This is a genomic window from Pseudarthrobacter sp. 902506025, from assembly GCF_040702325.1.
Classification (GTDB): domain Bacteria; phylum Actinomycetota; class Actinomycetes; order Actinomycetales; family Micrococcaceae; genus Arthrobacter.
On record NZ_JBFBKW010000003.1, the window covers coordinates 1 to 114344 of the forward strand.

General features: G+C 65.9%; 106 protein-coding genes, 1 tRNA gene, 1 other RNA gene and 1 riboswitch (1 of these 109 running past the window's edge). Of the genes, 41 read left to right on the forward strand and 67 right to left on the reverse strand.

Features of this window, described 5'->3' with window-relative positions; translation table 11 throughout:
* Positions 1-97: 97 nt before the first annotated feature.
* From AB0280_RS07250 to AB0280_RS07270, 5 genes are all read right to left on the reverse strand, one after another.
* The gene (locus AB0280_RS07250) at positions 98-1879 is read right to left on the reverse strand and encodes a DEAD/DEAH box helicase (protein ID WP_159631665.1); all 1782 of its coding nucleotides are present in this window, start codon (positions 1877-1879) and stop codon (positions 98-100) included.
* Positions 1879-2217 carry a DUF3039 domain-containing protein gene (locus tag AB0280_RS07255; protein ID WP_159631664.1) on the reverse strand — a complete coding sequence of 113 codons (339 nt, stop codon included), beginning with the start codon at positions 2215-2217 and terminating at the stop codon, positions 1879-1881. Before AB0280_RS07255 ends, AB0280_RS07250 begins: the two co-directional genes overlap by 1 nt.
* Before the next feature lie 109 nt (positions 2218-2326).
* Positions 2327-3106, reverse strand: a complete 780-nt coding sequence (gene nagB / locus AB0280_RS07260) for a glucosamine-6-phosphate deaminase (protein ID WP_275181274.1) — start codon at positions 3104-3106, stop codon at positions 2327-2329.
* Between the two features lie 21 nt (positions 3107-3127).
* Complete coding sequence (locus AB0280_RS07265) at positions 3128-4699, reverse strand: transporter (RefSeq protein ID WP_366366678.1); 1572 nt, start codon at positions 4697-4699, stop codon at positions 3128-3130.
* Positions 4681-5475, reverse strand: a complete 795-nt coding sequence (locus AB0280_RS07270; RefSeq protein WP_366366680.1) for an ABC transporter ATP-binding protein — start codon at positions 5473-5475, stop codon at positions 4681-4683. Before AB0280_RS07270 ends, AB0280_RS07265 begins: the two co-directional genes overlap by 19 nt.
* A 51-nt stretch (positions 5476-5526) precedes the next feature.
* On the opposite strand from AB0280_RS07270, the gene AB0280_RS07275 reads away from it, so the two are divergent.
* Positions 5527-7404, forward strand: coding sequence for a Na+/H+ antiporter (locus tag AB0280_RS07275; protein WP_366366682.1), 1878 nt, complete (start codon positions 5527-5529; stop codon positions 7402-7404).
* Between the two features lie 10 nt (positions 7405-7414).
* Here AB0280_RS07275 and AB0280_RS07280 read toward each other — a convergent pair whose 3' ends face one another.
* From AB0280_RS07280 to AB0280_RS07295, 4 genes are read right to left on the reverse strand one after another with little or no spacing between them, the layout of a single operon-like run.
* On the reverse strand, positions 7415-7693 hold the full coding sequence (locus tag AB0280_RS07280; RefSeq protein WP_224026460.1) for a DUF3253 domain-containing protein: 279 nt from the start codon (positions 7691-7693) through the stop codon (positions 7415-7417).
* Positions 7694-7721: 28 nt separating this feature from the next.
* On the reverse strand, positions 7722-8819 hold the full coding sequence (locus tag AB0280_RS07285; RefSeq protein WP_366366685.1) for an NADH:flavin oxidoreductase/NADH oxidase: 1098 nt from the start codon (positions 8817-8819) through the stop codon (positions 7722-7724).
* Positions 8819-9811, reverse strand: a complete 993-nt coding sequence (locus AB0280_RS07290) for a tetratricopeptide repeat protein (protein WP_366366687.1) — start codon at positions 9809-9811, stop codon at positions 8819-8821. The genes AB0280_RS07285 and AB0280_RS07290 overlap by 1 nt, the downstream gene beginning before the upstream one ends.
* A gap of 51 nt (positions 9812-9862) precedes the next feature.
* Positions 9863-11533, reverse strand: coding sequence for a hypothetical protein (locus AB0280_RS07295; protein ID WP_224027172.1), 1671 nt, complete (start codon positions 11531-11533; stop codon positions 9863-9865).
* Between the two features lie 233 nt (positions 11534-11766).
* Here AB0280_RS07295 and AB0280_RS07300 point away from each other — a divergent pair, with 233 nt between their 5' ends.
* Positions 11767-13080 (forward strand): AI-2E family transporter, encoded by a 1314-nt coding sequence (locus tag AB0280_RS07300; protein ID WP_159631656.1) that lies wholly within the window; start codon positions 11767-11769, stop codon positions 13078-13080.
* Positions 13081-13093: 13 nt separating this feature from the next.
* Here the strand turns inward: AB0280_RS07300 and AB0280_RS07305 are convergent, their stop codons facing one another.
* The gene (locus AB0280_RS07305) at positions 13094-13891 is read right to left on the reverse strand and encodes an alpha/beta hydrolase (protein ID WP_366366689.1); all 798 of its coding nucleotides are present in this window, start codon (positions 13889-13891) and stop codon (positions 13094-13096) included.
* Between the two features lie 45 nt (positions 13892-13936).
* Entirely contained in the window at positions 13937-14290 is a 354-nt protein-coding gene (locus tag AB0280_RS07310; RefSeq protein WP_159631654.1) for an ATP/GTP-binding protein, read from the reverse strand.
* A 128-nt stretch (positions 14291-14418) separates the two neighbouring features.
* On the opposite strand from AB0280_RS07310, the gene nucS reads away from it, so the two are divergent.
* Both nucS and AB0280_RS07320 read left to right on the forward strand, forming a co-directional pair.
* Positions 14419-15114: an endonuclease NucS gene (gene nucS, locus AB0280_RS07315; protein ID WP_159631653.1), complete on the forward strand. Its 696-nt coding sequence runs from the start codon at positions 14419-14421 to the stop codon at positions 15112-15114.
* A 304-nt stretch (positions 15115-15418) separates the two neighbouring features.
* The gene (locus tag AB0280_RS07320; RefSeq protein ID WP_011692441.1) at positions 15419-15622 is read left to right on the forward strand and encodes a cold-shock protein; all 204 of its coding nucleotides are present in this window, start codon (positions 15419-15421) and stop codon (positions 15620-15622) included.
* A gap of 130 nt (positions 15623-15752) precedes the next feature.
* Here AB0280_RS07320 and AB0280_RS07325 read toward each other — a convergent pair whose 3' ends face one another.
* From AB0280_RS07325 to AB0280_RS07390, 14 genes are all read right to left on the reverse strand, one after another.
* Positions 15753-18350 carry a phosphatidylglycerol lysyltransferase domain-containing protein gene (locus AB0280_RS07325; RefSeq protein ID WP_425328588.1) on the reverse strand — a complete coding sequence of 866 codons (2598 nt, stop codon included), beginning with the start codon at positions 18348-18350 and terminating at the stop codon, positions 15753-15755.
* On the reverse strand, positions 18332-19660 hold the full coding sequence (locus AB0280_RS07330; RefSeq protein WP_159631652.1) for an alpha/beta hydrolase-fold protein: 1329 nt from the start codon (positions 19658-19660) through the stop codon (positions 18332-18334). Before AB0280_RS07330 ends, AB0280_RS07325 begins: the two co-directional genes overlap by 19 nt.
* 5 nt (positions 19661-19665) lie before the next feature.
* Positions 19666-20097 carry a DUF2550 domain-containing protein gene (locus tag AB0280_RS07335; protein ID WP_159631651.1) on the reverse strand — a complete coding sequence of 144 codons (432 nt, stop codon included), beginning with the start codon at positions 20095-20097 and terminating at the stop codon, positions 19666-19668.
* A 10-nt stretch (positions 20098-20107) separates the two neighbouring features.
* A complete protein-coding gene (locus AB0280_RS07340; RefSeq protein WP_018760117.1) occupies positions 20108-20392 on the reverse strand; it encodes a F0F1 ATP synthase subunit epsilon in 285 nt (94 codons plus the stop codon).
* A 1-nt stretch (position 20393) separates the two neighbouring features.
* Entirely contained in the window at positions 20394-21848 is a 1455-nt protein-coding gene (gene atpD / locus AB0280_RS07345; protein ID WP_159631650.1) for a F0F1 ATP synthase subunit beta, read from the reverse strand.
* A gap of 82 nt (positions 21849-21930) precedes the next feature.
* On the reverse strand, positions 21931-22821 hold the full coding sequence (locus AB0280_RS07350) for a F0F1 ATP synthase subunit gamma (protein ID WP_159631649.1): 891 nt from the start codon (positions 22819-22821) through the stop codon (positions 21931-21933).
* Positions 22822-22893: 72 nt separating this feature from the next.
* Positions 22894-24531 carry a F0F1 ATP synthase subunit alpha gene (gene atpA / locus AB0280_RS07355; RefSeq protein ID WP_366366693.1) on the reverse strand — a complete coding sequence of 546 codons (1638 nt, stop codon included), beginning with the start codon at positions 24529-24531 and terminating at the stop codon, positions 22894-22896.
* A gap of 78 nt (positions 24532-24609) precedes the next feature.
* A complete protein-coding gene (locus AB0280_RS07360; protein WP_364397816.1) occupies positions 24610-25437 on the reverse strand; it encodes a F0F1 ATP synthase subunit delta in 828 nt (275 codons plus the stop codon).
* Complete coding sequence (locus AB0280_RS07365; protein ID WP_159631647.1) at positions 25437-25988, reverse strand: F0F1 ATP synthase subunit B; 552 nt, start codon at positions 25986-25988, stop codon at positions 25437-25439. The genes AB0280_RS07360 and AB0280_RS07365 overlap by 1 nt, the downstream gene beginning before the upstream one ends.
* Positions 25989-26042: 54 nt before the next feature.
* The gene (gene atpE / locus AB0280_RS07370) at positions 26043-26261 is read right to left on the reverse strand and encodes an ATP synthase F0 subunit C (RefSeq protein ID WP_003804776.1); all 219 of its coding nucleotides are present in this window, start codon (positions 26259-26261) and stop codon (positions 26043-26045) included.
* Positions 26262-26371: 110 nt separating this feature from the next.
* A complete protein-coding gene (gene atpB, locus AB0280_RS07375; protein WP_159631646.1) occupies positions 26372-27172 on the reverse strand; it encodes a F0F1 ATP synthase subunit A in 801 nt (266 codons plus the stop codon).
* An 81-nt stretch (positions 27173-27253) separates the two neighbouring features.
* Positions 27254-27592, reverse strand: coding sequence for an AtpZ/AtpI family protein (locus AB0280_RS07380; protein WP_275181266.1), 339 nt, complete (start codon positions 27590-27592; stop codon positions 27254-27256).
* A complete protein-coding gene (locus tag AB0280_RS07385; protein WP_159631644.1) occupies positions 27585-28067 on the reverse strand; it encodes a hypothetical protein in 483 nt (160 codons plus the stop codon). Before AB0280_RS07385 ends, AB0280_RS07380 begins: the two co-directional genes overlap by 8 nt.
* Before the next feature lie 112 nt (positions 28068-28179).
* Positions 28180-29292, reverse strand: coding sequence for an MraY family glycosyltransferase (locus tag AB0280_RS07390; RefSeq protein WP_159631643.1), 1113 nt, complete (start codon positions 29290-29292; stop codon positions 28180-28182).
* Positions 29293-29581: 289 nt separating this feature from the next.
* Between AB0280_RS07390 and AB0280_RS07395 the strand changes: the two genes are divergently transcribed.
* Entirely contained in the window at positions 29582-30478 is an 897-nt protein-coding gene (locus tag AB0280_RS07395; protein ID WP_159631642.1) for a glycosyltransferase, read from the forward strand.
* A gap of 46 nt (positions 30479-30524) precedes the next feature.
* Here AB0280_RS07395 and AB0280_RS07400 read toward each other — a convergent pair whose 3' ends face one another.
* The 10 genes from AB0280_RS07400 to argS all read right to left on the reverse strand — a co-directional run bounded on the left by AB0280_RS07400 (position 30525) and on the right by argS (position 43310).
* On the reverse strand, positions 30525-31292 hold the full coding sequence (locus AB0280_RS07400; RefSeq protein ID WP_275181264.1) for a WecB/TagA/CpsF family glycosyltransferase: 768 nt from the start codon (positions 31290-31292) through the stop codon (positions 30525-30527).
* Complete coding sequence (locus tag AB0280_RS07405; RefSeq protein ID WP_159631640.1) at positions 31292-32098, reverse strand: L-threonylcarbamoyladenylate synthase; 807 nt, start codon at positions 32096-32098, stop codon at positions 31292-31294. The genes AB0280_RS07400 and AB0280_RS07405 overlap by 1 nt, the downstream gene beginning before the upstream one ends.
* Positions 32095-33000 carry a peptide chain release factor N(5)-glutamine methyltransferase gene (prmC, locus tag AB0280_RS07410; RefSeq protein WP_366366698.1) on the reverse strand — a complete coding sequence of 302 codons (906 nt, stop codon included), beginning with the start codon at positions 32998-33000 and terminating at the stop codon, positions 32095-32097. The genes AB0280_RS07405 and prmC overlap by 4 nt, the downstream gene beginning before the upstream one ends.
* Before the next feature lie 16 nt (positions 33001-33016).
* Positions 33017-34090 (reverse strand): peptide chain release factor 1, encoded by a 1074-nt coding sequence (prfA, locus tag AB0280_RS07415; protein ID WP_159631638.1) that lies wholly within the window; start codon positions 34088-34090, stop codon positions 33017-33019.
* A 245-nt stretch (positions 34091-34335) separates the two neighbouring features.
* Entirely contained in the window at positions 34336-36474 is a 2139-nt protein-coding gene (rho, locus tag AB0280_RS07420) for a transcription termination factor Rho (protein ID WP_307488500.1), read from the reverse strand.
* Positions 36475-36766: 292 nt separating this feature from the next.
* Complete coding sequence (thrB, locus tag AB0280_RS07425) at positions 36767-37741, reverse strand: homoserine kinase (RefSeq protein ID WP_224026470.1); 975 nt, start codon at positions 37739-37741, stop codon at positions 36767-36769.
* A 2-nt stretch (positions 37742-37743) separates the two neighbouring features.
* Positions 37744-38850 carry a threonine synthase gene (thrC, locus tag AB0280_RS07430; protein ID WP_224026471.1) on the reverse strand — a complete coding sequence of 369 codons (1107 nt, stop codon included), beginning with the start codon at positions 38848-38850 and terminating at the stop codon, positions 37744-37746.
* Entirely contained in the window at positions 38851-40167 is a 1317-nt protein-coding gene (locus AB0280_RS07435; RefSeq protein ID WP_224026472.1) for a homoserine dehydrogenase, read from the reverse strand. It abuts the gene before it with no gap.
* Positions 40168-41640 (reverse strand): diaminopimelate decarboxylase, encoded by a 1473-nt coding sequence (gene lysA / locus AB0280_RS07440; protein ID WP_366366701.1) that lies wholly within the window; start codon positions 41638-41640, stop codon positions 40168-40170. It abuts the gene before it with no gap.
* 5 nt (positions 41641-41645) lie between these two features.
* Positions 41646-43310, reverse strand: a complete 1665-nt coding sequence (argS, locus tag AB0280_RS07445) for an arginine--tRNA ligase (RefSeq protein WP_159631632.1) — start codon at positions 43308-43310, stop codon at positions 41646-41648.
* Between the two features lie 323 nt (positions 43311-43633).
* Between argS and AB0280_RS07450 the strand changes: the two genes are divergently transcribed.
* The 4 genes from AB0280_RS07450 (at position 43634) to AB0280_RS07465 (ending at position 46652) form a co-directional block, all read left to right on the forward strand.
* Positions 43634-44047 carry an FMN-binding protein gene (locus AB0280_RS07450; RefSeq protein ID WP_224027173.1) on the forward strand — a complete coding sequence of 138 codons (414 nt, stop codon included), beginning with the start codon at positions 43634-43636 and terminating at the stop codon, positions 44045-44047.
* Between the two features lie 3 nt (positions 44048-44050).
* On the forward strand, positions 44051-44923 hold the full coding sequence (locus tag AB0280_RS07455; RefSeq protein ID WP_224026474.1) for an FAD:protein FMN transferase: 873 nt from the start codon (positions 44051-44053) through the stop codon (positions 44921-44923).
* On the forward strand, positions 44920-46467 hold the full coding sequence (locus tag AB0280_RS07460) for a ferredoxin--NADP reductase (RefSeq protein ID WP_366366704.1): 1548 nt from the start codon (positions 44920-44922) through the stop codon (positions 46465-46467). The genes AB0280_RS07455 and AB0280_RS07460 overlap by 4 nt, the downstream gene beginning before the upstream one ends.
* 112 nt (positions 46468-46579) lie before the next feature.
* Positions 46580-46652 (forward strand) — tRNA-Arg (locus AB0280_RS07465).
* Positions 46653-46745: 93 nt separating this feature from the next.
* Here the strand turns inward: AB0280_RS07465 and AB0280_RS07470 are convergent.
* Positions 46746-47696: a cation diffusion facilitator family transporter gene (locus AB0280_RS07470; RefSeq protein WP_159631629.1), complete on the reverse strand. Its 951-nt coding sequence runs from the start codon at positions 47694-47696 to the stop codon at positions 46746-46748.
* A 124-nt stretch (positions 47697-47820) separates the two neighbouring features.
* Here AB0280_RS07470 and AB0280_RS07475 point away from each other — a divergent pair, with 124 nt between their 5' ends.
* The 3 genes from AB0280_RS07475 to hrpA all read left to right on the forward strand — a co-directional run bounded on the left by AB0280_RS07475 (position 47821) and on the right by hrpA (position 53322).
* Positions 47821-48873, forward strand: coding sequence for a M4 family metallopeptidase (locus AB0280_RS07475; RefSeq protein WP_275181254.1), 1053 nt, complete (start codon positions 47821-47823; stop codon positions 48871-48873).
* 59 nt (positions 48874-48932) lie between these two features.
* A complete protein-coding gene (locus AB0280_RS07480; protein WP_224026478.1) occupies positions 48933-49268 on the forward strand; it encodes a protealysin inhibitor emfourin in 336 nt (111 codons plus the stop codon).
* A 64-nt stretch (positions 49269-49332) separates the two neighbouring features.
* Positions 49333-53322: an ATP-dependent RNA helicase HrpA gene (gene hrpA, locus AB0280_RS07485; RefSeq protein ID WP_366366707.1), complete on the forward strand. Its 3990-nt coding sequence runs from the start codon at positions 49333-49335 to the stop codon at positions 53320-53322.
* A 73-nt stretch (positions 53323-53395) separates the two neighbouring features.
* Here hrpA and AB0280_RS07490 read toward each other — a convergent pair whose 3' ends face one another.
* The 3 genes from AB0280_RS07490 to AB0280_RS07500 are packed head-to-tail and all read right to left on the reverse strand — an operon-like array spanning position 53396 to position 55895.
* The gene (locus AB0280_RS07490; RefSeq protein ID WP_159631625.1) at positions 53396-53824 is read right to left on the reverse strand and encodes an HIT family protein; all 429 of its coding nucleotides are present in this window, start codon (positions 53822-53824) and stop codon (positions 53396-53398) included.
* Entirely contained in the window at positions 53821-55005 is a 1185-nt protein-coding gene (locus AB0280_RS07495; protein WP_307488494.1) for an NAD(P)-dependent alcohol dehydrogenase, read from the reverse strand. Before AB0280_RS07495 ends, AB0280_RS07490 begins: the two co-directional genes overlap by 4 nt.
* Complete coding sequence (locus AB0280_RS07500) at positions 55002-55895, reverse strand: sulfurtransferase (protein ID WP_366366710.1); 894 nt, start codon at positions 55893-55895, stop codon at positions 55002-55004. Before AB0280_RS07500 ends, AB0280_RS07495 begins: the two co-directional genes overlap by 4 nt.
* A 93-nt stretch (positions 55896-55988) precedes the next feature.
* On the opposite strand from AB0280_RS07500, the gene AB0280_RS07505 reads away from it, so the two are divergent.
* Positions 55989-57092 (forward strand): PLP-dependent cysteine synthase family protein, encoded by a 1104-nt coding sequence (locus AB0280_RS07505; protein ID WP_366366712.1) that lies wholly within the window; start codon positions 55989-55991, stop codon positions 57090-57092.
* Here the strand turns inward: AB0280_RS07505 and AB0280_RS07510 are convergent.
* Complete coding sequence (locus AB0280_RS07510) at positions 57089-57745, reverse strand: MBL fold metallo-hydrolase (RefSeq protein WP_366366714.1); 657 nt, start codon at positions 57743-57745, stop codon at positions 57089-57091. The two genes, AB0280_RS07505 and AB0280_RS07510, sit on opposite strands and share 4 nt — an antisense overlap.
* A gap of 104 nt (positions 57746-57849) precedes the next feature.
* Here AB0280_RS07510 and AB0280_RS07515 point away from each other — a divergent pair, with 104 nt between their 5' ends.
* Complete coding sequence (locus AB0280_RS07515; protein ID WP_159631620.1) at positions 57850-58311, forward strand: Fur family transcriptional regulator; 462 nt, start codon at positions 57850-57852, stop codon at positions 58309-58311.
* Here the strand turns inward: AB0280_RS07515 and AB0280_RS07520 are convergent.
* The 5 genes from AB0280_RS07520 to AB0280_RS07540 form a co-directional block, all read right to left on the reverse strand.
* Positions 58289-59173, reverse strand: coding sequence for a metal ABC transporter permease (locus AB0280_RS07520; protein WP_159631619.1), 885 nt, complete (start codon positions 59171-59173; stop codon positions 58289-58291). The genes AB0280_RS07515 and AB0280_RS07520 overlap by 23 nt on opposite strands.
* Positions 59173-59988 carry a metal ABC transporter ATP-binding protein gene (locus tag AB0280_RS07525; RefSeq protein WP_364397777.1) on the reverse strand — a complete coding sequence of 272 codons (816 nt, stop codon included), beginning with the start codon at positions 59986-59988 and terminating at the stop codon, positions 59173-59175. Before AB0280_RS07525 ends, AB0280_RS07520 begins: the two co-directional genes overlap by 1 nt.
* Positions 59985-60971, reverse strand: coding sequence for a metal ABC transporter solute-binding protein, Zn/Mn family (locus AB0280_RS07530; RefSeq protein WP_366366717.1), 987 nt, complete (start codon positions 60969-60971; stop codon positions 59985-59987). Before AB0280_RS07530 ends, AB0280_RS07525 begins: the two co-directional genes overlap by 4 nt.
* A gap of 147 nt (positions 60972-61118) precedes the next feature.
* Positions 61119-62189: a hemolysin family protein gene (locus AB0280_RS07535; RefSeq protein WP_159631616.1), complete on the reverse strand. Its 1071-nt coding sequence runs from the start codon at positions 62187-62189 to the stop codon at positions 61119-61121.
* Positions 62186-63520, reverse strand: coding sequence for a hemolysin family protein (locus AB0280_RS07540; RefSeq protein ID WP_366366719.1), 1335 nt, complete (start codon positions 63518-63520; stop codon positions 62186-62188). Before AB0280_RS07540 ends, AB0280_RS07535 begins: the two co-directional genes overlap by 4 nt.
* A gap of 559 nt (positions 63521-64079) precedes the next feature.
* Here AB0280_RS07540 and AB0280_RS07545 point away from each other — a divergent pair.
* From AB0280_RS07545 to AB0280_RS21525, 5 genes are all read left to right on the forward strand, one after another.
* The gene (locus tag AB0280_RS07545; protein WP_275181244.1) at positions 64080-67892 is read left to right on the forward strand and encodes a multifunctional oxoglutarate decarboxylase/oxoglutarate dehydrogenase thiamine pyrophosphate-binding subunit/dihydrolipoyllysine-residue succinyltransferase subunit; all 3813 of its coding nucleotides are present in this window, start codon (positions 64080-64082) and stop codon (positions 67890-67892) included.
* A 155-nt stretch (positions 67893-68047) separates the two neighbouring features.
* Complete coding sequence (locus tag AB0280_RS07550; RefSeq protein ID WP_141160025.1) at positions 68048-68647, forward strand: GDSL-type esterase/lipase family protein; 600 nt, start codon at positions 68048-68050, stop codon at positions 68645-68647.
* 84 nt (positions 68648-68731) lie between these two features.
* The gene (locus AB0280_RS07555) at positions 68732-69571 is read left to right on the forward strand and encodes a DUF4097 family beta strand repeat-containing protein (protein ID WP_224026487.1); all 840 of its coding nucleotides are present in this window, start codon (positions 68732-68734) and stop codon (positions 69569-69571) included.
* The gene (locus tag AB0280_RS07560; RefSeq protein ID WP_224026488.1) at positions 69571-70185 is read left to right on the forward strand and encodes a PadR family transcriptional regulator; all 615 of its coding nucleotides are present in this window, start codon (positions 69571-69573) and stop codon (positions 70183-70185) included. Before AB0280_RS07555 ends, AB0280_RS07560 begins: the two co-directional genes overlap by 1 nt.
* Before the next feature lie 117 nt (positions 70186-70302).
* Positions 70303-70377: a 50S ribosomal protein bL37 gene (locus tag AB0280_RS21525; protein ID WP_369299106.1), complete on the forward strand. Its 75-nt coding sequence runs from the start codon at positions 70303-70305 to the stop codon at positions 70375-70377.
* Positions 70378-70481: 104 nt separating this feature from the next.
* Here the strand turns inward: AB0280_RS21525 and rsrA are convergent, their stop codons facing one another.
* Positions 70482-70742: a mycothiol system anti-sigma-R factor gene (gene rsrA / locus AB0280_RS07565; protein WP_056334975.1), complete on the reverse strand. Its 261-nt coding sequence runs from the start codon at positions 70740-70742 to the stop codon at positions 70482-70484.
* Complete coding sequence (locus AB0280_RS07570; RefSeq protein WP_159635361.1) at positions 70739-71551, reverse strand: sigma-70 family RNA polymerase sigma factor; 813 nt, start codon at positions 71549-71551, stop codon at positions 70739-70741. Before AB0280_RS07570 ends, rsrA begins: the two co-directional genes overlap by 4 nt.
* Before the next feature lie 236 nt (positions 71552-71787).
* On the opposite strand from AB0280_RS07570, the gene AB0280_RS07575 reads away from it, so the two are divergent.
* From AB0280_RS07575 to AB0280_RS07610, 8 genes are all read left to right on the forward strand, one after another.
* Entirely contained in the window at positions 71788-72336 is a 549-nt protein-coding gene (locus AB0280_RS07575) for a DoxX family protein (RefSeq protein WP_159631612.1), read from the forward strand.
* 6 nt (positions 72337-72342) lie between these two features.
* Positions 72343-73731, forward strand: coding sequence for a 3-phosphoshikimate 1-carboxyvinyltransferase (gene aroA / locus AB0280_RS07580; RefSeq protein WP_366366723.1), 1389 nt, complete (start codon positions 72343-72345; stop codon positions 73729-73731).
* Complete coding sequence (rsgA, locus tag AB0280_RS07585; RefSeq protein ID WP_366366725.1) at positions 73715-74830, forward strand: ribosome small subunit-dependent GTPase A; 1116 nt, start codon at positions 73715-73717, stop codon at positions 74828-74830. The genes aroA and rsgA overlap by 17 nt, the downstream gene beginning before the upstream one ends.
* A gap of 44 nt (positions 74831-74874) precedes the next feature.
* Positions 74875-75687, forward strand: coding sequence for a histidinol-phosphatase (gene hisN / locus AB0280_RS07590; protein WP_159631609.1), 813 nt, complete (start codon positions 74875-74877; stop codon positions 75685-75687).
* Between the two features lie 153 nt (positions 75688-75840).
* A riboswitch (SAM riboswitch) is annotated at positions 75841-75954 on the forward strand.
* Between the two features lie 36 nt (positions 75955-75990).
* Positions 75991-77409, forward strand: a complete 1419-nt coding sequence (locus AB0280_RS07595) for an aminotransferase class V-fold PLP-dependent enzyme (RefSeq protein ID WP_366366727.1) — start codon at positions 75991-75993, stop codon at positions 77407-77409.
* Positions 77410-77494: 85 nt separating this feature from the next.
* Positions 77495-78253, forward strand: coding sequence for a class I SAM-dependent methyltransferase (locus tag AB0280_RS07600; RefSeq protein WP_366366729.1), 759 nt, complete (start codon positions 77495-77497; stop codon positions 78251-78253).
* Positions 78254-78326: 73 nt separating this feature from the next.
* Entirely contained in the window at positions 78327-79037 is a 711-nt protein-coding gene (locus tag AB0280_RS07605) for a metal-dependent transcriptional regulator (RefSeq protein ID WP_159631606.1), read from the forward strand.
* Between the two features lie 48 nt (positions 79038-79085).
* Entirely contained in the window at positions 79086-79463 is a 378-nt protein-coding gene (locus tag AB0280_RS07610; RefSeq protein WP_159631605.1) for a hypothetical protein, read from the forward strand.
* A gap of 58 nt (positions 79464-79521) precedes the next feature.
* On the opposite strand, the gene AB0280_RS07615 is transcribed toward AB0280_RS07610, so the two are convergent.
* On the reverse strand, positions 79522-80505 hold the full coding sequence (locus AB0280_RS07615; protein ID WP_224026493.1) for a S1C family serine protease: 984 nt from the start codon (positions 80503-80505) through the stop codon (positions 79522-79524).
* 217 nt (positions 80506-80722) lie between these two features.
* Between AB0280_RS07615 and AB0280_RS07620 the strand changes: the two genes are divergently transcribed.
* Positions 80723-81832: an acyltransferase gene (locus tag AB0280_RS07620; RefSeq protein ID WP_366366732.1), complete on the forward strand. Its 1110-nt coding sequence runs from the start codon at positions 80723-80725 to the stop codon at positions 81830-81832.
* 10 nt (positions 81833-81842) lie between these two features.
* Positions 81843-82307, forward strand: a complete 465-nt coding sequence (locus AB0280_RS07625) for a pyridoxamine 5'-phosphate oxidase family protein (RefSeq protein ID WP_224026495.1) — start codon at positions 81843-81845, stop codon at positions 82305-82307.
* Between the two features lie 55 nt (positions 82308-82362).
* Here AB0280_RS07625 and AB0280_RS07630 read toward each other — a convergent pair whose 3' ends face one another.
* On the reverse strand, positions 82363-83418 hold the full coding sequence (locus AB0280_RS07630) for a zinc-dependent alcohol dehydrogenase family protein (protein WP_307488481.1): 1056 nt from the start codon (positions 83416-83418) through the stop codon (positions 82363-82365).
* Positions 83419-83605: 187 nt separating this feature from the next.
* Here AB0280_RS07630 and AB0280_RS07635 point away from each other — a divergent pair, with 187 nt between their 5' ends.
* Positions 83606-84076: a pyridoxamine 5'-phosphate oxidase family protein gene (locus tag AB0280_RS07635; protein ID WP_366366735.1), complete on the forward strand. Its 471-nt coding sequence runs from the start codon at positions 83606-83608 to the stop codon at positions 84074-84076.
* Positions 84077-84124: 48 nt separating this feature from the next.
* A complete protein-coding gene (locus tag AB0280_RS07640) occupies positions 84125-85165 on the forward strand; it encodes a zinc-dependent alcohol dehydrogenase family protein (RefSeq protein ID WP_366366737.1) in 1041 nt (346 codons plus the stop codon).
* On the opposite strand, the gene AB0280_RS07645 is transcribed toward AB0280_RS07640, so the two are convergent.
* The 16 genes from AB0280_RS07645 to AB0280_RS07720 form a co-directional block, all read right to left on the reverse strand.
* Positions 85135-86160, reverse strand: coding sequence for an ATP-dependent 6-phosphofructokinase (locus AB0280_RS07645; protein WP_224026499.1), 1026 nt, complete (start codon positions 86158-86160; stop codon positions 85135-85137). The two genes, AB0280_RS07640 and AB0280_RS07645, sit on opposite strands and share 31 nt — an antisense overlap.
* Positions 86157-89342, reverse strand: coding sequence for an HAD-IA family hydrolase (locus AB0280_RS07650; protein WP_366366739.1), 3186 nt, complete (start codon positions 89340-89342; stop codon positions 86157-86159). The genes AB0280_RS07645 and AB0280_RS07650 overlap by 4 nt, the downstream gene beginning before the upstream one ends.
* Positions 89343-89399: 57 nt before the next feature.
* Entirely contained in the window at positions 89400-89864 is a 465-nt protein-coding gene (locus tag AB0280_RS07655; RefSeq protein ID WP_366366741.1) for a pyridoxamine 5'-phosphate oxidase family protein, read from the reverse strand.
* A 146-nt stretch (positions 89865-90010) separates the two neighbouring features.
* Positions 90011-90379, reverse strand: a transfer-messenger RNA (tmRNA) gene (gene ssrA, locus AB0280_RS07660).
* 73 nt (positions 90380-90452) lie between these two features.
* A complete protein-coding gene (smpB, locus tag AB0280_RS07665; protein WP_043453530.1) occupies positions 90453-90926 on the reverse strand; it encodes an SsrA-binding protein SmpB in 474 nt (157 codons plus the stop codon).
* An 83-nt stretch (positions 90927-91009) separates the two neighbouring features.
* Positions 91010-92440 (reverse strand): M23 family metallopeptidase, encoded by a 1431-nt coding sequence (locus AB0280_RS07670; RefSeq protein WP_159631595.1) that lies wholly within the window; start codon positions 92438-92440, stop codon positions 91010-91012.
* A 27-nt stretch (positions 92441-92467) separates the two neighbouring features.
* Positions 92468-93382: a permease-like cell division protein FtsX gene (gene ftsX / locus AB0280_RS07675; RefSeq protein WP_224026502.1), complete on the reverse strand. Its 915-nt coding sequence runs from the start codon at positions 93380-93382 to the stop codon at positions 92468-92470.
* Positions 93379-94167 (reverse strand): cell division ATP-binding protein FtsE, encoded by a 789-nt coding sequence (gene ftsE, locus AB0280_RS07680; RefSeq protein WP_159631593.1) that lies wholly within the window; start codon positions 94165-94167, stop codon positions 93379-93381. Before ftsE ends, ftsX begins: the two co-directional genes overlap by 4 nt.
* A gap of 196 nt (positions 94168-94363) precedes the next feature.
* On the reverse strand, positions 94364-95479 hold the full coding sequence (gene prfB, locus AB0280_RS07685) for a peptide chain release factor 2 (RefSeq protein WP_159631592.1): 1116 nt from the start codon (positions 95477-95479) through the stop codon (positions 94364-94366).
* 54 nt (positions 95480-95533) lie between these two features.
* Entirely contained in the window at positions 95534-95980 is a 447-nt protein-coding gene (locus AB0280_RS07690) for a pilus assembly protein TadG-related protein (RefSeq protein WP_159631591.1), read from the reverse strand.
* A complete protein-coding gene (locus AB0280_RS07695) occupies positions 95977-96546 on the reverse strand; it encodes a hypothetical protein (protein WP_374114913.1) in 570 nt (189 codons plus the stop codon). Before AB0280_RS07695 ends, AB0280_RS07690 begins: the two co-directional genes overlap by 4 nt.
* Positions 96547-96601: 55 nt before the next feature.
* The gene (locus AB0280_RS07700; RefSeq protein WP_366366742.1) at positions 96602-97018 is read right to left on the reverse strand and encodes a TadE family protein; all 417 of its coding nucleotides are present in this window, start codon (positions 97016-97018) and stop codon (positions 96602-96604) included.
* A 3-nt stretch (positions 97019-97021) separates the two neighbouring features.
* Complete coding sequence (locus AB0280_RS07705) at positions 97022-97318, reverse strand: hypothetical protein (protein ID WP_159631588.1); 297 nt, start codon at positions 97316-97318, stop codon at positions 97022-97024.
* Between the two features lie 76 nt (positions 97319-97394).
* Entirely contained in the window at positions 97395-98336 is a 942-nt protein-coding gene (locus AB0280_RS07710) for a type II secretion system F family protein (RefSeq protein ID WP_224026504.1), read from the reverse strand.
* A complete protein-coding gene (locus AB0280_RS07715; RefSeq protein WP_366366743.1) occupies positions 98333-99190 on the reverse strand; it encodes a type II secretion system F family protein in 858 nt (285 codons plus the stop codon). Before AB0280_RS07715 ends, AB0280_RS07710 begins: the two co-directional genes overlap by 4 nt.
* Positions 99187-100410 (reverse strand): CpaF family protein, encoded by a 1224-nt coding sequence (locus tag AB0280_RS07720; RefSeq protein WP_366366745.1) that lies wholly within the window; start codon positions 100408-100410, stop codon positions 99187-99189. The genes AB0280_RS07715 and AB0280_RS07720 overlap by 4 nt, the downstream gene beginning before the upstream one ends.
* Before the next feature lie 735 nt (positions 100411-101145).
* On the opposite strand from AB0280_RS07720, the gene AB0280_RS07725 reads away from it, so the two are divergent.
* Positions 101146-103656, forward strand: coding sequence for a GH25 family lysozyme (locus AB0280_RS07725; protein ID WP_308209012.1), 2511 nt, complete (start codon positions 101146-101148; stop codon positions 103654-103656).
* A 66-nt stretch (positions 103657-103722) separates the two neighbouring features.
* Here AB0280_RS07725 and rfbA read toward each other — a convergent pair whose 3' ends face one another.
* Complete coding sequence (gene rfbA, locus AB0280_RS07730; RefSeq protein ID WP_159631583.1) at positions 103723-104592, reverse strand: glucose-1-phosphate thymidylyltransferase RfbA; 870 nt, start codon at positions 104590-104592, stop codon at positions 103723-103725.
* 55 nt (positions 104593-104647) lie between these two features.
* Between rfbA and rfbB the strand changes: the two genes are divergently transcribed.
* From rfbB to AB0280_RS07750, 4 genes are read left to right on the forward strand one after another with little or no spacing between them, the layout of a single operon-like run.
* Complete coding sequence (gene rfbB, locus AB0280_RS07735; protein WP_159631582.1) at positions 104648-105646, forward strand: dTDP-glucose 4,6-dehydratase; 999 nt, start codon at positions 104648-104650, stop codon at positions 105644-105646.
* A 3-nt stretch (positions 105647-105649) separates the two neighbouring features.
* Entirely contained in the window at positions 105650-107080 is a 1431-nt protein-coding gene (locus AB0280_RS07740) for a bifunctional dTDP-4-dehydrorhamnose 3,5-epimerase family protein/NAD(P)-dependent oxidoreductase (RefSeq protein WP_366366746.1), read from the forward strand.
* Complete coding sequence (locus tag AB0280_RS07745; protein WP_159631580.1) at positions 107077-107802, forward strand: glycosyltransferase family 2 protein; 726 nt, start codon at positions 107077-107079, stop codon at positions 107800-107802. The genes AB0280_RS07740 and AB0280_RS07745 overlap by 4 nt, the downstream gene beginning before the upstream one ends.
* Positions 107803-107810: 8 nt before the next feature.
* Positions 107811-108197: a DUF2304 domain-containing protein gene (locus AB0280_RS07750; protein ID WP_159631579.1), complete on the forward strand. Its 387-nt coding sequence runs from the start codon at positions 107811-107813 to the stop codon at positions 108195-108197.
* An 85-nt stretch (positions 108198-108282) separates the two neighbouring features.
* On the opposite strand, the gene AB0280_RS07755 is transcribed toward AB0280_RS07750, so the two are convergent.
* Positions 108283-109164: a glycosyltransferase family 2 protein gene (locus AB0280_RS07755; protein ID WP_159631578.1), complete on the reverse strand. Its 882-nt coding sequence runs from the start codon at positions 109162-109164 to the stop codon at positions 108283-108285.
* A gap of 192 nt (positions 109165-109356) precedes the next feature.
* Here AB0280_RS07755 and AB0280_RS07760 point away from each other — a divergent pair, with 192 nt between their 5' ends.
* The 5 genes from AB0280_RS07760 to AB0280_RS07780 form a co-directional block, all read left to right on the forward strand.
* On the forward strand, positions 109357-110076 hold the full coding sequence (locus AB0280_RS07760) for a glycosyltransferase (protein WP_224027177.1): 720 nt from the start codon (positions 109357-109359) through the stop codon (positions 110074-110076).
* Positions 110077-110180: 104 nt separating this feature from the next.
* Positions 110181-111011 (forward strand): glycosyltransferase, encoded by an 831-nt coding sequence (locus tag AB0280_RS07765; protein WP_364397659.1) that lies wholly within the window; start codon positions 110181-110183, stop codon positions 111009-111011.
* A 53-nt stretch (positions 111012-111064) separates the two neighbouring features.
* The gene (locus tag AB0280_RS07770) at positions 111065-112108 is read left to right on the forward strand and encodes a hypothetical protein (RefSeq protein WP_366366749.1); all 1044 of its coding nucleotides are present in this window, start codon (positions 111065-111067) and stop codon (positions 112106-112108) included.
* 27 nt (positions 112109-112135) lie between these two features.
* Entirely contained in the window at positions 112136-113368 is a 1233-nt protein-coding gene (locus AB0280_RS07775) for a lipopolysaccharide biosynthesis protein (protein ID WP_224026509.1), read from the forward strand.
* On the forward strand, positions 113365-114344 hold the start of the coding sequence (locus AB0280_RS07780) for a DUF6541 family protein (protein ID WP_366366750.1). Its footprint extends 994 nt past the window's final position; only the first 980 of its 1974 coding nucleotides appear in the window; its start codon is at positions 113365-113367; its stop codon lies off the right edge, out of view. The genes AB0280_RS07775 and AB0280_RS07780 overlap by 4 nt, the downstream gene beginning before the upstream one ends.

Below are 114344 nucleotides of genomic sequence, written 5' to 3' on the forward strand. Positions count from 1 at the left end.
ACCTCTTAGTCGTTGGCTGTGTGTGGTAACCACCAACCTAAGAGGTCTTCACCTATTCACGATGTAACCAACGTCCTGACTCAGTACACCTAGGGCGCTATTTGCGGCCCACGAACCAGTCCTGGAGCTTGCGCAGCCGGGACTTCAGCTGCTCCTCGTTGGCCTGGGCCACGGGAGGCCCGCCGCAGACCGTGCGCAGCTTGGTGTGCACCACCCCGTGCGGGGTCCCGGTCCGGGCAGCCCAGGCGGCCACGTTCTTGGCCAGTTCGTTGCGCAGGTCCATCAGCATGCGGTGGTCCGGAACGGCAGGAACCTGCTGGGCGTCCGCGGCCGGGGACTTCCGGTTCTTGCGGTTCAGCTGCTCATGCTGGCGCTGGCGCAGCAGCGTTCCCACCTGCTCGGCGTCCAGCAGCCCGGGGATGCCCAGGAAGTCCATTTCGTCGTCGGACCCCACCTCGCCGCCGGTGCCGAACTCGCCGCCGTCGAACAGCACCCGGTCAAAGGACGCCTGGGAGTCCAGCGCTTCAAACTTGCCCTTCGTGAGGCTGTCTGAGGCCTTCTCTTCGCGGTTGGCCTCGTCCATCAGCGAGTCTTCCGGGTTGAAGAGGCCGTCGCCGTCTTCCTTCTCGGGCCGGTCCAGCGCGTGGTCCCGCTCCATCTCCATGGAGTTGGCCAGCGCCATCAGCTGCGGCACGGACGGCAGGAACACCGACGCCGTTTCGCCCCTCTTGCGGGCACGCACGAAACGGCCCACGGCCTGGGCGAAGAACAGCGGCGTGGACGTAGACGTGGCGTAGACGCCCACGGACAACCGGGGCACGTCGACGCCTTCGGACACCATGCGGACAGCCACCATCCAGCGCTTGTCGCCGGCGGAAAATTCCTCGATCTTGCTGGACGCCTTGGCATCATCGGAGAGGATGACGGTGGGCGACTCCCCGGTGATCTTCTTCAGCTGGCCGGCGTAGGCACGGGCGTCCTCGTGGTCGGTGGCGATGACCAGGCCGCCGGCATCCGGCACGGTGCGCCGGACTTCGCTGAGCCGCCTGTCCGCGCCGGCCAGGACAGCAGGAATCCACTCCCCTGCCGGGTTCAGGGCGGTCCGCCACGCGTGGCTGGTGATGTCCTTGGTCACCGCGGCCTCACCCAGGGATGCGGCCATTTCCTCGCCCGCGCTGGTGCGCCAGCGCATCTGGCCGGAGTAGGCCATGAACATTACCGGCCGGACCACGTGGTCGCGGAGGGCGTTGCCATAGCCGTAGGTGTAGTCGGCCTTGGAGCGCCGGATGCCGTCACGGTCTTCGGCGTACTCCACGAACGGGATGGGCGAGGTGTCCGAACGGAACGGCGTACCGGTCAGGGACAGGCGGCGCACCGCGGGATCGAATGCCTCGCGCAGGCCGTCGCCCCAGGACAGGGCCTCGCCGCCGTGGTGGATCTCGTCCAGGATCACCAGGGTGCGGGCGGCCTCGGTCTTGGCGCGGTGCAGCAGGGGTTTGCTGGCCACCTGTGCGTAGGTGACGGCAACGCCAATGAAGCCGCGGCCGTGCTGGCCGTCCGAGTTCTTGAAGTTGGGGTCGATGGCGATCCCCACCTTGGCGGCGGCGTCCGCCCACTGGCGCTTCAGGTGGTCGGTGGGGGCAACAATGGTCACGCGGTTCACTGCCCCGGAGTCGATCAGCGTGGAGGCGATGCGCAGCGCGAACGTCGTCTTACCTGCACCAGGGGTTGCCACCGCAAGGAAGTCGCGGGGGCTGTTCGCAAGGTAGAGGTCAAGAGCTTCCTGTTGCCAGGCACGGAGTTTCGGGGCGGTTCCCCAGGCTGCACGTTCCGGGTAGGCCGGAGGCAGGGTGGGGCCGCCAAAGAGCGTCTCCGTCACTACTTGTTGTTGCCCGAGCCGCCCGGACCCTTCCCGCCGTCGTTGCCCGGGCGGAGGCCATCATAGACTTCCTTGCACTCGGGGCAGACAGGGAATTTCTTCGGGTCCCGGCCCGGGGTCCACACCTTGCCGCACAGGGCAATGACGGGCTCCCCGGTCATGGCGGACTCCATGATCTTTTCCTTCCGCACATAGTGCGAGAAGCGCTCCCGGTCCCCCGGCTCCACTTCCTGGCGCAGTTCCTCGCGCTCAATGGTGGCCGTGGACGTTCCAGCCCCGGAAAGCTCGCGCATCGGGTCGTTTTCGAGAGGGTCCGTCATGCTAGTCATGGCATCCATCTTAGCCGTTCCCCCGGCCGGACGTTCGACGGCGGCACGCCCGTGCCGGGGTCCCGCACTGGCCGCCGTCGTACTTTTGGACGCCCTGGCGCCGCTCCCGCAGGCGCCGTCACAGCCCCTGCCACGCGGGCTTGTTCTCGTACGTGTGGCGATAGAAATCGGCAAGTTTCAGGGCCGAGGCGGCGGCTTCGTCCAGCAGGACCGTGGCATGCGGATGGAACTGCAGCACCGACGCGGGACAGATGGCGGCCACCGGTCCCTCCACGAAATCGCGGACCGCCTGCGCCTTTTGCGCCCCCGTGGCCAGGAGGACCACGTGGCGTGCCGCCATGATGGTGCCCAGCCCCTGGGTGATGACGTGGTGCGGCACCTCGGCCAGGCTGGTGAAGAACCTGGCGTTGTCCCGGCGTGTCTGCTCGATCAGGCTCTTGATCCGCGTCCGCGACGCGAAGGAGGAGCCCGGTTCGTTGAAGCCAATGTGCCCGTCGGTGCCCACGCCCAGCAACTGAAGGTCCACGCCGCCGGCCGCAGCGATGGCCTGTTCGTACGACTCGCAGGCAGCCGGGATGTCAGTGGCGGTTCCGTCGGGGCCGTGGACGTTCTCCGGCGCGATGTTCACGCGGTCGGTGAATTCCCGGCGTATCACCTCCCGGTAGGACTCGGGGTGGCCGGCCGGCAGGCCCACGTACTCGTCCAGCGCGAACGCGGACGCCCTGCTGAAGTCCAGGCCCCGTTCATGGCGCGCGGCGAGTTCGTCATAGACGGGCAGCGGCGATGACCCCGTGGCCAGGCCAAGGACAGCGTCCGGCTTGCGGCGGACCAGGTGTTCGATGGCGTCCGCCGCGAGTCTTCCAATCTGCCTGCTGCCGCCGAGTATCACGATTTCCATGGTGTTCCCTTCCTGGAACTGTCAGCGGTTGACGGTAACCTGCGCCAGGAGTTCCGGCCCGCGGGCCTCCAGCCACCTGCCGCCCAGCCGGACGCCGGCCCCGAAAAGGACCAGGCCCAGGACGGTTCCCACCGCGAGGTTGAGCCAGCCGAACAGGATGTTGCCCGTGACCGCCTGGGCAACCAGCAGCGCGGCCTCCGGCAGGACCAGCACCATCAGGACCAGCATTCCCACGAACTGCACGGCCAGGGTCTGCCCCACGTTGCCTGGCGGTTTCTTGAACGGGCTGTCCCCCGGCAGCGGGACGGTGACGGTGTAGCGGGCCGATACCACCGAGGAAAGGCCCAGGCCGGTGAAAAGGATCCCCAGGCTGAACCCCAGCTGGCCGGGCAGTGCCGTCCAGTTACCCGTGAAGGCGGCGTAACCCACTGAGAACACCAGCACCACGGGCAGCGCAAAGGTCATGCACGCCAGTGCCCGGCCCAGCCGGTCCGCCACCCCCCTGACGCCGGTGGCCAAGTGCAGGGCAAACGCGGTGTTGTCATAGGAGACGTCGGCGGAGATGGACCAGGCCAGGATGAAGGCGGCCACGGGGGCAAGGAAAGCTAGGCTGCCGTAGCTGCCCGTCTGCGTCCCCTGGAACGCCAGGACCACCGGAAGCAGCGGGATGACCACCAGGGAACCCGAGTACCGCGGGTCCCGGAGCCAATAGGTGAGAGACCTGGCCATCACCGCACCGGCCGGGGTGGGCGGCAGCACGCCGAACAGTCCCAGCCTGCCGCCCCTGCGCTTCCCCGCGCCGGCGTACGGCGGGGTGACCAGTGCCCGTTCGAGCAGCAGCTTCCAGCACCAGGCCAGGGCGCCGAGGACCGCCACCGCTACCAGCAGTTTCACCGCGGCCTGCCCGGGCCGGCCCGACGCGACGTCGCCGCCCAGTGACCATGGCGCCCCGAGCGGAGTCCAGGACAAGGTCAGGGCGAACTCTGGCAGGAACCCCGTGGATGCCGGGATGCCGCGGCCGACCCCTGCCACGATGGGGCCCAGCAGGACCAGCGGCACCATGACCGCAATGGCGCTGATGTCCTTGAAGCGCCGGGAAGCCGCCAGGCTGGCTGTTGCGGTGGTGACCACCTTGGCCAGCACAATACAGGTCATGACACCCAGGCACGCCCCGGCCAAAGCGGCGAGCGCGGGGAGCACGCCCCGTGACCAGGTGACCACCGTGGACAGTGACACGAGCGCGGTGGCCAGGCCCGGGATGCCGATCAGGCCGCCAAGGGCAAGGCCGACAAGCAGCTGCTTCATGGGGACCGCAAAAGTGGTGAAGCGGGCCGGATCGAGGGTCATGTCCGTGGCGGAGGCCACCACCGGAACCACGGCCCAGCCCAGGACGGCGGCGGAGCCGCCCAGGACCACGGCCGTGTGGGCGGTCACCGGACCGGCGTTGCGCAGCAGGACAAGGGCGATGACCAGCGTTGCCACCACGCCCAGGGCGTAGAGCCCGGCGATGGCCATCCCCACCAGCTGCCAGGGGCTGCGGCGCAGTCCGTTGCGGAGCAGCGTGAGCTTGAGCCTTAGAAGGTGCGCAACCATTCCAGCCCCTCCGTGTGGCTGTGGCCGCCGACCAGCTGTACGAACCGGTCCTCCAGCGAGGCTCCGGCGCGCACCTCCTCCACCGTGCCCGCGGCCAGCAGCCGGCCTTTGGCCACCACCGCCACGTGGTCGCACATGCGCTGGACCAGGTCCATCACGTGGCTGGACGCGATGACCGTTCCGCCGGAGTCCACGTACCGGTCCAGGATGGAGCGGATGTTCGCTGCAGACACGGGGTCAACGGCTTCGAAGGGCTCGTCCAGGACCAGGAGCCGCGGGGCGTGGATGAGTGCAGAGGCCAGGGCAATCTTCTTGGTCATGCCCGCCGAGTAGTCCACCACCAGTGTTCCGGCGTCCTGGCTGAGGTCCATGGCAGCCAGCAGCTCCCCCACCCGCGCGGCCACCACGTTCTTGTCCATGCCGCGCAGCAATCCGGCATACGTGATCAGCTGCTCTCCGGTCAGCCGGTCGAAGAGCCGGACCCCGTCGGGCAGGATCCCCATGAGCCGCTTCGCTTCAAGGGGGTGCTGCCAGACGTCGACGCCGTGCACCACGGCGGTGCCGAAGTCCGGGCGCAGGAGGCCGGTGGCCATGGACAGTGTGGTGGTCTTGCCTGCACCATTGGGTCCCACAATGCCAAAGAATGAACCGGCCGGGACCTCCAGGCTGATACCGTGCACCGCGATCTTGCCGCCAAACCGCTTGGCCAGCCCGCGGATGGACAGGGCCGCCACGGGGCCGGGATTCGACGCCTGGTCAGGCATGGGAGCAGTCATGGTGCCAGCCTAGTCCGCGGGCCGTCGCTGCGGGGGTGCGAAACTAACCTCATGGACATTGCCCTGGGCCTGCTGGTGATCGTTGCGGTGGTGTGCGCCGGCAGCGCGGCGGGGCGGAAGCTCAATCTCCCGGTTCCGCTGCTCCTGGTCCTTGCGGGCGTGGCAGGATCCTTCCTGCCTTTCATCCCGCAGGTCGAGCTCAATCCCGAACTGGTCCTGGTTGGCCTGCTGCCCCCGCTGCTCTACGCCGCCGCGTTCCGCACATCGTTGTTCGACTTCACATCGAACCGCCGCACTATCGGGCTCCTCTCCGTGGGCTATGTCATCTTCGGCACACTGGGGGTCGGGGCGGTGGTCTGGTGGCTGTTCCCGGAAATCCCGCTGGCTGCCGCCATCGCCCTGGGTGCGGTGGTGGCTCCCCCGGACGCCGTGGCGGCCACGGCGATCGCACGGAAGGTGGGCATGCCCCGCCGGATCGTCAACATCCTCGAAGGCGAGTCACTGGTCAATGACGCCACGGCGCTGGTGTGCCTGCGCGCGGCCGTGGCCGCCATCGCCGGTTCGGTGTCAGCACTGGATGTGGCGGGCGGCTTCGTGGTGGCGGCCGGCGGCGGGCTGGCGGTGGGCCTCGCCGCCGCGTACATCCTTACCGAAATCCGGAAACGGATCAGCAACGTGGCCATCAACACCTCCACGTCGCTGATGGCCCCGTTCGTTGCCTTCCTCCCTGCCGAGGCCATCCACGCCTCCGGTGTGCTCGCCGTCGTCGTCACCGGCCTGGTGATGGGCACCAAGGCGCCGTCCATGCCCAACGGGGCCGCGCGGCAAAGCGCCCGCAGCAACTGGGACACGGTGCAGTTCCTCCTGGAGAACTCCGTGTTCCTGCTGATCGGCCTGCAGGTGCGGACCATCATCGACAGCGTCCAGGACGATTCCCTGGGCGCGGGCCGGGTATGGATTGGCTGCGCCGTGATCCTGGTGGCCGTGCTGGTGCTCCGGCCCATCTGGGTCTTTCCCGCCACATACCTCCCCCGCCTGATTCCTTCCGTGCAGCGCAAGGACCCCGCACCGCCTTGGCAGTTTCCCGCCATCGTGTCCTGGGCGGGCATGCGCGGCGTCGTCACGCTGGCCGCCGTGCTCACGCTGCCCGATGACCTGGAACACCGCAACGTCCTGGTCCTGGCCGCCATGGTGGTGGTGGCCGGCACCCTGGTGCTGCAGGGCTTTACGTTGCCGGCCCTGGTCCGCGCCCTGGGTTTGCCCGGGCCGGACCGGCGCGAGGATGCGCTGAACCAGGCCTCACTGATGCAGCTGGCCACCACTGCGGGCATGGAGCGCCTGGAGAAGCTCCGGCGGGACAGCGATCCACCTGAAGTCATGGACATGCTGCGGCGGCGGACCCAGGAGCGGGGACTGGCAGCCTGGGAACGCCTGGGCAGGCCAGCGGCAGAGGCAGCCACCCCGAGCCAGCGGTACGCCCAGCTGCGGATGGCCATGCTGGAAGCCGAACGGGAAAAAGTCCTGGAACTCCGGCGCGGCGGGGACTTCGCCCATGAGGTCCTCAGCGAAGTCCTGGAGCGGCTGGATGTGGAAGAGTCCATGCTCGATGCTTCCCTCAACGAACTCGACTCCGCTGCCGGCGGCGGTGGCGGTGAAGGGCTCTCCCAGCCGGGCGGCGTCTGCGACCACCTGACGGCGGCCATGCCGGCACCGCTTCCCGACAACCCGGCCTGTGCAGGCTGCGAACGGGAGGGCACCACACCGGTGCACCTGCGCATGTGCCTTGCCTGCGGACACGTTGGCTGCTGCGACTCCTCGGCGGGACGTCACGCCAGCCGCCACTTCAAGGAAACCGGCCACCCCGTCATGCGCAGCATCGAACCCGGCGAAGAATGGCGCTGGTGCTACGTGGACGACCTGCTCGGCTGACGGCCGGCCTTCACGGCGCCTTGCGGATCCGGATCGGCCCCTTTGCCGTGGCGGGATCGACGACGGAGCCGCCCTGGGTGATGTGGACCTGGCCGGCGTCAACCAGGCGCCGCGCAGCTTCGCGGGCCGGCTCCATGAGGTGCCGCCAATCGTCGCCGCCCACCGCCCTGGCGGCATCGGACGGGCAGATGGTGGACGTTGCCGCCCGGGAAGCGAGCAGTTCCAGGATTTTCGCTTCCAGTTGCCGCCCAACCGGGATGTCAGGGCCGTCCCCGGCAGAGTCTGCCATGCCTGGCTCCGTCTTCACGGGATGGGGCTTAGAAGGTCCGCCGCGGGATGGCCCGCTCGTACTGGGGCGGCCAGGCCATGTCGTGGCCCAGTTCGAACGCGGCCCGGAGCCACCAGTGGGGATCGCGCAGCGCGGCCCGGGCAATGAAGACGCCGTCGGCCTGGCCGGTGGCGATCGCGTGCTCCGCCTGTCCCGGCGTGGTGACCAGGCCCACCGTGCCGGTGGCGATTCCGGCCTCCGAGCGGATGGCGGCGGAAAACCCGGTCTGGTAGCCCAGGCCCGGCTTGATCTGCTGGTGGGCCACCGCCCCGCCGCTGGAAACATCCACCAGGTCCACGCCACGGCCGGCCGCCTGGCGGGCCAGGCGGACCGAGGCTTCCTGGTCCACGCCGCCCGGCGCCCAGTCGGTGGCCGAGATCCGGAGCAGCAGGGGCATGGAATCGGGAATCACGGCGCGGACCGCGTCAACCACGGCCAGCACTAGCCGGTTGCGTCCGGCCTCGTCCCCGCCCCACTCATCGTCACGCTCGTTGATCAGCGGGCTCTGGAACTGGTGCAGGAGGTAGCCATGTGCCCCGTGGATCTCCATGGTGTCGAAGCCCGCGGCCACCGCGCGTTCAGCGGCTGCGGCAAAATCGGCGATGACGCCGTGGATTTGTTCCACCGTCATGGCAGCTGGCGCCTCGTAGCCCTCGAACGAGGTAGTGGACGGACCAACGGTGTCCCACCCGCCTTCGGCGGCGGGAACACTGCCGTGCCGGCCGGAGAAAGGCCAGAACGTGGACGCTTTCCGGCCCGCGTGGGCCAACTGCACGCCGATTTTGGTGCCGGCAGTACCGTTCCGGTGGACGAAGGAAATGATCCGCTGCCAGGCCTCCGCCTGCTCGTCGTTGTACAGGCCGGCATCCCGGGGGCTGATCCGGCCCTCGGCGTTCACGGCCGCAGCTTCCGTAAGGATCATCGCCGCGCCGCCCACGGCAAAGCCGCCCAGGTGCACCAGGTGCCAGTCGTTCGGAACCCCCGGGGCGTCGTCGGGATCGCAGCTGTACTGGCACATGGGCGACACCCAGCCCCGGTGCTGCAGCTCCATGGACCGCAGCGCCAGCGGCTGGAACAGGGCCGGCACTAGAACAGCACCCGGGCCAGCGCCTGGCGCGCCTTGGCCACGCGCCCGTCACCGGCGCCCACCACCTCGAACAGTTCCAGCAGCCGGACCCGTGCGGTCTCACGCTCCGGACCGAAATTCCTGCCGATGAAGGCCACCAGCCGGTTCAGTGCGTCCTCCACGTGGCCGCCGGCCACGTCCAGGTCCGCCACCCCAAGCTGGGCTTCCAGGTTGTCCGGCTCGTTCGCCGCCAGCGTGCGCAGCGCTTCGCTGTCCTGGGCAGACACGGACTGCAGCCGGTCCATCAGCTCCACCTGGGCCAGGCCGGCCTTGGCTTCATGGTCCGACGGCATTTCCTTCAGCGCCTGGCGGTAGGCCTCAGCCGCGGCGGCGTAATCCCCGGCTTCGATCGCGTCGTACGCCGCCTGGTGCAGCGGCGGCAGCGGTGCCGGCTCCTGCTCAGCGGCGCCGCCGGCGTCAAGGCTTCCTGTGACGCCGTTGGCTGCGGCCACCTTGAGGAGTTCGTCGAAGAGGCTGCGCACCTGCTGCTCCTCCGCAGACCCCTGGAAGAGCGGTACCGGCTGCCCCTTCAGGACGGCGACGGCGGTGGGGACGGCCTGCACCTGGAAGGCCTGGGCAAGCTGCGGGAAAGCTTCGATGTCGGCGGCGCCCAGGACTAGGCGGCCGCCGTAGCTGGCCACGATGCGGTCGAGGGTCTCCACCATCCTGCCGGACTCCGGCGAGTAGGAAGCCCAGAGCGCGAACACCACCGGAACCTGTGCGGACAGTTCCACCAGCTGCTGGAAGTTTGCTTCGGTGACGTTGACCTTGAGCTCGGGTCCGCCTGCCGCCGCGCCCGGCTGACCTTCCTGCGCCTCCCCTGCCGGCGGCCCGGACGGGGAGGTGCCGGAGGGAGCTGCGGGGCGCTTCAGTGAGGAAAGGTCGACGGCGCCGCGCAGGTTAAGCAGGTTGGCAGCGGCAGGAGGGACTGGGCGGGAAGCTGGCGAACTCATGTTTCCCACTCTAGCCACTCCGGCCGCTGCCGGTGGTAATGCAGTCAGGCGCTACTTGAAGCTGGCGCCCACCAGGCCGCGGGTGGCGGCAACGAGCTTCATCGGGTCCGTCGATCCTGCCGGCGGCACGTAGACAGCCATCGATTCGGCGAAGTTCAAGACCATGCCCGTGGTGGTTTCCTTGCCACCGGCCAGGGCTGCGGCATCGTCACCGATGCTGAGCTTGTCGCCGGCAGCCTTCGGGGTGCCTTCGAAGCCGAAGTTGATCCGGCCCAGGACCAGGGCCCCGCCGTCGGAGGTCCGGAACACAACGGTGCTCTCGGGGACCACCTTGTGGGTGAAGGAGAAGTTGCCGTTCTCGCCGGCCTTGACCACCTCTGCCTGGTAGGACAGGGTGTCGGCGATGTACGGCGAGGAGTCGCCCTCGACCAGCTTGTCCTTGAACGGCGAGTCCGCGGACGTGAGCCTGTCGGCCAGGCCGGACATTGCTTCCTCGCCACTGTAGAGCAGCCCGGACTTGTCCGACGCGGCCAGGGTGTCGGTGCCGCCCCGGCTGATGTTCGGGAACGTGGTTCCCGGCTGCAGGGGCGTGGTTTCCATGAGCTTGTAGTTCTCGCGGGGCGACTGCTGGACCAGCGTCAGGATCTGCGGGACAACGTTGCCTTCGCCCTGGGTCACGGCCAGCACCGAACGCGGCCAGTCACGGTCGCTGGTGACCACCGTGGTCAGCAGCTTGGTGGAGCGCACGGGCATGCGCGGCTCGTAGGAGCCCACCTGGGAGCGGATCTTGTAGTTCTGGGTGCGGATTTCCAGTTCGGGGCCGGCAACGCGGTCCGCGAGCTTGGCGGCGTCCTTGGCCGCGTCCCCTGCATCGGTGGCGCTGGAGACCTGCTCCAGGATCCGGCGGAACTGTGCGTCCAGCAGGACAGGCGATCCTGCTGCTTCCTTGGCCGGCGATGAGGCACTGCCGGAAGGCTGGGGGCTGGGGCTGGCAGCCTGGGCGGCCGTGCCCGATGCGGCCAGCACTGCTGCTGCCACACCGGCTGCCACCATGGTGACCTTGGAGGACGACGACGGGTCCTGGTTCTGCGTCTTCCGGGCACGGGCGCGGGCAGCGAAGCCGGAGTCGCCGCCGTTGTCGCCTTCACCGTTTTTCCGGCGGGCGGAGAGCAGCGCCAGGACGATTCCGCCCACGATCAGAAGGCTGCCCAGGACCATCAGCGGAACAGCCCAGGGAGTGGACGTGTCGTTCGGGAACGTCATGGACACGGTCGCCGGTGCCGGCTTCGTGCCGTCGGAGGCAAGCAGGAGGCTCCAGTCGCCGTCGGCGGGCGGTGTCCAGGTGTATTCAAGCTCGCCGCTGGCGTTCTCGTTGGACACCCAGAGGTCCGAACCGGCCGGGTTCGGTGCCGTGCCTTCGCCGTCGGCGTGCTCAACCTGGAGCGACTTTTCGTCCTCGGACACCCCGGTGATGGTGTTGTGGGCTGTCTTGCCCACCCAGGCAGCCACGTCATCCGGCCGGCCGGAGGCCAGCATGAAATTTCCGTCGCCCTGGACGTTGATCTTGACCGTCCCGCCGTGCAGGGTGCGCAGCTTCTGGTCAATAACGGTCAGCGGCGCCGCTGCGGCATCGGCCGGCGCGGACGCGGTGAACGTCTCGGAGGGAGCCCAGATGGTTCTCTGGCCGATACCGGCCAAAAGTGTCAGGAGGCCGAGCAGCACAAGTGCGGCTGCAGTCTTTAAACGCAAGGGAAACACCTATCATCAGCGGGGGTTTGCCTTCAATAGTAACCTTTTTGTTACCAGAGCCCCCTTTTTTGCCCTTCCGCCCCGGCCCGGCCAGCCAGCGTGCGGCGCCTTCGGCTCGTGGTGACAAGCCTGCTGATAGTGTTTGCGATGATCATCACACCGGCCCGCGCAGGCGGTGCCACGCACGGAACAGGCCCCCAAAACCATTGACTGACAAGACGGACCCGTCCTCGGCTGCAGCCGGAAATCCAGGGGATCCCAGGGGCCCGGTTCCTGCCGCCGTTCCTCCGCTCGGCATGGCAGCACGCCGCGGGGGTTCAGCCGCTGCGGCCCTTGGCCATGTGGTCCGCCGGCTTCGCCAGCCATTGCCCGGCGCCCAGCCCAGGCTTCGGTTCGAGATGCCACCGGAATACACCGGACAGGCCCCGGAAGCGGACCACGACGGCGACGAGGAGCCGCAGTTCGGCCACCCCGGACCGCGCATGTCCCCCCAGCACCCGTTGTACATGGGCTTCATGGGCACCGTGGGCGTGGGACTGGCGCTGCTGGTCTACTGGATCGGTTCCCACACCACGCAGCTGCTGCTGTGGATCGTGGCCGCGCTGTTCATCGCCCTGGGCCTGGAACCGGTGGTGGGCTGGCTCGAAAACCGGAAGATCCCCCGGCCTGCCGGCATCCTGGTCTCCGTGGCAGTCCTGATGGGCGCTGTGGTCGGATTCTTTGCCACCCTCATTCCCACCATCGTTGAACAGGTCTCCGAAATCGTGCGGCAGGCGCCGGACTGGGTGCGCAACTTCATGGATTCGGATTTCTTCCGCAGTGTTGACGACCAGTTCGGCGTGCGCGACCGGATCACCGAGGAACTGAACAAGTTCGTCAACGACCCCGCCGCGATGGGCGGCATTTTCGGCGGTGTGCTGGGCTTCGGATCCACCGTGGCCAACAGCCTCTTCGGCGCCCTGATCGTCCTGGTCCTGAGCCTGTACTTCCTGGCAGCGCTGCCCGCCATGAAGAAGTGGGGCTACCGCCTGGCCCCGCGCTCCCGGCGGAAGCGGGTGGCCGCCCTCTCGGAGGAGATCACGCGGTCGGTGGGAAACTACGTGATCGGCCAGGCATGCGTGGCCCTGCTCAACGCCACCTTCGCGTTCGTGGTGATGTCAATCGTGGGCATTCCGTTCGCCCTGCTCCTGGCATTCGTGGTGGTCCTGCTGGCCTTCATCCCCCTGGTGGGCGGGATGATCGCGGGCATCGTGGTAACCCTGGTGTCCCTCACCGAGGGCTGGCAGGCGGCGGCCATCTATGCCATCTGCTACTTCGCATACCTGCAGTTCGAGGCGTACTTCATTTCACCGCGCATCATGCAGAAGGCCGTTGCAGTGCCGGGTGCCGTGGCGGTGATTTCCGTCATCGCCGGCGGCAGCCTGCTGGGTGTCCTGGGGGCCTTGATCGCCATCCCCACGGCCGCCGCCGTGCTGCTGCTGGTCCGGGAGATCTACATCGTCCGGCAGGACCAGCACTAGCGCTGCGGGAAGCCTAGGCTCCGGCAGTCGCCGCCGGACCGTCCCATTCCTGCGGCAGCTCCGCACGGTCGGGGTCATGACTGACCTGGGCCACAATGTCGTTCAGCACCCGGGCCGCGTACTTCTCCCCCACCCACAGGTGCTTGGCCCCGGCCACGCCCACCACGCGGGCCTGCGGCACCAGGCTGAAGCGTTCGGCGGCCTCGGCCGGCTGCAGGAAGTCGTCATGTTCCGGCACCAGGACGGTGAGGGGCTTGCCTGATTCCGCCCACATCTGCAGGTGCTTGTCCGTGGCGCGGTGCAGCGGGGGCGAGAGCAGCACCGCACCCTCAATCTGTCCGGCCACCGGTTCCACGGCGCCGTACATCAGCGCCAGCTCGGTCCCGAACGACCAGCCCACCAGCCACCGGTTGGGCAGGCCCCGTTCCACGGCGAAGCGGACGGCTGCCTCCACGTCGTAGCGCTCGCCCACTCCCTCCTCGAAGGCGCCGCTGCTGGTGCCGCGCGGTGAGGCGGTGCCCCGGGTGTTGAAGCGCAGCACCGCGATGCCGGCCAGCGCCGGAAGCCGGTAGGAGGCCTTCCGGTAAACGTGGGAATCCATGAAGCCGCCGTGCGTGGGCAGCGGGTGGAGGGTGATCAGCGTGGCCTTGACCGGACCCGACTCGGGCAGCGCCAGCTCCCCCACCAGCGTGTGGCCGTCCTCTGTCAGCAGCTCGATGTTCTCGCGCCGGGCAGGCAGGACAGTGGAGGCACGGATGGGAGCGGGGCCCTGGGTCGGGCTGAATTCGTACGACGCCGGATCAAAAGTCATGCCTGCCAGCTTAGCGACAGCGGAGGTTCTTCTGCCGCGCCGGGGTCAGCGGTAGCGGTAGCTGCGCGTCATCCAGCAATTGGTGTGCCAGTGCCGCCGTTCCGCCAGGCCGGCGGCAGCTCCAAAGAGATGGTCGTCCTTCCACACCACCAGGTGGGCGATCCCGGGCAGCACCGCGGTGGAGCATTCGGGGCAGATGTATGTCTTCTCGGCATTTTTGGCGGTCATGGTGCGGACCATCCACTCGCCGTCGGGCGCGCTTTCCCGGCGGGCGATTCCGGCCCGGGCACGCTCAAGGTCCAGTTCGGGAACGTCCGCACTGCCCTTCCGGCCTGCGCCCCGGCCGGAAACAGGGCCCTTGCCGGAGGCGGGACGGCGGGGACGGTTGGAACGCGGCATGCCTCCATTCTGCCCCGGCCGGTTGCCGCGCCTTACCGTGGTGCCCCCGCCCGTGGCTTCCTGCCGTCCCGCCCGGCCGCCCGGCGTCGACCATGGCCTGCCGCAGCCCACGCGATAGTCTGTACGGCGTGCGACTCGTCATAGCCCATTGCTCCGTTGATTACGTTGGCCGCCTCAAGGCCCATCTCCCCCTCGCCACCCGGCTCCTGCTGGTGAAGGCGGACGGCTCCGTGCTGGTGCACTCCGACGGCGGTTCCTACAAGCCGCTGAACTGGATGAGCCCGCCGGCAACCCTGCGCGTTACGTCCCCGGACGAGGTGGACCTCGAGCTGGGCGTAGTGGAGCAGTGGACCGTGCAGTCGGCCAAGACCGATGACCGGCTCATCATCAACATCCACGAGAAGGTCAGCGAGTCCTCCCACGATCTGGGCGTGGACCCGGGGCTGATCAAGGACGGCGTGGAAGCGGACCTGCAGCGGTTGCTGGCCGACCAGATCGAAACGCTGGGCCAGGGCTACTCCCTGATCAGGCGCGAGTACTTCACGGCGATCGGACCCGTGGACATCCTGGCCCGGGACGCCGATGGTGCCACGGTGGCCATTGAACTCAAGCGCCGCGGGGACATCGACGGCGTGGAGCAGCTGACCAGGTACCTGGAACTGCTCAACCGCGATCCCCTGCTGGCACCTGTCCGCGGGATCTTTGCAGCCCAGCAGATCAAGCCGCAGGCGAAGGTACTGGCCAACGACCGCGGGATCGACTGCGTCACCCTTGACTATGACGCCATGCGCGGGGTCGACGACAGCGAATCCCGGCTCTTCTAGAATTCCCTTTGTTGCTTCGGGCACCTAATTGGCGCCTTTCCAGATGGCCTTCCCTGTCACCTGTTTTTTACCTAAATTTTTTCCTTTTTACTGTTCGGGCCGTTGACCTGCGGGAACGGGCATGAAATTCTTATCTCAGTCTTTGTGTAGGTGTTTTTCATGCTCGCAAGACATGTTGCGAGCGCGAAGCTCCTGCAGCGCCGGACCTGTCCCAGGCAAGGCAATCCAGGATTCTTCTCGCGGAGTGACCAAGGTCGGCACGAGGTGTGCCGGGCTTAAAAAGTTCCACAATGAGGAGAAATAAATGGCACAGGGAACCGTCAAGTGGTTCAACGCTGAAAAGGGCTTCGGCTTCATCACCCCGGACGACTCCGATGGCGATGTCTTCGTTCACTACTCCGAGATCCAGACCGGTGGCTTCAAGACCCTCGACGAGAACCAGCGCGTTCAGTTCGAAATCGGCCAGGGTGCCAAGGGCCCCCAGGCCACCGGCGTAACGCTGGTCTAGTACCGCCCGGCCGCCTGGCGCGGCTGTCAGCAAAAACAAATGATCCCCGGCGCAATTGCCCGGGGATCATTTGTTTTTGAAAATATGCGCCGCAAATATGACTTTATCGTTGAGCGGCGTATGGCCGGTGTCAGGTTACTAATTTGCGGACCAGGCGGGCGCCCTGGGCAAGGGAAAGCCCCGGCAGGTAGGCGCGCGTCAGCGCCCTCCCGATGGCGGGCAGGTGCAGCGGGTCCTGGTAGTACAGGTACAGCGCCCGGTACTCGGGCTTGAACCGGGATTTGAAGGCTGCCAGGGAGCGGAAGCCATAGACGGGCTCAAGCGCGTGGCCCACCAGGTCCAGGATCCTCACGAGGTTCTGCGCGCCTTCATCGGTGGCGGCTGCGTCTTCCTCCCTTTCGGCGTCCCCTGCTGCGTCGCCCTGGGCTGCGTCCTCCGGACGGCTGGCCAGGGGCGAGCCTGACAGCGAGATCATGTCCACTGAATCGCGCAGCTCAAGGACGGCAGAAGCGATCAGGAACTCCATGACCCCGGGAAAGCCCTCACTGCCCCTGCGCATGACGTCCAGCGTCCGGCTGACCAGCCGCCCGCCGTCGTACACCGGAAGCCAACTGGTCACGCCGTGGACCGCACCGTTGCCGTCCACGGCCAGGCAGCAGAGGACTTCCTCGTCATCGAGTTCGTCCACTCCCCCAAGCGTGAAGCCCATTTCGGGAACGGATTTACCGGCCGCCCATTCCTCGGACACTTCGTTCAACCGCGACCTGAGTGCGGCCGGCAGCGAATGGTAGGAGCCCCAGACGGCGTGCACCCCCAGCTTGGCGGCGCGGTTCAGGGCCGTCCTGACGTTCTGCCATTCCTTTCCCTTGAACTCCAGCTGGTTCAGCGCCAGCCGCGTCTCCTGCGCCACCGCCACCCGGGAGAAGCCCCGTTCCCTGAGCGCCGGCCACAGCGTGTCGTCGCAGGAATACAGTGCGGGGATCAGCGCCTGGCTGCGGCAGTAGTCCAGGAACCCCTCCGTCACGCGCTGCTCCGCCTTGCGCTCACCAAAGGCGCCGCCCAGGGTCAGTGCCACCGTCCCGTGCTGCTGGAAAGCCATGGCACCGGCGCCGTCCGGGCTGAACCAGTAAGTGTTGGGCTCCCACAGCGCCATCCAGGACAGCGGGCCGCCGCCCTGGTGGAGCAGTTGCCGGGCGCGGTCCCGGTCCTGCCGGCCGAAGTTCAGGCCATGGTGCCGGCCCACGAGGACCCACCACACGGCCACCAGGGCCACGAGCCAGAAGATTGGCCCCGAGTAGGCGAACAGGAGGGCTTCGGCGCTGTCCCGTTCCGGGAAGACCCGGCGGAAATGCTGGGGTATGGGCACCGGAACATACTGCCGGGCCAACTCCGCGAAAAGGCCCAGCAGGCCGCCGTCGCGGGCCAGGCCGCCGGACGAGAACCAGGCCACGGTGTAGGAACTGGCCAGGACAAGCCACGTTCCGCAGACCACGGCCCCGAGGGTGCGCCGGGCACCCGGCCGGGTCTGCACGCGGAACTGGCGGCGGTTCAGCCACAGGACCACCGCCAGCAGCAGGGGGACAACCACGAGTGGCAGCACGTGGGCGAAGGCCGAGGACAGCGGCGTGGCATGCGTGCCCTGAAGGCGCGAGGGAACCAGGGCGAACAGGGCCAGGTAGACCGCCGCCAGCGCCGTGACAGCCAGCTGGATGGCCAAGGCGATGTTGAGCGCCAGCCGGCGGCCCCGGCGCATGCCGTCCGCGCAGATCAGCAGCAGGATGACCGGCACCACTGCCAGCGCCAGGCCGAACGGCCCGGCGAATCCTGCCCTGCCTGTTTCCAGGCAGGAGGCATCAACGGTGGCGCCACAGTTGAACACGAGCTGGCTGAGCGTGGGCATCGGACTCAGCACGACGTCCCGCAGCAGGGCGAGGGGGCCGGTGGGCGCGCGCGTGATTCCCGTCAGGATGGGGCCCACCGCAAAGACGGCAACGGTGAGGGCCAGGAGGTTCCTGGTCTCGCGGCCGGTGGACCGGTGGCGATGGAGCCGGCCCTGGTCACCCTGGATCCACCACCCTGCCAGGAGGCCAAGCAGGGCACCGATGAGCCCAATGATGGTCTCGGCGTGACCGACGTAGAGAACCAGCAGGATCGAGATCGACAGCACCACGGTGCGGAGCCGGCGCTGCCACAGCAGCGTGATCCGCGCACTGGCGGCAAGGCCCGCCGTCAGGACGGGCGCATAGGGCCCGATGAGGCTGTCATCCACCATCCTGTCCAGCCAGCCGTCCCCCACGTACCCCGCCAGCTGGGTGACCAGGAGGAACACCGTGACGGCGGCAAACTGGCCGCCAAAGAAGAGTCCGACGGCGGCGCGCCGGCCCAGCTTGCGCTCGGCGAGTCCGAGCAGCAGGACAATCATCAGCGACGCGGTGAGGTAGGCCAGCGGGTTGGTGGCGAAGAACAGGCTGGTGAACAGCGACCACCACTGCCCCTCGCGCAGGCCGGGCCCGCTGACGGACGCCAGTCCCAGGAGTTGCTCCGGCGGTCCATCAAGGAAGCTCCCTGTCAGTGTGGCAGCAGCCAGGAAGGCGACCAGCACTCCAAGTGTGAAGGGCATCGATTTCAGTGTGCCCAGCGCCTGCCGGACGGCAGGGCGCCCGACGGCGGCCCACATCAGGACGACGGTACGGTCCGGTTTCCGTGTGCTCACCACTGCAGGCCCCATTGGCTGCCCAGGAACTGCAGTGCGTCCGCAAAGCGCTTGGACGAGGTATCCCAGGAGTGACCTGTGTGTTCCACCTCGTGTGCCTGGACGGTGAAGCCCGCGTTCTCTGCCGCGGCGGCCAGTGTCCGGAGGTTCCCCACGAACTCCGGATCGTTTTGGCCTGCCGTAAGGTACATGCCGCTGGACTCGAACCGTTGGTGTTTCATGATCTCCAGTGGAGTCTGCTTGGTGAATTCTTCGGGGTTTCCAGGAAAGGCGGCGTCGATGGTCTTCTGCCGTTCCTTGGCAATGGCGGGTTCGGCCTCGCTGGAAAATGCCAGCACGTCCGCGTAGATGTCCGGATGCCGTGTTCCCATCTGCACTGCGCAGGTGCCGCCGAAGGAGAACCCGCCCACGGCCCAGTGGCGGTGGTTGGTGTCCACCGCCAGGGTGGAACTGATCCAGCGGGGCACGTCCTGGGACAGGTAGGTGTCTGCCTTGGCGATGCGGCTGTCCATGCACATGGTGTTTGCGGACTGCGACCCGTTCGGGTCCGGAATGACCACCACCGGGGCCACCCCGCCGTGTGCGGCGGCGAATGAATCCATATGGCCGCGGATTGCGCCGCCGGTGAGCCAGTCCGCCGGGCCGCCGGGCTGCCCGGCCACCAGAACCAGCACAGGCAGCGCCGGCCTGTTGGCAGCAAAATAGGCAGGGGGAAGGTAGATGAAGGCATCCCGGGTGGACATCCCGGAGGCTGTTCCCGGGATAGCGGACTTCCGCAGTTCGCCTCCGGCCGGCAACTCGCCCTCGGGCTTCCAGCCCTGGAGCGGGACACCGTCAGATTCGCCGGCGTGCCGCATGACGTCCTGCTCGAGGACCGGTATCCGGGCCAGTGCCGTTCCCAAAAGGTCGCTTACCGTCCTGTTCAGGCCAAAGTAGGCGTTGATCTGGATTGCTGAGAGCAGTACCACCAGCAGCATGGCGAGGATTCCGGCACCGCGTCCGCCCCAGCCCGTCCTGGGCAGGCGGAGCAGGCCCAGGAGGACCGCCGCCACACCGGGCACCAGCCACAGCAGTACGGGATCCGGCAGGTCCTCCGGGAAGACAGTGAAGACATTGATGAGGGCCCAGTGCACCGTGGCCACCAGCGCAAACGCGGCGGCGGCAGCAAGGAGGATACGCAGCGCCCAGGTCCGGGCCCGGTGCACGGACGTCATGGAGGCACGCCGGGGCGGCACCAGGAGATAGGCTGCGCCGCCAACTCCCAATACCAGGACGGTTCCATACAGTGGACCGTCCGTGAGCCGGATGTCTGAAAACCAGTCCACGCCGGCTAGCGCCAGGTCCCCACGCCGATGACCGGACCCGCTTCCAGCCAGGAGGAAAGACCCGTATAGGCGTCGAATTTCATGGCGAAGTGCAGGTCCTGCCCCTCGTACCGGAGTTCGACGATCACCACGTCCGGCTGGACTTTGACGGCTTCAGCTTCGGTGGGTTTCCTGCGCCCCAGGAGCTCCAGGGAGCTCCGTTTGAAGGTGTACTTGGGGCGGACGCTCAGGGAGATGAGCCTGAACCATTCAAGGTCGTTGTCCTGATAACGACAAACCCCCATCTGCCAGCTGTTTCCAGCTACGCAAATGGAGGCGTCCACCGTGCCGAGGGCACGCCGCAGGTTGAAGCGGCGCACCCCCGAAAGGCACAGTGCAAAGATCAGCAATCCGAACGCGATTGCCAGTGCGATGAACGAAATACCCGGTGCGTCCATCAAGGTCGTGCTAGCGGATCCCAGCGGTAGCCGAGCCGCCCAGCTGGGCGTTGTCAGCAACGATAACCACACGGTTGTTGTCGACGGAGAAGAATCCACCGTCCACATCTACCGCAATACGGTCCCCGGATACCGGCTGGATTGCCAGTTCACCCTCGGCCAGGATCGCCAGCAGGGGCGAGTGGCCGGGCAGGATTCCGATTTCACCATCGCTGGTGCGGGCCTTGACCATCTTGGCCGCTCCGGACCACACAAAGTGGTCCGCTGCGACAATCTCAACCTCAAGCTCAGCCATATTACTTGGTCTGTTCCTGGATCTTGGCCCACTGACGCTCAACGTCATCGAGGCCGCCAACGTTGAAGAAGGCCTGCTCTGCGATGTGGTCGAGTTCGCCGTCGCAGATGGCTGCGAAGCCTTCCACGGTGTCCTTGATGGAAACCGTGGAGCCCTCGACGCCGGTGAACTGCTTGGCGGTGTAGGTGTTCTGCGACAGGAACTGCTGGATGCGGCGTGCACGCGACACGACGATCTTGTCTTCCTCGGAAAGTTCATCGACACCGAGGATGGCGATGATGTCCTGGAGTTCCTTGTTCTTCTGCAGGATCTGCTTCACACGGACAGCCGTGTTGTAGTGGTCCTTGCCGATGTACTGGGGATCCAGGATGCGGGAAGTCGACGTCAGCGGGTCAACGGCCGGGTACAGACCACGGGAGGCGATTTCACGGGACAGTTCCGTGGTCGCGTCGAGGTGTGCGAAGGTCGTGGCCGGAGCCGGGTCGGTGTAGTCATCTGCGGGAACGTAGATGGCCTGCATCGAGGTGATGGAGTGGCCCTTGGTGGAGGTGATGCGCTCCTGCAGGAGGCCCATCTCGTCCGCCAGGTTGGGCTGGTAGCCCACGGCCGAAGGCATGCGGCCCAGCAGGGTGGAAACCTCGGAGCCTGCCTGGGTGAAGCGGAAGATGTTGTCGATGAAGAGCAGCACGTCCTGGTTCTGCACATCGCGGAAGTACTCCGCCATGGTCAGCGCGGACAGGGCCACGCGCAGGCGCGTTCCCGGCGGCTCATCCATCTGGCCGAAAACAAGGGCGGTGTCCTTGAGGACGCCTGCCTCTTCCATTTCCACCCAGAGGTCGTTGCCCTCACGGGTACGCTCGCCAACACCGGCGAACACCGAAGTACCACCGAAGTTGCGGGCAACACGGGTGATCATTTCCTGGATCAGAACGGTCTTCCCCACGCCGGCGCCGCCGAACAGGCCGATCTTTCCACCCTTGATGTACGGGGTGAGGAGGTCGATGACCTTGATGCCGGTCTCCAGCATCTCGGTGGAACCTTCGAGCGAAGCGAAGCTGGGAGCCTTGCGGTGGATGGGCCAGCGTTCGCTGACTTCCAGTTCCGACTCTGCAACGTCCAGGGGCTGGCCCAGCACGTTGAAGATGTGGCCCTTGACGCCGTCGCCGACGGGAACGGAGATCGGGGCACCGGTGTCAATGACGCCGGTGCCGCGGACCAGGCCGTCGGTCGCCTGCAGCGAGATGGCGCGGATGAGGTTGTCGCCGAGGTGCAGCGCAACTTCGAAGGTGATGGTCTTGGTCTCACCGTTGAGAGTGATCTCGGTGGTAAGGGCGTTATAGATCGACGGGATTGCGTCAGCCGGGAATTCGACGTCGACAACCGGGCCGATTACGCGCGCAATACGGCCGGTTGCACCGGACGTTGCGGCTACGTGTTCGGTAGCAGTGGCAGTCATCTCTCTCACTTCATTCAGTAGATGGCGTGGGGTTAAGTCTATCTGTGGTGGTGCTGGTTCCGCGGAACCGAGGGTCGGGAGGCTACGACGCGAGAGCGTCGGCACCTGCGACAATCTCGGAGAGCTCCTGCGTGATTTCGGCCTGGCGGGCCGTGTTGCGCAGTCGCGTGTACTTCTTGATCAGGTCCGTTGCGTTGTCGCCTGCGGACTTCATCGCCCGCTGGCGGGCCGCAAGCTCGGAAGCTGCCGCCTGCAACATGGCTGCGAAAATCCGCGATTCGATGTAGCGCGGCAGCAGGGCGTCAAGGACACGCTCGGTTTCCGGCTCGAACTCGTACAGCGGCAGGAGCTCCGACTCGGAAGCAGCCTGTTCTTCCACTACTTCCAGCGGGAGCAGACGGATGACCGTCGGCTCCTGGGTAACCATGGACTTGAAGCGGGTGTAGACAACGTGGATTTCGTCCACGCCGCCCTCTTCGAAGTCAGTGGCGAAATCTGCCAGCAGCGCTTCGCCGATTTCACGGGCGGTGCCGAACTCTGGAGCGTCGGTTCCTCCGGTCCAGACCCGCGTGTACTCGCGGTTCCGGAATTCGAAGTACGCCTGGGCCTTGCGGCCCACGAGGTAGGTCTTGACTTCCTTGCCTTCGTCGTGGAGCAGCTCGAAGAGACCTTCCGCCTGCTTGAGCACGCTGGCCGAGTAGGATCCTGCGAGGCCACGGTCCGAGGTGATTACCAGGACGGCGGCACGGCGGATCTGCTCCGGCTCAGTGGTCAGCGGGTGGTCGATTTCGCTTTGGCTGGCGACGGCAGAAACGGCGCGCGTGATCGCGTTCGCGTAAGGCAGTGAAGCTGCTACGCGCGCACGGGCCTTCCCGATGCGCGAGGTAGCGATCAGTTCCATCGCCTTGAAGATCTTGCGCATCGACGTGGTCGAGCTGATCTTCTGGCGGTAGACCCGGATCTGGGCTCCCATACTTATCCTTTCCTAACATTCCGTAGCCGGGTGTGCCGGACCCTGGGGCCCGGCACACCCGGCCATGCGGAACTAGCGCTTCTGCTTGACGATCTTTTCCTGGTCGACTTCGCCCTCGGAGATAGCGTCATGCTCCTCGTGGCCGGCGCCTACCAGGTGGTTGTCACCCTCGCCGAAGAAGCCCTTCTTGAAGTCCAAAATCGAGGACTTCAGAGCGGCAACGGTGTCATCGTCCAGCACGTTGGTCTGGGCCAGCGTGGTCAGGATCGAGGACTTGTGGCGCAGGTGCTCCAGGAACTCGGCCTCAAAGCGGCTGATGTCCTCGACGGGAACGTCATCCAGGTAGCCATTGGTGCCGGCCCAGATGGAGACAACCTGGTCCTCGACCGGGAACGGCGAGTACTGGCCCTGCTTGAGCAGTTCCATCAGGCGTGCACCGCGGGTCAGCTGCTGGCGGGACGCTGCGTCCAGGTCGGATGCGAACATCGCGAACGCCTGCATGTCGCGGTACTGGGCGAGGTCCAGCTTCAAGGTACCGGAGACCTTCTTCATGGACTTCACCTGGGCGGCACCGCCAACGCGGGACACCGAGACACCCACGTCAACAGCGGGGCGCTGGTTGGCGTTGAAGAGGTCCGACTGCAGGAAGATCTGGCCGTCGGTGATGGAGATGACGTTGGTCGGGATGTAGGCGGACACGTCGTTCGCCTTGGTCTCGATCAGCGGCAGGCCCGTCATGGAGCCGGCACCGAGCTCGTCGGAGAGCTTTGCACAACGCTCCAGCAGGCGGGAGTGCAGGTAGAACACGTCGCCCGGGTAGGCTTCGCGTCCCGGCGGGCGGCGGAGGAGCAGCGACACGGCGCGGTATGCCTCGGCCTGCTTGGACAGGTCATCAAACACGATCAGGACGTGCTTGCCGCCGTACATCCAGTGCTGGCCAATGGCCGAGCCCGCGTACGGTGCCAGGTACTTGAAGCCTGCGGGGTCGGACGCGGGAGAGGCCACAATGGTGGTGTACTCAAGCGCGCCGTTGTCCTCGAGGGTCTGGCGGATGGCGGCGATGGTGGACGCCTTCTGGCCAATGGCGACGTAGATGCAGCGGACCTGCTTGGTGACATCTCCCGAAGCCCAGTTGGCCTTCTGGTTGATGATGGTGTCGATCGCAATGGCGGACTTGCCGGTCTGGCGGTCGCCGATGATCAGCTGGCGCTGGCCGCGGCCGATCGGGATCATCGCGTCGATGGCCTTCAGGCCGGTCTGCATCGGTTCGTGGACCGACTTGCGCTGGGTCACGCCGGGCGCCTGGAGTTCCAGGGCACGGGTGGTCTCAGCCTTGATCTCGCCCAGGTCGTCCATGGGCTGGCCCAAGGGGTCAACCACGCGGCCGAGGAAGGCGTCGCCAACCGGAACGGACAAAACCTGCCCGGTGCGGTGCACTTCCTGGCCTTCCTCGATGCCCTGGAAGTCACCGAGGATAATGACACCGATCTCGCGGACGTCAAGGTTCTGGGCCAGGCCCAGCGTGCCGTCTTCGAAGCGAAGAAGCTCGTTCGCCATGACCGAGGGAAGGCCCTCAACACGGGCGATGCCGTCACCTGCGGTCGTTACACGGCCAACCTCTACGCGCTCTGCGTTTCCGGGTTCGTAGGACGCCGCGAACTCGTTCAACGCATTACGGACGTCGTCGGCGTTGATGGTCAATTCGGCCATCTGCAGTCCCTGCTCTCCTGTTTGTGATCACCGCAAACGGTGACCGGGTTTTCTATCAGTTTGGTTGTGCTTGTCCGGCTAGCCGGCCAGCTGGCGTTGCAGTTCGCCCAGCCGGGAGAGAACCGAAGCGTCAAGCACTTCGTCCCCCACCTGGACTCGGATTCCGCCAATAAGCGAGGGGTCAACGTTGATGTTGACCTTCAGTTCCCGCCCGTACAGCGCATTCAGGCCCGCCTGGAGGCGTGCCAGCTGCGTCTGCGACAAGGGCCGGGTTACGCTGACCGTTGCAATCCAGCGCTGCTGCCGCTTGGCCGCCAGTTCGGCGAACCGTTCCACAAGCCGGGTGGGCTTGATCCCGCGTGGCTCGCTGACAGCCTGCGTGATGAGGACTTTGGCTTCCTCACTGACGCCGGGTACCAGCTTCTCGGCAAGGCCAGCCTTAGCTGCGCCCGATGCCTGCGGTTCGGACAGAGCACGTTGTACCTCGTGGCTGGAGGCAACAGCCTGGTTGAAGGAAAACAGATCATTTTCCAGCTCTTCCAGGCCAGTGATTCCGGAGGCAGAAACGGCCGACTTGTTTTCAGCAACGGAAATGACCACCGTTGCGGCAAGAGTCTCGAGTGCATCGCCGATGTCACGCGCCGATGCCCAGCGTGAGCTGGCCAGTCCGGACGCGATCTCAGCAGCATCAGCGGAGACTTTTCCGCCAACCAGCTGCCGCACCAGCGCCGACTTTTCGTCACCGCTGCGGGAGGGGTCAGTCAGGGCACGGCGCAAGCCAGCCGAGCTGTCCACCATTCCCAGAATTCCGAAGAGTTCCTTTGCCAGCTGCAGCGACGCCGTGGGAAGCTTCGCTTCCAAACCGGCAAGGGCTGTTGCCAGCGATTCGCTCGATACGCCTGCCATTACTTAGCTGCACCTGCGTTCTGGGACTCCAGATCTGCCAGGAAACGGTCCACTACCCGTGCTGCGCGTGCGTCGTCGTCGAGGGACTCGCCCACGATGCGGCCGGCAAGGGTGGTGGCCAGGGTGCCTACCTCAGAGCGCAGGGACACAACGGCCGCCTGGCGCTCGGATTCGATCTGTACGTGGGCCTGTGCGGTGATGCGGGCAGACTCTGCTGCCGCCTTCTCCTTGAGATCCGCGAGGATCTGGGCACCTTCGGCGCGGGCTTCCTCACGGATGCGGTTGGCTTCGGTGCGGGCGTCGGTCAGCTGCTGCTTGTACTCTTCGAGTGCAGCAGACGCCTCAGCCTGGGCCTTTTCAGCCTTGGCGATACCGCCTTCGATGGCCTCGGCACGCTCTGCAAAGGTCTTCTCGAACATCGGGACAACAAACTTGACCACGATGAAGAAGAGGATGGCAAAGCCCACGAAGACAACCAGCATTTCCCAGCCATTGGGAACAAGGGGGTTGACGTCGCCTTCAGCGGCGGCTGAGATGATCAGCTGATGCATATTTCACCCGTCCTTATCTACTCGGTTCTGAATGTTCGCTAAGTTCTGAAGGGTTTACTTGAGAACGAAGGCGAAGACCAGGCCCAGGATGGCGAGTGCTTCGGTCAGGGCCAGGCCAAGGAATGCGATCGGCTGCAGGACGCGCTGGGCTTCCGGCTGGCGTGCAACGCCGTTGATGTAGGCAGCGAACACGAGACCCACACCGATACCACCGCCGATAGCCGAGAGGCCATAGCCGATGAGGTTGAGGGAGCCGTTGATGGAGCCTTCCATTTTTTTTCCTTTCAAGATGCCACTTATGTGGCAGGTTGTTTGGGTTGCTTCATCCCCGCTAGGGGAAGACTGTGGTGTGCCGCCGGTGCGTGTTGCCCCGGCCGGCGTGCCTAGTGGCTGTCGGCGTGCAGTGCGCCTTCGATGTAGATCGCGGTCAGCAGCGTAAAGACATAGGCCTGCAGGACCATGATCAGGGCTTCAAGCATGTACATGGCGATGGCACCGGCGAGAACCAGGATCGAGGTTCCCTTCAGCAGCACGTTCTCCTGCATGATGAGGTACTCGATGCCGGAACCGGCGATCATCACGATCAGGTGGCCGGCGAGCATGGTCGCGAACAGACGGAGGCTGTGCGTGACGGGCCGGACAACGAAGTTGGAGATGATTTCGATCGGGATGACGATCGGCAGGATGTACCACGGCACGCCCGAGGGGACCGTTGCAAGCTTGAAGTAGCGCAGGCCATTCTTCTTGACGCCGATGGCGATCCAGGTGACGTACACCAGGCCGGCCAGCACATACGCTCCACCCACGTGCGAGAACGTGGGGAGCTGGAACACCGGGATGGCGCCGTAGATGTTGTTGACCAGGATGAAGAAGAACAGGCTGAACAGCAGGGGGACGTACTTGATGAAGTCCCTGCCGCCGATGATGTCCTTGGCAATGCCGTTGCGGACGAAGCCGTAAGCGGCTTCGCCGGCGAACTGGAGCTTGCCGGGTACCAGCTGCTGCTTGCGTGCGGCGAGCACGAAGAAGACGGCGATAAAGACGACAGAGAGGAGGACCAGCAGCATCTGCTTGGAGAATCCTTCTGCGGCACCCCACGGCAGGATTGCCGGCAAATGCATTTCGTTAATACCAGGAGGAGTAAACTCTCCTGAATCTTGGGCCGGGAGCGCAAGCGCGATCAACGCGTTTCCTCTCTGCAGTGTCCATCATTGGGCGTTGGGCGGGGTCCGGCAGCCTGACAGCCTGCTGTTCCCCCTGTGAAATTATTTGGCATTATCTTTTCCGTCCTGGGACGGTGCGCTGGGAGCATGGCGCCCATCAGCAATTTTTCGGGAACTGGTGAGGCCGTGCATGTGGGAAAGGTAGAAACCTCCGACGGCTCCAAGCAGAGCGCCTGCGAGCACAATCCAGCGCGTTCCCCACAGATAATCCAGTCCCCACCCTATCAAACTCCAGACGATGATTCCGCCAATGATGTAGCTGAATACAGCCATTCCAGCGTTGTAGCCGCCATCGGTGGACACGTCGGCAGGACCCTGCGTGGAGTCGGTTGATCCGCGTTTGCCGTGTGCGGCGCCTGCGGCTTTTTTCCGATCACGCATTGGATGCTCCCTTGTCTTCTGGATCGTTGTAGATCTGGAGTCGCGCCCTGCTGAAGCCATGGATCTCGGCGGCCTGCCACAGGATGACGGCCACGATGGCGCCGATGATGAACCAGCGGCCGTGGAGCCATTCAGGAGCACCGATGACGAACAGGACGACGGCAAAGCCAACCACTTTGATGAAGTAGGTGGCGACGAACATTCCGATTGCACCCGATGGGTTGCTTCGTCCCACGAAGTGGCCCACCAGCAGGCTGATGCCGAAGAACAGCATCACCAGCAGGCCGCCCAGGACGCTGGAGAGCGCCCCGGTTGCCCCGTTGAGGACGGCGGCCGGGATTGCGCACAGCACAAGTCCGGCAGCCGCAGCAATAGAGCTGCGCTTGAGCAGGTTCAGCCAGAGCGAACGGGTGGGACCAGACGTACCAACGGGTCCATTGCCGGAGGCAGGTCCGGACTCGGCGTTGGAGGTCATGAGATCCCAATCGTCGTCACCACATGGCGGATCGCCAGGAGGCAGGGGGTGGAGTGGCAGCTTGGGCTGGCCCCTAAATTCTACACGAGATAGAAATAATTCAGAACTGCCGTTACGCCGCAGTTTCCCCGTTGCCGCGGGACAGGTACGGCCACGCTGTCACCAGCCCCATGACCAGCGTAGCGAAGATGTCCACGGCGAGCACGATGTGCCAGGGGAAGACAGCAAACGCCAGGCCGCCGAAGGAGAGCACGGCGGTCCACAGGTACATCAGGACCACGGCGGTACGGTGCGAATAGCCGATGTCCAGCAATTTGTGATGCAGGTGTCCGCGGTCCGCCGACCAGGGCGAACGCCCGCGTGCCGTCCGCCGGACGACCGCCAGCCCGAGGTCCAGCAGCGGCAGGAAGAGGACGGCGAAGGGAAGCAGGATGGGAATGATGGTGGAGATACCGTTGGCGCGGTCGTAGAGGCCCGAGGTGATCTGCCCCGTGGACACGACGCCGGCCGAGGCCATGAGGAGCCCGATCAGCATGGCGCCGGAGTCGCCCATGAAGATCTTCGAGGGAAAGAAGTTGTGCGGGAGGAACCCAAGGCACCCGCCCACCAGTACGGCCGTTATGAGCGTTGCCAGGTCCGAATAATCCAGCAGTACCGCGTTGCGGTGGACCCAGTAGGCGGTAATGAAGAACGCCGTGCCGCCGATTATGGCCACTCCCGCGGCGAGGCCGTCCAGTCCGTCAATGAAGTTGAAGGCGTTCATGGTGGTGACGATCAGTCCGGCCGTCAGCACTATCCGCAGTGTTCCGTCGTGGAGGTAGATGGGTTCAGGTACCCAGGGGACGATGGTCATCTGCACACCCCAGATGGCCACGGTCAGTCCGGCCGCGCTCTGGCCGATCAGCTTCACCCACCAGCGGATGTCCAGCAGGTCGTCCGCCACGCCCACCAGGACGATGACAGCTGCTCCTGCCAGGACACCCCACGGTGAAAAGTTGTTGCGGTAAATGTCCTTGACGAAGAAGGACTGGCTGGCAACGACCAGCGCCACCATGACGCCCAGGAAGATTGCCACCCCGCCCAGCCTGGACACCGGAGTGGAATGCATGTCCCGGCTGCGGATGGGCAGGTGCAGCTCAAGCCGGTGCCCCACCACGCGGGCGCCCCAGGTGGCCGCGTAGGAGACGATGGCGGCGGTGAGCCCCATAAGCAGGTACATGATCATGGGACGGCAACCGCTTCAAGGATGGTGGCGCCAAAACCGCTCGCCTGCGGTGGCAGCCGGTTGGGGGTGTGTGGGCTCACGGGCCGGGAATCTGTTCTTCGATAAATGAAACTTCTCCGTCGCCGAGCGCGCAGCAGGCGGTGCGCTCAGACATGCGCGCAGCGCCTTACAGGGCTGTATTACAGTGGACTCTAGTCAAAGATACTAGTGCCACCGGCACCATGGCTCCGCGCCACACGGGCGCACAACAGGCGGGGAACTCCCTTGCAGCCATGCTGAAAGGACCCCCATGACCCCCCGCATTGCGGTTGCCGCCGTGACTTTCGACCGGCCCAAGGAACTGTCCGTCCTGCTGGATTCGATCAACGCCCAGAGCCGGCACGTAGACACGATTTGCCTGGTGGACAGCGGCACCACCCCGGCCGCGGATGTGGCAGCGGCGCACCCCAACGTGGACTATGTGCGCTCCGAAGCGAACCTGGGCGGCGCCGGCGGGTTTGCGCTTGCCGCGCTGAAGGCCGTCGCCAGCGGTGCCCGCTGGATCTGGATGATGGACGACGACGCCGAGCCGGCAGATCCGGAATGCCTCGCCACGCTGCTTCGTGAGGCTGAGGCACGCGACCTGGAGGCGGTGGTCCCTTTGGTCACGGCGCCCGGCCATCCCGACCGGTTGTCCTTCTTCTTCCGGCTGGACGGCAAGGTCACGCACGACAGGGCCGAGGTGGAGAAACGTGGCTTCCTGCCGGACGATGGCCATTTCTTCAACGGTGCGCTGATCCGCTCCGACGTGTTCTTCAAGGTGGGCCTGCCGGACATGCGCCTGTTCATCCGGGGCGATGAAGTTGATTTCACCATCCGGCTGCGCAAGGCCGGGATCCGCTTTGGCACCGTCACCACCACGGCCATTACGCACCCGCACGCCTTTGGCGAAACGCAGCACGTCTACGGCGCCCGCTGGCACGTAATCGTCCCGGACTCCGCCTTCAAGCGCTTCTACTATTACCGGAACCGGGGCTACCTGATCCGCCGCTACTTCCGGGTGCGCTCGTTCGTGGCCGACGTCGGCGGGTATCTAGGTTACTTCCTGCAGCGCCGCGACCTTCCGGGCTTCCTGGGGTGGGCACGTTCGTTCACCACCGGCCTGCGGGGCAAGGGCTTTGCTCCGTTGGAGGACCAGAAGTTCTAGGCGGGCCCTGCCGCCGTTTGCCGCGCTCCGCTGCGTACGGCCCCGGCTATTTGGCCAGCCCCGGTTTTCCGAGCCTCCGGGCGGCCAGGAGCCACAGCAGGACCCAGGGCTCCCCCAGCACGCGGTAGGCCACTCGGCGGGGATGCAGGAGCAGGCGCCAGGCCCACTCCAGGCCCATCCTGCCCAGCCACCGGGGGGCCAGCTTCTGGACGCCCGCCAACTGCTCGATGGCGCCGCCCACGGCGCAGTACACGGCAGGCGGCATCTCAGCCAGCCGCCGCTGCAGCACTTCCTCCTGGAGCGGCATGCCCAGGCCAAGCAGGACAAGCTGCGGCTGTTCACGGTGCAGCCAGGCAACGGCTGCCTCCTCCAGCTCAGGACCCCATCCTTCACCGGGAAAGCCTGAGACGCGGGCGCCCGGAACGATGTCCTTCAGCCTGCTGACTGCCCCGGCGTTCGCTTCCGCACCGGCACCGATCACGGCAATCCGGTCAAGGCCGCGCACCTGGTCCAGCGCCGGCAGCCAGTCCGTTGAACCCAGCCGGTAATCCATGACGGGGCCTTCGGCGTTGCCGGTCCTCCCCCACAGCCACAGCACGGGTGCCCCGTCCAGGAGCACGACGTCGCTGTCCTCATAGAGGCGCCGGAATCCGTCGTCGGACAACGCCAGCGTCACGCTGTGCAGGTTGTGGCCCAGGACGGTACGGGTAGCGCCATCCGCCACGAAGCTGCTCAGTTCCGCCACCAGTTCGGGGACGCGCAGCGGCGTGGCGTGGACGTCCAGGACAGGGATCTGCTGGCGGTCCAGCGCCATCAAGGCTGCTGGTTCCCGGCCGGCGTGGCGGATTCCGTGGCCGGGCCGGTCACGGCGGACGACCCGGGCGCCTCAGGTGCGGCCCCGCCGTCGTCCTGTACGCCGGCTGCGCTTGACTGGCCGGCTTCCTCTTCTGCCATGGGGATCTCTCCCAGGCCCAGGACGCCCGGGACGTGCCCGCGGAGCTGGTCCAGGCTCACTGCCCCGTTGCGCACCACGCGCAGGATGGGGCCGGTGGCATCCACAATGGTGGACGGCACGCCGGCCTCGCCCTCTACGGGGCGCTGGCCGCCCTCCAGGTACACCTCGACGGAATCAGCAAGCTGTTCCCGGGCGGCAGCAGCAGTCTGGGCCGGTGCGTGGCCGGTGCGGTTTGCCGAGGACACGGCAAGCGGGCCGGTCAAGGTCAGCAGTTCCAGGGCCACCTCGTCGGCAGGCATCCGGAGGGCCACGGTCCCCTTGGTTTCGCCCAGGTCCCAGTCCAGGGACGGCTGTGCGTGCAGGATCAGCGTCAGGCCTCCGGGCCAGAAGGCCTCGGCGAGTTTCCGTGCGTCGGCCGAGACCTCGGTGGCCAGGCCGTCCAGGGCGTTGATCCGCGGAATCAGGACGGGCGGCGGCATGGTGCGGCTGCGTCCCTTGGATACCAGCAGCATGGTGACGGCCTGCGGCGAGAACGCGTCCGCGCCGATCCCGTAGACGGTGTCCGTGGGGAGCACGACGCACTTCTTTTCACTGATGGCGCGCTGGGCATGTTCCAGCCCCCGGGCCCGCTCGTCGTCGATGGTGCAGTCATAAGTTGTGGTCACTGGCCCATTCTTTCATTCCGTGCGGAGTCCTCCACGAGCACGGCGCTGGTGGCGCGCTCCTTGCCGTTGAGGTCCAGGTGCGTTGTGATGGCTGTCCAGGTTCCGGTCTTTGCGAGCATGGCGGCAATCCAGCCGGCCTGGACTTCTGCGTGTTCCATGACGAAGTAGCCCCCCGGCCGCAGCAGCCGGGCAGCGGAGGCCGCTGCCGCCGTCGGAAGTTCCATGCCGTCCGCTCCCCCGCCGTACAAAGCCTCCGGCGGATCGTGCAGGGCTACTTCGGGTTCGTTGGGGATGGCTTCGGCGGGGATGTACGGAGGGTTGGAAACCACGACGTCGACGCTTCCGTTGAGCTCCATGAAGGCGTCGCGCAGGTCCCCCAGGACAAGGTTGACGCCCAGGGGCGCCAGGTTCTTCGCCGCCCAGGCGTGCGCGAACGGGCTGAATTCGACAGCGTGCACCTCGGATCCGGGAAGCTCGGAGGCGAGCGAACCGGCGATGGCGCCGGACCCCGTCCCAAGGTCCACGATGCGGGGACTGTCCATGCCGCGGACATGGTCGATGGCCAGCTGGACCACCGATTCGGTCTCCGGACGCGGAATGAAAACCCCCGGCCCCACCGCCAACTCCAGGTAGCGGAAATATGCCACTCCGGTGATGTGCTGCAGCGGGATCCGGCGCGCACGTTCGGCCACCAGCTCGGCATACCCCTGCGGTGCGGGAGTGTCGCCAAGCATCAGGGAGCGCAGGCGTCCCAGCCCGACGTTCAGGAGGTGGTCCGCCAGGAGCTCCGCGTCGGCGCGGGGGCTGGGGACCCCGGCCTCAGCCAGCAGTGCGGCAGCCTCACGGACAGCTGCAGCCAGTGTCTGGGTCTGGGCAGGCACCGCGGAGGTGGGCTCGGTCATGGGTGGCAGCTTCCGATCAGTCGCCGATGGCGTCCAGCCGCGCCTGCTCGTCCATTTCGATCGCCGACTGGATGACCGGTTCCAGGTCGCCGTTCATGACCTGGTCCAGGTTGTAGGCCTTGTAGCCGGTGCGGTGGTCGGCGATCCGGTTTTCCGGATAGTTGTACGTGCGGATGCGCTCGGAGCGGTCCATGGTGCGGATCTGCGACTTGCGCTGTTCCGAGTTGGCGGCGTCGATCTGCTCCTGCTGGTGCGCCAGGATGCGGGCACGGAGGACGCGCATGCCGGCCTCACGGTTCTGCAGCTGGGATTTCTCGTTCTGCATGGCCACCACAATGCCGGTGGGAAGGTGCGTGATGCGCACAGCGGAGTCCGTGGTGTTCACGGACTGGCCACCCGGGCCCGAGGACCGGTATACGTCGATTTTGAGGTCGTTCTGGTTGATCTCGAGCTCTTCCGGCTCGTCCACTTCGGGCAGGACCAGCACGCCGGCAGCGGAGGTGTGGATGCGTCCCTGGGACTCGGTCACAGGCACGCGCTGGACGCGGTGCACGCCGCCTTCGAACTTGAGCCGGGCGTAGACGCCCTCAGCGGGGTCGTTCGAGTTGCCTTTGACGGCCACCTGGACGTCCTTGTAGCCGCCCAGGTCCGACTCCGTGGCGGAGATGATTTCGGTCTTCCAGCCGCGGGACTCCGCGTAGCGGGTGTACATGCGCAGCAGGTCGCCGGCGAACAGGGCAGCCTCGTCGCCACCTTCGCCGCCCTTGACCTCGAGGATCACGTTGCGGGCGTCGTCCGGATCGCGCGGAATCAGCAGGCGCCGCAGCTTGGCGGCAGCAGTCTCCAGCGCGGCCTCGAGTTCAGGCACCTCGGCAGCGAACTCGGGATCCTCGGCAGCCATCTCCTTGGCGGCAGCAAGGTCATCCCGGATGCCTTCCCACTTGTGGTAGGCCTCAACAATGCCATTGAGCTGAGCCGACCGCCGCCCCAGCTTCCGGGCAAGCCGCTGGTCAGCATAAACAGCAGGATCCCCCAGCTGCGCCTGGATGGAGTCATGCTCATCAAGCAGGCCCTGTACGGACTCAAACATTTTTCAAAACCTTTCGTTCTGCACCTAGTTTAGTCAGGCACAGGAATCCAACCCCAAAGCATGCGGGGCACCCGGTGAGCTGGCGCCGGCCGCGTGGATTTTCCGCCCCGGGAGTGGCATCGGGCCTGCCGGAGCGTGGCGGCTCACGTCCGTCAGGACTGAGCCGCCACGCGAAGGGGCGGGGGCGGAAAATCCGCGCGGCCCCCAAGCCGCGGGATTTTCCGGCACCCCGCCCCTTTACTCAGCTACTTGTCGTTATCCGACTTCGCACCAAGCGTCGTCTTCTGGACCTGCATGAGGAACTCGACGTTGCTCTGGGTTTCCCGGATCTTGTTGGTGAGCAGTTCAAGGCTCTGCTGGGTCTCGAGTCCGGAGAGGACGCGGCGCAGCTTCCACATGATCTTGACTTCTTCGGGCGAGAGCAGGTTCTCTTCGCGGCGGGTACCGGATGCGTTGACATCCACGGCCGGGAAGATGCGCTTGTCTGCCAGCTGGCGGGACAGGCGTAGTTCCATGTTGCCGGTGCCCTTGAACTCTTCGAAGATGACCTCGTCCATCTTGGAGCCGGTCTCAACGAGGGCGGTGGCCAGGATGGTGAGCGAGCCGCCGTTTTCGATGTTGCGGGCGGCACCGAAGAAGCGCTTGGGCGGGTAGAGGGCTGCGGAGTCCACACCACCGGACAGGATGCGGCCGGAGGCCGGTGCTGCCAGGTTGTAGGCACGGCCCAGGCGGGTCATGGAGTCCAGCAGGACCACCACGTCCATGCCCATTTCCACGAGGCGCTTGGCGCGTTCGATGGACAGTTCGGCCACGGTGGTGTGGTCGTCTGCGGGACGGTCGAAGGTGGAGGCAATGACCTCACCCTTGACGGTGCGCTGCATGTCCGTGACTTCTTCGGGCCGTTCGTCAACCAGCACCATCATGAGGTGGACCTCAGGGTTGTTGGTGGTGATCGCGTTGGCGATGGACTGCAGGATGAGCGTCTTGCCGGCCTTGGGCGGGGAGACGATCAGGCCACGCTGGCCCTTGCCGATCGGGGCGACGAGGTCGATGACGCGGGGGCCGATCTTCTTGGGATCGGTCTCGAGGCGCAGGCGCTCCGACGGGTACAGCGGAACCAGCTTGGCGAATTCGACGCGGTCCTTGAGTTCTTCCGGCGTCTTGCCGTTAACGGACGTGACGCGGACCAGGGCGTTGAACTTCTGGCGGTTGGACTGCTGGCTGCGGTCTTCGCCTTCGCGCGGTGCACGGATTGCGCCTACCACGGCGTCACCCTTGCGCAGGTTGTACTTCTTGACCTGGGCCAGGGAGACGTAGACGTCGTTGGGGCCGGGCAGGTAGCCGGAGGTGCGGATGAACGCGTAGTTCTCCAGGACGTCGAGGATGCCGGCGACCGGCAGCAGCACGTCGTCGTCGGTAACCTCGACGTCGTCTACGTCCGGACCCTGGTTGCGGCCGCGGCGGCGGTCGTTGCGGTCGCGGAAGCGGTCGTTGCGCGAGTTGTCCCGGTCCTGGCCGCCGGAACGGTCGTTGCGGTCATTCCGGTCGCGGCGGTTACGGCGGTTGCGGCGGCTTCCGCCGTCGGCGTCGTCGTTGTCGCGGTTGTCCCGGCCGCCATCGCGCTGGCCGGCTTCGCGGCTGCCGGCATTGTCGCGGCCGCCATCGGAATCGCGGGTGTTGTCACGGCCGCGGGTGCGGCCGCCGTCACGGCGTTCGGTGCGCTGGCCGGCGTCCCCTGCTTCTGCGGGGGTTTCGGTGCGCTGTTCACCTGCCCGCTGTTCGCCTGCACGCTGTTCCGCGGCCGGCTGCTCTGCCGGGGTTTCCACCGGGGCTTCCTGGACGGAGGCGGCAGCGGCTTCGCCGCGGCGGCGGTTGCGGGTGCGCGGCTGGCGGCGCTCGGGGGCGCCTTCCGTTGCCTCGGTGGTTTCCGCGGGGGCGGCCGACGGCGCCTCGACGGCTGCAGCGGCAGGTGCGGCAGCGGTTTCCACGACGGGAGCTTCGGTTGCCGGGGCAACCACGCCGTCACTGACAGCACGGCGGCTGCGGCCGCGGCCGCGGGCACGGGTGCCTTCAGCGGCAGGAGCTTCCGCGGCAGCGGCCTCCGGAGCGGCCGCGGCAGGAGCCACGCTGCTTTCCGGAGCCTTTTCCGTTGCCTTCGCAGGAGTCTTGACGGTCAGGGTCCCTGCGCGGTGGGCGGAGATGGCCGAAACCAGGTCCCCCTTGCGCATGCGGGAGCCGCCGGAGATACCGAGCTGGCTGGCGAGGGCCTGCAGCTGGGCGAGCTTCAGGCCGGCGAGGCCACTGCTCTTGGCGGGTGCGGCCGATGATTCGGCAGCAGAAGTTGTGTGTTCCACAGCTGGCGACAGCTCAGTGGTTTCGGTCACGAAGGATCCTTCCCCCTCGACGGCGTCCAGACTGGGAGCTGGACGCGATGATTTGATCTGGGCTGCAGTTCAGATCTGCAGCCGGATTTCAGCCTTGCCGGTTGGATTTCGGCCAGCAGGGCCGGATACTGATTCACCTTGCGCTGCGCCCACGGCGCAACGCCTGACTGACGCTTCAGGGGCAGTTGGATGCTGCAGATTCCTGCGACAGACCAAGCAGGTGGCACCGGAATACATTCACAGTGGTAGATCAAACAGCAACTGAATGCAGGAGCAGATCAGATAGGCGGAATTACCGCCGGTGCACGTCCACCTTAGCACCTTCAACGTCCACTGCGAGCTTCAGCACGCGCCAGCCAATGTCCGGCGTGTTCTCCGATGTAAAGGCCTCAATGAAGGCCAGTGCATCACTGGCCTGCGCTTCGCCATTGGCCAGCACCAGGACGGTTGGCCCGGCGCCGGAAACCACTGCTGCGTAGCCTGCTTTACGGAGGGCGCCGATGAGCGCCGCGCTGGGCCGCATGGCTTCCGCCCGGTAGCTCTGGTGCAGGTAGTCCTCGGTGCCCGGCAGGAGAAACTCAGGCTTTTGCGTCAATGCATGGATCAGCAGCGCCGCACGGCCCGAATTCATGGCCGCCGCATGGTGTCCCACTGATGCGGGCAGCAGGGCGCGGGCGGCTTCGGTGGACAGTTCGAAGTCGGGTACCGCCACGATGGGGATGATCGAACCGGTCACGGTGGCAGTGGTGCTGCTGTACTGCTCACTGTCCTGCCATGACAGCGCCAGTCCGCCGAAAATCGCGGGTGCGACGTTGTCCGGGTGGCCTTCCATTTCGCTGGTGAGCTGCAGGATCCAGTCGCGGCCGCGCTGGTTTTCCCCTGGAACCATGGCATTGGCGGCAGACACAGCCGCCACGACCGCCGAGGCGGACGAGCCCAGTCCCCTGCCGTGCGGGTTGACGTTTTCGGCAGTCACCTTCAGGCCGCCGTGGCGGAATCCCAGCCGTTCAAAGGCCGCATCCATGGCCCGGATCACCAGGTGGCTGGCATCCCGGGGAAGGGTTTCCGCCCCTTCGCCGCGCAGGTCAAAGACGAGTTCGTCCGTGTCCAGGCTTTCCACGGTCAGGGTGTCGTGCAGGGCCAGGGCAAGCCCCAGGCTGTCGTAGCCGGGACCAAGGTTGGCCGTGGTGGCGGGGACGCGGACGGTGACACGCTGGCCCGGCTCAATCAGTTGCAGTCCGACGGCGGCCTGCGAGGTGGTGTCCAAGGTTATTTTTCTTCCAGTCCCAGCTCAGCGGCTACGGTGACGACGTCGTTGGGGACCTTGACCGGCTGGACATCGCTGCCGTCCTCGGTGCGCAGGGCCCACTGGGGATCCTTGAGTCCGTGGCCTGTGACGGTGATGACGATGGTTTTTCCGCTGGGGACCTCGCCGGCGGCGTGCTTCTTGAGCAGTCCGGCCACGCCTGCGGCGGAACCGGGCTCCACGAAGACGCCTTCCTTGGACGACAGCCAGCGGTGGGCGTTCAGGATCTCCTCATCGGTGACGGCCTCGATGAGCCCGCCGGATTCGTCACGGGCGCCGACGGCACCGTCCCAGGACGCCGGGTTTCCAATGCGGATGGCGGTGGCGATGGTGTCCGGTTCCGTGATGGGGTGGCCTGCGACGAAGGGGGCGGCACCGGCGGCCTGGAAGCCCCACATGGCAGGTGTCCTGGTGGATACGGCGGGAAGGGTGCCGGCCGTCTCCGATTCGAAGGGAGCGGAGTACTCTTTGTAGCCCTTCCAGTAGGCCGTGATGTTGCCGGCGTTGCCCACGGGCAGAACGTGGATGTCCGGTGCGTCGCCCAGGGAATCGACCACTTCGAAGGCGCCGGTCTTCTGGCCCTGGATGCGGGCGGGATTTACCGAGTTCACCAGGAAGACGGGGTAGGACTCCCCCAGCTTGCGGGCGATGTCCAGGCAGTTGTCGAAGTTGCCGTCGACCTGGAGCAGGGTGGCCCCGTGGGCGATCGCCTGGCTGAGCTTGCCCATGGAGATCTTGCCTTCGGGCACCAGCACCGCGCACTTGAGGCCGGCGGCCGTGGCGTAGGCAGCAGCAGAGGCGGACGTGTTGCCGGTGGAAGCGCACACAACGGCCTTCGCGCCGGAGGCAACTGCTGCCGTCATCGCCATGGTCATGCCACGGTCCTTGAAGGAGCCGGTGGGGTTCATGCCTTCCACCTTGAGGTAGACCTCGGAACCGGTGAGTTCGGAGAGCTTCTGCGCGTGCACCAGCGGGGTGCCGCCCTCGCCCAGGGTGATGACCCTGGTGGACTCCGTCACGGGCAGACGGTCAGCGTATTCGCGGATGACACCGCGCCATTGGTGAGCCACTTAGACTCCTTCTACCCGCAAAACGGATGTAACTGAATTGATGACGTCCAGGCTCTTCACGGCCTCGACGGTGGCTGCAAGGGCAGCCTCTGACGCACGGTGGGTGACGATCCGCAGTTCGGCCGACTCCACGTTGGAAGCTGAATCGCGGTGGATGGTCTGCCGCATGATTTCGATGGAGACGCCGTGCTCGGCGAAGAGCTGGGCGATCTTTGCCAGGACGCCGGGCTGGTCGGCGACGTCCAGACCAATGTAGTAACTCGTGGTGGCCGCGTCGATGGGCAGCGCGGGAACGTGGCCCGTGGTGGTTTCGGTGCGGCCGGGACCGCCCAGGACCAGGCGCCTGGCTGCTGACACGAGGTCGCCCAGGACAGCGGATGCCGTCGGGGTGCCCCCGGCGCCCTGGCCGTAGAACATCAGCTCTCCGGCGTTTTCGGCCTCGATGAATACCGCGTTGAAGGCACCGCGGACGGCGGCCAGCGGGTGTTCGCGCGGCAGCAGGGTGGGGTGCACGCGGACGGACACGCCTTCCTTGCCGTCGGCGTCGGTCAGTTTCTCCGCGATGGCCAGCAGCTTGATGACGAAGCCGGCGTCCTTTGCGGCGGCGATGTCCGAAGCACTGACGGACGTGATTCCCTCGCAGTGGACATCGTCCAGCGCAAAGCGGGTGTGGAAGGACAGTGACGCGAGGATGGCGGCTTTCGCCGCGGCGTCGTGGCCTTCGACGTCGGCAGTGGGGTCCGCTTCCGCGTAGCCAAGGCGCTGGGCTTCGGCGAGGGCATCGGCGAACTGGGCGCCGGTGGTGTCCATCTGGTCAAGGATGAAGTTGGTGGTGCCGTTGACGATGCCCAGCACCCGGGTGATGCGGTCGCCCGAGAGGCTGTCGCGGATGGGGCGCAGGATCGGGATGGCGCCGGCCACCGCGGCCTCGTAGGACAGCTGGACGCCCGCCTTGTCCGCCTCTTCGTAGAGGGTGGGGCCGTCCTGGGCCAGGAGTGCCTTGTTGCCGGTGACAACGCAGGCGCCGTTGCGCAGCGCGGAGAGGATCAGGGTGCGGGCCGGCTCGATGCCGCCCATCAGTTCGATCACCAGGTCCGCGTCCTTGACGAGGGTTTCGGCGTCGGTGGTGAAGAGCTCCTGCGGCAGGTCCACGTCGCGGGCAGCGTTGACGTTGCGCACGGCGATGCCGCTGAGCTGCAGGCGGGCACCGGTGCGGGCAGCGAGGGCGTCGGCGTCCTCAATGAGGATCCGCGCAACCTGGGCTCCAACGTTGCCACAGCCCAGCAGGGCTACTTTCAGCGTTCGCATTTCCGTCATTCAGGCTCCCATGTCGCGGTTCAGCAGATCTTCTTCGGTTTCCCCGCGGACAATCAGCCGGGAAGATCCGTCGCGCACCGCGACAACGCCCGGCCGGGCCAGATAGTTGTAGTTGCTCGAGAGGGCCCAGCAGTAGGCGCCGGTTCCCGGTACAGCAAGCAGATCACCGGCTGCCACGTCCTCGGGCAGATATACATCTCTAACAACTATGTCGCCGCTCTCGCAATGTTTGCCCACTACGCGGGACAGCTGCGGGGCGGCGCTGGAGGTGCGGGAGGCCAGGACTGCCGAATAATCCGCGTCGTACAGCACCGGGCGGGCGTTGTCGCTCATGCCGCCGTCCACCGAAACATACCGGCGGGGATACGTAACGTTGTTGCCCGCGTCACCGTCACCGGACGTACCGGGTGCGTCCACGCGGACCGTCTTCAGCGTGCCCACTTCATACAGGGTGAAGGTAGTGCTGCCAACGATCGCGCGTCCCGGTTCAATGGAGATGCGCGGCGCGTCGATGCCCAGTTCGGCGCAGGTGGAACGCACAACGGCGGCCATCGCGTTGGCGATCTCCGCGGCAGGGCGCGGGGTGTCCACCGGCGTGTAGGCGATCCCGTAGCCGCCGCCAAGGTCCAGTTCCGGCAGTGTGATGGAGTACTTTTCCTGCATGGCGGCCAGGAAGCGCAGCAGCTTCTCGGCGGCCAGCGCAAAGCCGTCCGGCTCGAAGATCTGGGAGCCAATGTGGCAGTGCAGGCCCAGCAACTCGATACCGGGATGCGCTGATGCAGCGGCCACCGCTTCCTCGGCAGCGGAGATCCCCGCTTCATCGGTGGTGTCGGCGGCCATGGACAGGCCGAACTTCTGGTCCTCGTGGGCGGTGGCAATGAATTCGTGCGTGTGGGCATGCACGCCGGGGGTGAGCCGCAGCATGACCTTCGCCTGCTCCCCGCGCCCCTGCGCGATCGCACCGACGCGCACGAGCTCATCGAGGCTGTCCACCACGATCCGCCCCAGGCCCATGTCAAGCGCCCTGTGGATCTCGCCGTCGGACTTGTTGTTGCCGTGCAGGGCGACGTCCGCCCCGGGAATTCCGGCCCGGTAGGCCACGGCGAGTTCCCCGCCCGAGGCCGTGTCCAGCCGCAGCCCCTCTTCCTCCACCCAGCGGACCACCGCGGTGCAGAGGAACGACTTGCCGGCGTAGTAGACATCCACTCCCCCGCAGATATCCGCGAAGGCGTTGTTGAACGCGTCGCTGAATGCCCTGGCCCGGGCACGGAAGTCGTTCTCGCTCATCACGAACAGCGGGGTCCCGTATTGCCGCTGCAACTCGCTGACGGGGATGCCGCCAATGGCGAGTTCACCGTCGGCGTTGCGCGCTGCGTCGCCGGCCCACATCGGTTCGTGGAGGGCATTGAGGTCATCCGGAACGGCAAGCCACTCCGGGGCAAGCGGAGAGCCCTGTGCTGCTGTGTGCGTCATGGGTCCTACATCCGTTCCGGCGCGGAAACGCCCAGCAGGTCAAGGCCGTTCGCCAACACCTGGCTGGTGGCGTCATTAAGCCAGAGCCGGGTGCGGTTGAGGTCCGTGACGGGTTCTTCACCCATGGGGGCAATACGGCAGGCGTCGTACCAGCGGTGGTACGCCCCTGCGATGGCCTCCAGGTGGCGCGCCACGCGGTGCGGTTCGCGCAGTTCGGCAGCCTTGGCCACGATGGACGGGTAGCTGCCCAGGTAGGACAGCAGCTCGTTTTCCGTGGCGTGGTCCAGGAGCGACGCATCGAAGCTGTCCTGGCCGTCCACCTGGCGTTCGACGCCGGCGGCCACAGCGTTGCGCGCGGCGCCCCGGGAACGGGCGTGGGCGTACTGGACGTAGAACACCGGGTTCTCGTTGCTGTGCTTCTTCAGCAGTTCCGGATCAAGGGTCAGCGGCGAGTCGGCGGGGAACCGTGCCAGGGAGTAGCGGACGGCGTCCTTGCCCAGCCAGTCGATCAGGTCCTTGAGTTCGATGATGTTGCCGGCGCGCTTGGACAGCTTGGCGCCGTTGACGGACACCAGCTGGCCGATCAGGACTTCGATGTTCACCTCGGGATCGTCACCGGCAGCGGCGGCGATGGCCTTGAGCCGGTTGATGTAGCCGTGGTGGTCGGCGCCCAGGAGGTAGATCTTCTCCGTGAAGCCACGGTCCTTCTTGGACAGGTAGTAGGCAGCGTCCGCGGCGAAGTACGTGGGCTCGCCGTTGGCGCGGATCATGACGCGGTCCTTGTCGTCGCCAAAGTCCGTGGTCCGCAGCCACACCGCACCGCCGTCGTCGAACACGTGGCCCTGCTCGCGAAGGCGCGCCACGGCACTCTCAATGGCGCCGGCGTCGTGCAGCTCCTGCTCGGAGAAGAAGACGTCGAACTCGACGCCGAAGTCCGCCAGGGTGGCCTTGATGTCCTTCATCTGGGCCTCGTAGGCGGCGGCCCGGATGACCGGCAGGGCGGCCACTTCGGTGAGCTCACGGATGTCCGGGTGCGCGGTGAGGACTTCATGGCCAAGCTCGGCGATGTACTGCCCGGGGTAGCCGCCGTCCGGCACCGGAAGGCCGTGCAGGCGGGAGTAGACGGAGTTGGCGAAGGTGTTCATCTGCGAGCCGGCGTCGTTGATGTAGTACTCCGCGGTGACATCAGCGCCCGAAGCGCGCAGCACGCGGGCGATCGAGTCGCCCAGGGCGGCCCAGCGGGTGTGCCCGATGTGCAGCGGCCCGGTGGGGTTGGCGGAGACGAACTCCATGTTGACGGTGCGCCCGGCGAGCGCAGTGTTGGTGCCGTAGTCCTTGCCGGCCTCGACGATGGCCTTGGCCAGGGCACCGGCGGCTGCGGCGTCCACGGTGATGTTCAGGAATCCGGGCCCGGCGATATCCACGGCGGAGACGCCGTCGATGGACTTGAGCCGGCTGCTGAGGACGGCGGCGAATTCGCGCGGATTGGTGCCCGCCTGCTTGGCGAGCTGGAGGGCGATGTTGGTGGCCCAGTCGCCGTGGTCCCGGTTCTTGGGTCGCTCCACGCGCACCTCAGCCGGAATGGCTGATGCCGCAAGGTCGATATCGCCGGCGGCGACGGCGTCCTTGAGGCAGGCGGATATGGCGAGGGAAAGTTCTTCGGGAGTCACCCCTCTAGCGTACCGGGGGCCAGAGACAGCAAAGAATTTGGGCTGTGCGTGCCCCCGGCGGAGTGCAAAAGAAATCTTCCGGGCCGGTTCCGTGAACCATTCGGGCGGATCCGGCGTTGACTAAACCGTAGCCACTGCCGCACGGCGCCGCCCCACAGCAGGTGGCAGCTCCACGGAAGTGAACAGCCCACAGAGAAACGAGCGCGTTCATGAGACCCTCCATCCCTAAAAGCCCCGTCACTCCCGGGAGTACTTTTGCCTTAAAGGGCCCTTCTGTTTCCACAGTCCTGCTCCGGAGAAGCCTCTTCGCCGGTATCGCAGGGCTGTCCCTGGCGGGAACCGTGGCGGGCTGCGCGCCGTCCACCGCCGACAGCACCCCCGGCACTGCCGCGGCCCCGGGCGCCCCCACTGCCGGATCCTCCGCCCTGGCCGGCAGCGGCGGCACCTACAAAGACGGCACCTACAGTGCGGACGGCAACTACGTCTCGCCCAACGGCACGGAAACGGTGGGTGTGCAGCTGACGCTGGCAGCGGGAAAAGTCACGGACGTCCAGATCACCCAGCACCCGTCCAATCCCAACACCCGCAAATTCCAGGGCCAGTTCGCCGGGGGCATCTCAGCCCAGGTGGTGGGCAGGAACATCGATGAACTCAACGTTTCCAAGGTGTCCGGGTCCTCACTGACCAGCGGAGGGTTCAACCAGGCGTTGGAGAAGATCAAGGCGGAGGCGCACTAGGCGGTGTCCGCGACGGACCGGGAGGACTTTTCGTTCCAGGGGATCGGCACCGGCTGGCACATCACCACTCACCTGCCCTTGCCCGCAGCCGTGCGGACACGGGTCCTGGGCAGGGTGGAAAAGTTCGACGGCGAGTGGTCCCGTTTCCGTGCCGACTCCCGCGTTGCAGCCATGGCCCGACGGCCCGGACGCTACTCCTTCCCGGAGGAGGCCGCGCCACTGGGTGAGCTGTACCGGCAGCTTTACGACCTGACGAACGGCGCCATGACACCCCTCATAGGCGGGAGCCTGGAGCGCCTGGGGTATGACGCAGCGTACTCCCTCCGGGCAGCGGGGCCGCCGCTCCCGGCACCGGACTGGGAATCGGTCCTCACGTGGTCCGGAACGGTCCTGACTGCCGGCGCCCCGGTGGTCCTGGACATTGGCGCCGCCGGCAAGGGCCTGCTGGTGGACCTGCTGGCGCAGGAGCTGGCGGCCGCCGGTGTGGGCGGGTTCGTCATTGATGCCGGCGGGGACCTGCTGGCCCGCGGAACCGTACCCGTCAGCGTGGCGCTTGAACACCCCTACAACCCGGCACAGGCGATTGGCGTGGTGGACCTGGAGGGCCGGGCCCTGTGCGCGTCGGCCGCCAACCGGCGCGCCTGGGGCGACGGACTGCACCACGTCCTGGACGGAACCACCGGGCAGCCGGTCCGGACCGCCGTCGCCACCTGGGCACTGGCGGAGACGGCCATGGTTGCCGATGCCCTCGCCACCGCCCTCTTCTTCGTTCCGGGCGCACTGCTCCAGGAGGCGTTCGACTTTTCCTGGCTGACGGTCTTTTCCGACGGCAGCGCAGCCTATTCCGCCGAATTCGAAGGGAAGCTGTTCGCATGAGCCCCGTGGACACACCACAAACCGGTCCGGCCCCCTCCCTGACGGGCCGGATAAGCACCGCCGTGGGCAGGTTCACCATGTACCGGCTCATCCTTGTGGTCCTGGCAGTACTCGCCGCCTACAGCCTGCTGCTGAATGTGCTGGGCTGGCTGACGTTCGGAGTCCCGGAAATGCTGGCACACCTGGCGCTGTGCCTGGGCTTGACCTACGCCGCCAACCGGGCGCTGGCGGCACTCTTCCGGGTCAACCCCCATTCCGAGTCCTCGCTGATCACCGGGCTGCTGCTCTATTTCCTGTTCTGGCCGTCCCTGCAACCGAGGGACCTGGCGGGGGTGGCTCTGGCGTGCGTGCTGGCGTCGGCGTCCAAATACGCACTGGCGTGGCGCGGACGGCACATATTCAATCCCGCCGCGGCCGGCGCGTTTGCCACCGGACTCACCGGGCTGAACATCGCCACGTGGTGGGCCGCGACGGCGGCCATGCTCTGGGTGCTGGTCCCGGGCGTGCTGGTGGTCCTGCACCGGACACGCAAGGTGCTGATGGCATCCGTGTTCACGGGGGCAGCCACCGCGATCATTACCCTTGAACTGCTTCGCTCGGGGATGACGGCCGGGATGGGCGTCTGGCAGGCCCTCGCCCAGCGTCCTGTGCTCTTCTTTGTGGGCTTCATGCTGACCGAGCCCCTGACATTGCCGCCGCGGCGGCCCCAGCAGTTGGCACTTGCAGCTGTGGTTGGGGTGCTCTTCGCGGTGCCGTGGAACCTGGGCATTGTGGCCAACTCCCCGGAGGCGGCGCTGCTGGCGGGCAACCTGCTGGCTTTCCTGGCGGGCCAGCGCGGGGCCGTAAAGCTCCGGTTCGCAGGGAGCCGCCCGCTGACGCCCACCACCGCCGAGTTCTCGTTCGAGCCCGCCCGCCCGGTACGTTTCCTCCCCGGACAGTACATGGAGCTGGACCTGCCGCAGGCCAGGCCGGATGGAAAAGGCCGGCGCCGGGTGTTCAGCCTGACCGGCTCCCCCGGCGAGCGCCTGGTGAAATTTGGCGTCCGGACGGCGGGCCCTCTGTCTGCGGCAAAGGCGGCGCTCCTGGCGCTGCAGCCGGGGGACGAAGTGACAGCCACGGCGGTGGGCGGCGACTTCGTCCTGCCGCGGGATCCCCGCCGGCCGGTTCTGCTCATCGCGGCGGGCATCGGCATCACGCCATTTGTGTCCCACCTGTCTTCCGGGGCCCTGCGGGAGCGGGACGCTGTGCTCCTGCTCCTGGCCAGGAGCGCTGATGAGGTGGCCTACGCGGAAGAACTCGGGACGTCCGGCATGCGTGTACTGGTGCGGCTGGCGGATGGCTCCGACCCGCCTGCCGGCCTGGCCTCCGCGTCCGCCGGCGCGTCCGGCCGGCTGGATGGAACGGCGCTTGCAGCGCTTGTCCCGGATATCGACCGCCGGGAGGTTTACGTTTCCGGCTCGCCCGCAAGCGTCGCATCCCTCCGCCGCGCGGCCAGGCGGGCCGGGGCGCGGCGGGTCCGGACGGACTCTTTCTCGGGCTACTGAGGCTGCTTCGGCAACCACCCTGGACTGGTCCGGGCGGCGGTTTTCCCTTGCGGGCCACCTTCCTGCTAAGCTCTAGGACGTCCCGCCGGGAACGGCAGGATATCCGGAAATTGCCCTCGTAGCTCAGGGGATAGAGCGTCTGCCTCCGGAGCAGAAGGCCGTAGGTTCGAATCCTACCGAGGGCACATGGAAACCCCCGCCGCTTCTTGAAGCGGCGGGGGTTTTTCGTTCCCGTGCGTCCTGCCCCCTGCCGGTCCGGGCCGCCGGAAGGCGCCGGCTCAGAAACGCAGGGCTGCCTCGTCAAGGGTTGCCAGGGTCAGGACGGCTTCCTCTACCGTTTCGTGGTCCTCCAGCTCACGCTCAATCCGGCGCAGGGCCACCGCCACCTCGTGCTCCGGGTGGTCCCCCTCCAGATCCACCGCCGCCACCAGGTACAGCTTGCGCGGGCCGACGAATTCCAGGTGCAGGTAGGTGAGCCGGGCGATGTCGCGGTGCTCCAGCACCCGCCGGGCCATGGAGCGCTCGATGTCCGGGGTGACGCCCTGGCCCACCAGGAAGCGCCTGTTGCGGTCGATCAGGACAACCGCGACGACGGCGAGCAACACGCCGACGACGATCGAACCGATCGCGTCCGGCAGGGGCGAGCCGGTGACCTGGTGCAGGAATACGCCCACGAACGCCACCACGAGGCCGATCAGCGCGGCGGCATCCTCGGCGAAGACCGCGCGCAGGGTGGGATCGGAGCTGATCAGGACCTGTTCAAGGGTGTGCCGTTCCAGCTCGTGGGCCGCCTTCCGGGTCTGGCGGAACGCCTGGACGAAGGAGACTCCCTCGAAGACGAAGGCCACGGCAAGGACGATGTACGCCACGGTGAAGTCCGCAGCCGGTTCAGGGGCAATGATCTCCTGGATGCCGTGCATGATGGACACCACTGCCCCGGCGGTAAAAAGGCCGAACGCGGCGAACATCGACCAGACATAGGCTTCCCGGCCGTATCCCATGGGGTGGCTCTTGTCCCGCGGCCGGGCAGAGCGGCGCTCCGCGAAGAACAGGAACACCTGGTTTCCGGTATCCGCCCAGGAATGCGCTGCCTCCGCGGCCATCGAGGCCGAGCCGGAAAGGACAGCGGCCACTGACTTTGCCGCCGCCACGAGCACATTCGCCACGAAGGCGATGATGACAGTCAGCAGGGTGGAGCTGGATTTTGTTCGCTTTTCGGTTTCAGCCATGCGCCTACCGTACCCAGCCCTGCCCGCTCCAGCGCCCGGCGGCTGCTGAATTCGTGCCGGTGGCGTCCCTGTCATTGTCGGTGGCTCCTCTTAGGCTGATTTCACCTAGTTGAGGGGGTACGCCATGCACGTTCCATTCTGTTCAATCATTCCGCCGTACATGCTGCGGCGGCTGGCGCAGCAGGATGCGCCGGAGTTCTCGTCCGCGGCAAGCGCCGCCAGGAAGGCGCTGGGCCACGTCGAATCGTTCCAGGCTGCGCGTTCGCAGGCTGTTCCGGCCCTTCCGCCGGGCCTGCGGCCGGAAAAGCCAGGACCCGTCAACCGCGCCGTCTACGACGCCGGCGGGGACGAAACCCTCCCGGGCAGGCCTGCCCGCGAAGAAGGCGGACCCGCCACCGGCGATGCCGCTACGGACGAGGCCTATGACGGGCTGGGGAACACGCACAGGCTGTATGCCGACGCCTTCGGGCGGGATTCGGTGGACGGCCGAGGGCTGAAGCTGGACGCCACGGTGCACTTCGGCAAGCTGTACGACAATGCCTTCTGGAACGGCAGCCAGATGGTCTTCGGCGATGGCGACGGCGACGTCTTCGAGCGCTTCACCAAATCCGTCAGCGTCATCGGTCACGAGCTGGCACACGGGGTCACCCAGTACTCGGCGGGGCTTGTGTACCGCAACCAGGCGGGTGCCCTGAACGAATCCATGTCCGACGTCTTCGGCGCGCTCGTTGAGCAGTACGTCAAGAACCAGACCACCGCGCAGGCCAGCTGGCTGATCGGGGAAGGGCTCTTCACGTCCAAGGTCCAGGGGCGGGCCCTGCGGTCCATGAAGGCGCCGGGGACCGCGTACGACGACGACGTGCTGGGCAAGGACCCGCAGCCTGACTCCATGGACTCCTACGTCCGGACCAGCGCGGACAATGGCGGCGTACATATCAACTCCGGCATCCCCAACCGCGCCTTCTACCTGGTGGCGGAGGCACTGGGCGGCTGCGCGTGGGAGGCTCCGGGCCGGATCTGGTACGAGACCCTGACCAACGGTTCCCTGCCGCCCGCCGCCACGTTCACCGTCTTTGCCCGTGCCACGGTCCGCGCTGCCGCTGACCTTTTTGGTCCGGAGTCCCCGGAGCATGACGCCGTGGGGGCGGCGTGGGAAACTGTGAAGGTCAAGGTTTAACCACTGCCCGGCGGCCCACTCACTGGCCCCGGGCCGTATGGAAGCCCAGGGGCCAGGCCATGAAGATCAAGGTGGAGCGCACCGGCGGGATCGCGGCAATCACTCGCGTGTGGACGGTGGACGCCCGGACGGACAGCGACCTCAGCCAGTGGCAGCCCATTGTCGAGGCCTGCCCGTGGGATGCGGTTCCCAGCACTCCACGGGCAGCCGCGGCGGCCTTCGAGGCGCCCCGGCCGGACCGCTTCATCTACTCCATCACGGCCGGGCAGCGCAGGGCTGCCCTGCCCGAGCATGCCCTCACCGGTCCATGGCGCATCCTGGTTGATACCGCGCGGGCCGCCGCGGAGGAAGCCGGCGGACCACTTCCCGGCGCGGACACCGACGGGCCCGGCTGAGGGCGGGCGGCGGCCGGGAAACGACGAAGGGGCGGTTCCCTACGGCAGTAGACTGTCTGCAGCCATGACTTTTCATATCTCCTATCCCGCCGAGCTGCCGGTTTCCGAGCGCCGCGAGGACCTGATGGCCGCCATCGCCGCCAACCAGGTGACCATCATCGCCGGCGAGACCGGCTCCGGAAAGACCACCCAGATCCCCAAAATGTGCCTGGAACTGGGACTGGGCGAGAAAGGCCTCATCGGGCACACCCAGCCCCGCCGGCTGGCAGCGCGGACCGTGGCGGAGCGCATCGCGGAGGAGCTCGGTGTCGAGATCGGGCAGGAAGTAGGCTTCCAGGTCCGGTTCACGGGTGAGGTCAGCAAGGCGACCAAGGTCAAACTCATGACCGACGGCATCCTGCTCGCCGAGATCCAGCGGGACAAACTGCTGCGGAAATACAGCACCATCATCATTGACGAGGCGCACGAACGCAGCCTCAACATCGACTTCATCCTGGGCTACCTCAAGCGGGTCCTCCCCCAGCGGCCGGACCTGAAGGTCATCATCACCTCGGCCACCATTGATCCCGAACGGTTCGCCAAGCACTTCGGCACCCCGGACGACCCTGCCCCCATTGTTGAGGTGTCCGGCCGGACCTACCCGGTGGAAATCCGCTACCGCCCCCTCTCGCAGCCGAAAGCGGACGAAGAAGACGCCTCTGACGACGAACTTGAGGAAGACCGCGATCCGCTGGACGCCGTCTGCGATGCCGTGGACGAACTTGCCGCCGAAGCCCCGGGGGACATCCTGGTGTTCTTCTCCGGCGAGCGCGAAATCCGGGACGCCGCGGAAGCATTGCAGGCCCGCATCCAGTCCAACCGCAGGCTGGCCAACACCGAGATCCTTCCCCTGTTTGCGCGCCTGAGCCTGCAGGAGCAGCACAAGGTGTTCCATCCGGGCAGCAAGCGACGCATCGTGCTGGCCACCAACGTGGCGGAAACGTCACTGACAGTTCCGGGCATCAAATACGTCATCGATACCGGCACCGCCCGCATTTCCCGGTACTCGCACCGCACCAAGGTCCAGCGCCTGCCCATCGAGCGCGTCTCGCAGGCGTCGGCCAACCAGCGCTCGGGCCGCTGCGGCCGCGTGTCCGACGGCATCGCCATCCGGCTGTACTCCGAGGAAGACTTCGAATCCCGGCCCCGGTTCACCGATCCTGAGATCCTGCGGACCAACCTCGCCGCCGTCATCCTCCAGATGACCGCCATGGGCGTGGCAAGGGGGCCCAAGGACGTGGAGGACTTCCCCTTCGTCGAACCGCCGGAAACCCGGGCCATCAACGACGGCGTCACCCTCCTTCGCGAGCTCGGCGCCCTGGCTCCCCCGCGCTCCCAAGGTACCGGGACCAAGGCTGAAGCAGCCGGCGGCAGGGGCGGGCCGCAGGGCGGCGGCCTCACCGCCGTCGGGCAGAAACTTGCCCAGCTGCCCGTGGATCCGCGCCTGGGCCGCATGATCGTGGAAGCGGGAAAGCGCGGCTGCGTCCGCGAGGTCATGGTGCTGGCTGCCGCGCTTACCATCCAGGACCCGCGCGAACGGCCCACCGACAAGCAGCAACTTGCCGCGGAAAAGCACAACCGCTTCCGGGACGAAAACTCGGACTTCACCGGCTACCTCAACCTCTGGAACTACCTGCAGGAGAAGCAGCAGGAGCTGTCGTCATCGGCCTTCCGCCGGCTGTGCCGCGCCGAGTTCATCAACTACCTGCGTGTGCGGGAGTGGCAGGACCTCTTCACCCAGCTGCGCCAGCTTGCCCGTCCGCTGGGGATCACGCTGGACAACAAGCGCCTGGCGGATCCCGTGGGCAACCACGACGGCATCCATATCAGCCTGCTCTCCGGGCTCCTGAGCCACATCGGCATCCTGGACGAGCGCAAGCGCGAATACGCCGGCGCCCGGGGCAGCCGCTTCGCGATCTTCCCCGGATCGGCGCTGTTCAAGAAGTCCCCCACGTTTGTCATGGCGGCCGAGCTGGTGGAGACCAGCCGGCTTTGGGCCAGGGTGGCCGCCAAATTCGATCCGGTATGGGCTGAGCAGGTGGCCCCGGACCTGGTGAAGCGCAGCTACAGCGAACCCCATTGGTCCACCAAGCAGGGCGCGGTCATGGCCTACGAAAAGGTCACCCTCTACGGCGTTCCGATCATCGCCCAGCGGCGGATCAATTACGGCCGGGTGGATCCGGTGGTTGCCCGTGAGCTGTTCATCCGGCATGCCCTGGTGGAAGGCGACTGGCGTACCCACCACAAGTTCTTCCACCGTAACCGGGCGCTCCTGCACGAGGTGGAGGAACTCGAGGCCCGCATGCGCCGCCGCGACCTGCTGGTGGATGACGAAACGCTGTTCGAGTTCTACGACGCCAGGATCGGCCCCGACGTGGTGTCCGAGCGGCACTTCGACAAGTGGTGGAAGGATGCCCGCCGGGAGAACCCGGACCTCCTGGATTACGACAAGTCGCTGCTCCTCAGCGATGACGCCGACGACCTGGACGTCTCCGCCTACCCGAAGACCTGGCTGCACAAGGGCTTCGAGCTTCCGCTGACGTACGAATTCCATCCGGTGGCACCGGGCTCAGCCCCCGACCCGTCCGACGGCGTCACTGCCGAAGTGCCGGTCCTGTTCCTGAACCAGCTCGACGACGCCCCGTTCCGGTGGCTGATCCCCGGCCAGCGGGTGGAGCTGGTGACCGCCCTGATCAAGTCGTTGCCCAAGCAGATCCGGAAGAACTTCGTCCCCGCCCCCGATGTCGCCCGGCAGGCAGTTGCCGTCCTCGAGTCCGACTTCGATCCCGCCACGGACGATCTGGAGCCCTCGCTGGAGCTTGCGCTGCGGCGGATCCGCGGCGCGGTCATCCCGCCCGGCTCCTGGAACTGGGACGCGGTCCCCCCGCACCTGCGCGTCAGTTTCAAGGTGGTGGACAGCAAGGGCAAAGTCCTGGGCGAGGGCAAGGACCTCGCCGGGCTCCAGGAGCAGCTTGCCCCCGCCACCCGGCGTGCCATCGCCGAATCGCTTGGCGCCACCCCGGCCTCCACTGCGCCCGGTGCCGCCCCTAACGGGCAGCGCCGGAAGGGAAAGGCGTCCGACGGCGGCCCACCGGCCCGTCAGCAGGGCGCCGGGGTGCCGGAAGCCCCGGCCGCGGCAGGGTTAGTGGAGCAGGAAGGCCTGACCGAATGGACCTTCGGCACCATCGAGCGCCAGGTGAGCAGCATGGTCAAGGGCCACACAGTTACCGGTTATCCGGCGCTGGTGGACCAGGGCAAGACGGTGGCCTTGCGCGTGTTCCAGACATCAGAGGAACAGCTCGACGCCATGCGCGGCGGGGTAATCCGGCTGCTGGCACTGCGCGTTCCGGCGCCGGACCGCTATGTCCTGGAGCACCTGAGCAACACCGAGAAACTCACGTTCAGCCAGAACCCGCACGGCTCGGTGTCGGCCCTGATCGCGGACTGTGCACTGGCGGCCATCGACAAGCTCACGCCACCGGAACTGCCCTGGGACCGCCAGGCCTTTGACGCCCTGTATGAGCTGGTGCGCGCTGAACTGATTGACACCGTCTTCACGGTCACGGCCGTCGTCGAGCGCATCCTGGCCAGCACCCGGCGGATCGAAAAGCAGCTTAAAGGCACCACCAGCCTGGCCCTGATCAGTGCGCTGAACGACGTCAGGAGCCAGCTGGAGCAGCTGGTGTATCCGGGTTTTGTGGCACGCACGGGCTACGCCCAGCTCAGCCAGCTTCCGCGGTACCTTGCGGCCATCGAGAAGCGGCTGGAGCGCCTGCCCGGGAACGTGCAGCGGGATGCCCTGAACATGGCAGTGGTGCAGCGGCTGGAAGACGACTACGACGACGCCGTGTCGGCGCTGCTGCCGGGGCGGCGTGCCGGACGGGAGTTAACCCAGGTGCGCTGGATGATCGAGGAACTCCGGGTGAGCCTGTTCGCCGTCGAGCTCGGAACTGCCTACTCCGTGTCCGAGAAGCGCATCCGAACAGTGCTGAACAAGGCCCTCGCCCCGGCCTGAACACCTTCTGCTGCTCAGCGCGTCCTGCGTGCCCGGCCGGCAAAAGCCGGGCACGCAGGACGATGACGGGACGTCAGGCCGCAGGTACGAAGTCCCCGTAGCCGGCCGTCCGGAGGCCCTCGCGGAGCTTTTCGGCGTTGGCATCCAGTACTGCGGGATCGGGATTCTGGTCCGCTGAGCCGAAGTCGAAGTCGGCCATGCTTTGCGACGGCCACACGTGCACATGCAGGTGGTTGACCTCGTAGCCGGCCACGATCAGCCCGGCCCGCCGGGCGCGGAAGATGTCCACCTGGACCGCACCGATCCGCCGTGCCACTTCCATGACCCTGGCCAGGGTCTCCGGCGTGGCGTCAGTCCACCGGTCCACTTCTTCGGTGGGGACCACCAGTGTGTGGCCGTCGGCAAGCGGTCCGGTGGTAAGGAACGCCGCGACGTCGTCCTCGCGCCAGACGAACCGGCCGGGAATCTCGCCCTTCAGGATCTTTGTGAACAGGGTGCTCATGCGTCTGCCTCCTCGGCTGCTGCCTGCAGCGTGCTGGTGTCCAGCACGAACCGGTACTTTACGTCTCCAGCGACCATACGGTCGTAGGCTTCATTCAGCTGTCCGGCGGCCACCATCTCGATATCGGCAACCACGCCGTGCTCGGCGCAGAAGTCGAGCATCTCCTGCGTTTCGGCAATGCCGCCGATCAGTGAGCCTGCATAGGCGATCCTGCGACGGATCAGGGCACCCGGATTGACCGGCGGCATGGCTTCGGAGGGCAGCCCCAGCTGGAAGAGCGCGCCGTCCACGCGCAGGGTGCGGAAAAAGGGGTTCAGGTCGTGGGGGGCCGCCACAGTATCGATGATGAGGTCGATGCTGCGGTTCGCGGCGGCCATCGCGGCCTCATCGCGGGACAGGACAACCTCATCCGCGCCCAGTTCCAGGGCGGCCGCAACCTTGGATTCGGATGTAGTGAACACCACCACCTTCGCGCCCATGGCCTTGGCCAGCTTGACCGCCATGTGGCCCAGCCCGCCAAGCCCCACGACGCCCACCACGTCGCCTTCCTCCACGTCGAAGTGGCGCAGCGGCGAAAATGTGGTGACGCCGGCACACAACAGTGGCGCGGCGGCTGCCGGATCCAGCGATTCCGGTACGCGCAGGACGTAGCGGCGGTCCACCACGATGGACGACGCATAACCGCCCTGGGTGATGGCGTCCCCGTTCCGCCGGTCCTTTGCGCCGTAGGTGCCGGTCATCCCCTTTTCGCAGTATTGCTCAAGGCCGTCCAGGCAGCTTTCGCATTCGCGGCAGGAGTCCACCATGCAGCCAACGCCCACGCGGTCGCCCACTGCGAAATCGGTGACGTTCGAACCGGTCCTGCTGACCGTTCCCACGATTTCGTGGCCGGGGACCAGGGGGTATGTCTGGACGCCCCATTCTCCGCGGGTGGCGTGCACGTCGGAGTGGCAGAGCCCGCAGAACTCGATGGCGATTTCCACATCGTCCGGTTTTGGGGCGCGTCTGGCGACCGTCAGCGGCACCAGCCCGCTGGCTCCGGACACGGCGCCGTACGCTGCGGCGCGCACGCCGGAGTCCGGGGCTGCGACTGCTGGGGCTCCGGCGGCTGCGGGCGCGGCTCCGGCCACGGGCGGAATGGGATGGGCAAGGGGCGGTGGTACGGGACGTCCTGGTGTCATAGTGCGACGCTACCCCCGGCTCCGCCGGAGATTCCACCCGGAGCCGCGCCGTCCCCAGGTTCCGCGCCGGTGGCGACCGGCAGGTCCGGGCGGTTGGACCACTCCGAGAAGGAGCCCGGGTAGAGCGCAGCGGAAAACCCGGCCAGTTCCAGTGCGGCCACCTCATGCGCCGCGGTGACGCCGGAGCCGCAGTAGACGGCCACCGGCCGGCCGTCCTGCACGCCCAGGGATTCGAACCTCCGCCGCAGCTCGGCCGGGGCAAGGAACCGCCCGGCCTGGTCCAGGTTCGCAGCGGTGGGGGCGCTGACTGCTCCGGGAATGTGGCCGGCACGTGGATCCAGCGGTTCAATCTCGCCCCGGTACCGCTCCCCCGCCCTCGCGTCGAGCAACAGGCCGCTCTGCGGCCAGGTGGCGGCAGCACCGGCGTCGGCCACGGGCATCTGCCCGGTGCCCAGCTCAACATCGCCGGGGACGGGATGGACCGGGCCCGCCTCACGCGGCAGGCCGGCAGCACGCCAGGCGCCCAAACCGCCGTCGAGCAGGTAGACCTCGCTGACACCGGCGTCGCGCAGCATCCACCACAGCCTGGCCGCCGCCATGTTCCCGCTGTCATCGTAGGCAACCACCACGTCACCGTTCCGCAGGCCCCACCGGCGGGCCGACTCCTGGAAACGGTCGCGGGACGGCAGCGGATGCCGGCCCCGGTCCGGCACGGCCGGATCAGCAAGCTCCGTGGCCAGGTCAACGAACACCGCGCCCGGCAGGTGCTCCGCCAGGTAGTGGTCCTGGCCATGCGGATCGCCCAGCACCCACCGCACGTCCAGCAGTACCGTCCGGAGCCCGGAAGCAAGCCTGGCTTCAAGGCCCGGGACGTCAATCAATGGCTTCATGGTGCTCCTTCTGCGGAATCCGGGCCATGTGCTGGCGCCGGCAACGGTCCAACTGTAGACGGGCAGTCCGGCTGCCGCGGGTAGGCTGGTGCGGTGAAGATCGAGGGCAGCACCGGCACGGGCAGCGGCGGAACGGACCGGGACTGGGCGGACCAGGCCATCCGCACCATCACGGCGGAGAACAACCGTTCGGCAGACACCCACCTCTACTCGGTGGCCCTGCCGGAGCACTGGGGCATCCAGCTGTACCTCAAGGACGAGTCCACCCACCGGTCCGGCAGCCTCAAGCACCGGCTGGCCAGGTCGCTGTTCCTGTTCGGCCTGGTCAACGGCTGGATCCGGGAGGACACCACCATCGTCGAGGCCTCCAGCGGAAGCACCGCTGTTTCGGAGGCGTACTTCGCCCAGCTGCTGGGTCTGCCCTTCGTCGCCGTCATGGCACGCACCACCAGCCCGGAGAAGATCGCGCTGATCGAGAAGTTCGGCGGTTCATGCCTGCTGGTGGAAAACGCCTCTGACGTCTACGCGGCGGCGGAAGAGGTGGCCGCCACCTGCAACGGGCACTATATGGACCAGTTCACCTATGCGGAACGGGCCACGGACTGGCGCGGCAACAACAACATCGCCGAATCGATCTTTGGCCAGCTCAGCCTGGAGCCGCACCCGGCGCCGGACTGGATCGTGGTGGGCGCCGGCACCGGCGGAACCAGCGCCACGATCGGCCGGTACCTGCGGTACCACAGCCATCCCACCAGGCTGCTGGTGGTGGACCCGGAAAACTCCGCGTTCTACCCCGGCTGGCTGGGGGAATCAGCCGCACAGCCCACGGGCCTGCCTTCGCGGATCGAAGGCATTGGCCGGGCGCGGATGGAGCCCAGCTTCATTCCCACGGTGATCGACAGGATGATCCAGGTCCCCGATGCGGCGTCCGTTTCTGCGATGCGCCACCTGCACTCCTTCGCGGGCCTGCACGCCGGCCCGTCCACCGGCACCAACCTGTGGGGCGTCTGGCAGACAATTGCCGGCATGCTGGCGGAGGGACGCCGGGGCAGCATCGTGTCCTTGATGTGCGACGGCGGCGAACGCTATGCGGGCAACTACTGGAACCGGGACTGGCTGGCCGGCCAGGGACTGGACCCGGCGCCGTACGAAGCGGTGATTGCGCGCTTCCTGGACACCGGGGAGTGGACCGGCTAGACCTCCACCGACTCGCGCGGTGCCAGGTGCCGGTACTCCGTGCCGTACTTGGCCCCGATCCGCTTGACGTGCCCTTCAACGATTCCCAGGCCGTTGTCGTTGAGCAGCCCGTCGTGGATCTGGAACGCACGCGGCGCCCGCACCCCGATCACAAAGTCCACTACCTCGGCGGACTTGCTCCAGGGGGCGTGCAGCGGAACCAGGAGTGTCTGGACCGTGATGCCGTCCGGAATGATGAAGGAATCCCCCGGGTGGTACACGTTCTGGTCCACCAGGAAGCCGATGTTGGCCACCATGGGAATCTGGGGGTGGATCAGGGCATGCTGGCCGCCAAAGCTGCGGATGTCGAAGCCCGCCGCCTGGAACGAGGACCCCGGCTCCACCGCGTGGATGCGGTCCGCGGCACCCGGAGCCTCCTGGCGCAGCTGCTCTGCCACGCCCGCCGGAGCGTGGAGCTCAAGGTGCTGGTTGCCGTGGAGGGCCTCCACCACGGCCTTGGTGTCCAAATGGTCAGCGTGTTCGTGCGTCACCAGTACGGCGTGGGCCCCGGACAGCGCCTCCGCTGATTCGGAAAAGGTTCCGGGATCCAGGACCAGGACCCCGCCTTCCTTCTCGAGCCGGACACAGGCATGGGTGTATTTGGTCAGCTTCATAAGCGCCAGCCTAGGGTCCGTTCCGGAACGCTGTCCACGAACGCCGTCCAGGAAGATCCGGCTGGTAATCTTGATGTTTGCCCCCCACGGAAGCGAGTTCGTCCATGCCTACCGGCGTCAAGGCTGATTCCGCCGCCCCGTCCCCGGCTGGAGGCGGCAAGGAACAGCGCGTTACCAAGCAGCGCAAAGCCGTCAGTGCTGCCCTTGACCGGCTGGACGACTTCGTCAGCACCCAGGAGCTCTACCGGATCCTGCAAAACCAGGGTGTGTCGGTGTCGCTTGCCACCGCCTACCGCATCCTGCAGTCACTCGCCGATGAGGGCCTGGTTGACGTGCTGCGCAACGGCGATGGCGAGGCGGTGTACCGGCGGTGCGCGGTGACCGGCCACCATCACCACCTGTTGTGCAGGAACTGCGGGAAGGCCGTGGAGGTGGAAGCCCCCGCCGTGGAGACGTGGGCCGTGCGCACCGCGTCCGAGCATGGGTTCACCGAGGTGGACCACACGGTGGAAATCTTCGGGCTGTGCCCGGACTGCACCGCCCTTAAGGCTGCCGGGAAGCTGTAAGGACCCGCCCGTTGAGGCCACGGGCCTCCCGTACCGAGCCGATGGTACGGCACACCACGTAGATCAGGAACGACAACGTGGTGACATAGGGGCTGATGGGGATACGGCCGCCCAGGGCCAGCAGTATCCCGCCCACCGTGGCCGTCACGGCGAAGACCACGCTGAGCACCACCGCCGCCACCGGCGATGAGGTGACCCGCAAGGCCGCGGCAGCGGGCGTGATCAGCAGGGCGAGGACCAGCAGGGCGCCCACCACCTGGATGGACAGGGCCACGCTGACGCCCAGGACAATCATGAACACGATGCCCAGGCTGCGGACGGGCACTCCCCGCGCCTCAGCGAGTTCCGGGTCGACGCTGGCGAAGTTGAGCGGCCGCCAGATGGCAAGCAGCACGAGCATCACGACGACGGCAGTCCCGGCGAGTGCCTGGAGCTGGACTGTGTCCACGGAAACGATCTGCCCGGTCAGCAGCCCGAACTTGTTCGCCGCGCGGCCTTGGTAAAGCGAAAGGAACAGGATGCCCAGTCCCAGCCCGAACGGCATGATGACCCCGATGATCGAGTTCTTGTCCCGCGCGCGGACTCCCATCAGGCCCAGCAGCAGTGCGGCCGCCACCGATCCAACCAGCGAGCCGAAGACCACATCCGCCCCGACCAGGAGTGCGAAAGCGGCTCCCGCGAAGGACAGCTCGGAGATGCCGTGGACTGCGAAGGCAAGATCGCGCTTCATGACGAAAGTGCCCACCAGGCCGCCAAGCAGCCCCAGGATGGCACCCGCCCAGATGGAGTTCTGGACCAGGACCAGCAGCTCGCCGTAGTTGTCGAAATTGAAGATGGCGCCCAGGATGCTGTCGGCGTCCATTACAGCACCTCCCCTGCCATCGTGTCCGCACCGGCATGGTGGTGGGTGGTGGCGTCGGGAAGGCCGACCACCACGAGCCGGCCGTTGGCGCGGATCACCTCCACATGGCTGCCGTAAAGGTCGGACAGCACGTCGGTGGTCATGACCTCATCGGGCGCTCCGACGCGGAAACGTCCCCCGGCCAGGTAGAGGACCCGGTCCACGTACTCGATGATCGGGTTGATTTCGTGGGTCACAAAGACCACGGCACTGTTGTGCTCGCGGCTCTGCTTGCTGATCAGGGCACTCACCGCCTGCTGGTGGTGCAGGTCCAGGGACAACAGGGGCTCGTCGCAGAGCAGGACCTGGGGATCGGTCGCCAGGGCCTGGGCCACCCGAAGCCGCTGCTGCTCGCCGCCGGAGAGCTGCCCCACCGGGACGCTGGCGTAGTCGGATGCACCCACGAGTTCCAGGAGCTGGTCAACTTTCCGGTTTGTCCTGCCCTGCGAGAGCCGGATTCCCCAGCGGTGGCCGTCCACTCCCAGCCCGACCAGGTCGCGGGCACGCATGGGCGTGTCCGGCGCAAAGGATTTCTGTTGGGGTATGTAGCCGATCAGGTTGCTGCCGCGTTCCACGGGGCGCCCGCCAAGCAGCGCTACTCCGGCGTGCAGTTTCTGCAGGCCCAGCAGGACCTTCAGGAAACTGGTCTTGCCACTGCCGTTGGGACCCAGCACGGCGAAGAACTCGCCGGGCCTGATGTCCAGGTCAAGGCCGTCCCAGAGCGTGCGCTGGCCGAACCTGAGGCGCGCCCCTTTGAGGCTGACGACGGAATTCACCTGTTTGTCTCCAGAACCTTGCTGATGTTGTTCACATTGTCCGTCATCCACTGCAGGTAGGTCTTGCCTTCGGGCAGTGTCTCGGTGAAGTCCACAACGGGCACTCCGGCGGTTTCCGCCGCCTTCTTCAGCGCCTCGGTCTGGGGTCCTTCCGTCTGGGCGTTGTAGCCCAGCAGGCGGACTGCCTTGGAACCGACCAGGTCCGTGGCTTCCTTCAGGACGGCGGGAGGAACGTCAGTGCCCTCTTCGATGGCGGCCGTGTACTGCTCAGGCGTCGCGTTCGCCAGCCCGGCATCTTCCAGCATGTAGAGCGGGACCGGCTCCGTGACTGCCACCCGGCCCCCTCCCCCGGCGGCTTTCATGGCATCCAGGTGGCCGTGGAGGGAGGACAGGGACGACTTGAAGGAATCAGCGTTGGCGGAGAAGGTAGCCGCAGCGCCGGGGTCTAGCGCGGCGAGCTTGTCCGCTATGCCGTCAGCCATCCGCTCCATGGCAGGCAGGCTGTACCAGACGTGCTCGTTAAGGCCGCCGTGGTCGTGACCGTCATGGCCAGCTGCTGCCTCGGGGGTGGTGGATGGCGCTGCACTGGCAGCTTCGTCCGGGTGGGCCAGGCCGGAAACCTCGACGGCGGTCAGCACGGAGGCGCTGTCGAGCTTGCTGCTCTCCACCAGGGTGTGGATGAAGTCGTCGTAGCCGCCCCCGTTTTCGATGACGAGCTGGGCCTTGGACACAGCCAGCCGGTCCTGCGCGGTCGCCTCGTAGGAGTGCGGATCCTGCCCGGCACTGTTGATGATGGCCGTCACGTTGACCTTGTCCCCGCCGATGGTGCGGGCGATGTCACCATAGACGTTTGTTGAGGCCACAACGTTGATCCCCTGCGCCTGGTCCGCGGTCTGCGACGGCTGGGGGCCGCAGGCGCTGAGCAGGAGGCAGACGCCGGCGAGGGCGGCAAGGAAAGAGCTGGCAGCGGCTGGACGGCGCACGGAAAACCTCAGTTCACACAGGATGGGGAGGACAACAGTGCCCAGCCTATACCTAAATGCGAATGATTCCTATTTAGGTGGACGCGCCGCTTTCCACGGCCCACCCCGGACGCGCCCCTGCGAACAGCCAGGGGCGCGTCCGGGGTCTCAGCTGCCGTTCGGCTGGCCCAGCCTGCGGATTCCTGTGGCCTGGGTTGCGTCCCTGATTTCGCCGACCAGCTGTTCGATGACGTCCTCGAGGAAGAGCACCCCGCGCGTAGTGCCGTCCGGGCCAATCACGCGCGCCAGGTGGGATCCGGTGCGCTGCATGACGGACATGGCCTTTTCGATCTCGTCACCCAGGGCCAGGTTTGCCAGTGACCGGACCCGGCTTTCGGCGATGGGCAGTTCATAGGCGGACTCCGGTATGGACAGCACGTCCTTTACATGGAGGTAGCCGTAGAGCATGTCCTCGTCGTCCAGCATGGGGAACCGGGAGAAACCCGTGCGGCTGACGGCTTTCTCGAACTCCACGGGGGTGGTGGATGCCCCCAGCATGACCAAGTTTCCGATCGGGACCATGATGTCCTCAGCCGTGTGCTCCGAAAACTCCAGCGCACCCGTAATGAGCCCGGCGTCGTCATCCACCAAGCCGTGGCGCGTGGACTCCTGCACAATCGACTGCACCTCCTCCAGGGTGAAGGAGGACGTGACCTCGTCCTTGGGCTCGATCCGCATCAGCTTGAGGATGTGGTTGGCGGACCAGTTGAGGACTGAGATCACCGGATGGACCAGCCGCGAGATGAACAGCAGCGGCGGGGCCAGGAACAGTGCTGCCTTGTCCGCCACGGACACCGAGATGTTCTTGGGCACCATCTCGCCGAATGTCACGTGCAGGAAGGTCACCAGCATCAGGGCCACAGCGAAGGCTGCCACGTCAGCCACTTCCGCCGGGAGGCCCACCGTCTCGATGGGGACCGCGAGCAGGTGGTGGATTGCCGGCTCGGCCACCAGCAGGATCAACAGCGAACAGACCGTGATGCCCAGCTGCGCACATGCCAGCATCAGGGAGACGTTTTCCATGGCGCGCAGGGTGGTGTGGGCGCGCTTTGAGCCGGCGTCCGCCAGGGGTTCAATCTGGCTGCGGCGCGCGGACATGATGGCGAACTCAGCGGCCACGAAGAAGGCGTTGCCCAGCAGGAGGACGCCCAGCCACAGTATTCCGGCCCAGTCACTCATGGCTTGCTCCTGTGGTTGGCGTCCTGCGCAGCCGGCTCCGCCGCGGGGTGGAAGCAGATACGGTCGATCCTGCGGCCGTCCATCCGGGTCACGCTGAGTGTCCCGCCGTTGACCGGAACGGTGTCGCCCACGGCCGCGATCCTGCCGAGCTTGCTCATGACATAGCCGCCCACGGTTTCATAGGCCGCTTCATCCGGAACGCTCAGGCCGGGAATCTGCTCGGACAGCTCATCGGGACGGAGGAGCCCAGGGAAGTACCAGTCGCCGGAGGCGCTTTGCAGCAGCCCCGGCCGGACCTTGTCGTGCTCATCCGCCACCTCGCCCACGATTTCCTCCACCAGGTCTTCCAGGGTGGCAATGCCGGCGGTTCCGCCGTATTCATCCAGCACGACGGCCAGCTGAAGGTTTCCCTCCCGGAGCTCGGCCAGCAGCGCATCCAGGTGGATGGTTTCGGGCACGCGCAGCACCTCGGTCATGATGGCGCCCGCTTCGAGGTTCTGCCGGCGTTCCCACGGAACGGCAACGGCCTTCTTGACGTGCACCAGGCCACGGATGTCATCGGCCGAATCACCGATGACCGGGAAGCGTGAGTAGCCGGTCCGGCGTGCCGCATCCACGACGTCGGAAACCGGCTGGTCTGCGTCGATCGTCTCCAGCCTGATGCGCGGTGTCATCACGTCCGCCGCTGTCCTGGTGGAGAAGTTCAGGGTGCGGGCAATGAAGTTGGCAGTCCCGGCGTCAAGGGTTCCCATCGCAGCAGACCTGCGGACCAGCGAGGCGAGCTCCGCCGGCGTCCGGGCTCCCGAAATCTCCTCCTTGGCTTCCAGCCCAAAGACATGCAGGACCTTGTTGGAAAATCCGTTGAGGACCAGGATGGCCGGCTTGAAGATGGTGGTGAAGACGAGCTGGGGGCCGGCCAGGGCGCGGCCCACGGGAAAAGCGAGTGCGATGGCCATGTTTTTCGGCACCAGCTCACCCAGGAGCATGGACAGCAGGGTCGCCACCACCATCGCCAGGACCAGGGACACGGACTCCACCGCCACGTCGGGAAGTCCGACGGCGCCCAGCGGCGCCTTGAGGAGGCGGCCCACCGAGGGTTCCATAACGTAACCGGTGAGCAAGGTGGTCAGCGTGATGCCGAGCTGGCAGCTGGACAGCTGCGTTGACAACGACTTGAGGCAGGTGAGCAAGGGCACCGCGCCCGTGTCGCCGTCGTCGATTGCGCGCTGGACGGTGGCCTGGTCCAGGGCGATGAGGGAGAACTCGACGGCCACGAAGAACCCGGTGCCGGCGATCAGCAGCAAGCCTGCTGCGAGGAGGAACCACTCCATTCAGCATCCCGCCCGGAGCGCGGGCTGTGCCGGAAGGGGAAGCGGCCGTGGTGTGGAAAAGCTGTTTCGTCCCGGCGGAGGATGATCGGCGGATACCGACGCCTGGTCCGTGCGGGTTGCGGCAAGCTGGGCCGTGGGCTGGTGATGGGCGCGTTGTCGGGGTTTGCCGGCTCTGGGGGCGGACTGCGCGGCGCTGCTCTTCGAGCTCCGCTGACAGCGCCCAGGCCGGCACCTAGATTTACTGTCCATAAGAATTTCAGTCTACAGGAGCAGCCCCGCGCCGGACGCTCGGCCGGGCGGCCGGAAGTGGCCTGCTGGCCCGCCTTCGCGCCTGCCGCGCTGGGCTGATGACGGCCCCCGGCGGCAGGCCGGTGGCCGCCATATTCGGGCCCGGGTTCGTCACTTCATGATTTGAGTCACCCTTATTGGCAGTTAACACAGGATGCTCACTAGACTTGCAAAGGTCCGGGTTCAGAGGACGCAGAGACTGGTTCGAACGTAGTGCTGAAGCACCGGGGGGCCAAAGAGAAATCAAACTCATGGAAGAGGCGTATTTCAAGTGCCAGAGCAGCCAAGCCACCGTCTACCAGAGGAATTTGGCGGAAACGAGTGGCTCGTTGACGAACTGTACGAGCAGTACCAGCAGGACAAGAACGCCGTGGATGCCAAGTGGTGGCCCCTGTTCGAATCCTTCGACTCGGGCAACGGTTCTTCTTCCAACGGAAATTCCGCACAGGCCGCCAACCCTCCCACCCGGGAACTCCCCATCGTGAAGCAGGCTTCCGCAGCACCGGCACCGTCGCCGGCTGCCGCCCCCGCTGCGCCGGCCGCCGCCGCTGCCCCGGCGCCTGCCGCACCGGCAGCCCCCGCACCCGTCAAGAAGGCCCCGGCCACGGAAGCCCGCGACGGCGGCAAGAAGACCGAGGCCGGCACCGGCTCGCAGCCCATCCCGGCGCAGCTGCCCAAGAACGTCAAGGCACCCACCGCACCCGAGGAAGACGTCGTCTCCGTCCTCCGCGGACCGGCGAAGGCCATCGCCACCAACATGGTCACCAGCCTCCAGGTGCCCACTGCCACCAGCGTCCGTGCCATTCCGGCCAAGCTGCTCATCGACAACCGTGTGGTCATCAACTCAAACCTGGCCCGCGCACGCGGCGGCAAGGTTTCCTTCACGCACCTCATCGGCTACGCCGTCATCCGCGCCCTGTCCCAGTTCCCCTCCATGAACGTGTACTACGACGAGGTAGACGGCAAGCCCGTTGCCGTCCAGCCTGCGCACGTCAACTTCGGCATCGCCATCGACATGCCCAAGCCCGACGGCACCCGGCTGCTCATGGTCCCGAACATCAAGAAGGCCGAGACCCTCAACTTCGCCGAGTTCTGGCACACGTACGAGGACCTGATCAAGCGGGCCCGCAACGGCAAGCTAACCGCCGAGGACCACCAGGGCACCACCGTGTCCCTGACCAACCCCGGCGGCATTGGCACCGTCCACTCGGTGCCCCGCCTTTCCAAGGGCCAGGCCGCCATCATCGGCGTCGGCGCCCTTGACTACCCCGCAGAGTTCCAGGGCGCCAGCGAGAAGATCATCGCCCAGAACGCCATCAGCAAGGTCCTCACCCTGACCTCGACGTACGACCACCGCGTCATCCAGGGCGCCGGCAGCGGCGAGTTCCTCAAGCTGGTCCACCAGCTGCTGCTGGGCGCGCAGAATTTCTACGACGAGATCTTCGAAGCCCTGCGCATCCCGTACGAGCCCGTCCGCTGGAGCCCGGACCTGCAGGTGGACCCGGCCGACGAGATCAACAAGGTGGCCCGGATCCAGCAGTTGATCCACTCCTTCCGCGTCCGCGGCCACCTCATGGCGGACACCGACCCGCTGGAGTACGTCCAGCGCAAGCACCCGGACCTCGACGTCCTCACCTACGGCCTGACCCTTTGGGACCTGGACCGCGAATGGCCCACCGGCGGCTTCGGCGGCAAGCCGATGCTGAAGTTCCGCGACATCCTCGGCGTCCTGCGCGATGCCTACTGCCGCACCACGGGCATCGAGTACATGCACATCCAGGAGCCTGCCGAGCGCAAGTGGTTCCAGGACCAGCTGGAGCACGCCTACTCCAAGCCCAGCCGCGAGGAACAGCTGCGGATTGTCTCCAAGCTGAACGCCGCCGAGGCCTTTGAGACGTTCCTGCAGACTAAGTTCGTGGGCCAGAAGCGCTTCTCGCTGGAAGGCGGCGAGTCCCTGATCCCGCTGCTTGACGCCATCATGTCCGATGCCGCCGACGACGGCCTGGACGAGGTTGCGATCGGCATGGCCCACCGTGGCCGCCTCAACGTGCTGACGAACATCGCCGGCAAGACCTATGCCCAGGTGTTCCGTGAGTTTGAGGGCACCCAGGATCCGCGCTCCGTGCAGGGCTCCGGTGACGTCAAGTACCACCTGGGCACCGAAGGCACCTTCACCTCGGACAACGGCAAGGAGACCAAGGTCTACCTCGCCGCCAACCCGTCGCATCTGGAAGCCGTGGACTCCGTCCTCGAAGGCATCGTCCGGGCCAAGCAGGACCGGCTGGACCAGGGCGAGTCGTTCCCTGTCCTGCCCATCATGGTCCACGGCGACGCGGCCTTCGCCGGCCAGGGCGTGGTGGCTGAAACGCTGAACCTGTCCCAGCTCCGGGGTTACCGCACCGGTGGAACCATCCACATCGTGGTCAACAACCAGGTGGGCTTCACCACCGCACCGTCGTCGTCGCGCTCGTCCACCTACTCCACGGACGTTGCCAAGATGATCCAGGCGCCGGTGTTCCACGTGAACGGCGACGACCCCGAGGCTGTTGTCCGCATCGGCCAGCTGGCCTACGAGTTCCGGCAGCGTTTCCACAAGGACGTTGTGATCGACATGGTGTGCTACCGCCGCCGGGGCCACAACGAGGGCGATGACCCCTCGATGACCCAGCCGCTGATGTACAACCTCATCGAAGCCAAGCGCTCCGTCCGCAAGCTGTACACCGAGTCACTCATCGGCCGCGGCGACATCACCGAGGAAGAAGCCGAGCAGCTGCTCCGCGACTACCAGGAACGGCTGGAACGGGTCTTTGCCGAGACCCACGCCGCCCAGACCTCGCCTATCCCGATCGTGACCGCCGACTCCGCTGCCGTGTCCGACATCGAACGGCCCAAGGCACAGCAGTCCGATTCCAGCGTCAGCGCACCGGCCTCCACGGCCATCAGCGCCGAAACCCTGGCCCGGATCGGCAAGGCACACGTCGAGATCCCCGACGGCTTCACGGTCCACCCCAAGCTGAAGCAGCTTCTGGAGAAGCGCGAACAGATGTCCCGCGAGGGTGGTATCGACTGGGGCTTCGGCGAGATTGCGGCCTTCGGCTCGCTGATCATGGAGGGCGTCCCCGTACGCCTGGCCGGCCAGGACTCGCGCCGCGGCACCTTCGTGCAGCGCCACGCCGTCTTCCACGACCGTGCCAACGGCAAGGAATGGCTGCCCCTGGGCAACCTCTCCGATGACCAGGCCAAGCTGTGGATCTACGACTCCCTGCTGTCCGAATACGCCGCCATGGGCTTCGAGTACGGCTACTCCGTGGAACGCCCGGATGCCCTGGTCCTGTGGGAGGCCCAGTTCGGTGACTTCGTCAACGGCGCGCAGACCATCATCGACGAATTCATCTCGTCCGCCGAGCAGAAGTGGGGCCAGCGCTCCTCGCTGGTCCTGATGCTTCCGCACGGCTACGAGGGACAGGGCCCGGACCACTCCTCCGCCAGGATCGAGCGGTTCCTGCAGCTGTGTGCCGAGGACAACATGATCGTGGCCAACCCGACCACGGCGGCCTCGCACTTCCACCTGCTGCGCCGCCAGGCGTACAGCCGCCCGCGCAAGCCGCTGATCATCTTCACGCCCAAGCAGCTCCTGCGCCTGAAGGCTGCCGCGTCGTCGGTCGAGGACTTCACCAACGGCACGTTCCGCCCCGTCATCGGTGACCACGAGCAGCTGCCGGCCACCGCCGTCGAACGCGTGCTCCTGGTGTCCGGCCGCCTGTACTACGATCTCCTGTCCACCCGGCAGAAGACCGGTGACAAGACCACCGCCATCATCCGCGTGGAGCAGCTTTACCCGCTGCCGCACGCCGAGATCGAGGCGGAACTTGCCAAGTACCCCAACGCCGAAGTGGTGTGGGCCCAGGACGAACCTGCCAACCAGGGGCCGTGGCCGTTTATGGGCCTGCACCTGCCGGAGGCCCTCGACCGCCGCGTCCGCCTGGTGTCCCGCCCGGCATCGGCCTCCACGGCCGCCGGTTCCATGAAACGGCACGCTGCGGAGCAGGATGTCCTGCTGAAGCAGGCATTTGCACGGAAGTAAGCAGTAAGGCTGCCCGGCCGGAGTCGAAATACCCGACTCCGGCCGGGCAGTTCTGTTTAATGGATTGACAGCGCCTCCCCGCGCCGCCGCAGCTGCGGCGGCAACGATGGCAGCGGCCGTATCGAAGTAACCCGTACCGAAGTAAAGAGGAACGCGTGGAAGACAGGAAGCTGCGGATCGCGGCTGTAGGAGACGAACTGCTGGCCGGACTGGGCGATCCCCGGGCACTTGGCTGGCTGGGCCGCGTCCTGGCCCGCACTCCCCAGGACGGCATGCTGCTCGAAAGCTATGCCCTCCCCTGCCCGCAGGAAGGTACGGAAGGCCTCGCTGCGCGCTGGCTGGATGAAGCCGGCAGGCGATTCAGCCCCCAGGCGGAGAACCGGCTGGTCATCGGCCTTTCGGGCCGCGACATCGAGTTCGGCCTCTCCACTGCACGGAGCCGGCTGAACCTGGCCAATATCCTGGACTCGGCTTCCCAGAACCGGATCGAAGTATTCGTCGTGGGGCCACCCCCCACCCTGGACCCCGCCCAGAACCGCCGGCTGGACGAACTCAATACCGCTTTCGCGGATGTGACCACCCGCCGCAAGCACCTCTACGTTGACACGTTCTCGCCCCTGCTGAACCACGAACAGTGGCGCCAGGACCTCGCCGCAAACGGCGGAACCCCAGGCCAGGCCGGGTATGGCCTCATGGCATGGCTGGTGCTGCACCGCGGCTGGTTCCAGTGGCTGGGCATGGACGCGCCCCAGTAGCGCCGTTCGAGATATATCTTGACCCCGCCACCGGGCGGCGATACCTTGGAGCGATAACGCGATATATCGCCTTTGGAGGGGACCATGGCCGGAGAAAACTGGACAGTCGCCAGCCCGCAGACCATCGACGTGGACGCCGTGACGTCCGTGAAACTAGGCATGGTCGGGGGCAGGTTTCAGATCATCGAGCACGACGCACCCGCAGTTCGCCTGGAATTCTCCGAGGTCCACGGCGACCCCGTGGCGGTGTCCCTGAACGGCGGCAGGCTGGAAGTCCGGCATCAACTGCACGGTGCGCAGGGCTGGTTCAAGAACCTCATGGAGACCGTCAACCACACCAGCGACAACTCCGCCGTCATCACCGTCGCCGTTCCCCGCGGAGTGGAGGTGGAAGCCGGAACCGTGAGGGGGGATGGAACCGTCTCAGGTATTGCCGCCCATGTCCGGCTCAACACCGTGGCGGGTTCCGTCACTGCGGACAGCACCTCCGGCGAACTGCAGGTCAACACGGTCAGCGGCAGCGTGGCCGTCAGGAACCACCGGGGTGTCCTTACCGCCAAAAGCATCTCCGGTGAAGTCACTGCGTCCGGCCACTTCAGCCATGTACGCACCAACACCGTCAGCGGACACCTCAGCTTCGAGCTGCTCGATTTCACGCAGGATTTTGGCTCCAACTCCGTCTCGGGAGACCTCACCATCCGCCTGCCCGCTGACGTGGGCGTCGACATCGTCGCCAAGTCCGCCGGCGGGGCGGTGATCCTGGACGGCCACCAGTGCCTCCTTACGAACGGCAAGGTGGAGACGATTGCCGGGCCCGATGGGCAGCTGATGCTTGTCCGGACCAACTCGGTGTCCGGCAAAACCTCGATCTCGCACGAACCGGCACCGGCGCCCGTCGACTCCCTTGGGGAAGCTGAACGCTGATGCCTCCCGTCTTCGCACACGGTGCGTTGCGCCTCTATCTCCTCTCCCTGCTCGAAAGCGGCCCCAAGCACGGCTACGAGCTCATCAAGGCGCTCAAGGACCGGTTCGGCGGGACTTATTCACCGAGTGCGGGAACCGTCTACCCCAGGCTGGGCAAGCTCGAAGAGGACGGACTGGTGTCCACCGAGCCGGCGGGACGGCGCACCAACTACCGCATCACCGCCGCCGGCCTTGCTGAACTGAACCGGCGCCGCGAGGACCTGGCGGGCGTTGAGAATGACATCGCAGCCTCGGTGCAACGGCTTTCCGGAACCCTCAGGGAGGACATCCGCAGCAGCATGCGGGGGTTCCGGAGCGACCTTGCGGCAGCGGCGGAGGCAGCCCGTGCCGCGGCTGCCTCGGCCACCACTCCGCCGGGAAGCGGCCAGTCGCAGGCGCGCAGGGGGCAGCCGCTCAGGGAGGCAGAACTGCTGCTGCAGGATTTCCGCGACGAGCTCCGCGCGGACCTGCGGCGCCAGGCCATGCACCGGCCCATCAGCCCCATGACGCTGGAGACGGTCAGGACGGCCCTGGACGACGCCCGTGCGGCCATCCGCGGCACCCTCCAGCCCTAGCACCCCGCCACGCAGCCCTGCCGCAGGTCATCCGCCGTTTCCCGGTTCGCGGGGCGCCAGATCATGTGGGAGACTTGAGGGCAGCTCTTTTGAGTACCAACAGTAAGGAGGCCAGCTATGAGCAAGCGTGCACGCAAGCGTCGTGACCGTAAGCGTGGCGGCGCGAACCACGGGAAGCGCCCCAACACCTAGGCAAATGCCAGGGACTACGGTTCAAGTGAAGGACCCCGCAAGCCACTCGGCTTACGGGGTCCTTTGCTGTCTTCGGCCCTGATGGGCGTTACCGCGTCCGGTACCTACGCCTCCACGGGACGGATCGCGTGGATCCGGTCCAGGATGGCGTTCTTGAGGTTGTCCGGTGCGGATTCGGTGCAGGACCGCTTGACCATGTTGCGGATGACGCATTCGAGGTCATACTGCTCCGTGCATTCGGGGCAGTCATCAAGGTGGTTCTTGATTTCCGTAATATCCTCGCGGGTCAGTGCCCCGTCAAGGTACTCGTAGATGCGTTGCATCCGGGTATCGTCGCAGTCGCCCAATCCCTGGCAGTCGCTCATTTCCTGTTCTCCTGTGCTTTGCTTCCTGCCGCATCCGACGCATCCGCGGCCGTTTTGAATCCCCGCTCGGCGGCGTATTCCGCGAGCATGTCCCGCAACATTCGCCGGCCGCGGTGGAGCCGGGACATCACGGTGCCGATGGGCGTGTTCATGATGTCTGAAATTTCCTTGTAGGCGAAGCCCTCCACGTCCGCGAAGTAGACCGCCAGGCGGAACTCTTCCGGAATGTCCTGCAGCGCCCTCTTGACGTCGGAATCCGGAAGGTGGTCCAGGGCTTCAGCCTCGGCCGAACGCAGTCCGCTTGACGTGTGCGATTCCGCCCGGGCCAGCTGCCAGTCCTCGATGCTGTCCGAGTTGGACTGCAGGGGCTCACGCTGCCGTTTGCGGTACAGGTTGATGTACGTGTTGGTCAGGATCCGGTAGAGCCACGCCTTGAGGTTGGTGCCGGGCTTGTACTGGTGGAATGCCGAGAAAGCCTTGGTGTAGGCCTCCTGGACCAGGTCCTCCGCGTCCGACGGGTTCCGGGCCATACGCATCGCCGCGGAGTACAGCTGGTCGACATACTGCATGGCGTCCCGCTCAAAGCGAAGGCGGCGTTGTTCCACGCTTTCCGTGGCAACGTCCACGGTGCTGTCTTCGGCGTCCGCGTCAACGGCCGGCGGACCGGCATCCGCCGGCCCTGCGGCCAGGGGTGACGTTCCTTCCCTGCCGTTCGCTTCGCCGGGAGAAGCCTCATACATGGCCGCGACGGCCGGATCCAGGGTGCTCATCGCCTTCAAGTCTACTGTCAGCCGCCCTGCCGGGGGCATGCCGTACCCGGGCGGCTCGGTGGCCAGCTTGTCCACTGCCACCGGTCCCGCCTGTCTGGTCCCGTCCAACACCTTCCGCAAGGCCCAACTCCGCTCTGTATCGGGTGATTGATCGCCGGGCCCATCCTTCAGACCCGACAGCCATAACCGTCTCCCGCGGGCAAATATTCCCCAAAAGTGCAAGACTAGGACCGACTCCGCCGCTCGCCGCGGTTCGTCCATCCAGGAGGAAATCCATGTCCTTTGTCCGCACGCTCGCCAGGCCCATGCTCGCCTCCAGTTTCGTTCTTGCCGGACTGGACAAGCTCAAGAACTCCGACGACACTGCACAGCAGCTCTCACCCCTGCTGCGCAAGGCTGCGGCCTCGCTTCCCTTCCAGACGAACGAGAAGACCCTGGCCCGCGTCATCGGCGGAACCCAGGTGGGAGCCGGCGTCCTGTTCGGCCTTGGCAAGTTCTCCCGGCTCTCGGCCGGCCTGCTCACCGTGGTTTCCCTCCTGAACACCTTCGTTGAGTGGCGCAGCGCGGACATCAGCAGCAAGGAAGGGCGCGAAGGCCGCAGGAACCAGCTGCTCAAGAACCTCTCCCTCAGTGGCGGCGCCCTGCTCGCCTCCGTGGACACTGCAGGCAAGCCCGGCCTCGCCTGGCGCGCCGAACACCTGGCCGCCGACGCCCGCCGGAACGCTTCGCACCTGGCCGCCGACGCCCGCCGGACCACCACCAAGAAGCTGAACAAGGCGGACAAGGCCGTACGCCGCGCCGTCGAGCACGCCGCGGGAGCCTAAGCACGAATGACCGCAGCAGCTGCCACCCGGGACACCTCCGGAACACCCGTCCAGCACTGGGCCGCACCTTTCGCGTCCCGGCCCGTCAACGCCACCGTGACCGTCCCCGGATCGAAGTCCCTGACCAACAGGTACCTGGTCCTCGCGGCCCTCGCGGACGGCCCGTCCCGGCTCCGGGAACCCCTGCACTCCAGGGACTCCGCACTCATGATCGAAGCGCTCAGGCAGCTCGGCGCCACCATCACCGAAGTGCCAGGGGACGGATCCTTTGGGCCTGACCTGGAGGTTGTTCCGCTCCCGGCGGCAGCCGCGCCGTCCGCCACCAGGATCGACTGCGGGCTTGCCGGCACCGTCATGCGGTTCGTCCCGCCGCTCGCAGCGCTCCGCAACGGCGCCAGTGTGTTCGACGGCGACCCCCATGCCCGGAAGCGTCCCATGGGGACCATCATCGAAGCCCTCAAAGCCTTGGGCGTGGCCGTTTCCGCCGAAGACGGCACCGCGCCGTCGTCGCTCCCGTTCGTGGTGGAGGGCACCGGCGCAGTCCGGGGTGGCCACCTGGTGATCGACGCCAGCGCCTCGTCGCAGTTCGTCTCCGCCCTCCTGCTGGTGGGAGCGAGATTCGACGAGGGCCTGCACCTTGAGCATGTCGGAAAGCCTGTGCCGAGCCTGGACCACATCAACATGACGGTGGCTGTCCTGCGCGGCGCCGGCGTGTCAGTGGACGATTCTGTCCCCAACCACTGGGTGGTGGCACCGGGACCCATCCGCGCCTTCGACCAAAGGATTGAACAGGACCTCTCCAACGCCGGGCCCTTCCTGGCGGCGGCCCTGGCCTCACGGGGTACGGTCCGCATCCCCAACTGGCCCTTGGAAACGCAGCAGGTGGGCGACCTCTGGCGCGGCATCCTGGCCCGGATGGGAGCCACCGTCTCCCTTGCTGACGGCGTCCTGACCGTCACCGGCGGCCCGGAGATCAAGGGCGGTGACTTCGCTGACACCAGTGAGCTGGCTCCTACGGTCGCGGCCCTGTGCGCCCTTGCCACGGGGCCTTCCCGGCTCAGCGGGATCGCACACCTCAGGGGACATGAGACCGACCGGCTGGCGGCCCTGGTCGCGGAAATCAACCGGCTCGGCGGCGACGCCGAGGAAACCAGCGACGGCCTGGTCATCCGGCCCGCCCGGCTGCACGCCGGCGTAGTCCACAGCTACGCCGACCACCGCATGGCCACGGCCGGGGCAATCCTGGGCCTCGCGGTGGACGGCGTCCAGGTGGAGGACATCGCCACCACAGCCAAGACCATGCCCGACTTTCCGCAACTGTGGACAAACATGCTGGCCCAGGATGCTGCCGGGACCCCGGGGCCGGAAGGGCGCGGCAGTGGCGCGGAGCACTGACTCCTGGGACGAATCAGACGTCCGGATCCGCCCCAGCAAGAAAGGCTCCCGGCCCCGCACCAAGGACCGGCCCAGCCATGACGATGCCGTCACCGGACGGATCATCACGGTGGACCGCGGCCGGTACACGGCAGTGGTGGGCGAAGACTCGGGCAACGAACGCGTTGTCATCGCGGCGCGGGCCCGCGAACTGCGCCGCTCGCCCGTGGTTGCCGGCGACTTCGTCTCACTCGTGGGGGACGTGTCCGGGGCACCGGACACACTTGCCCGCCTGGTGAAAATCCAGGACCGCCACACCCTCCTGCGCCGCAGCGCCGACGACACCGACCCCGTCGAGCGCGCCGTGGTGGCCAACGCCGACCAACTGGTGATTGTGGTGGCGGCCGCCAACCCGGAACCACGCACCGGGTTCATCGACCGCGCCCTGGTGGCTGCCTATGACGCCGGGATCGAGCCGATCCTGCTGGTCACCAAGGCCGACGTGAAAGACCCCGCGGAGCTGCTGTCCAACTACACCCACCTGGGCTTCCCGGTGATCATCAGCCGGACCGCCGATGCACAGGCCTCCGGGATCGATGCACGGTCGGACGACGGCCTCTCCGCCCGGCTGGACAGCGCGGCGGTGGCCGACCTCCGCGCCCATCTCGACGGCAAGGTCACCGTGATGCTGGGGCACTCCGGCGTGGGCAAGTCCACCATGGTGAATGCGCTGACCGGCGCCGAGCGGGCCACCGGCGGAGTGAACGCGGTCACGGGGCGCGGCCGCCACACGTCGTCGTCGGCCCTGGCCCTGCGCCTGGCGGACGCGCCGGCCGGCAGCTGGATCATTGACACCCCCGGTATCCGTTCCTTCGGACTGGCACACGTGGACCCGGACCGGATCCTGCGCTCCTTCCCCGACCTGTCCCCCGGCATCGAAAACTGTGAACGCGGGTGCAAGCACACTGCAAACGCGGTGAACTGCGGCCTCGACGACTGGGTGGCAGGCGGACACGCAGGTCCCACCGGCCCGGCACGCCTGGCATCGCTCCGGCGGCTGCTCGGCACGGACCCGCGCATGGACGCACAGGAAACCAAAGAGCTCGGCAGCGTCAACTGACGCGTTCTCCCGGCAGAAGCGTCCACAGACGGTAGTTTGTAACCATGATCCAACCCGCTTCGAGCTACAACGATGACCTGCGCCTGGCCCATGTCCTGGCCGACTCCGTGGATGACCAGACCATGAGCCGCTTCAAGGCCCTGGACCTCCACGTTGAGACCAAGCCGGACCTGACGCCCGTCACCGACGCCGACAAGGCAGCGGAGGAAGCCATCCGCGGCCAGCTCTCCCGCTCCCGGCCCCGCGATGCCGTCCTGGGTGAGGAGTTCGGCAGCACCGGGCACGGTTCACGGCGCTGGATCATCGATCCCATTGACGGGACCAAGAACTTTGTCCGGGGCGTCCCGGTCTGGGCCACGCTGATCGCCCTGGTGGATGAAGGCGAGCCTGTGGTGGGCGTGGTCAGCGCCCCGGCCCTCGGCAAGCGCTGGTGGGCGGCAAAGGGCATGGGCGCGTACATGGGCCGGTCCCTGGCAGCTGCCACCCGGCTGCGCGTCTCCGACGTGTCCAGCCTCTCCGACGCCTCCCTCTCCTACTCCAGCCTGAGCGGCTGGAAGGAACGCGGCAACCTCGACGAGTTCCTCGGGCTGACCGAAGACGTCTGGCGGACCCGGGCCTACGGCGATTTCTGGTCGTACTGCATGGTGGCAGAGGGCTCGGTGGACATTGCCTGCGAACCGGAGCTCAACCTCTACGACATGGCTGCGCTGGTGCCGATCGTGGTTGAGGCGGGCGGCCGGTTCACTTCCCTCGAAGGCGAGGACGGACCGTTCGGCGGGAACGCGCTGGCCACCAACTCGATCCTGCACTCAGAGGTGCTGCACCGCCTCAACCCGTACCTGGACGACCTGCTGTAACTGCCACGGTTTGGCCCCCTTAGGCGAATATTGCGACGCCGGACACCTCCAGACGGGGGTGTCCGGCGTCGTTTATTCGATATTGCGTAACAAAGCCCTTAACAATTGCCGCGGCTTCAATCCTGGCCGCCCCATGTCCTACGCTTTTATGCAGGTCACGAGTGCCAGCGCAAAACCCCGGTTTGCTGGCCGGCAACCCTCCATTCGCGGCGGGGTGCCCCGGGTGACGACCAGGCCGGTCCGGAGTGGATGCGGCAAGCGCGGATTCCCTGTGCCGGAGTCCTGTATTCAAGTGAGGTCTCTGTGACAACTGCCACCGTCTCCCCCCAGCCCGCCATTGCCGAATCCGGCGTCCCCGATGCACGCCACGCCGCAGCCGGCCGTCCGCTCGCCGCCGTCACCGGCGCGGAAATCCAGGCCCCCCTGATTTCCGGCGGCCACGTGCGGTATGCCAACCTCGATTACGGCGCGTCCGCCCCGGCACTTTCCGTAGTGTCCGCGTACCTGAACGAGATCCTCCCCTACTACGCGAGCGTCCACCGCGGGGCAGGATACGCATCCCAGATCAGCACCTCCGTGTACGAAAACGCCCGCAGCATCGTCCGGGACTTCGTGGGCGGCCGCCCGGACGATTCGGTCATCTTCACCCGCAACACCACCGATTCGCTGAACCTCCTGGCCGGCTGCCTTCCCGTGACCGACGGCCGGCATGACGGCGAGGTCCTCTACCTGGACATCGAACACCACGCCAACCTCCTGCCGTGGCAGGGCGTTCCGCACCGCAGCATCGTTGCCGCCGACACCATCACCGGCACCCTGGACGCCGTCCGGACCGAACTGGAGCAGGGCGGCGTCAGCCTGCTGGCGGTTACCGGCGCTTCGAACGTCACCGGCGAGATTCTTCCCATCCGGGCCCTGGCCGCGCTGGCCCACCAGCACGGCGCCCGGATCGTGGTCGACGCGGCCCAGCTCGCGCCGCACCGCAGGGTGGACATCAGCGCGGACGACGTCGACTACCTCGCCTTTTCCGGCCACAAGCTGTACGCGCCGTTCGGCGCGGGTGTCCTGGTGGGACGTCCCGACTGGCTGGACGCCGGTGTCCCGCACCTCGCCGGCGGCGGGGCGGTCAAGGAAGCACGGCTCGACGGCGTCAGCTGGGCCACCGGCCCGGCCCGCCACGAGGGGGGCTCGCCGAACGTCCTCGGCGCCGCCACCCTGGCCCGCGCCACCCAGGTCATCGCCGAACTCGACCAGGACCGGTGGCACGCCCACGAATCCGCCATCCGTTCCTTCCTGGTGGAGGGCCTGCAGGACATCGACGGCGTCACCGTCCACCAGATCTTCAAGGACACCAACCCGGAAACGGACACCATCGGCGTGGTCAACTTCTCGGTCGAGGGCTACGACGCAGGGCTGGTGGCCGCCTACCTTTCCGCAGAGCACGGGGTGGGCCTGCGCGACGGCCGCTTCTGCGCCCATCCCCTGCTGAAGCGCCTGGGCCTGCCGTCCGGCTCCCTCCGGGCAAGTTTCGGCGTGGGTTCGCGGCTGGAAGACGCCGAACGCCTCCTCGCCGGCATCCGGACGCTGCGCAGCAACGGACTGGGATGGGATTACGTGGTGGATGCGGGCCGCTGGGTGCCCGCCAATGATTTCCGCACCTACCCGCACTGGGCGCCCAATACCCCCGGGACGGCCGGAGCAGCCCCCTGCCTGGACGACTAGGCGGCGGGGCGGCGGCTGCCTGCTGATGCCGGGCATGCGGTAAATTCGAAGGACATCCGCAAGCAGCACCAGAAGGAGGCCACGCGTGGTTCGGGGTGGCCCCAGGCTTGATCACGGCCGGCGCACGGAGCTCGGGCAGAGCTTCCAGGACGGCGGCCGCCACTACCAGCGGGTCCGTCCCGGCTATCCTGCGGAATCTGCACGGTGGCTGGTACCGGCCGGAGCCCATGACGCCCTGGACGTCGGCGCCGGTACGGGAAAGTTCACCGCATTGCTGCTGGCCATGGGGCTGGACGTCACCGCCGTCGACCCCTCTGCGGACATGCTCGCCCAGCTGAAGGCCCACTGCCCCGCCGCCACGGCTGCGCCGGGGACTGCCGAGGCGACAGGCCTTCCCGACGCTGCCTTCGACGTCGTGACCCTTGCCCAGGCGTGGCACTGGTGCGACCCCCTGGCGGCAAGCACCGAGCTGGCGCGCGTCCTGCGCCCGCACGGAACACTTGGCCTGGTTTGGAACCAGCTGGACACCTCCGTCCCCTGGGTGCACCGGCTCTCCCGGATCATGCACGCCGGCGATGTGTACCGGCCCGGCCACAAGCCCGTCGTCGGGCCAGAATTCCACCGGCTCGAAGGTCACGTCACCCACTGGCAGGACAGGGTGACCACCGGGCACTTGATGGAGCTCACCAAGTCGCGCAGCTACTACCTTCGGGCCGGTGAGGCGACGCGGGCAAAAGTTCTGGCCAACCTGGACTGGTACCTGCACGAGCACCTGGCCCATGCCCCCGGCCAGGAACTTGACCTTCCCTACCTCACCCTGGCCTGGCGCGCCACCAAGGCATGACGCACGCGGTCTGCGGCGGGGTGGCCGAAGCGGCGCACTCTGCCGCACCGGCCAAACCGGTAGGCTTGGGCATGTGAAGACCAGCGCGCCCTCCTCCTCGATCGAGGACTACGTCAAGGTCATCTACTCATTCACCGAATGGCAGGACAAGCCCATCACGTCCTCCCAGCTGGCACAGCGGCTGGGAGTGGCAAATTCCTCGGTCTCGGAAATGGTCCGGAAGCTGAAGGACCAGGGCCTGGTGGACCACAAGCCCTACAGCGCCGTCACGCTGACCGAGGCCGGCCTGCGCCTGGCCCTGTCCATGGTCCGGCGCCACCGGCTCATCGAGACCTACCTCGTCCAGCGGCTCGGCTACAGCTGGGACGAGGTCCACGATGAAGCTGAACAGCTGGAGCATGCAGTGTCGGATACGTTCATCGAGCGCGTTGCCGCCAAGCTCGGGGACCCTAAGCGGGACCCGCACGGCGACCCCATCCCCACCGCGGACGGCCAGGTCCTGATGCCGCGCGCCCACCTGCTCGCCGCGCTGGACCAGGGACACAGCGGCAAGATCACCAGGATCAGCGATGACAACCCCGAGCTCCTGCGGTACCTCGCCGCCCAGGACATCGACCTCGACGCCGAAGTCGAGGTGATGGGACGGCGGCCGTTTGGCGGCGCGCTGATGGTCCGGATCGCCGGTTCGGGCGGCACCCGCGACTACGACCTTGCTGACGAAATCGCCTCAGCGTTGTGGGTCTCCAGCGACACCCCGCACCCGGGCTGCGTCCTCGGCGGTTAAGCGGGCTGTCCTCTGCCGATTTGGCCGGCTCCCGTATGGTGGAAGGTGATGATCAGCAGACGCGACGCAGCAATAACCCTTGATGTTCCCCTTGAGATGGCACAGCGCCACGGCCTGCCGAAATGGATGTCGGAGGACGAGCTCCGCGGCATCATGGACAATCCCCCGCCCTGGCTGGTGCAGTCACGGGCCAACCGCACCGGCAAACGGCCCGTCTGGGTACACCTGGAATGCGCCGTCTGCGGGTACGAGGAAGCCGCCCGGCCCAAGAAGTGGTGGCCGGACTTCACCTACGTGGTGTGCGGGCACCACGCCCCTTCGGACGTTCCCGCCGTGCGCCCCGGCTGCGTCCGCAGCGAGTACGACGGCGTGGGGACGCGTTTCGTGGGCATCGCTGACGTGGAAGCGCCTCCGGTCAGCCAGTAGCCTTTCGTACTTCGCCTTCCGGACGTGCCCGCCCACGGTACCGGGCCGCCGTCGACCCTTATCCAGCGCCGTTGGCCGTCATTTCCTCCGGAACAGCCGTCAGGTGAAGCTCGGCGCCGTCCCGCAGCACGGCCAGGTCGAGGGGGCGGCCGATGGCATCGGCGAACAGCAGGCGCTGCAGGCTTTCGGCGTTGCTGACGGGACGGCCGCCGGCTGTGACGATGACGTCCCCTGCCGACAGGCCTGCCTTGCCTGCGGGCGAACCGGGCAGCACCTCGACCACCCGGAGCCCCTGCCGCCGCCCGGTGCGGATCACGGCGCTCGAGCCGAGCTGCATGGGGGTGCTTACCAGGCCCAGGTACGCGCGGCGCACCCTCCCGTCTGACAGGAGAGCGGAGATGATCCTGCGTGTGGTGGCGTTGATCGGGATCGCCAGCCCCAGGCCGGCTCCGGCCACGGCCGTGTTGATGCCCACGATCCTGGCGTGGGTGTCCGCCAGCGCACCGCCGGAGTTTCCGGGGTTCAGGGCCGCGTCCGTCTGGATGACGTCCTCGATGACCCGCCGGTTACCGCCCGACCAAACCGGAATGGCCCTGCCCAGGCCGCTGACCACCCCCGCGGTCACCGAACCGGCCAGTCCCAGCGGGTTTCCCACTGCCACCACCAGTTGGCCCACCCGGAGCGATTCCGCCGCGCCGAACTCCGCAGGCCGGATTCCGGGCCGCGAACCTTTCACCACGGCAAGGTCTGACAACGGGTCCGCGCCCACCAGTTCCAGCTCCATCCTGCTGCCGTCGCCAAAGACCGCGAAGCCTTGCCGGGTGCCGGCCACCACGTGGGAGTTTGTGAGCAGGTAGCCGTCCTCGGTGAAGAGGACCGCGGAGCCTGCGCCCACCCTGACCCGTCCGTTGCGGCGCTGCGCCGTCATTTCAATGGCTGCGACGTGGGGCGTGACTGCTGCCGCGACGCGCATCACCGTCTGCGAGTAGGAGTCCAGGACGTCGCCTGTGTCCGCTGGCATGGGTTCCTGCGCCTGTTCCATGGCGCACCTCCGGATTCAGTTCCGCTCTCGGCGGTCGGGTGCCCTCAGGGGCCTTACGGAAGTCAACGATGCAGGGCGCGATTCCAGTCCCGCGCCGGCTACGCCTTCGGTGAACGGTGTGGGGGGTAACGCTGCACTTTGTGCGGGGGTACCCTCAACGCCCTCAATATTCCATCAAGTAGAGAAATACCTGCTGCCTCGCTGTTAGCTTGGGGCAATGTCACGGGGGAACCACGGACCAGCCGTTGCGGAGCAGCAGGCAAAGGTCCGCGTCGAATGGATTGATGCGGCACGGGGCCTGTGCGTCGTCGCGGTGGTGCTCTTCCACGTTGGGTTGTGGCACTTCCTCCGCTTCGAGCACGAGGCCAGCGTAGCGTTCACCTTCTGGGACATGGTGGCCACCGGACTTGGCTCGGTCCGCATGCCGCTGCTCCTTGCCGTCTCCGGAATCCTTGCCGCCTCCAAGGTCCGCAACGGGTTCGGGAACGGCAGGGCGTGGAAGTACAGCCTGAACAACTACTACCTGTACGCCGTATGGCTGCTTCTCTATGCACTGCTCAGCGTCGTCCTGGCGGGTTCGCCGCGGCCGCAGCGGGTTGGCTCTGCCGGCGATTTCTTCCTGCAGCTCATCGCCCCGGACACTCCCCTCTGGTTCATTTACGCCCTGGCCGTCTACGTCCCGCTGCTGGCCCTCTGCAGGAAACTCCCGTCGTCGGTGGTCCTGGCCGCTCTTGCAGCCTTGAGCATCATCACCGCCGTGCTGGTAGACAGCACCGCCGGCCAGTGGGGCAAAGTCCCGGAGCTTGCGGTCTTCTTCGCCGCCGGTGTCTACGGAAAGAACATCTTCCTGCACATCGCGGGCGCCCGCAGGCTGCGCTGTCTCGCGGTGTCACTCCCGGCCTTCGTTGCCCTGATGGCGCTGCCGGAGATCCACCCCGGCCTCGATCAGGCCGTCTTCATAGTTCAAGGACTGGCCGCTGTCATTGCACTGGTAGCGATGATCAGTGCGGTCACCAGGTACCGGCCCATTGCGGTGGCAGGGTCGTGGATTGGGCGGCGCACGCTTGGCATCTACCTCCTGCACACGCCCATCATGGATTTCCTTGTGCTGGCTTTCCACGGCCCTTTGTCGCCGGTTGGGCCGGCCATCTCGAAGTCATTGCCCATCGCGCTGGTCTACCCGCTTGCCTTGACCGCGGCCGTCATCGCCGCCTGCGTGGGGGTCGAATCCCTCTTCAGGAGATGCGGGTTGACGTTCCTGTTCCAACGTCCGGGCGCCATGCCGGGTCCTGTGCCCACCCGTGCGCGGCTGCTGTCCAGGCTCTAGGATCGGTAGCATGACTGATTCGCCTGCCGGGTCCCGGACCGAACTGTTGAATCCCGACGAATGCTGGCGGTATCTTCGGTCCTCCTACATCGGCCGGCTGGCAGTCATCAACGGTGACGTGCCCGAGATCTTTCCGGTGAACTTTTCCGTTGCCGGGGAAACGCTGGTGTTCCGCACGGCACCGGGCACCAAGCTGCGAGCCCTGCTCAGTGGCGCAGTTGCAGCCCTGGAAGTGGACGGGCTCAATCCGTACGCCACGGAGGTCTGGAGCGTGGTGGCCAAAGGCAGGCCGGAACCCTTCGATGAGGAACGGATGGCTTTGCCGGACGCCGATGCCGACCGGGAACCGTGGGAGCCGGGTATCAAGGACCATCTGGTGGCCATTACCCCCACGGACATCACCGGGCGGCGTTTTGCCGTGCGGTCGCGCACGCGGTGGTGGCCGCCGGTCGACTTCTCCGCGGACTGGCTCTAGGTCCCGGCAGCCCCTCCGCAGTTCCCGCCAGGCCTGTGCAGTTCCAGCCAGGACGTCACGATGTGAGGATCACCTTGAGCGCCTTGGTCTCGGCAGCCCGGGAGAACGTGTCGTAGGCGTCGAGGAACTGGTCGAAGCCGAAGTGGTGCGTGGCGAATTTCTCCGCCTTGATCTTCCCCTGCGCCACGAGCCTGAGCAGCATGGGCGTGGTGTTGGTATTCACCAAACCCATGCTGATGTTGATGTTCTGGATCCATAGATTCTCCAGATGCAGTTCCACTGGTTTTCCATGCACCCCGACGTTGGCCACAGATCCGCCGGGCCGCACTATCCCGGTGCACATGGAAAAGGTTGCAGGGACGCCCACGGCCTCGATGGCGACGTCGACGCCGCGCCCTCCGGTCAGGGCCATGACCTGGTCCTTCCAGTCAGCGCTGCCCGAGAGAACTGTGTCCGTGGCGCCGAACTCCGTGGCCTTGAGGAGGCGGTTGGCGTCCAGGTCGATGGCTACGACCGTGGCCGCCCCATAGAGCCCGGCCGTGGTGATCGCCGCCAGTCCCACGGGCCCGGCACCGACCACCGCCACAGTGTCGCCTGGCTTCACCCGACCGTACTGGACGCCGATTTCAAACCCGGTGGGAAGAATATCGGACAGCATCACCGCCTGCTCGTCGCTGACGCCCCCGGGCAGCAGGTGCAGCGAGTTTTCGGCGTAGGGGACCCGGACATATTCCGCCTGGGTCCCGTCGATCAGGTGGCCGAAAATCCAGCCGGTGCCTTCCTGGCCCTCGGCTCCCAGGCAGTGCGAATAAAGTCCCGTCCTGCAGTTCGCACAGTGGCCGCAGGATTTGATGCAGGAGATGATGACGCGGTCGTTCAGCTTCAGTCCGGTGACGGACGGACCGGTTTCCACAACGGTTCCCACGCCCTCATGGCCCAGGATGCGCCCCTGTTCGACGGCGGGAACGTCACCTTTGAGGATGTGCAAATCCGTGCCGCAGATGGTGGTGGTGTCGACTTTGACAATGGCGTCACCAGGTTGCTGGATTCTGGGGTCCGGGACGTCGGTCCAGGACTTCTCCCCGGGTCCGCCGTAGACGAGGGCTTTCATGGGATTCTCCTTAGGCTGAAGGCCGGCCCTGTGGCATGCCGGGCGGCTTGCGCGGACTGTGCAGCCCCAGCAGGCATCCCACAGCGTCCCACCGGGCCGGGCGGGTCCCAAGTGCCATAGGTCCTCCCTTTTTCGCCGGGCCTTTATGCCCTTTCCGGATGCCGGAGAGTTGCCTACGCTGTGGCCTATGACTGACAACACGAACGTACCTGTCCCGGAAATCCTCGATGCGGAAGAGTGCTGGACCCTCCTCGGCCAAACCGGGGTGGGGCGGCTGGCCGTCATCGCCGACGGCCATCCCGACGTCTTTCCCGTCAACTACAAGGTGGACCGCCAAACGCTGGTTTTCCGCACCGGTGCCGGCACCAAGCAGCAGGCCATCGAGTCGGACGCCACCGTGGCGCTGGAAGCAGATGCTGTCAGCGCACAGTTCGGCCTTGCGTGGAGCGTCGTAGTCAAGGGCAAGGCCGTTGAAACAGTGCCGACAGGGCCTGACGTTGATGACATCCGGCGGGCCCTGTTTCCTTGGCAGGGCGTGGGGCAGGAGCATTTCATCCGCATCACGCCGGAGTCGGTAACGGGACGGCGCTTCACCATGAACGCCCCACTTTTGTGGCAGAGCCCCCTGGACGACGCGACCCGGGCCGGCTTCGAGTAAGCGGGCCGCCGCGAGCCACGGGCCTGCAGGCTCCGGGCAGGAGAAACAATGCGCGCATGGTGGGTTAATGAGCCCGGCGCCATATCCACCCATCCACTGGTACAGGGGATCCGCGCCGCGCCCCGGCCAGCAGCCGGTGAAATCCTGGTGGAAGTGAGCGTCTGCGGCGTTTGCCGCACCGACCTCCACCTCGCCGAGGGAGACCTGCCTCCGCGGCACCCGCAGGTGGTGCCCGGGCACGAAGCAGTCGGCGTCGTCATTGAAACGGGGCCGGACTGCTCCCGCTTCAGGCCCGGTGACAGGGTCGGGGTAGCATGGCTGGGCGGTGTCTGCGGCCGCTGCGACTACTGCCGCCGCGGCGACGAGAATCTGTGCGTAGCACCGGTGTTCACCGGATGGGACCGGGACGGCGGCTATGCCGAGCAGATGACCGTCTCAGAGGACTTTGCCTACCCGGTACCCGCGGTCTTCACCGACGAACAGGCCGCGCCGCTGCTCTGTTCCGGGATCATCGGATACCGGGCCCTGAAGCGCGCCGCCCTGCCCGTTGCCGGGCGCCTGGGCATCTACGGCTTCGGCAGCTCTGCGCACATCACGGCCCAGCTCGCGCTCAAGCAGGGCGCCTCCGTGTTCGTGATGACGCGTTCCGAAAATGCCCGGGCGCTCGCAATGGAGTTGGGTGCTGAGTATGCGGGAGACGCTTACGACAGCCCGCCGGTACCGCTCGATGCTGCCATTCTCTTCGCCCCGGTGGGCGGTCTGGTCCCGGTCGCGCTGCGTGCCCTGGACCGTGGCGGGACCCTGGCCATCGCCGGGATCCACCTGAGCGGCATCCCTTCCCTGGATTACGGCAGGGAGCTCTTCTTCGAACGCCAGGTGCGCAGCGTGACAGCCAATACCCGGGCCGACGGGCGTGAGTTCCTGGCCCTCGCGGCGCGGCTTTCCCTGTCCATCACCACTACGGCCTACCCTTTCGATGCTGCGGACAGAGCTTTGGAAGACCTGGCAGCCGACAGGATTACGGGATCCGCCGTTTTGCGGATCCGGCCGGAGGACAGTCAGCCGAACAGGACAGCGGCCTCCTGGTAGCGCGCCTCCGGCACCACCTTCAGTGCCCCCAGCGCTTCCTCGAGGCCAACGTTGACGATGTCGGTGCCCCGAAGCGACACCATGGTGCCCCACCTTCCTGCCGCAGCGGACTCGACGGCGGCCAGCCCCAGCCGGGTGGCAAGGACACGGTCGAAGGCCGTGGGTTCGCCACCGCGCTGGATGTGGCCCAGGACCGTGGCCCGGGTTTCGATGCCTGTCCTCATCTGCAGTTCCCCCTCCAGCAGCAGTCCGATGCCTCCCAGGCGCGGCCGTCCGAAGGTATCCAGGCCACGGGGAGAGTAGGGGGCCGGGTGGCCCTCGGGCGCGAAGGCCTCGGCCACGACGACAAGGGGCGCCCTGCCACGGTCACGGGCGGAAAGTACCCACGAGCAAATTTGGTCCAGGGACACGGGGTGCTCAGGCACCAGGATGGCGTGCGCACCGGAGGCCATTCCCGAATGCAGTGCTATCCAGCCCGCATTGCGGCCCATGACTTCGGCAACCATGCACCGGTGATGGGATTCGCCTGTAGTCCGCAAGCGGTCGATGGCCTCGGTGGCAGTCTGGACCGCCGTATCAAAGCCGAACGTGTAGTCCGTGGCGCCGAGGTCATTGTCGATGGTCTTGGGCACCCCCACCACATTGATGCCCTGTCCGCACAGCTCGCGGGCTGCCGCCAAGGTGCCCTCTCCCCCGATGGCAATCAGTCCGTCGAGGCCGTTGCGCTGGACGCAGGCGCGGACGCCGTCGATCCCCTTCTCCACCAGCGGATTGGTCCTGGACGTGCCCAGGATGGTTCCGCCCAGGCGCGAAATACCCCGGACGCTCGTCCGGGGTAACGGAACAACGTCCTGTTCCAGGACACCACGCCACCCATCCCGGAATCCCAGGAATTCGTACCCATGCGCAACATCACCGCCCAGCACGGCTCCCCGGATAACCGCGTTGACTCCCGGGCAGTCACCCCCGCTGGTGAGGATCCCCAGCCTCTTCATGACGCCGCCACCCCCGGATCCTTTACAGGTATGGGGAACTGCCGGGTCTGGCCGGGTGGAAGGACCACATCATTGCCGGACACGTGCACAGTGATGGGGCCGGCGTCACCGGGTGCGGAAGCGATGCTCATGTGCCCGTCCTTAAGGTTGACCCGGAGGCGGTGGCCCCGGTACAGGACCTCAAAGGCTACCGCACGGAGCCCCGTCGGCAGGTTGGGAGCGAACAGGATGGTGTCGCCGCTGAACCGCAGCCCCGCAAAGCTGCGCTGGACCACGTCGATGGTTCCGGCCATCGCACCTAAATGGATACCCGTGCGGGTGGTGCCGTGTTGGGTGTCGTCGAGGTCGGCGTCGAGCGCTTCCCGGAAGCTGTCCCATGCCCGGTCCGCATCCAGGCCTGCCAGGACAGAGGCGTGTGCCACCCGGCTCAGCGTGGACCCGTGGGCCGTCCGGGCCAGGTAGTACTCGATGGTCCGGTTGAGTTGTTCCTGCGTAAAGCCGTAGTGCAGCCGCTGGAGGATGGCGATCAACCCTTCATGGCCCAGGAGGTACGGGAGCATCAGGACATCCGCCTGCTTTGCCAGTTTGTAGCCGTTGGTTGCGTCGTCCTCAGCCTCGAGGATCAGGTCCAGCCGTTCAATGTCGCCGTACCGGTCCCGGTAGTGTTCCCAGTCGAGTTCCTGCAAGTTCCCGTAGCCTTCGAACTGGCTGATCACGCCGTCACTGTGAAAGGGCACGTACATGGCGGTTCCCATGTGCGCCCACCCGGCTGTTTCCTCCTCGCTGACTCCAAGGCGTTCCATGAGTCCGGCACGCTCGCTGCCGTGCAGGAAGGACATGATGCCTGCTGCCTGCGAGCAGACCCAGGCCGCCATGACATTGGTGTACGCATTGTCATCCAGCCCGGGTTTGTCGCGGCCGGGATAGCCCGTGTGGTACTCGTCCGGACCCACCACGTCCCGCAGGTGGTACCTGCCGCCGTGGTCGTCGTAGGCCGCCAGGGAGTGGAAGAACCGGGCAACCTCGATGACCAGCTCAGCCCCCTTCTGGAGGAGCCAGATCTTGTTTCCCGTGGCCTGGAAGTACTGCCAGGCATTGAAGGCCACGGCCAGGCCGGAGTGGACCTGCAGGTGCGAGTGGTCCCGCACCCACCTGCCGGACCTGTCGTTGTACAGCCATTTTGGGGTTTCTTCGGTCCCGTCACTTCCGCTTTGCCACGGGAACTTCGCGCCTGCGAGTCCCTCCGTGGCAGCCGCGTGCCGGGCCGCCGGAAGCCGGCGCCACCGGTAATCGAGCACTGAGCGGGCAATATCGGGAGTCCTTGAGGTGAGTACCGGGAGGACGAACAGCTCATCCCAGAAGACATGGCCTCGGTAGCCCTCGCCGTGCAGGCCGCGGGCGGTAACGCCGGCGTCCAGTTCAGCCGTGTGGTGTGTCAATGTCTGCAGGAGATGGAAGATGTGCAGGTTGAGGACCAGCCGCACCTGGACCGGCGCGTCAATCTCCACCAGGAACGGACGGAGCTCGCGCCGCCATGCCTCCTCGTGCGCCGCCAGCAATGCATCGAAGTTTCCGCCGGTACGCTCAAGGACCGCACGGGCCCCCGTTTCCGGCGAGGCGATGGCCCGGTCGCGGGACGTCACCACCGCCACCGTCTTGGTGATCTGGACCGGGATACCGGCCTCGAGGGAGAGCCGCAGGGTCCGGAAGTGGAAAGCCCCTTTCCTGCCCACCTCGGTTCCGGCCGCCCCAGGAGAAACACGGGTCCGGTAGGCTGCGGCGATGCGGATCAGGCTTTGGGTGGTTTCAACTTCGACGACGGAGGCGGCGTCCGGGGGCAGGTCCTGGTCCGGGCACGGCGGGGCTGTCCTGTCTGCCAGGTGGACATCGGATCCTTGGGCGCGTTCGGGCAGGTTGGCATTGCGGACACCGGCATTGATTCCGCTGCGGACCTCAACTGCTCCGCTCCAGCCCAGTGCCGTAATAACCGTTTGAAGGGCCAGCAGGTGGGGTTCGGCCATGGACGCAAAGCGGGTCTGTACCACTTCCAGGCGCCGCCGGTCCGGCCCCTCCAGTAACAGCCTTCGCTCCAGCACCGCCCTCTTGAGGTCCAGGACCCTCCGTTCGCGCACCACGGCCATGCCGCCTTCCGACCACCATTGCCGGCCGGGCAGGCGAAGATCAAGGGGAAGGCAGTCGGGTGCGTTGACCATGTGTTCTTCCAGCAGCATCTCGTCGGCGGACTTTGCCCTGACACGGTTGTAGACGCCGGCGAGGTACATTCCTGCGTAGCTGAACGGACCACCCTCCGGCGCCGCCCCACGGACGCCCATGTAACCGTTGCCAAGGGTGGTCAGGGCTTCCCGGTGTCCCTCGTGGGCGGCGTCGAAACCTTCGAACACGAGGTGCCAGGCATTGCCGATGACCTGGCCCAGGTCCAGCTCTCCCACGTCGTTGAGGACTGTTCCGGCGCCCGCGGCTTCGAGCTGCCTGCGGTTGCCGGTGCGGTCGATCCCCACCACGAGGCCAAAACCGCCCCGCCGCCCTGCCTCAACGCCTGCAGCGGAGTCCTCAATCACCACGGCATGCGATGGAGCGACTCCCAGCCTGGCTGCCGCCTCAAGGAAAGCGTCAGGTGCCGGCTTTCCCTGCAGCCCAAGACGTGCCGCCGCCGCTCCGTCCAACACCACGGTGAAGAAGCCCTGTATGCCCGCTGCCGCCAGAACTGACGCGGCGTTCCGGCTTGACGTGACGACGGCCGTTGGCACCTCCGCGCGTGCGAGCCGTTGCAGCAGTTGCAGCGTTCCGGGGTAGCTTTGGACGCCATCCCGCTGGAGGTGTTCCAGGAACAGGGCGTTCTTCCACCGGCCCAGGCCGAATCCGGTCCAGGTTCCGGCCTCATCTGTCTCCTGGCCTATTTCAAGATGCACTCCCCTGCTTGCCAGGAACCGCACCACGCCTTCCTCGCGGGGCATGCCATCGATGAAGGTGAGGTAGTCCGACCTGCTGAGCGGGGCACGGTTGGTACCGGATGGAATCCTCGGGTCCTGCAGGATCCGGTCGAAGGCGTCCTTCCATGCGGCATGGTGGACCAGGGCCGTGTTGGTGACCACCCCGTCCAAGTCGAAAATGACGGCGTCGAACGGAGGCTTGGCAGCGGCGGCGGTGGGGGACGCGATCATAGGTCAGTGCTACCAGCAAGGAGTCGTTCAGCAAAGGGCCGATGGGCCCGCCGCCGGCTACGCAGAGTCCCTGCCCGCACGTTGCCCCACGTGGTTCCACCAGGTCAGCGGGGACGTGATGGTGAAGCGCCTGCCGCTGACGGAAGTGGGGACGATTCGGACAAAGTGGTCCTTTTCTCCGGCCTGCCAGGGAAACAACGTGAGGCCCGCCCCGGACAGGAGCTCCTCTGACGGCTCCAGGATGACGGCCTGGCCTTTGACCAGCACGCTCCACGCCTGGACGTCGTCATGGCCGTCTGCTTCAAGCGCGACGGCGAGTGGTCCCCCGGCGGCCCGCAGCTTGGTTCCTTCCCCGGTGCGGAAGATCACCGACTGTTGATCCACCTTGTAGTTGACGGGGAAGACTTCCGGATATCCGTCCACCAGCACGGCTAGATGGCCGACGGACACTCCATGCAGGAGGTCCCAGCATGTTCCGGCGTCCAGTACTTCAGTGGGCGGTTGCGGCGGGTCGTTGTGCATGGAGTGGACGGTACCGGCCTGCCGGGCCACCCCGCTAGAGCATTTTGGCCCGGACGTGGATCATTGGCAAAGAAAAACACCCCGGTCCGAAGACCGGGGTGTTTTACGAAGCGGGCCGGACATCCTGTGGACGTCCGGCCCGCCCGGGGTGGAGATGGGGGGAATTGAACCCCCGTCCGATGTCGTGTTGTCAGGGCTTCTCCGGGCGCAGTTTGCGTCGGATTTTCTCGGCCCCAGCCATGCCGCAAACAGCTGGCTGATCCGGGCCCAGTCATCTAAAAGTCCCGTTTACTCCGATGACGGGAGCCAACAGCAGTGGCTATCTAAATGACGCCAGGATCCGGGGCGATAGCAACCCCGGGCTGACGGACTGTCTTACTGCTTAGGCAGCAAGAGCGAAGTCAGTGCGCTTAGATTCGGCACTTATTGGTTTGCAGAAAGCGTTTACGAGATAATTCTGCATCCTCGGCCCGCTTCACCTGTCGCGACTAACACCGTCGAAACCGATCATCCCCGTATTTTGTTACCAAACCGGCTGGCAAGCCTGCCGGACTATCCATACTAACGCACGCCCTGCCGAAATAATTCCTAGCGGCGGCGGTTGCGTTCGCGCATCTCGCGCTGGGCCTCACGGTTGTCCTGCTGTTCCCGCAGCGTCTGCCGCTTGTCATACTCACGCTTACCGCGGGCCACCGCGATTTCCACCTTGGCCCGGCCGTCCACGAAGTACAGCTGGAGCGGCACGATGGTGTAACCGGCTTCCTGGACCTTGCGGGAAATCTTGATGAGCTCCTCGCGGTGCAGCAGCAGCTTACGGCGGCGGCGCGCAGCGTGGTTGGTCCAGCTGCCCTGGTTGTACTCGGGAATGTGGATCGCTTCCATCCACAGTTCGTCGTTGTAGAACGTGCAGAATCCGTCCACCATCGAGGCGTGGCCCTCGCGCAGGGACTTCACCTCGGTGCCCATCAGTGCGATGCCGGCCTCGTAAGTGTCCAGCACGTGATAGTCGTGCCGGGCCTTGCGGTTGGTGGCCACCACCTTACGGCCACTTTCTTTAGGCACGGGAAAACTCCTCGGGTTCAGGTCGGATGCCTCCGGGCCTTCGGCCCGGAGCTATACAAGTCTACGGCAGCGGCGCTTGTCCCCTAGAGCAGGCCCATGGGGTCCACAGCCCTGCCGTTGAGCCAGGTTTCGAAGTGGGCGTGGCAGCCGGTGGAGTTGCCGGTGCTGCCCGAGTACGCGATCAGCTGGCCCTGCGAGACCCGCTGCCCGTTTGAAACCACGATGCTCGAGTTGTGGTAGTAGATGGTGGTCAGGGTGTTGCCCTGCATCACGCCATGATCGATCTTGACGCGCCACCCGCCACCATCGGCGGAGTTCCACCCGGAGCTGAAGACCTCCCCGGCAGCCGCCGCATACACGGGGGTGCCGCAGGCGGCACCGAAGTCGATGCCGGTATGCATGTAGCCGCCGGTGCCGTAGAAGTCGATCGTTCCCGGCGGAGTGGTGCGGTATCCAAAGCCGGAGGTGATGGGAATGCTGCCGTCAAAGGGATGGCGGAGGCCAAAGGCCGACGGCGAGCCGGCCGCCGGCGGTACGTACGGCTGGACGGGCGGGGCGGGGCGGTTCGCTGCCGCGGCTGCGGCGGCAGCGGCTGCAGCTGCGGCCTCAGCCTGCCGGCGCTGTTCTGCTTCCCACGCCTCGCGGGCCTTGCGGTCACGTTCAGCAATTTCGTTGGCCACCTGGTTCTGGTTGGCCTGGACACCGGCCAGCTGCGCCTGGATCCCGGGCTTGGCCGCCTGGAGCTCGGCATCGAGCCGGGTGGTATCGGCAATCAGCTGGTCAACCTGGGCCTTCTTGGCCGCAGCCTCATCGCGGGCCGCCTTCTCCCGCTCCAGCGCGGCGTCTGCTTTGGCCTTAAGGTCCTTGATCTCCGCTTCGACGGCCTGAAGCCGTGCTTCGGAGTTGACGTTGGTGGCATTCTGCTGGCTGAGCTTGTCCATGGCAGCGTTTTGGCTGCGCATGGCCTGGTCCGCGAGGTCCATGGTTTCGGTCAGGCTGCTGCCGCTGTTGGAACCGAAGAAGAGCGACAAGTTGGAGGGAACGCCGCCGGACTTGTAGGCCTGGGTGGCGATCTGCCCGATCAGTTTTTTCGTGTCCGCGATCTTTTGCTTGTCTGTTTCCAGTTGCTGGGTGATCTTGGCTTTGTTCTGCTGGGCCATGTCCACGCGGGCCGACAGGGCTTCGACTTCCTTGACCGCGCCGGCGACCCGCCCCTGGGCTTCAAGCAGCGCCTGCTGGGCACCCGGCAGCTGGCCCTGGTAGATCACCAGGTCACCGGCGGCCTTGGCAATCCGGGAATCGACAAATTCCAGGGACGCCTGGACACGGGCAGCTTCAGCTTCGAGCGCAGCCTTGCGGTCTTCGAGGTCGTCTGCGAAAGCGACAGGGGTGGCAACGGCCATCCCGGCGGAAAGGATGATGGTGAGCACGCCGCTGACGATCCCCAAACGGCGGGCAGCGGTCCGCCCGCGGCTGTGCCGGGGGCGGTGCAAGGTCTGATCAGTTACGTTCATGGGCATTCCTCGGTCGGTGTGCACAGCCTAAACGCGCAAATATCTGCGTAAGGTCAAGAGAGACGAAATTCCTGCCAAGGATCCGCCAAGGACCAGCAGCGCCGGTGCGAGGATCAGGGTCTGGCCGGAGGAGATGAAGGCCGTGTCAGGGTACTGGCGGGACATGTAGTCGCCCAGGAAGAACTGCGCCACTGCCCACAGGGTGCCCGAGGCCAGGGCTGCACCGATGACCGCCGCTATGACGCCCTCGAGGATGAACGGCAACTGGATGACGGTCTTGGATGCACCGACAAGCCTCATGATTCCGGTTTCCCTGCGCCTGCTGAATGCAGAGAGCCTGATGGTGGTGGCGATCAGCAGGATCGCGCAGACGATCATCACACCTGCGATGCCCACTGCCACCAGGGAAGCCCCGTTCATCACCGAGAAGAGACGCTCGAGCAGCTGGCGCTGGTCAATCACCGTTTCCACGCCAGGCTGGGAGGAGAAGGTCTCGCTGATGATCTGGTACTTCTCCGGGTCCTTCATATTGATCCGGAACGATGCCGGCAACTGGTCCGGCGTCACGGAATCAACGATGGGCGAGTTGGAGAACTGGTCCTTGAAGTGCTTGTAGGCCTCATCCTTGGACTCGAACTGGAAGTCATTGATGTACTGCGCCACGGCCGGTGACTCCAGGAGCGCGTTCAAGCCCTGTTGCTGCTCAGGGGTGACGGGCCCCGAGGCGCAACCCGGCGCCGTCGAACCTTCGCTGCAAAGGAAGATCGCCACCTGGACCTTGTCGTACCAATAGCCCTTCATCTGGTTGATCTGCATCTGCAGCATGCCGGCCGCGCCCACGAATGTGAGGGACACGAACGTGACCAGGATGACTGAGACCACCATGGAAAGGTTGCGGCGCAGGCCGCTGCCAATCTCGGAAAGAATGAATGCGAGCCTCACCGCTGGGCCTCGCCTTCGGCACCGTTGCCCGGAAGGCCGGCGTCGGGCGCTTCCCGGCCGCTGGCGTCCTTCAGGCGCCGGGACTGCCCGACGACGGGGATCATCGAGGTGTACAAGGCCCTGGCTTCGTCGCGGATCACCACGCCGTTCTTGAGTTCCACCACCCGCTTGCGCATCTCGTTGACGATGTCGTCGTCGTGGGTGGCCATCACCACCGTGGTTCCGTTCTGGTTGATCTTGTCCAGCACGCCCATGATTCCCATGGAGGTGGTGGGGTCAAGGTTTCCTGTCGGTTCGTCCGCGAGGAGGATTCCGGGCCGGTTGACCACGGCGCGCGCAATGGCAACGCGCTGCTGCTCGCCGCCGGACAACTCGTGCGGCATGCGGTGTTCCTTGCCTTCGAGCCCTACCGTTTTGAGGACCTCGGGGACGGTGTCGCGGATCACGCTGCGGCTCTTGCCGATGACCTGCATGGCGAACGCCACATTGGCGAACACGTTCTTCTGCGGCAGGAGCCGGAAGTCCTGGAAGACGACGCCGATGCCGCGCCGGAGGCGGGGAACACGCCAGCTGGAAATCTTGGCGACATTCTGGCCGGCGACGTACACGGCACCGGAGGTGGCGCGGTCTTCCTTCAACACCAGCCGGAGGAAGGTGGACTTCCCGGAACCGGAAGCACCCACGAGGAAGGCAAATTCGCCGCGGTCGATCTCAAGATTGACGGAATCCAGTGCCGGTCGGGCTTTCTGGTCGTAAACCTTGGTGACATTTTCGAATCGGATCATGGCCCTAAGTACCCTGCAGGGCATGGCTGATCCGTCTGATGCAGCCCAGTTCTGCAGCCGGTGCACGGGTTTTCGTTTGGGGAAAGTAGGGCCCCGGCCCCTCGACTATACGCAGGATGGCCGGCGGTTGGGCGGGCTTTCGGTGGCGTGTCGCCGGATCAGCCGACGGGCAGCCGGGAGGATCCGGGAGGACCGCCTACTTTTCAGCGTTGCGGTTGTCAGTACGCCAGCGGATGCCGGCGTCGATGAAATCGTCAATCTCGCCGTCGAACACCGCGGACGTATTGCCCACCTCGTGTTCGGTGCGCAGGTCCTTCACCATTTGGTACGGGTTCAGGACATAGGAGCGCATCTGGTCACCCCAGGAGGCCTTGACGTCGCCGGCCAGCGCCTTCTTTTCCGCGTCCTCCTGTTCCTTCTTCAGCAGCAGGAGCCGGGACTGCAGCACGCGCATGGCAGCTGCGCGGTTCTGCAGCTGCGATTTCTCGTTCTGCATGGAGACCACGGTGCCGGTGGGAATGTGGGTGAGGCGGACGGCGGAGTCGGTGGTGTTGACCGACTGGCCACCCGGGCCGGAGGAACGGAATACGTCCACCCTGATTTCGTTGTCCGGGATCTCGATCGAGTCTGTCTGCTCAATCAGCGGAATGACTTCAACGGCTGCAAACGACGTCTGGCGACGTCCCTGGTTGTCGAACGGGCTGATCCTGACAAGGCGGTGGGTGCCGGCTTCCACGCTGAGCGTGCCGTACGCATACGGCGCCTTCACCTCAAAAGTGGCTGATTTCAGTCCGGCTTCCTCCGCGTACGAGGTATCCATGACCGTGGTGGGGTACCCGTGCCGCTCAGCCCAGCGGAGGTACATGCGCATGAGCATTTCGGCGAAGTCCGCCGCGTCCACGCCGCCCGCACCGGCCCTGATGGAGACCACAGCTTCGCGTTCGTCGTATTCGCCGGACAGCAGGGTGACCACTTCCAGGTCCTTGAGGGCCTTCTTGATGGACTCGAGTTCGGCAGCGGCCTCCCCCATCGAGTCGGCGTCGTCCTCGTCCTGCCCGAGTTCCACCAGGACCTCGAGGTCGTCGATCCGGGACTCCAGGTTGGTGAGGCGCTCCAGTTCAGACTGGCGGTGGGACAGCCTGGAAGTGACTTTCTGCGCGGCCGCGGGATCGTCCCAAAGGTTCGGTTCCCCCGCCCGCTCGCTGAGTTCGGCGATGTCTTCCTTGAGCGCCTCCACGTCGGTGACGCGTTCGATGGACTCGTAGGTGGCGCGGAGCGCGCGGATTTCAGCGGAAAAATCAATATTGGCCATGGTGGTTTAAGCCTACGCTATCGGGGAATACCGGCCGGCTCGGCGGCCTGCGTCCTACCGGGTCAACCGCGAGCGCGCGGTTGACGTCGCTTCAATGGGGATGCCGTCGGGTATCAGGAAATTCACCACAGGCGGGTGGACGGCCGCTGTGAGGACCACGACGGCGGTGGAACCGTCCGGCGTACCCGTTGCCCCCGCGACGGTAAGGCTGGAGAAACGTTGCGAGGCAGGGCTCCTGGCAACGAAGTCGGCTGCCACGTTCCGGACGCGGGAAGGGTTGAGGACTGCCGAGGGGCTGCCGCCCTGTGTTGAGACTTCCCCCAGCGTGTAGCTGTCCGCAGCAGCAAGCGAGGCCCCGTCCGCCAGGGACAGCAGGCGCTTGTGCTCCAGATAGACGGCGGATATTCCGATGACCACCGTGGCCACCAGGAGCGCCAGGACCACATAGCCGAGGATCATGACCATCAACTGGCCGTTCTCGTCCGGTTCCCTGCGCTTCATCGGTACCGCCCTACCAGCTGGGAGGATGACGCTTGAACCTCTGTGGCGGACAGCCCCTCGGCAAAGGGGATGAACGGCAGCGGCACGCTCAGGCTCACCGTCACTGTTACCGTACTGCCCGCCGCCTGGCAGTCTGCGGGGCTGCAGGCGGTGGTCATGCTGGCCCGGTCCGCCTGGTGACCGAAATCGGAGAGGGCAAGTGCCACCGCCTGCTCGGCTGCAGCCTGGGCGGTTACAGCATCGGGCTGGGCCACGTAGACCTTCGCTGCCTGGTCCGCGGCGCCCACCACGGCGAAGGAGCCTCCCTGGATCTGCCCGACCGTGATGACGAAGTACACAAGCGGGACCATCAACAGGAGTGCAAGGAACGTAAACTCGACCACTGCGCTTCCCTGTTCATGTGTCAGGCGCGGCTGGTTCCCGCTTTTCCGGCAGGCAGGCGCGGACTCCTGGGATGTGTCCCCCGGGCCGGCGTCCCCGGACCGCTCCCGGCAGAGTGCCTCTGCCAGGCGGGTCCGGAAGCGCAGGTGCGCCTTGGAGCCCAGCACCGGATGGCAGCCGGGCATTCCTTGGGAGCAGGGCTTTGTTTTCCAGCCGGGCATTGTTTTCCAGGTGGCTGGGTCAGGGCTGAACGGCTGCATGCCCCTTCACCTCCAGCAGGTCCCGCGGCCCAATGAGGCCAATGACAGGCATGGGAGAGCGGACCGTGACTTCCAGGGTGCGCATGCCGTGGACGTCCACTTCCTGGGTACTGATGTGTTCCGCGAAGCCCGGGTTGAGGGCCAGGATTATGAGGCTGCGGGTCCGTTCTTCGGCGTCGGAGGCATTGCGGTCAGCGAGGGTTCCGTACCGCGCCCCGGAGGCGGCAGCATCGATGAGGGTGTTCCTGACGTGGAGGACCAGCGTTAGCTGGACTATCGCCAGGAAGAACATCGTCAGCAGCCCGCCGACCAGGACGAAGTCCACCACGGCCGATCCCCGCTCGCCTGCCCGGGACAGCGCCGGCTGCTCAGCCGTGCGGGGAGCAGCCCCCCTCATGGTTCAGTTCCCCACCTTGTCCATTGCCTGGTTGAACATGGCCTCAAGTGCAGGGCCTGCGAGCGCCAGCAGGGCCGCCACCAGGACCGCTGACATCAACGTAATCATCACCCAGCCCGGTACGTCGCCGCGCTCGGGATGATCGCTTTCGGCTGCCGGCGCCTCCCGGCGGTGGTCGGAACCGGCGTCGTACTGTGCGGCCTGACGCGGGTGCAGGCGAACAGCCCGGATCATCTGGAGCTGCAGCAAGGCCGCCAGGGAAAGAAGCAGCGTCGCCCAGCGGATTCCCATGGTTTTCATCTTTGCGTCCTATTCCTGTTTCGTTGAGGGGACTTGCAGGTGTTGCTGAAGTGCGGGCTTCGGGTTGTACTCATCGTCAGAAGCCCAGGTTGATGGCCGCGAGACCGGGGAACACCGCGAAGACCACGGTCAGGGGAAGCACTCCGAAAACCAGCGGGACCATCATCGCGATCTCCTTCTTCCCTGCGGCTTCCATGAGGTCGCGCTTCGCTGAATCGCGTACGTCCTGCGCCTGGGCGCGGAGCACGTCTGCGAGGGGTGTGCCCCGTTCCACCGCGACGATGATGCCGTCGACGAACCTGACCAGCGGTGCAAGGTCGGTTCGCGCGGAGAACTCCTGCAAGGCCAGAACCAGGGGCTTGCCTGCCCTTGTCTCCGCGAGGATCTTCGAGAATTCCTTGGACAGTTCGCCTTTCGCACTTCTGCAGACGCGGTCCAGGGCGCCTGTCGCGCTCTCCCCTGCGCCGACCGCCAGGGCCATTAGTTCGGCAAGGCTGGGGAACTCTGCCATCATCCGGGTTTCCCGTCGCCGGACCTGGACGCCGAGCCAGTAATCGCGCAGCACAAAGCCCGCTGCAGCACTGCCAATGATCACCCCGGCCGCGAGGAAAGGGCTGAACCTGCCCGCTGCGGCACCAATGAGGATGACGGTGAGCGAAAAAACGAAACCGGCTGCGGCCCACAGCAACTGCTCGGCTCGGAAGTCGATGGGTGACTTGTTGATTCCAGCCTGGGCAAGCCGCCGCGAGGTGGCCCCTGGCGAGGGGTTGAGTCTTCCCAGTGCGGAGAGCCAGTCGCGGAAGACGGGACGGAGGATCCGTTCAAGGGGGCCGAATGGCGTGAGGTTCTGCTCGCCGGCGCGAAGGAGTCGCGATTCCAGGTTCTGCGACTTCAGTTGGGGCTCAATCCGCTCCGACAGTGTCAGGGGGCGCATCGGAGGGGACCGGAAAATCACGAGCCACAACCCCAGGCCGAGGCCGATTCCACAAGCCACCGCTGCAGGAGAAGAGAGAATCATCGGAGCACCCTTTCGTCCTGCGGCAGCGCCCCGATCTTCAACATGATCGTGTAGCAGACCAAAGAGACCACCAAGCCCCCGAGCAGTACTGCGGCACCCATGGGCGTGTTGTATGCCTGGATTGCCTCGGGCCTTGTCGCGAGGAGGATCATCACGATCCACGGCGCAGCGACGGCGAGCCGTGCGGCGTTGATGGTCCAGGACTGCCTCGCCTCGAGCTCGCTGCGGGTCCGTGCGTTTTCCCGCAGGAATTCAGCCAGTGTGCCCAAGAGCTTCCCGAGGTCGGAGCCGCCTACTTCGCGCGTCAACCGGAGTGCTTCGATGATGCGGTCGGCAACGGGGTCGGCCAGCCGCTGTTTCAGCTTGTTCAGAGAGCCATCGAACTGGCCACCGGCGCGGTAGTCGGCACCGAACTCGCGAAAGAGGGGCCGCAGTTCCTCGGGCCCCTTGTCCCCGAGCTGGATAAGGGCTTCAGGCAGGGGCAGGCCTGCCCGGATTGCAGACCGCAGGTGATCGACGACGTCGGGCCAGAGCTGGCGCAGCATTGCCGTCCGTTTCCTGGCCCGCCAGCGGAGGATGGTGATCGGCAGCCACGCGCCGAAGAGCCCGAAGCAGCCGGCGATAGGCCAGGAGCGGCTAAGCGCGTAAAAGAGCAGTGCCACAAAGATCCCCAGCCCAAGGCACGTCCCCACCAGGCCGCGCGCCGAGACTTTGTCGACCCCGGCGGCCGCGAGCAGGTCGCCCAGGCGGCCTGGCTTACGCTCGCGCTGACCGCGGCTCGGCGTTTCCCAGCACGACCACCAAATGAGGAAGAGGCCAACCCCGGCGACCGCTCCCACCAGAGTGGCCGTCATCGCGGATCCAGCAAAGCGGCGACGTCGTACCCGGCCCTCGAGAATTTCTCCGCCGAAGGCATGGCGTTGGCGCGGGGGTGCAGGGCGCCGTTCTCCAGGCCAAAGACCAGAGATGATTCGATAATGCCGTTCTCCACGCGGCGGCCCAGCGACAGGATCTGCGTGACTTGCCGCCGTCCATCAGGATGCCTGCTGCAGTGCACGACGAGATCGATGCAGGATGCGACAATGGGAACAACGAAAGCACTGGAAATGTTCTCGCCCGCCAATAGCGGGAGCGTGCATATCTTGGTGACTGCATCATGTGCCGAGTTCGCGTGGACAGTACACATTCCCGGCAGGCCCGAGTTCAGGGCAATGAGCATGTCCAGGCTCTCGGCTTCGCGCACCTCCCCCACCACCAGCCTGTCCGGACGCATCCTTAGCGCTTCCTTCACCAGGCGCCGGAGCGGAATTTCCCCCTCGCCTTCGAGATTCGGTTGCCGGCACTGCAGGCCCACCACGTCCCGGAGGGGAAATTGCAGTTCAAAGATCTCTTCGACGGTGATGACACGTTCCCGGCTTCCGATGCTCGCGGCCAGGCAGTTCAGCATGGTGGTTTTACCTGCCTGGGTTGCTCCGGACACGAGGATGTTAAGGCCGCTGGACACCGCCGCGCCGAGAAAGCGTGCTGCTTGCGGCGTCAGCGTGCCCAACTCCACCAGATGTTCCAAGCGGCTGGCCTTCACCACAAACTTGCGAATGTTCACTGCCCAGTGACGGCGGGTGACATCTGGAATCACCACGTGCAGCCTTGAGCCGTCCGGCAGTGCCGCATCGACGAAGGGTGATGACATATCCAGTCTTCGGCCGGAGCTTTTGAGCATGCGCTCTACAAGATCGCGCACCTGCTGTTCCGTGAGGCTCAGCGACGTCAGTTCAGACTCACCATTGCGCGCCACGTAGATTTCGTTGGGTGCATTGAGCCAGATTTCCTCGATGGACGGGTCATCGAGGAGCGGTTGGAGTACACCGAAACCGGCGACGGCGTCGAAGAGGAACCGGCGGGCCGCATCAAGCGGGCCGAGGGGCGGCAGTGGCCCCATCAAAGCCCGTTCGTCATAATCCGTGACGGCTGCTTCAACCAACCGCCGGACCTCGCCTGCCTGCCTGAGCGGGTCGAGTCCGCGGCGGCGGATGAGCTCGCGGACTTCGTCCTCGACAATTCCCAGCGCGTCCATATGTTCCCCCATACAACTGCCGCCCCCGGCGGAGGCAGTGCGACTGGGCTACAGCCTAGGGAGCTTGCCCGGCGGCAACAAGTCATCCTCCGGCTGTGTGGATAACCGAGGAACCTCAAGATTCTCTCCAGTAGGCCTCAGGATTGGATCTGGATGACCACAGGATTCACATAAGTAACACCAGAATCACTGGTTTCGCTGGTAACACCGGTGCTATGGTGAGCGCGTTATTTATCGAAATAGCACTATCAGGTGCCTTCCTGGGGGAAATCACCTGAGCAGTATCCAAAGAGGCGCTTGGGGGAGCGCCTCATTGTCTCCGGAGCACACATGAAGCGGAACCTGTCTCAGTCCCGTCGCCCAGTCCTGAAGTCTTTTGGGCTCGTACTACTTGCCTGCTCCCTTTTAACAGGACCGGGCCTGAGCGGAGTCGCCTTCGCCGTTGATTCCAGCCCGACGCCCGCTCCGTCACCGACGTCCACCGCGGCGCAATCCCAGACCGCGCCTTCGCCGGCACCGGCTTTGCAGGGTGCACCCTCTACAACCCCTCCGGCCGTCCCGACCGCTTCACCTGCAGCTCCCGCCCCTGCGCCGTCTCCCACCGGCACTAACCCGGCAGCGCCCTCCACCACGAAGAAGTTGTCCAGGCAGGAGCTGCTCGCTGCCGGTGGGGCCCAAATGGGACAGCGTTCCTCGCGGGTGGCACGTGATACGGCAATCGCGGCAGGCTCAGGCTTGTCGACGCAGTCTTTGTCCACGGAAGGCACTTGGAACCCAACATTTGGCGTCCTTGGACTGGACGTCAGCAAGTGGCAGCCAAGCGTGGACTGGCAAGGCGAGTGGAACAAGGGCGCGCGGTTTGCCTACGTAAAGGCGTCCGAAGGCACCTACTACACGAACGAATTATTCAACTCCCAATACCAGGGCGCACGGAACGTGGGCATGATTCGCGGTGCCTACCACTTCGCCCACCCGTCATCGACATCTGGCGCTGACCAGGCGCGCTTCTTCGTCAACAACGGAGGGGGCTGGAGCGCGGACGGCTACACACTGCCCCCGGTCCTTGACATTGAATACAACCCTTACGACGGCAACATCTGCTATGACATGACGCCCGCCCAAATGACGGCATGGATTGCGGACTTCGGCTCCACCATGCGGGCGTTGACGGGCCGGCTGCCGGTGATCTACTCAACCACCGATTGGTGGGCAACCTGCACCAACAACTCCGCCGCATTCGGGGACTACCCGTTATGGGTCGCTGCCTATCCGATGACACCGGCGTCATCGCCCGGAATGCTGCCGGCAAGCTGGAGCACCTACAGCATCTGGCAGTACAGCAGCACCGGTCCCTTTGCCGGCGACTCAAATGTATGGAACGGCGACTTCGCAGCACTCCAGCGGTTCGCGGGAAGCAGCGCTCCCACTATCCAGGTCCCGTCGCAGGCCACTCAGCAAATTGCAGCGTATGCAGGGAGCCACCCCTCCCTCGGCAGCCAAACCACCGCTATCACCTGCGGTTTAACCAGTGGCGGTTGCTACCAAGGGTTCCAGGGCGGGACCGTCATGTGGTCCTCAGCCTCCGGGGCTTTCGCTGTTTCGGCCGGACCGGTCACCGGCGCGTGGCAGGCCCTAGGCGCTGAGCGCAGTCCGGCCGGCTATCCGACCAGTGACTTGATCTGCGGACTGAAGAACAACGGCTGTTTCCAGAACTTCCAGGGCGGCAGCATCATGTCTTCCCCTGCCACAGGTGCCGCTTTCGTTCCATTTGGCGCGATCCGGGATGCCTGGGCGGCGCAGGGCTACGAAAACGGGCCATGGGGCTACCCGACGAGCAATGCGACATGCGGGCTGCGGTCGGGCGGATGCTTCCAACTGTTCCAGGCAGGATCGGGGCTGTGGAGTCCTTCCAGCGGCGCCCACCTGGTCAAATCAGGACCGATTCTTGATGCCTGGGCAAAAGACGGGTTTGAGAACGGCCTCCTTGGCTTCCCCAGCACGGATGCGACCTGCACAGCTTCCGACTGCACCCAGCTGTTCACCGGCGGAGTTATTGGATGGACCTCCACAGCTGGAGCCTGGCCCATCTACATGGGCATCGGTGACACCTGGAAGGCAGCGCGCGCAAAGGGCGAACCGATCGGATTCCCCTTGGCCAAGGAAGTGTGCGGACTGCGTGGCGGCGGCTGCTACCAGCTGTTCCAGGGTGGAAGCATCCTGTTCTCCCCCACGTCCGGGGCGTACTCGATGACGGGCCGCATCCTTAACTACTGGGCGCAATCGGGCTTCGAAAACGGCCAGCTGGGCTACCCGACGGGTCCGGCCAGTTGCGGCGCCGTTCAGAGCGAATGCTGGCAGTCCTTTGAAAAGGGCACGGTCGCCTACTCCGCGGCCACACCGATCCAGACCGTCCCGGCCGGACCCATGGCCCAGGCGTGGAAGAACCTCGGCGCCTCAGGAGGGGCCCTCGGTTACCCCTCCTCAGCACAGATCTGCGGCCTCAAGGACGGCGGATGCTTCCAGATGTTCGCCAAGGGTGCCCTCATGTACTCCCCCGCAGCAGGCGCGCAGCCCAGCCTGCTCGGACCCATCCGTGACTTCTGGCAGAAGCAGGGGTTCGAAAACGGCGCCCTTGGCTACCCCGCCTCGAATGTTATTTGCGGGCTGGTCGGTGCCGGGTGCTTCCAGAACTACCTGGGCGGGACAGTGATGTGGTCCAATGCCAGCGCGGCGCACGCCATGTCGTTCGGCCCGGTCCGGGACGCCTGGATAGCTTCCGGTTTTGAGAACGGAATCCTTGGCTACCCAACGAGCGAACAGGTGTGCGGTCTGCGGAACGGCGGCTGCTTCCAGAACTTCGTCAACGGAACCGTGATGTACTCACCTGCCACCGGAGCCCAGACCATGTCATCGGCACCTATCCGCGACAAGTGGGCCACCACAGGCTTTGAGGGCGGATCGCTGGGGTACCCCACCAGCGGCGCTATCTGTGGCCTGCGGAACGGCGGCTGCTTCCAGAACTTCGAGAAGGGAACCATCATGTGGTCCGCCGCGAGCGGCGCCCAGGTGATGATACCGGGGCCCATCCAGCAGAGCTGGGCGGCGCAGGGCTTCGAAAACGGTGCGCTGGCATTCCCTACTAACGGCCAGACCTGTACCGCCGACAAGCTTTCCTGCAGCCAGACCTTCCAGGGAGGCACTGTCAGCTGGACCTCCACGGGCGGGGCGAAAACCCGCCTCAACTGACCCGGCCCGCAAACAGCAGGGGCGGGACCGCTTTCGCGGTCCCGCCCCTGCTGTTTCGTTTGTGGATCAACGGCCGTGTTCCAGCAGCTCGATGAGGTAGGAGCCGTAACCGCTCTTGACGAGAGGCTCCGCCCGCTCACGCAGTTCGTCATCCGTGAGGAATCCCAGACGCCAGGCAATTTCCTCGGGTGCCCCGATCTTGAGCCCCTGCCGGTTCTCAGTGGTCCGGACAAAGTTCGAGGCGTCGTTCAGGTCATTGAAAGTTCCCGTGTCCAGCCATGCGGTCCCCCGCGGAAGAATCTCGACCTGCAGCTTGCCGCGCTCCAGGTAAGTGCGGTTGACGTCAGTGATTTCAAGCTCTCCCCGGGCGGACGGCTTAAGGTTCTTTGCAATATCCACGACGTCGTTATCGTAGAAATAGAGCCCGGGCACCGCATAGTGGCTCTTGGGTTCCGCAGGCTTCTCTTCCAGCGAGACCGCCTTGCCGTTCTCGTCGAACTCCACAACGCCGTAGGCCTTCGGATCGGCCACCCAGTAACCGAACACTGCACCACCGTCAATGTTTTCGAAGCGCCGCAGCTGCGTGCCCATGCCGTGCCCGTAGAAGATGTTGTCGCCCAGGACAAGGGCCACGCTGTCATCACCAATGTGCTCGGCACCGAGCACAAACGCCTGAGCTAGGCCGTCGGGAGACGGCTGCTGCTTGTAGGTGATGGAGACACCAAACCGGGACCCGTCCCCCAGGAGCCGCTCGAACTGCTCGGCGTCGTGGGGGGTGGTGATAATGAGGATGTCCCGGATGCCCGCGAGGATCAAGGTGGAGAGCGGGTAGTAGATCATGGGCTTGTCGTAGACCGGGACCAACTGCTTACTGACGCCCAAGGTGATGGGGTGGAGCCTCGAGCCGGTACCGCCGGCGAGTATTATTCCGCGCATGCACCCATCTTTCCTTTAGCTAAGTGCAGCGGCAAATCCGGTAGTCTTGGGAATTATGCAGCGACTTCTTGTTACCGGCGGTGCCGGCTTCATTGGCTCGAACTTTGTCCACTACGTTATTGAGAACACCGAAGACCATGTCACTGTTCTGGACAAGTTGACCTACGCCGGCAACCTGGCGTCGCTGCAGGGCCTCCCAGCCGACCGCTTCTCATTCGTTCAAGGTGACATTGCCGACCCCGCACTCGTGGACGGGCTCGTTGCCGAAGCAGATGTAGTGGTCCACTACGCAGCAGAATCGCACAACGACAACTCCCTGCACGATCCCCGGCCCTTCCTTGACACCAACATCATCGGGACCTACACCCTCATCGAAGCAGCGCGGAAGCACAACAAGCGCTTCCACCACATTTCCACTGACGAGGTCTACGGCGATCTCGAGCTCGATGATCCCGAACGCTTCACGGAACAGACCCCCTATAACCCGTCCAGCCCGTACTCCTCCACGAAGGCCGGATCCGACCTTCTGGTCCGCGCCTGGGTCCGCTCATTTGGCCTCCAGGCAACCATCAGCAACTGCTCCAACAACTACGGTCCGTACCAGCACGTGGAAAAGTTCATCCCGCGGCAGATCACCAACGTGATTGACGGCATCCGGCCCAAGCTCTACGGCAAGGGGGAAAATGTCCGCGACTGGATCCACGCGAACGACCACTCCTCCGCCGTCCTGGCCATCATTGCCAAGGGGCGCATCGGCGAGACCTACCTGATTGGTGCCGATGGTGAGAAGAACAACAAGGACGTTGTTGAGCTGATCCTGAAGCACATGGGCCAGGCGCCGGACGCCTATGACCACGTCATCGACCGGGCCGGCCACGACCTGCGCTACGCGATCGATTCCACAAAGCTGCGGACCGAGCTCGGCTGGGAACCCCGGTTCTCCAACTTTGATACCGGCATCGAGGACACTATCGCCTGGTACCGGGACAACGAGGACTGGTGGCGCCCACAGAAGGCCGCCACCGAGGCCAAGTACAAGGAACAGGGCCAGTAGGGCATGTCCATCGAGTTCTCCAAAAAGCTCGCCGTCCACGAAACGCCCATTCCCGGCGTCGTTCTCTACGACCTTCCTGTCCACGGCGACAACCGCGGCTGGTTCAAGGAAAACTGGCAACGGGAAAAACTGGTTGCTCTCGGCCTGCCGGACTTCCGGCCCGTCCAGAACAACATCTCCTTCAACGAGAAGGCGGGTACTACCAGGGGGATCCACGCAGAGCCCTGGGACAAGTTCATCTCGGTCGCCACGGGACGGATCTTTGGAGCATGGGTGGATCTGCGCCAAGGGCCTACCTTTGGTGCCGTCTTCACCGCCGAACTCGACCCCAGCCAGGCGATTTTCATTCCGCGGGGCGTCGGCAATGCTTTCCAGACCCTTGAAGACACGACGGCTTACACCTACCTCGTGAATGACCACTGGTCCGCCGACGCCCAGGGCCAGTACACCTTCCTGAACCTGGCGGACGAAACCGTGGCCATCGAATGGCCCATCCCGCTCTCCGAAGCCGAACTGTCCGACAAGGACAAGGCGCACCCCCGCCTCGCGGACGTCGTGCCCATGCCACCGAAGAAGACCCTGGTCATCGGCGCCAACGGCCAGCTGGGTAAGGCACTGCGGAAAAAGTACGACGGCGACACTTCCGTTGAGTTCGCATCGCGCAGTGAGTTCGACCTCGGCAGTCCGGACGCGTTCAAAGACCGCAACTGGAAGAACTACTCCACCGTTATAAATGCGGCGGCCTACACGGCCGTTGACGCGGCGGAGACTTCGGAGGGGCGCGCAGCCGCCTGGGCCACCAACGTGACCGCGTTGACGCAGCTTGCGCGAATTGCCGTTGAGCATGACCTCACCCTGGTGCACGTCTCCTCCGACTACGTGTTCGACGGGGCCAAGGAAGTCCATGCGGAAACTGAAGCGCTCACACCGCTTGGTGTCTACGGTCAGACCAAAGCAGCAGGCGACGCTGTCGTCAGCGTGGTCCCCCGGCACTACATCGTCCGCACGAGTTGGGTCATTGGTGAAGGCAACAACTTTGTCCGTACCATGGCCTCGCTCGCTTCGCGCGGAGTGGAACCTTCCGTGGTGAACGACCAGTACGGCCGCCTCAGTTTCACTGATGACATCGCGGCAGGTATCCGGCATTTGCTGGACACCGGCGCTCCCTACGGCACCTACAACCTGAGCAACGACGGCGACCCGCAGTCGTGGGCGGACATCGCCGCGGACGTGTACGAATTGTCCGGCAAAAGCAGGGCCGCCGTGACGGGCGTGAGCACCAAGGAATACTTCGAGGGGAAGGATGCCGCCCCCCGGCCGCTCAACAGTGTCCTGGACCTCTCCAAGATCAAGGCAGCAGGCTTCGAGGCACCGCCGGCAGGGCTGCGCCTGACCGAGTACGTTAATTCGACCACGAGCGGATTCCCAGCATGACCGAAGCACGCCACGACACCCTCGTCATCATGCCGGCCTGGAACGAGTCGGAAGCAATCGGCAACACCATTGCGGAAGTCCTTGAGTTTGGACCCCCATGCGATGTGCTGGTGGTGGACGACGGCTCCCGTGACAACACCGCCCGGGTGGCACGCGCGGCCGGCGCCACCGTCGTGCAATTGCCGTTCAACATGGGCGTCGGCGGCGCGATGCGGACCGGCTTCAAATATGCCCAGATGCACGGCTACCGGCAAGTCATCCAGGTGGACGCCGATGGCCAGCATGACCCCCGGGACATCAAGGCAGTCCTTGACGGATTGCGCGACGCCGATATCGCCATTGGTGCCCGCTTCGCCGAGGCGGGGAACTACACCGTCCGCGGCCCCCGAAAGTGGGCAATGAACGTCCTGGCGTGGACAATTTCCCGGCTTGCACGGACAAAGCTCACCGACGTGACCTCCGGTTTCCGCGCAGCGAACACCAAAGCCATCCGCCAATACCTGGACCATTACCCCGCCGAGTACCTGGGCGACACGATTGATTCATTGGTCGTGGCGATCCGTTCAGGCTGCACTGTCCGCCAGGTTGGCGTTTCTATGAGGGAGCGTCAGGGAGGCACCCCCAGCCATGACCCGATAAAGGCCGCGATCTACCTCGGCCGCTCAGGGATGGCGCTCTTGTTCGCGCTGACGCGCAAGAAATCCACACCTTCCACCAACTAGGAATCCACATGTCCCTCCTTATGGGCTCCATCGTCGTCGTGGCGATTCTCTTCTTCGTCTTCGAAATGCTGCGACGGCAGAAGTTGCGCGAGAAATACGCTGTTCTCTGGATCGTCATCGGCATCGGCACTCTTCTGCTGGCGGCCTTTCCCGCCCTGCTTGAGCAAGCCAGTGGCCTGCTCGGAATCCAGGTCCCCGCGAACCTTCTCTTCATCACCACCCTCGTCCTCCTTGTCGGGGTATGCCTTCACCTGTCACGCGAGCAGTCGCAGGCCGAGGACGAGGTGCGCATTCTTTGCGAAGAGGTGGCCCTGTTGAAGGTAGAGCTTTCGGCACTGCAGCAGAGCGTCGGGTCACACCCGCGACAGGAAGGAACCACCGGCCCCGCTGCGTAGCAGGAGCATTTCCGCGGGCCTGGCCAGGCGGACCAAACAAAAAAGGGAGCGACCCCGCGGGGCGCTCCCTTTCCTATGCGGCCGGTCAGCCGAAGATGTGCTTTGCCAGCCGTGGGAGGGAGTCCACCTTGCCCATGGCCACAGACTTGACCACCAAGGATGCAGCATTCAGCCGCGAGGTGGTGTGGAAGGACGCAGCGCGGGCAGCGCGGTTCCAGCCAAGTTCCTTGAACCGGGCTGCCTGCCCCTCAAAGAAGCGCCGCTCTTCATCAAAACGGCGTCCGTCCAGGGCACGCACGGAAGAATCTGACGCCGAGTGCCTCCGGTACAGGAAGGACAACGTGGGGTCCACCACAAGGGAGCCGCCTTCGGCCGCTATGTCCAGCAGCAGCGCGAGGTCCTGAACGACGTCCAGGCCGTCGGTGAAGCCGATCCGCACGATGGTCTCCGACCGCCATGCCAACGACGGAAAGTATGCCCAGTCAGCACGTACCAGGCTCGTGGCCATCTGCTCGCCCTTGAGCTCGATCCGCTCACGCGTCTTCGGGGCGTAGGCCTTTTTGACGGCATCAGCCAGGGGGATGCAGGCAATGCCCTTTTCGTCAATGACCTGGACACCCGGCTGGACAACGCTGGCGTGGGGGTAGGTCTCGAACGCATCCACGACGACGTCCAGGTAGTTGGGCAGCATGACATCGTCTGCGCCCATGATGACCACATACGGTGCCTCGACCATGGTCAGCGCCTTGCGGTAGTTGCCGTTGGCGCCCAGGTTTTTCTCGTTCTTGAGGTACGTAACGCGAGGGTCAGTAATCGTCGAGAACCAGCGTTCCGGCTCGGGGTCCGGGTAGCCGTCATCGATCACGATGAGCCGCCAGTCTTCGTTTTCCTGGTTCATCACGCTTCGGGCTGCGAGCTTCATCTGATCGACATCGCCGTAGTAGGGCAGCATTACGTCAACGGTCATGGACCTGGGATTCCTTCCGTGGGCTCCGCTCGAAGAACTCGGCGGCTTCCCCACGATTATAGTTGACCGGCCCCTGTCGGGCCTGTCAGGCACGGCTTGCTAGACTGCTTGGGGTCCTGCCCGCCCCGCTGGCACCGCCCGGAGTGAGGAGAATTACTTTTGGAGCCCACAACCACACGGCCGCGCATCAGTGTGTGCATGGCTGCCTACAACGGCGCCCGCCACATCAGCGAGCAAATCGATTCGATCCTTCCCGAACTTGGCCCCCACGACGAAGTCGTGGTCGTCAACGACTGTTCCACGGACAACACTGCTGCCATCGTCGCCGCCGTTCCGGATGGCCGGATCCGGCTGATCAATGCCGAACAAAACCGCGGCTACGTTTCAACATTTGAAAGAGCCCTTGGGGAGGCGCGGGGAGAGTTCGTTTTCCTTTCGGACCAGGACGACGTGTGGCTCCCGGGCCGGGTGGAACGCATGATCTCGGCCTTGGACGGCAAGGACATGGTGGTGAGCAACTGCCGGCACTTCGACGGAGCGCCCGGCTCATTCCATGAAATCCGTCTCAGGGCCAAGGATTCCACCCACCACCTGCGGAACCTCCTGGGCATCGTGGTCGGTTACCGGCTCCACTGGGGTTGCGCGATGGCCGTCCGGCGGAACCTTTTGGCGCAGGCACTGCCATTCCCCCACTACATGAACGAATCCCACGACCAGTGGCTTGCCACTGTGGGCAACGTCAACCGTTCCATCGTCTACATGGAAGAAGACACCATCCTGCACAGACTTCACGGCGAGAACCTGACGCCCCACGGTATCCGCTCAGCCTCAAAAATAATCCGTGCACGGATCGCCTTCCTGCGCAACGTCTACATTGCAGTACGGCGCTCCCGGCAGGCGAGGCAGGCGTGATGGTCCAGCCCGGCCCGAACCCGACCAGTCCCCACCCCGACGTGTGCGGAGTCGTATCGGCCTATAACCCCGGTGATGAAAATGTTGCCAACGTAAAGTGGCTGTTGCGCTTCGTCGCCCACGTCGTGGTTGTCGACGACGGCTCCCGCGACGATGTATCGCAGGCACTGGCAGAGATGGAGCAGGCAGGTGCCGTCGTTCTGCGCCTCGGCACCAACTCCGGCATCGCCAGGGCCCTGAACACGGGAATCAAGGAAGCACTCGAGCGCTGGAACCCGGAGTGGATTGTCACCATGGACCAGGACTCCAGGTTCACTGGAGACTACATCGGTGCCGCTCTCGCCACTGTTGCAGCATCCAGTGACCCGCACAGCGTAGGCATGGTGTGCGCGGAGTCGCACAACCACATCCCCCTGCCGGTATGGGGCAGTCAGGATGAGCCCCAGATCTTCGACCCCATGACCAGCGGCACGTTGGTGCGTGCACGCACGTTCGATGCAGTTGGCCTCTTCGACGAAGGGTTCTTCATCGATTGCGTGGATTCCGAGTTCAATGCCCGGCTCCGGGAGCACGGACTTCGTGCACTGGCAGGACGGGGCTGCAATCTCGAGCACAGCCTGGGCAGTGCACGGCCAATGAAGATTCTCGGCTGGCATGCGCACATCGGAGCCAAAAAGCTCTACATCTACTACCACGCGCCGTTCCGGGTCTACTACATCACCCGGAACTCGCTGACACTCGCACGCCGTTATGCGCTGAAACAACCGGCCTGGGTGCTGCGCCGAATCTACATGGAAATCCAAAGCAACATTGTGCGCTTCGGATTTGGTCCCAACCGGCGCAAACACGCGGTTGCCGCTGCAGCCGGCATCCGGGACGCCGTTCGTCAGCGGATGGGCAAAATAGACGACGACCTCGCAGCCCGCCTGCGCTAGGCGCCGGCTCCCCCATTCCCCTGCACTGCCCGGTCAACATCGAAAGAAAACTCATGACCACCACCTCAGGATCAATCTTCGTCCTCTATCATCGTGGCTTGCGCACCGGAGGGCCCGAAGCCCTCCACCAGCTCGTCGATATGCTGCGTGAGCTTGGGCAGGACGCCTATCTGGTCCCGCACCCGCACACCGCAGGCAACGACCGCGTTGAGCAGTACGGGATTTACGACGCCCCGGAAGCACCTGAAATCATCGATTCCGCCGAAAACGTTGTGGTCTATCCGGAGACCTACGTCCACGAGATGTCCCACATCAAGCAGGCCCGCCGCATGTGCTGGTGGCTCAGCATCGACAACTCGCTGACTTTCATGGCCGAGCGCATGTGGTACCGGAATACGGCCGGCCTGTTTGAAAAGGCAAAGGAAGCAGCCGTCCCCTTCGCCCGGATGTGGAAGAACGGCGTGACGCCGGCAAAACTGCGCACGGACAAGGACGTCATCCACCTCGTGCAGTCCTCTTATGCATGGGCCTTCGTTGCCACCAGGTTGGACGTCGTGCCATCCCTGGTCTCCGACTACACCCCCACCGGGGAGTTCCAGGCCGCCGCCACCGCCAAGCGCAACCGCCAGCTGGTCACCTACAACCCCGCCAAAGGCGGACACATTATCGATGCGGTGAAGGCGGCGAGCCCATCCACCATTGAGTGGCAGCCAATCGTCGGGATGACCCGTGCCGAGGTTGTTGCGACCATGCAGCAGTGCGGCGTTTATTTGGATCTGGGGCACCACCCCGGTAAAGACCGCATGCCTCGGGAGGCAACACTTTCCGGCGCCCTGACCATCGTGGCCCGGCGCGGATCCGGCGCCTTCTACGCTGACGTTCCCATTCCCTGGGAACACAAGATCACGCCGGGAGATACCGAGGTTGCCACTGCTGCAGCCATGCTTCCGCAGCTCATCGCCAACTTCGAGCAGGAAGTGGCGAAACAAGGCAGCTACCGCGACACCATCCTCAACGAACGTTCCCGGTTCAAGCGGGAGGTTGAGGACGTCTTCGTCAACGGCCGCCTGGGCAAGGACGCCTATGACTATGTGTAGTCGACGCACCGCGGCCGGGACCACGGCATGATCAAAAGGATCGCGGCTTTCGCCGGATTGCCGCTGCTCGCCTCTCTTGCGTCATTCATCCTTTTGCCCATCATCGCCAGAGTGGGTGGGGCGCCGGCTTGGAATTCCCTCGCCGTAGGCCAGGCTGTAGGGGCAATCGCCGCGATCGTCATAGGTCTGGGGTGGCCGCTGACAGGTCCTGCCGCCGTCGCCTCAGAAAGCGATGCCGTAACCCGGCGCCGGCTTTACGCCACCAGTTTCGTCACCCGCGCATTTGTCTTCGTCTGCGCCCTCCCCCTTATGGCAGCCGCCCTCTCGATCACGGGAGCCAAAGAACAGTTCTGGGTTGCTTTCCTGATGGCCTGCGCCCAGGCGGCGGCAGGACTAACCCCGGCCTGGTACTGCATTGCCACCGGGCACGCTGGCAGGATCGCAAAATACGACGTCGTTCCCCGTATGGTGGCGACTCTGGGCGTCATCCCACTTCTGTTCGCGACAGGTCAGATCTTCCTCTACCCACTGGCGCTTCTGCTGCTGGGCCTCGCGGGAACCATGTGGTTCAACAAGGATCATTCCCAACGGACCGACTTCGAGGGGCTGACGCCCCGCGCAGTGGTCCGCGAGATCTGGGCACTGAGGGGCGGTGCCGGCGTGACGGTCGCCGCAGGAGCGTACGCGTCCACCCCCGTCCTTGTGGTGCAGTTCGCCGCTTCTGCCTCCGGCCTGGCTGCGTTTGTGTCAGCGGAGAAGCTGTACCGCATCGGACAGCTCGCGACGGCCGCGCTGGGAAACAGCCTCCAGGGGTGGGTCAACGAGTTCGGCTCAAACCATGCCGAGCGGCGAAAGTTCTCCCTTCTGGCATTGTCAGTCCTGGGAGCAGCCGGCTGGCTGATCCTTGCTGTTCTCGGCCCATGGGTCAGCACCCTCCTTTTCGGTTCAGAGTTGGCCGCTGACTTCTGGACCTGTTTCTGGTTCGGTCTGTCGTTCCTCCTCGTCTGTGTCACAACGTCCACCGGTGCCCACTGGCTGGTGCCCGCGAAACAGATGCGCACCGTCTTCTCCAGCACCATCGCAGGAGCCATCGTTGGGCTCCCGGCCATGGTCATCCTGGCGCACCTGATGGGCGGCCCGGGCGGCGCGCTGGGTCTGGTAGTAGGCGAAGTTGCGGTAACCGTCATACAGCTGCGCGCCATCATCCGTCTGCTGCGGGAACCGTCGCCGCAGGACAGGACTGAGGAAATTCCGTCGTGAACTGGTTGACCATTCTTCCGGCCTCGGCGGTCGCAATCCTGCTCCTGTACGTCCCCGGGGCCGCCATCGCGTCGTGCCTCAAGTTCCGGTTGGGCGGGGTTCTCGGCATCGCGCCCCTGCTATCAACTGCAGCCGCCGGACTTGCCGGGGTCATCGGCGGGTTCCTCCATCTGCCCTGGAGCGTCCTGCCGTATCTCCTCGTCAGCGCCCTCCTGGCAGCCGGAGCGTTGCTCCTGACGCGGCGCATTCCGTGGCGCCTGGCTGCCCCCGCCTGGAGGCAATCCCTGCCCCTCGCGGCCTTGGCACTCGCAACGCTGCCCATGACCTGGCGGTTCATCCAGCTGGTGGGGTCACCGGACCACCCGTCGCAGGTCTTCGATAACGTCTTCCACCTCAATGCAATCCGCTTCATCATCGACAGCGGAAACGCCTCATCCCTGACGCTGGCGTCGATACAGGGAGTGCAGGGCCTGGACGCGGTCTATCCCGCGGCGTGGCATTCTTTTGCTGCCCTCCTGGTGCAGCTGGCTTCAGTGGATATCCCTACCGCCGAGAACGTCCTGAACCTGGTCATCGTCGTGCTCCTCTGGCCCGCGTCCTGCCTGTTCCTCGTCACGAAGACCATCTCGCGCAGGCCGACGGCCCTCATCATCACCGCGGTGGTCGCCGGCACACAGGTCGCCTTCCCCTTCCTCATGATTGTCTGGGGCCCTTTGTTCCCGTACGCCATGGCCCTCAGCATGATGCCGGTAGTGATAGTCGAACTCGCAGCGCTGGTCCGCATCGGGCGGACGCGGACGGAACCACTGCCCAGCTGGGCAGCGGCACTGGTGTTGTCGCTGGCAGGCCTCGCATTTGCCCACACGAGCTCCATCAACATCACGGTGGCGCTTGGCCTTCCGATCCTCGCCATGTTGTGGTGGCGGATCATGCCGCGCCGGGAGATGTGGCGGGTGAACCCCGCCGGCGCGTGGCT

Bases quoted from the DNA above. Each gene is read 5' to 3' on its own strand.
- AB0280_RS07255 (WP_159631664.1), bottom strand. From the start codon at position 2,217: ATGGATGCCATGACTAGCATGACGGACCCTCTCGAAAACGACCCGATG.
- nagB (WP_275181274.1), bottom strand. From the start codon at position 3,106: ATGGAAATCGTGATACTCGGCGGCAGCAGGCAGATTGGAAGACTCGCG.
- AB0280_RS07265 (WP_366366678.1), bottom strand. From the start codon at position 4,699: ATGGTTGCGCACCTTCTAAGGCTCAAGCTCACGCTGCTCCGCAACGGA.
- AB0280_RS07270 (WP_366366680.1), bottom strand. From the start codon at position 5,475: ATGACTGCTCCCATGCCTGACCAGGCGTCGAATCCCGGCCCCGTGGCG.
- AB0280_RS07275 (WP_366366682.1), top strand. From the start codon at position 5,527: ATGGACATTGCCCTGGGCCTGCTGGTGATCGTTGCGGTGGTGTGCGCC.
- AB0280_RS07280 (WP_224026460.1), bottom strand. From the start codon at position 7,693: ATGGCAGACTCTGCCGGGGACGGCCCTGACATCCCGGTTGGGCGGCAA.
- AB0280_RS07290 (WP_366366687.1), bottom strand. From the start codon at position 9,811: ATGAGTTCGCCAGCTTCCCGCCCAGTCCCTCCTGCCGCTGCCAACCTG.
- AB0280_RS07305 (WP_366366689.1), bottom strand. From the start codon at position 13,891: ATGACTTTTGATCCGGCGTCGTACGAATTCAGCCCGACCCAGGGCCCC.
- AB0280_RS07310 (WP_159631654.1), bottom strand. From the start codon at position 14,290: ATGCCGCGTTCCAACCGTCCCCGCCGTCCCGCCTCCGGCAAGGGCCCT.
- AB0280_RS07320 (WP_011692441.1), top strand. From the start codon at position 15,419: ATGGCACAGGGAACCGTCAAGTGGTTCAACGCTGAAAAGGGCTTCGGC.
- AB0280_RS07325 (WP_425328588.1), bottom strand. From the start codon at position 18,350: ATGGGGCCTGCAGTGGTGAGCACACGGAAACCGGACCGTACCGTCGTC.
- AB0280_RS07335 (WP_159631651.1), bottom strand. From the start codon at position 20,097: ATGGACGCACCGGGTATTTCGTTCATCGCACTGGCAATCGCGTTCGGA.
- AB0280_RS07340 (WP_018760117.1), bottom strand. From the start codon at position 20,392: ATGGCTGAGCTTGAGGTTGAGATTGTCGCAGCGGACCACTTTGTGTGG.
- atpD (WP_159631650.1), bottom strand. From the start codon at position 21,848: ATGACTGCCACTGCTACCGAACACGTAGCCGCAACGTCCGGTGCAACC.
- AB0280_RS07350 (WP_159631649.1), bottom strand. From the start codon at position 22,821: ATGGGAGCCCAGATCCGGGTCTACCGCCAGAAGATCAGCTCGACCACG.
- atpA (WP_366366693.1), bottom strand. From the start codon at position 24,531: ATGGCCGAATTGACCATCAACGCCGACGACGTCCGTAATGCGTTGAAC.
- AB0280_RS07360 (WP_364397816.1), bottom strand. From the start codon at position 25,437: ATGGCAGGCGTATCGAGCGAATCGCTGGCAACAGCCCTTGCCGGTTTG.
- AB0280_RS07365 (WP_159631647.1), bottom strand. From the start codon at position 25,988: ATGCATCAGCTGATCATCTCAGCCGCCGCTGAAGGCGACGTCAACCCC.
- atpE (WP_003804776.1), bottom strand. From the start codon at position 26,261: ATGGAAGGCTCCATCAACGGCTCCCTCAACCTCATCGGCTATGGCCTC.
- AB0280_RS07380 (WP_275181266.1), bottom strand. From the start codon at position 27,592: ATGCGTGATCGGAAAAAAGCCGCAGGCGCCGCACACGGCAAACGCGGA.
- AB0280_RS07385 (WP_159631644.1), bottom strand. From the start codon at position 28,067: ATGACCTCCAACGCCGAGTCCGGACCTGCCTCCGGCAATGGACCCGTT.
- AB0280_RS07390 (WP_159631643.1), bottom strand. From the start codon at position 29,292: ATGATCATGTACCTGCTTATGGGGCTCACCGCCGCCATCGTCTCCTAC.
- AB0280_RS07395 (WP_159631642.1), top strand. From the start codon at position 29,582: ATGACCCCCCGCATTGCGGTTGCCGCCGTGACTTTCGACCGGCCCAAG.
- AB0280_RS07400 (WP_275181264.1), bottom strand. From the start codon at position 31,292: ATGGCGCTGGACCGCCAGCAGATCCCTGTCCTGGACGTCCACGCCACG.
- prmC (WP_366366698.1), bottom strand. From the start codon at position 33,000: ATGACCGAGCCCACCTCCGCGGTGCCTGCCCAGACCCAGACACTGGCT.
- prfA (WP_159631638.1), bottom strand. From the start codon at position 34,090: ATGTTTGAGTCCGTACAGGGCCTGCTTGATGAGCATGACTCCATCCAG.
- AB0280_RS07435 (WP_224026472.1), bottom strand. From the start codon at position 40,167: ATGACGGAAATGCGAACGCTGAAAGTAGCCCTGCTGGGCTGTGGCAAC.
- lysA (WP_366366701.1), bottom strand. From the start codon at position 41,640: ATGACGCACACAGCAGCACAGGGCTCTCCGCTTGCCCCGGAGTGGCTT.
- AB0280_RS07460 (WP_366366704.1), top strand. From the start codon at position 44,920: ATGAGCCCCGTGGACACACCACAAACCGGTCCGGCCCCCTCCCTGACG.
- AB0280_RS07470 (WP_159631629.1), bottom strand. From the start codon at position 47,696: ATGGCTGAAACCGAAAAGCGAACAAAATCCAGCTCCACCCTGCTGACT.
- AB0280_RS07475 (WP_275181254.1), top strand. From the start codon at position 47,821: ATGCACGTTCCATTCTGTTCAATCATTCCGCCGTACATGCTGCGGCGG.
- AB0280_RS07480 (WP_224026478.1), top strand. From the start codon at position 48,933: ATGAAGATCAAGGTGGAGCGCACCGGCGGGATCGCGGCAATCACTCGC.
- hrpA (WP_366366707.1), top strand. From the start codon at position 49,333: ATGACTTTTCATATCTCCTATCCCGCCGAGCTGCCGGTTTCCGAGCGC.
- AB0280_RS07490 (WP_159631625.1), bottom strand. From the start codon at position 53,824: ATGAGCACCCTGTTCACAAAGATCCTGAAGGGCGAGATTCCCGGCCGG.
- AB0280_RS07495 (WP_307488494.1), bottom strand. From the start codon at position 55,005: ATGACACCAGGACGTCCCGTACCACCGCCCCTTGCCCATCCCATTCCG.
- AB0280_RS07500 (WP_366366710.1), bottom strand. From the start codon at position 55,895: ATGAAGCCATTGATTGACGTCCCGGGCCTTGAAGCCAGGCTTGCTTCC.
- AB0280_RS07510 (WP_366366714.1), bottom strand. From the start codon at position 57,745: ATGAAGCTGACCAAATACACCCATGCCTGTGTCCGGCTCGAGAAGGAA.
- AB0280_RS07515 (WP_159631620.1), top strand. From the start codon at position 57,850: ATGCCTACCGGCGTCAAGGCTGATTCCGCCGCCCCGTCCCCGGCTGGA.
- AB0280_RS07520 (WP_159631619.1), bottom strand. From the start codon at position 59,173: ATGGACGCCGACAGCATCCTGGGCGCCATCTTCAATTTCGACAACTAC.
- AB0280_RS07535 (WP_159631616.1), bottom strand. From the start codon at position 62,189: ATGAGTGACTGGGCCGGAATACTGTGGCTGGGCGTCCTCCTGCTGGGC.
- AB0280_RS07540 (WP_366366719.1), bottom strand. From the start codon at position 63,520: ATGGAGTGGTTCCTCCTCGCAGCAGGCTTGCTGCTGATCGCCGGCACC.
- AB0280_RS07555 (WP_224026487.1), top strand. From the start codon at position 68,732: ATGGCCGGAGAAAACTGGACAGTCGCCAGCCCGCAGACCATCGACGTG.
- AB0280_RS07560 (WP_224026488.1), top strand. From the start codon at position 69,571: ATGCCTCCCGTCTTCGCACACGGTGCGTTGCGCCTCTATCTCCTCTCC.
- rsrA (WP_056334975.1), bottom strand. From the start codon at position 70,742: ATGAGCGACTGCCAGGGATTGGGCGACTGCGACGATACCCGGATGCAA.
- AB0280_RS07570 (WP_159635361.1), bottom strand. From the start codon at position 71,551: ATGCCCCCGGCAGGGCGGCTGACAGTAGACTTGAAGGCGATGAGCACC.
- AB0280_RS07575 (WP_159631612.1), top strand. From the start codon at position 71,788: ATGTCCTTTGTCCGCACGCTCGCCAGGCCCATGCTCGCCTCCAGTTTC.
- aroA (WP_366366723.1), top strand. From the start codon at position 72,343: ATGACCGCAGCAGCTGCCACCCGGGACACCTCCGGAACACCCGTCCAG.
- hisN (WP_159631609.1), top strand. From the start codon at position 74,875: ATGATCCAACCCGCTTCGAGCTACAACGATGACCTGCGCCTGGCCCAT.
- AB0280_RS07610 (WP_159631605.1), top strand. From the start codon at position 79,086: ATGATCAGCAGACGCGACGCAGCAATAACCCTTGATGTTCCCCTTGAG.
- AB0280_RS07615 (WP_224026493.1), bottom strand. From the start codon at position 80,505: ATGGAACAGGCGCAGGAACCCATGCCAGCGGACACAGGCGACGTCCTG.
- AB0280_RS07620 (WP_366366732.1), top strand. From the start codon at position 80,723: ATGTCACGGGGGAACCACGGACCAGCCGTTGCGGAGCAGCAGGCAAAG.
- AB0280_RS07625 (WP_224026495.1), top strand. From the start codon at position 81,843: ATGACTGATTCGCCTGCCGGGTCCCGGACCGAACTGTTGAATCCCGAC.
- AB0280_RS07630 (WP_307488481.1), bottom strand. From the start codon at position 83,418: ATGAAAGCCCTCGTCTACGGCGGACCCGGGGAGAAGTCCTGGACCGAC.
- AB0280_RS07635 (WP_366366735.1), top strand. From the start codon at position 83,606: ATGACTGACAACACGAACGTACCTGTCCCGGAAATCCTCGATGCGGAA.
- AB0280_RS07640 (WP_366366737.1), top strand. From the start codon at position 84,125: ATGCGCGCATGGTGGGTTAATGAGCCCGGCGCCATATCCACCCATCCA.
- AB0280_RS07645 (WP_224026499.1), bottom strand. From the start codon at position 86,160: ATGAAGAGGCTGGGGATCCTCACCAGCGGGGGTGACTGCCCGGGAGTC.
- AB0280_RS07650 (WP_366366739.1), bottom strand. From the start codon at position 89,342: ATGATCGCGTCCCCCACCGCCGCCGCTGCCAAGCCTCCGTTCGACGCC.
- AB0280_RS07655 (WP_366366741.1), bottom strand. From the start codon at position 89,864: ATGCACAACGACCCGCCGCAACCGCCCACTGAAGTACTGGACGCCGGA.
- AB0280_RS07670 (WP_159631595.1), bottom strand. From the start codon at position 92,440: ATGAACGTAACTGATCAGACCTTGCACCGCCCCCGGCACAGCCGCGGG.
- ftsE (WP_159631593.1), bottom strand. From the start codon at position 94,167: ATGATCCGATTCGAAAATGTCACCAAGGTTTACGACCAGAAAGCCCGA.
- prfB (WP_159631592.1), bottom strand. From the start codon at position 95,479: ATGGCCAATATTGATTTTTCCGCTGAAATCCGCGCGCTCCGCGCCACC.
- AB0280_RS07690 (WP_159631591.1), bottom strand. From the start codon at position 95,980: ATGAAGCGCAGGGAACCGGACGAGAACGGCCAGTTGATGGTCATGATC.
- AB0280_RS07695 (WP_374114913.1), bottom strand. From the start codon at position 96,546: ATGCCCGGCTGCCATCCGGTGCTGGGCTCCAAGGCGCACCTGCGCTTC.
- AB0280_RS07700 (WP_366366742.1), bottom strand. From the start codon at position 97,018: ATGAGGGGGGCTGCTCCCCGCACGGCTGAGCAGCCGGCGCTGTCCCGG.
- AB0280_RS07705 (WP_159631588.1), bottom strand. From the start codon at position 97,318: ATGAAAACCATGGGAATCCGCTGGGCGACGCTGCTTCTTTCCCTGGCG.
- AB0280_RS07710 (WP_224026504.1), bottom strand. From the start codon at position 98,336: ATGATTCTCTCTTCTCCTGCAGCGGTGGCTTGTGGAATCGGCCTCGGC.
- AB0280_RS07715 (WP_366366743.1), bottom strand. From the start codon at position 99,190: ATGACGGCCACTCTGGTGGGAGCGGTCGCCGGGGTTGGCCTCTTCCTC.
- AB0280_RS07720 (WP_366366745.1), bottom strand. From the start codon at position 100,410: ATGGACGCGCTGGGAATTGTCGAGGACGAAGTCCGCGAGCTCATCCGC.
- rfbA (WP_159631583.1), bottom strand. From the start codon at position 104,592: ATGCGCGGAATAATACTCGCCGGCGGTACCGGCTCGAGGCTCCACCCC.
- rfbB (WP_159631582.1), top strand. From the start codon at position 104,648: ATGCAGCGACTTCTTGTTACCGGCGGTGCCGGCTTCATTGGCTCGAAC.
- AB0280_RS07740 (WP_366366746.1), top strand. From the start codon at position 105,650: ATGTCCATCGAGTTCTCCAAAAAGCTCGCCGTCCACGAAACGCCCATT.
- AB0280_RS07745 (WP_159631580.1), top strand. From the start codon at position 107,077: ATGACCGAAGCACGCCACGACACCCTCGTCATCATGCCGGCCTGGAAC.
- AB0280_RS07750 (WP_159631579.1), top strand. From the start codon at position 107,811: ATGTCCCTCCTTATGGGCTCCATCGTCGTCGTGGCGATTCTCTTCTTC.
- AB0280_RS07755 (WP_159631578.1), bottom strand. From the start codon at position 109,164: ATGACCGTTGACGTAATGCTGCCCTACTACGGCGATGTCGATCAGATG.
- AB0280_RS07770 (WP_366366749.1), top strand. From the start codon at position 111,065: ATGACCACCACCTCAGGATCAATCTTCGTCCTCTATCATCGTGGCTTG.
- AB0280_RS07775 (WP_224026509.1), top strand. From the start codon at position 112,136: ATGATCAAAAGGATCGCGGCTTTCGCCGGATTGCCGCTGCTCGCCTCT.